Consider the following 112,540-nt stretch of genomic DNA (forward strand, 5'->3'; position numbering starts at 1 on the left):
CAAGCTGGCCCAGCAGGCCACCTCGTCGATGCCTCGCAAGCTGGTCGGCCCGCTCATGGAGCGCTTCAGCATCGACCGGCTCGCGGCCCTGCACACGGCCATCGAACTGGTCCGCCGCGGCGGCACGCTCTCCCTCGTCGGCGTCTACGGCGGCATGGCCGACCCGATGCCGATGCTGACCCTGTTCGACAAGCAGATCCAGATCCGCATGGGCCAGGCCAATGTGCGCCGCTGGAGCGACGAGATCCTGCCGTACCTCACCGACGAGGACCCCCTCGGCGTCGACGACTTCGCCACCCACCGGCTGCCGCTGGACGAGGCGCCGCACGCCTACGAGATGTTCCAGAAGAAGCAGGACGGCGCGGTGAAGATCCTGATGAAGCCGTGAGCGTGTGTGCGAGCTGCCGCGCGGGCGGTCGGTGAGGGTGTGCGCACCTCCACGCGCGCGGGCGGTCACTCGCCGAGGACCTCCGCGAGGTCGTAGCGCACCGGCTCCTGCAACTGCGCGTAAGTGCAGCTCTCCGGTGTCCGGTCCGGGCGCCAGCGGCGGAAGCGGGCGGTGTGCCGAAAGCGCGCCCCGTGCTCCATGTGGTCGTACGCCACCTCCACCACCCGTTCCGGCCGCAGCGGGACCCAGGACAGGTCCTTCTTGCCCGACCAGCGGCTCGGCGCCCCCGGCAGCCGCGCCGTCTCGTGGGCGGCGTCCTCGGACCAGGCCGCCCACGGATGGCCCGCGACGTCGTCCATGCGCAGCGGCTCCAGCTCCTCCACCAGTTCGGCGCGCTTCTTCATCGAGAACGCCGCCGACACGCCCACGTGCTGCAGCGCGCCCTTGTCGTCGTAGAGGCCGAGCAGCAGGGAGCCCACGACCGGCCCCGACTTGTGGAAGCGGTAACCGGCGACCACGACGTCCGCCGTCCGCTCGTGCTTGATCTTGAACATGGCGCGCTCGTCCTGGAGATACCGCAGAGAGAGCGGCTTGGCGATCACTCCGTCCAGGCCCGCCCCCTCGAACTCCTCGAACCACCGCTCGGCCACCTCGATGTCCGTCGTCGCCGGAGCCACGTGCACCGGGGGCGTCGCACCGGCCAGCGCCCCGGTCAGCAGCGCCCGCCGGTCGGTCAGCGGCACGCCGGTCACCGACTCGTCGTCCAGCGCCAGCACGTCGAATGCCACGAAGGAGGACGGGGTCCTCTCCGCCAGCATCCGCACCCGTGAGTCGGCGGGGTGGATGCGCTCGGTGAGCGCGTCGAAGTCCAGCCGGCCCTCCAGGGCGATCACGATCTCCCCGTCCAGCACGCACCGCTCGGGCACCCGCTCCTTCAGTGCCGCCACCAGCTCGGGGAAGTACCTGGTCAGCGGCTTGCCGGTCCGGCTGCCCAGCTCGACCTCGTCCCCGTCGCGGAACACGATCGCGCGGAACCCGTCCCACTTCGCCTCGTACTGCATACCGGGCGGGATCTTCGCGACGGACTTGGCGAGCATCGGCTTCACGGGCGGCATGACGGGCAGGTCCATGCACCGACTGTACGATTCGTCGCGAATGTCCGCCCGATGCATCCTGGGTGGCATGGCCGGCCGCGACGACTTCCTGAAGAGCTCGGGGGAGTGCGTGCCAGACCCCGCGACGCCGGGGTGATCCAAACGACAGGGCCTGGATCGACCGCCTCTTCGCCACCCTCGCCCGGTCCTTCTCCGACTGCACGTCGTGCACCTTCGGCCGGGTGCACCATCCGGCCAGGTGATTCATCCGGTATGCGAAGTTTGCGGGCTGCGCCTACCGTGGCCGCATGGGTGACGCGGTGGAACTCGAAGCGGGCGGCAGGACCGTACGGCTGTCCAACCCCGGCAAGGTCTTCTTCCCGGAGCGCGGCTTCACCAAGCTGGACCTCGCCCGCTACTACCAGGCCGTCGGCCCCGGCATCCTGCGCGCCCTGCGCAACCGGCCCACCACACTCGAGCGCTACCCGGACGGCGTGACCGGCGAGTGGTTCTACCAGAAACGCGCCCCCAAGAACATGCCGGACTGGATCCCCACCGCCCACATCACCTTCCCCAGCGGCCGCAGCGCCGACGAGATGTGCCCCACGGAGGAGGCCGCCGTGCTGTGGGCCGCCCAGTACGGCACGCTCACCTTCCACCCCTGGCCGGTACGCCGCGACGACGTCGACCGCCCCGACGAACTGCGCATCGACCTCGATCCGCAGCCCGGCACCGACTACGACGACGCCGCCCGCGCCGCCCACGAACTGCGCGCCGTCCTCGACGAGTTCGGCGGACTGCGCGGCTTCCCGAAGACCTCCGGCGGCCGCGGCCTGCACGTCTTCGTGCCCATCGAACCGCGCTGGACCTTCACCCAGGTGCGCCGCGCCGCGATCGCCGTGGGCCGGGAGATGGAGCGCCGGATGCCCGAGCAGGTCACCATCAAGTGGTGGAAGGAGGAGCGCGGCGAGCGCATCTTCATCGACTACAACCAGACCGCCCGCGACCGCACCATCGCCTCCGCCTACTCCGTACGGCCCCGCCCGCACGCCCCCGTCTCCGCACCCCTGCGCTGGGAGGAGGTCGGTGTCGCCCACCCGCGCGACTTCGACCTCGTGACGATGCCGGCCCGCTTCGCCGAACTCGGCGACGTCCACGCCGACATGGACGACCACCGCTACTCCCTCCAGGCGCTGCTCGACCTGGCGACGAAGGACGAACACGACCACGGCCTCGGCGACCTGCCCTACCCGCCCGAGTACCCGAAGATGCCCGGCGAGCCCAAGCGGGTCCAGCCGAGCCGCGCCCGTCGCCCACAACCGACGGACGAGACCGGCACACCGTCCTAGCGTCTGTGCGATGTGGTGGTCAGTCGGCTGCTTGCAACAGATCGCATCACCTTTCGCCGGCTTTCGGTGAGTTGCCTGCGCTTCACGATCGTCGTCCTACCGGATCCGCCTTCCAGGCGGATCCGGATCGGCAAGCTGTCAGGACGGCACGGCGGGGCAGATGGTGCCCCGTGGTGGGACTGCCAGATCGGTGAGGTAGCTGTCCACGGCGTCCTCCATGCATGGGCCGCTGGTGACGCTGCCGTGCCCCTGGCCGGCGTAGGTGAGGAGCACGCCGCTGCGGCCGAGCTGCCAGGCCACCGAGACCGCCCACGGATAGCCGGTGGCGGGGTCGTGCAGCGCGTTGGACAGCAGGATCGGCGGGGCGCCTTGTGCGTCCAGGCGGTGCTGCGGGTTGGCGGTCGATGCGCCCAGACACGCCGCTGCCATGTGGATCGGCAGCAGATAGGGCAGGTCTGGGGCGGTGATGTTCATCATGGCGACGAGTGAGGCGTACTCCTGGTAGTCGCGCACCGGCAGGTGCCAGTCCGAGCAGAACACCGGGGTGGCCGGATGCAGCGGCGCTGTCGAGGTGGGCGACGCGGGCAGCGGCTTGCTCGCGTCCATCCCCGCGATCGCCGTGGCCAGGCCCGCGAAGTCGGCCTGGTAGAACTTCCGGAACGCGATCTTGTTGACCAGATCCGAGGACGACAGCGAGGTGCCCGGCTTCGCCGGGTCCTCCAGCTCGCCGCGCCCGGACTGCGCCAACAAGCCCTGCCAGACGGCGCGGACGTCACGGCCGTGCAGCGCGCAGTCCGCGGCACCGTGGCACCACTTCACGAACTCCTGGAACGAATCCTCTGCCGTGGCCGCCGCGGACCGCAGGAAGTCACGGGTGGTCGGGACGCTGTGGTCCATGACGCTCTCCAGCACCATCGCGCGCACGCGGCGCGGGTAGGTCTCGGCGTACTGCGCGCCGAGCAGCGTGCCGTACGAGCTGCCGTGGAAGGTCAGTTTCCGCTCGCCGAGGGCGGCCCGGAGGGCGTCCAGGTCCCGGACTGTCTGGGCGGTGTCAAGGTGGTCGAACACGGGACCGGTACGGGCCCGGCAGTCGGCACGGAGCCGCCTGTTGTACGCCTTGGTGGCGTCGAAGTCCGCCTGGCTCTGCAGCTCCGGTGACGGCCGCTCGGCCAGCAGGTCGCCGGAGCAGGTCACCGGGTTGCTGCCGCCCACGCCGCGCGGGTCGAAGCTGACGATGTCGAACCTGCGGCGGGCCTCGGGGCTGAACCGGCTGATACGGCGCACCACCATCTCCACACCCGAGTCGCCCGGCCCACCTGGGCCGAACACCATCGAGCCGACGCGTGCGCCGGCGGCGGTGGCCTTGCGGCGGGCCACGGCCAGGCCGAGTCTCGGCCCGTCCGGGTGGGCCCAGTCGACCGGCACCGAAAGAGTGGCGCACTCGGCTCCCGGGTTTGCCGGGTCGTCACACGGTGCCCACCGCAGGGCCCCGGTGGGAGACGGCGACGCGTGGACCGCGGGAGCGGCGGCGAGGCCGGTGAGGACGGCCATGGCGGCCCCCACGGCCATGGCCGTGCCCCGCGCGGCGATGCGCCGCAGTGCGGATCTGCCTCTGAACGGCATGGATCCTCCTCGTGAAGAGAGCGGTTGCGTGAGGCGTGCGGACCCGGCCGGGGCACCGTCGTCACGGTAGGTGCACTGTCGCCCATGTGGTGACCCCGTCAGGGCTTTTCCGGTCGGGTCGGGGACCGCTCAGGGGCGATCGGGGCGCAGGGCGCACACGCTCAGGGCCGGGTCAGGGGAAGGGCTCCGTCGCAGTCCCGGTGGACCCGTCAGCCACGACGCCGACCTCTGCAACGAGGGAAGCAAGGAGGGAACACCGTCGAGGGGCTGATCAACGAGCTCAAGTCCCCCGGGACACACGTGCCGGCGGCCGGGCCGAGGCGGGCGCACCGCCCCGGCCTGCCTCGCCGAGCCGGACGGGGCAGGGCAGGCGCACCCTCCGCCGACGCAGGCCACCCGGGCTATCCTGGGCCGCACCCCGCCGCCGAGGAGCCCGACGTGACCCAGACAGTCCCGCGCCCCACGCTGGAGGCCGTCGCCGCCCGGGCCGGTGTGTCCCGGGCGACGGTGTCCCGGGTGGTCAACGGCGGGGACGGAGTCAGACCGCACCTCGTGGAGCGGGTCCGGCGCGTCGTCGACGAACTCGGCTACGTCCCCAACCAGGCCGCCCGCAGCCTGGTGACCCGGCGGCACGAGGCCGTCGCCGTCGTCATCGCCGAGCCCGAGACCCGCGTCTTCGCCGACCCCTTCTTCGCGCTGCAACTACGCGGCATCAGCCGGGAGCTGACCGCCCACGACAACCAGCTCGTCCTGCTTCTCACCGAGGGACGCGACGACCACGCGCGCGTCGCCCGGTACCTCGCCGGCGGCCATGTCGACGGGGCGCTCGTCTTCTCGCTGCACCTCGACGACCCGCTGCCCGGCCTGATCCACGACGCCGGCGTCCCCACGGTGTTCGGCGGCCGCCCGGGCTGGCGCGACGGCGACCGCAGCGCCTCCTACGTCGACAGCGACAACCGGGGCGGCGCCCGCGAGGCCGTCCGCCATCTCCTCGCCCTCGGCCGCGGCCGCGTCGCCCACATCACCGGCCCCCTGGACCAGACGTCGGCGGCGGACCGGCTCGACGGGTACCGGGACGCCCTGGGCGACCCCGACCCGTCCCTGATCGCCGAGGGAGACTTCACCGCGGCCGGCGGCGAGCGCGCCATGCGCACGCTGCTGCACCGCCGCCCCGACCTGGACGCCGTCTTCGCGGGCAACGACCTCAGCGCCGCCGGCGCGCTGCGCGTCCTGCGCGAGCACGGGCGGCGCGTCCCCGACGACGTCGCCGTCATCGGCTTCGACGACATGGTCACCGTCGCCGAGCAGACCGACCCACCGCTGACCACGGTCCGTCAGGACATCGAGGAGATGGGCCGGCTCATGGCCCGCCTGCTGCTGGGCGGCCTGGACGGCGACGGTGCCGCGGCGCAGCACGGCGCGCTGGGCGAGCCGCCCGGCGTGGTGCTGCCCACGACCCTGGTGCGCCGCGCGTCGGCGTAGGCAGGCCCGGCGTTCACGGGAGCGCGGCGCGGGCCGTCACTCCTGCCGCGGGGCGCTCTTGATCACTGCGAACCGGGCCCCGTACGGATCGGCGAGCCGGGCCATCCGGCCGACGCCCTCCACGTCCATGGCCGGCACCCGGACCGTGCCGCCCAGCTGCTCCGCCGTGGCGACGACCGTGTCCACGTCGGGCACCTCGAAGTACGGCAGCCAGTGCGCCTCCGTCTCCGCCGGGTCGTCCGCCAGGGCGACGATCCCGCCGAACATGGCGTCCTCGCCGCCCTCGGCCGGATTGACGCAGGTGTACGTGCCGCCGGGGAAGGGCACCGCCGAGGTCTCCAGGCCCAGCACCGAGTGGTAGAAGGCGGCCGCCGCGGCGATGTCCGCCGTGTACAGCTCGACCCAGGTCAGTGAACGGCTGTCACCGGCCACGTCGACGCCTTTCGTACGGCCCGGCTGCCAGATGCCGAACCGGGCCCCGGCCGGGTCGGCGAGGACGGCCATGGTGCCCTCGCCCATCACGTCCATGGGCCGGAACGGCACGCTGCCGTGCGCCTGCTCGGCGGCCTTCACGGTGTCCTCGGCGTTCCCGCTGCGGAAATACACCGTCCAGGCCGGCGGGCCCTGCTCCGGTGCGACCTGCATACCGCCGGCCACGGTCTTTCCGTCCAGCTGGAAGAAGCCGTAGCCGCCGGCGTCGGGGCCCGCCGACTGGAACCGCCAGCCGAAGAGGGCGCCGTAGAAGCGCGTGGCGCCCTCGATGTCGGCCGTGCCGACGTCGAGCCAGTTCGGAGCGCCGTTGACGAAACGGGTGGTGAGCATCGTCACCCTCCTTCGAAGGTCCCGTTGTCTGCTCTGCCGAGTCTTGCACCGGCCACTGACAATCGCCGCCGCAACACCGTCCCGCGCGCCGCCGTGCGCGCCACCGGTGGCGGGGGCATCATCGGGTGGCCGGAAGCCCGGGGAGGCGTTGATCCGGCGTTGATCGAACGTTTTGCGCCGCCCGGCACGCTCACGGCCATGTACATCGAGACGATCGACATGCCCGACCTCGCCTGGCAGGAGGAGGCGCTGTGCGCGCAGACCGGAGGCGACTTCTTCTTCCCCGAGCCCGGCAGCTCCGTCCGCGAGGCCAAGCAGATCTGCGCCCTGTGCCCGATCCGCTCCGCCTGCCTGGACCACGCCCTGGAGCACGACGAGCGCTTCGGCGTCTGGGGCGGCCTGTCCGAGAAGGAACGCCAGGCCCTGCGCCGCACCGCCCCGTGACCGGCCCGGCCGGTCACCACCCTGCACGCCCCCGTCGCGGGAATCGAAAACCGGTACGGCTCGCGGGGGGCCGTACCGCTAAGATCCTCGGGCGCGCCCGGATGTAGCGCAGAGGCAGTCGCACGCCATGCACCGGCGTACACGCCGGTTCGAATCCGGTCGTCCGGACGCGTGCGAGGTCCCGTAGAGCAGAGGCAGACTCGCCGCCTTTGCAAGGCGGATACGCCGGTTCGAATCCGGTCGGGACCACTGCCGGGCACGGACACGGGGCGGGGACATGAACGAGGCGGCCGAGACGGTCACCCAGGCGGAGCTGGCGGCCTTCCACCAGGTGGTGGGCAAGCTGCGCGCCCTGCCCGTCGACGATCCCGTCCGGCTGCGGGCCGAGCAGGTCGCCGCCTCCTTCGCCCGCGACGGCCGGCTGCGGCGCCGCAAGGCACGCGGCGAGGAGAAGTCGGCCGCCGACGCCGCCGTCATGGCCGCCACCGCCACCGGCGCCACGGACCGCCGCGAGGACGCGCCCCTGGTCGCGCCCGGCACCGGCGGGGTCTTCCGCACACCACGCCACTGCTATGTCTGCAAGTCGGCATATCGGCAGGTCGACTCCTTCTACCACCGGCTGTGCCCGCACTGCGCGGCCGACCACACCCGGCGCCGCGCCCTGAGCACCGACCTCACCGGCCGCCGGGCGCTGATCACCGGCGGCCGTGTCAAGATCGGCTTCCAGCTTGCGCTGATGATGCTCCGAGACGGCGCCCATGTGCTGGTCACCTCCCGCTTCCCGCACGACACCGTGCGCCGCTTCCGGGGCGCGCCGGGCAGCGAGACCTGGTGGCAGCGGTTCACCGTCCTCGCCGTCGACCTGCGCGATCCGCGCCAGGTGCTGGGCCTGTGTGAGGAACTGCGGCAGGACGGCGAGCCGCTGGACGTCCTCGTCAACAACGCCGCCCAGACCGTCCGCCGGCCCCCCGAGTCGTACGCGCTGCTGGCCGGCGCGGAGTACGACGCCCTGCCCGAGGGCGCCCGCCCGGCGCCGGGGTTCACCCCGATGCGCATGCTCGGCGGGTCCGTCTCCGCGCTGCCCGCCGCCCTGCGGGAGGCCGACGAGGCCGGACTGCTGCCCGACCCGTCACCAGAGAACTCCTGGTCGGCGCGGCTCGGCGGGCTCGATCCGGCGGAGGTGCTGGAGACCCAGCTCGTCAACGCGCTCGCACCCGCGCTGCTCTGCGACCGCCTGCTGCCCCTGCTGCTCGCCTCGTCGCACCCCCGCCGCTACATCGTCAACGTCACCGCCGTCGAGGGCCGGTTCGCCGTCCGCAACAAGACCGCCGGCCACCCGCACACCAACATGGCCAAGGCCGCGCTGAACATGCTCACCCGCACCAGCGCCGCCGAACTCGCCGACCGAGGCGTGCACATGTGCGCCGTCGACACCGGCTGGATCACCGACGAGAACCCGGCCCCCAAGAAGGCCCGCATGGCCGGCGCCGGCTTCCGCACCCCGCTGGACATCGTGGACGGCGCGGCCCGTGTCTACGACCCGATCGTGCGCGGCGAGGCCGGCGACCCGGTGTCGGGCGTGTTCCTCAAGGACTACCAGGAGGCGGCGTGGTGACCGGGTCCCCCGACGAACACGGCGGTTTCGCCGGCGTGCCGCCCGTGGCGCCGCGCCCGCTCGCCGACCTCGCCCCGCTGCTGGACTGGCTGCGCGCCGGTCGCCCGGCGGGGGAGCGGCTGGACTTCGCGGCCGGCACCGCCCTGCCCGACGGCCGGCTCGACCTGTGCAAGCAGGCACTGGGCGCCCGCGGCGCCGCCCTGATCGCCGAAGCACAGGGCGACGGGCCCTCCCCGGTACGCCACCTGCTGCTCGGCACGGACGCCCTCGGCGACGACGGCGCCGCCGCCGTGGCCGAGAAGAGCAGGGACGTCGAAACGCTCTACCTCGGCTGCAACGGCATCACCGCGGGCGGCGCCTGCCGGATCGCCGACAACCTGCGCGCCTCGCCGCAGGTCGTCACCGGCGTCTGGCTGAAACGCAACCCGCTGGGCAGCGGCGGCGGCCGCGCGGCCGCCGAACTCCTAGAGGCTGCCCGCAAGTTGCGCACCCTCGATCTCGTCCAGACCGGCCTCGATGCGGCCGGCGCGACCGTGCTCGCGGACGCGCTGCTCGCAGCCGCCGACCACGGGCGGCGCATCGAGCGGCTGTTCGTCGGCGGCAACCCCCTCGGCCAGGCCGGCGCCGAACCCCTCGCCGCGCTGATCACCGCCGGAGCACTGGACGAACTGTACGTGTCAGCCGCCGGGTTGGGGGATACGGGCGCGCTGCGGCTCGCCGACGCGCTGGAGCGGGCACCGCACGCGCGTCTCACCCGGCTCTCCGTCGCCAGCAACGGTATCGGGCCTCATGCGGCCGCCCGGCTGGTCACGGCGGCCGTCGGGGCCGGAGTCACCCTCCTCGACCTCGGCCGGGTGCGCGCGGCGGCCGTCCTCGGCGCGGTGGACAACCGGCTCGACCTGACCGCCACCGAGACGATCGCCGAGGCCCTGGCGGGCGCCGAGCACCGCCTCAGCCGTCTCGTCCTGACCCACACCGGTCTGCGCAGCCGTGAGGCCCACCGCCTCCTCGACACCGCACCCCGGGCGGTCACGGCCACCCGCTTCGTCCTCGGCCGCGGCATCGCCGCGAGCGTCAAACGCCGCCTGGACGCCCTGAGCGCGCACGTCCCGCCCCTGCCGGTCCCGGCCGACGTCGCCGCCGTCCGCAGCGTCCACCGCGCCGCGTCGCAGGACGGCGACCCCGACGCCCAGGCCAGCGCCCCGCCCGCGGGACGATGGGCCTAGCCTTTGCGCATCGCCATGAACACCTCCGTCCAGAACCGCTGCTGCTTCTGCGACGTCCCCACCAGATACGTCGCCCGCAGCTTCGCCGGGAGCAGTGCCACCAGGCGGGCCACCGCCGCACGGTGCCTCTTCAGCTGGGACAGCTCCGCATTGGCCAGGATCTGGTGGACCACGTCACTGTCGTCGTCCCCCTCCGCCGACTGCTCGGCGGCACGGCGCAGCCGGGCCTCCCAGGCGTCCACGTCACGGGCCAGCTCCCGCAGCCCGGTCACCGGCCGGCCCCGGAACCGGTCGATCAGCCCGGTGAGCGGCACGGGCGCGTACTCGCCGTCCCCGAGGTAGACCGTCGCCATCTCCAGCGGCAGCCCCCGCCGGTGCAGCTTGATCAGCCGCTCCAGCGTGCGCTTGGTGATCCAGGCGCGGCCGTCGTCGTCGATGTCGTGCTTCCACCACTCCAGCACCGTCTCGGCGTCCGCGCCGTACCGGTCGATGAGCCACTCGTTCGCCGGGATGTCCTCGGGCTCCACCTCCAGCGACACGGTGAACCGGCTCGCCTGGGCGATGTTGTTCCGGGACACGAGCAGCTTGCGGCCCAGGTGGTACGGCGGGTTCTGCACGGCTATCTGCGCCCGCAGGTGCTCGATCCGCCGCCCGGCCAGCGACCACTCCTGTGTGATCTCCATCAGCTTGGCGAACGCGGCCCGGTCCTTGGGCCGGTTGTACTCGTCCCACACGATCGCCTTGGGCTCCGGCCCGGTGAACGGCGCGGCGAGCAGATTGTCCAGCGTGCCGTCCGGCGACGGCACCGGCGCGCACAGATCCTCGACGTTCGTCACCGGCAGGGAGAAGTACAGCGGCTCCCGGCCCAGCCCCTCACGCAACGTCTCGCGCACCACCTCCGTCTTGCCGCAGCCGGGCGGGCCCTGCAGCAGCACCGTCCAGCGGTTGCGCAGCGCGGCGCGCACCACCTGCCGGACCGGGTCGGGAATCCGGGCCGGATCGGGCACGCCGAGCGCCCCGGCGAGGCGGTCCAGGATCTCCGCCGTGCGGTCAGGTCCGGGCCGGCCGTCCGGGCCGGGCTCGGCCAGCCGCAGGCGCGCACCGTCCAGCAGTGGCAGGCCCCAGCGCAGCGGGAAGCCCTCGCGGGCGTTGGCCAGGACGTTGTCCAGTGTGCGCGGCGACAACAGCTCGCGCAGGGTGGGGGAGAGCGACGCCCACAGCGAGAACACCGGGCGCAGGTCCCACGGCCGGTACTTTGCCGCCAGATGCCGCTGCCAGGAGGTGTCGTTCGCCGTGATCCGCATCGTCACCATGCGGTCCAGCAGCGCCAGGTCACCGCGCCTGGCCGAGGTCTCCGCGAGGGACTCGTTGTCGGTGAGGAACACGCCGACACAGCCCAGGGCCCGCAGATCGTGCTCGCCCAGCGTCCAGTTGCAGGCGATCTGCATCAGCTGCGACTGGATGGTGTCGCCCGCCTGCAGCGAGTCGTCGATCAGCAGCACGAACGGCCGGTCCGGCTTGAGCTGGCTCATCACCAGCTGCCGCAGCACCAGTTCACCGGTGCGAGGATCACGCACGGGCGCGTTGACGAGCAGGTCGTCCGGCGTCAGATTGGCCGCCGGCACATAGACCAGCGCCGTGTCCGAGTGGGCCCGGGTGAGGTGTGAGAAGAACGTCGCCGTCTTGCCGATGCCGTGCTCGCCGAAGATCTGCCCGGTCTGCCCCAGCTCGATCATCGCGTCGATGAACGCCTCCAGACGCGAGGGCTCCTCGATGCGCCCGCCGCCGGGCGCCGTGACCTGCGTCTGCCGCCCCGTGTGCACTGTCATCTACCGCGTTCCCGTCGTGACGCGATGGCAGGCCATCGCAGGCGTGTGCGTCTCGGGCCACTCACGGCCGCCCTCGGTGATCAGCCAGATCCATTTGTCCGGCTCGGCGGGCGTGATCGGCGGCGCGTAGCCGTCGGTGAGGACGACGACCGCGTCCGGCGAGACGTCGAACCGGCGGCCGTTCACCTCCGTGCGCCCCTCCACATAGTCGGCGACCGCCTGGAAGCTGGTACCCCCACCGCCGTACACCCGCTCGCCCGGCCTGAACGGCATCACCACCGCGTCAAAGGACAGCCAGTGCGCCTCCACCCCGTCGATCCGGCCCACCAGTTCCGTCAGCCACCGGATCACTTGGTCCGGCATGGAGCCGGACGTGTCGTAGGCGATGACGAGGACCTTCTCACGGACCGGGCCGCGCCGGGCCAGCATCGGCTCCTGCCCGAGCGCCGCCAGCAGGGCGCCCCGCTTCTTCGGGTACACCAGCCGCTCGCCCTCCCTGAGCTTGGAGCCCAGCACGTCGGCCAGCCAGCGCTGCCACCAGTGCACCGTCCGCGTGCGCATGGTCTCACCGCGCAGCGCCCCCGCGCCGAGCGTCCCCCAGATCTTCGCGGCCCGCACCGAGCCGTCCGAGGTGCGGCTCATCAGGTCCAGCAGCTCCCGCTCCGCGCCCGTGTGCCCCCGGCGCGCCGCCAGCAGGGAGTTGAGCAGGGCGGAGGAGGTCACCTCGTCGACGGTCGCCTGGTCGGCCGGGACGAGACCGGCCACCAGATGCGGACACACCGGCTGCGGAACCGGCGGCCGGTGCATGCGCTTCAGCTCGCCGTACACCCGCATGTCCGTCTCGGTGAACTCCTCGTAGGACACCGGCTCCCGGCTGTGCTCGCCGAGGTCGGCGACGTAGGCGTCGTGGACCCGCCGTGGGTCGACGCCCGTCGGCCGGCCGTCGAGCAGGGGCAGCTCCGTGCGGTCGAGACGGATCAGCGCCACATGGTTGATGGCGACCTCGGCGGCCAGCGTGAACACCGGGTCCTCGCGCAGCTCCGGATCGGCGAGCAGATGCCGGTGCACCAGGTGGCGCGCCTCGTGGAACAGCACGAACTTCACGCCGTCCAGGCCGAGTCCGGCGAAGAACTCCGGGTTGTACAGCAGCAGACAGGTGCCGTCGCCGGAGGCGACCACCGCCGCCGTGTCCACCGCCGTCGTCGCGATCTGGTGCGGGCACTTCGCGTACAGCCACGACGCCACCGCCGACTGCGTCAGGCCGAAGTCCAGCAGCGCGGCCTCCTTCAGCCGCTGGGCCTCCTCGATCACGAGCGGATCCGCCGGACGGTACCGCTCGAGTGCCCGGCGGTCGGCCAGGTCGACCACCACGGCACGCCCCGGTGCCCGCTCTCCGTATGCCTCGTAACCCATGGCGCCCCCCGTGCCGTGCTGTTCCCGCGTCGTCGCACTGCCTCATTGGTAGCAGGCACCACTGACAGCGGGCCAAGGCATTACGCTGCGCTCTCAAGGCGGGGCCGTAGCGCAGAGGCAGGCGCGCTGGTCTCCAAAACCGGAACACGCTGGTTCGAATCCAGCCGCCCCGCCCCCTTTCGGGGCCGAGGGGATTCAGGCGATGGCGCCGGCCGTCATCACCAGTTCGGGCACGGTGCCGTGGAACGTCTCGACCAGTTGCGCCAGCACCGCCCAGGCGTCCTCCCGCCGGCCCAAGTGGTCCTGGACGAGCGGACGCAGTGCGTCCTCGGCGGCCCGGGCGCGGGCCGGGAACGCGCAGGGGCCGAGGGACAGCAGGTCGAGGACGTCCACGGCGGGCCCGTGGGCCGTGGCGTAGTCGGCCGGCCCGTCGAACACGCCTGCCTGCCGCACCCGGTGAGTGAACTTGGCGTGACTGCCGAACCGGGCGCGCAGCGCCGGCGGACAGTCGGGGCGTACGGACAGGGCCCAGCGGGCGTAACCGGGCAGCGGGCGCTCGGCGTCCGCCGCGGTGACCGTCCGCCAGTCATCGCGGGTGAGCACCATCGAAGCGGCCGCGCGTGCGGTCTTCATGGCGGTGGCGCGGCGCAGGGAACCGACTAGCCCGTGGTGGACGTAGCTCTCGGGCACCTCGGGCTCTTCGCCGGCCAGCGTCGGGGGCGGCGGCAGCGGCTCGGTACGGCCGGGTCCGAACGGGACGCCGCGGCAGACGGCCCGGCGCAGGCCGGAGTCGGTGGTGAGGTACCGCCACACCGTGACGTTGAGGTCGGGGTCGTCCTGCTCCAGCATCCACAGCGCCACCGAGGCCGGCAGCCGGCCCGGCCACTGCCAGGGGCGGGCCAGCCGGCGGCGCAGCGCTACGGGGTCCTCCTGGCTAGGCAGGCCGATGCGTGACCGGACGCGTTCGGCGGTTTCCTCGTCGGTCAGCCCGAGAAGAAATCCGACCGTCCGCGCCGCTCTGCCGTTGTCCCTCATGCGGGGCATGATGCCGCAGGCCGGCCCGGCCTCGCACGGGCAATTCCGGTGGCCCGTACGGGGCGTGCGCACCGGCCGGCGCCGGCCTCGGACACCGCCCGGCACCGGATGCGGGCGCCCGCCGACGACGCCGGACCGCTCCGCACGGGGCGCCGGCGACCGGCGACCCGGCGCCTGCCGGCTCGCCGGTCGCGCCGAGCGTCAGGCGCCCGCGCGGGCTGCCAGCCGCGCCCGGCGCGCCGCCAGCTTCTCGTCGAACTTCGTCGCCTCGTCGTTCAGGCCGCCCATGTAGAGGCCGAGTTCCTCCTGGGCCTGCAGGCCCTCGGGGCCGAGGCCGTCGATCTCCAGTACCTTCAGGTGGCGCAGCACGGGCTGGAGCACGTCGTCGTGGTGGATGCGCAGGTTGTACACGCCGCCGATCGCCATCTGCGCCGCTGCCCGCTCGAAGCCGGGGATGCTGTGGCCGGGCATGCGGAAGTTGACCACCACGTCCCGCACCGCCTGCATGGTGAGGTCAGGCGCTATCTCGAAGGCCGCCTTGAGCAGGTTGCGGTAGAAGATCATGTGCAGGTTCTCGTCGGTCGCGATGCGCGCCAGCATGCGGTCGCACACCGGGTCACCGGACTGGTGGCCCGTGTTGCGGTGCGAGATGCGGGTGGCCAGCTCCTGGAAGGCGACGTAGGCGACCGAGTGCAGCATCGAGTGCCGGTTGTCGGACTCGAAGCCCTCGCTCATGTGCGCCATGCGGAACTGCTCCAGCTTGTCCGGGTCCACCGCGCGCGAGGCGAGCAGGTAGTCCCGCATCACGATGCCGTGCCGGCCCTCCTCGGCGGTCCAGCGGTGCACCCAGGTGCCCCAGGCGCCGTCCCGGCCGAAGAGCGTGGCGATCTCGTGGTGGTAGCTCGGCAGGTTGTCCTCCGTCAGGAGGTTCACCACGAGCGCGATGCGGCCGATCTCGGTGACCTTGGACTGCTCCTTGTCCCAGGCCTCGCCGTCCTCGAAGTAGCCGGGGAAGTTGCGGCCGTCGCTCCATGGCACGTACTCGTGGGGCATCCAGTCCTTGGCGACCTGCAGATGCCGGTTCAGTTCCTTCTCGACCACTTCCTCGAGTGCGTACAGCAGCCGGGCGTCGGTCCAGGCGGCGGAACTGCCGAGGTGGGACGAGGTAACAGTCACGGGTACTCCAGGGGGACGTAACGGAGCGGAAGCCTCCGGCGGTGCGGCGCCGGAACTTACGGAATCGTAGGCTACGAGTCCGTAGGTTACGTAACCGTAGGTTAAGGACGTCGTAAACACTGCTGATCAGCACAGCCGGCTCCGGCCCGCCGGAGAGACATCACGGCCCCGGAATCCGCAGATCCCGGGGCCGCACGGGTAAGGATGCCGCCCGTCAGGCATACAGCTCCCGCAGCCGTACCGAGAGGCAAGTCACACACCCCTCGAGCTTCTCGAACTCGCTGATGTCCACCGCGACCACCTCGAAGCCGAGGTCGGTGAGCAGGTCCGCGGTCCGCGGCGCGCTCGCCGCCATCAGCAGCTTCGCGCCGCCGAGCAGCACCACGTGCGCCCCGGACTCCTCCGGCACCGACAGGAACCGCGGGAACAGCGCCGGCCGGTCCACCTTCGGAATGTGCCCGATCACCGTGCCGTCCGGCAGCGCGGTCACCGCCGACTTCAGATGCAGCACCTTGCTCACCGGTACGGCGACCACGCGCGCGCCCAGCGGCTCGAAGGCGGCCCTCAGCTGCTGCACCCCGGCCGCGTTGGTACGGCCGCCCCGGCCCACGTAGATCGTGTCGTCGGTCTTGAGCACGTCGCCGCCGTCCAGCGTGCCCGGCTCCCAGATCCAGTTCACCGAGCAGCCGAGCCGCGCCACGGCCTCCTCGACGCCGACGGTCTCCGGCCGGCGGGACTCGGCGCCGGGGCGGGTGATGAGCGCGACGTTCTTGTACATGACCACCGTGTCCTCGACGAACACCGAGTCGGGGCAGTCGTCGGCCGGGTCGACCTCGATCGCGTCCCAGCCGTGCGCGCGCAGGGCGGCGACGTACGCCTCCCACTGCTCGACCGCCCGCTCGGCGTCGACCTTCTCCCGCGCGATGTGCGTCACCAGACCTTCGGCGAGGCGGGGGCTGGGGCGGCGGACGAGGGCCTTCTTGCTGGGCACGAGCGTGGTCTCCGTATCGGCGGGTGGTTCCTGGGGCCATCATGGGGCACCGGTCCGCCATGATGCCGGGCGAGGAGTACTCGGCGAAACCCCGGGTGGGGAGGGATTACCAGGGCGTAACCCCGGATTGGCACACAGGGCGCGCCCCGCCGTCACGGCCGGCCGAGGAGCAGGGCCGCCCCGCGTCCCCGGACCGCGGGCGCGCCCCGGCGTCCCCGGGCCCCACGCGCGCCCCGGCCGTCGCGGACCGCAGACGCGCCCGGCCGTCGCGGACCGCAGCCGCGCCCGGCGTCGGTCCAGGGACCACGACCGCCCGCCGCCGGACCGCCCCACGACCGCCTCCGAGCCGTCTCCGTGCCCGTCGCGGCCGCCCGGGTCACTGCTCGGCTGCCTCCGGCCGCCGTGGCCGCCTGGGCCGGCGCTGAGCCGTCACCCCCCCCCGCCGCGGCCTCCCGGGCGGCACTGGGTCGCCCCTGCCGCCGTGGCCCGCCCTGAGCCGACCCTCGGCCGTCTCGGCCGCACACGGCCCTCTCCGGCCGTCCGAACCGCCCCCGCCCGGGGCGCGCGGTTCCGAGGGAGACGCCGTCAGCCCGCACCGACGTCGCCCCCGCCGTCAGCCCGCACCCATGGCGCCCCCCGGGCAGCCCGCCGCCCGGCGCAGGTACTCCGCCGTGACCGACGTCCGGTCGGTGAGCAGTTGCCGTGGGGTGCCCTCGAAGAGGACCCGGCCGCCGTCCCGGCCCCCGTCCGGGCCCAGGTCGATCACCCAGTCGGCGTGGGCCACCACGTCCATGTCGTGCTCCACCACCACGACCGTGTTGCCGCCGTCCACCAGCCGGTCCAGCAGCGCGAGCAGCCCGTTCACGTCCGCCATGTGCAGGCCGGTCGTCGGCTCGTCCAACACGTACACCGCGCCGGTGCGGTGCAGCCGGGTCGCGAGCTTCAGCCGCTGCCGTTCGCCGCCGGACAGCGTGGACAGCGGCTGTCCGAGCGCCAGGTAGGTCAGGCCGACGTCGTGCAGGGCGCGCAGCCGTCGCCGCACCGCGCTGTCGCCGAAGAAGCCGAGTGCCTGCTCGGCCGTCATCGCCAGCACGTCGGCGATCGAACGGCCGTCCACCGTCAGCCGCAGCACCTCCTCCCGGAAGCGCCGGCCCCGGCAGTCCGGGCAGGTGGTCGTCACCGGGTCCATGAACGCGAGGTCCGCGTACAGCACCCCGCGCCCCTCGCACGCCGGGCACGCGCCCGTGGAGTTGAAGCTGAACAGCCCCGGCTCACTGTCCGTCGCGCGCGCGAAGATCCGCCGTACCGTGTCCATGATCCCCAGATACGTCGCCGGCGTGGAGCGTGCGGAGATCCCGATCGACGACTGGTCGACCACCACGGCGTCCGGATGAGCGGCGGTGAACTCCGCCACCAGGGTCGACTTTCCCGACCCGGCGACGCCGGTGACCGCGGTCAGCACCCCGGTCGGGAACTTAACCGTCACCTCCCGCAGGTTGTGCCGGCTCGCGCCCTTCACCCACAGCCCGCCGCCCGGCCGCCGCACCCGCGCCTTGAGCGCCGTACGGCGGCGCAGACAGCGCCCGGTCGCCGTCGGCGACCCGGCCAGCGCGCGCGGCGGCCCCTCGAACACCACGTGCCCGCCCTCGGTACCGGCTCCGGGACCCATGTCGACGACGTGGTCGGCCAGCGCGATGACGTCCCGGTCGTGCTCGACGACGAGCACGGTGTTGCCCTTGTCGCGCAGGCCCAGCAACAGGTCGCCGAGGCGGTGGACGTCGCGCGGGTGCAGCCCGACGCTGGGCTCGTCGAAGATGTACGTCATGCCGGTCAGGCTGGAGCCCAGGTGCCGTACGGTCTTCAGCCGCTGTCCCTCGCCCCCGGACAGCGTCGCCGTCTCCCGGTCGAGGCTGAGGTAGCCGAGGCCGATCGCCTCGATCCGCTCCAGCGCCGTGACGGCGGCCCCGGCGATCGGCGCGGCGAGCGGGTCGTCGTCGAGTTCCCCGAGTACGGCGATGAGGTCGGTGATCTGCATCCGGGTGCAGTCGGCGACGGACCGGCCGCGGATTTGGGTGGCCAGCGCGGCCTCGTTGAGCCGGGCGCCCGCGCAGCGCGGGCAGGTGTCCTCGGTGAGGAAGCGCTCGACCATCTCGCGGGTGCGCGCGCTGAGCGCGGACAGGTCCCGGTTCAGGTACAGCCGCTCGAAGCGGTCCGCCAGGCCCTCGTAGTCGATGGCGCGCGATCCGCCGGTGTTGTCGACGTTCACGCGCGTGCCGCGCCCGCGCAGCAGGAACTCCCGCTCGGCGTCGGTGAACTCGCCGACCGGTTTGCGCACATCCAGGTCCGCCGTGTTGGTGTAGGTCTGCCCCTGCCAGGTGCCCGCGGCGAACGGCGGGAAGAGGATCGCACCGCCGGCGAGGGAGCGGGCCGGGTCGAGGATGCGGTCCCAGGCGGGCCGTACCGTGCGGCCGAGCCCCTGGCACTCGGGGCACATGCCCGCCGGGTCGTTGAAGGAGTACGCCGTCGCCTCGCCGGCGCTCGGGGTACCGCACCGGGAGAACAGCACCCGGATCACCGCGTAGACGTCGGTCATCGTGCCGACGGTGGAGCGTGAGTGGCCGCCGACCGGCCGCTGGTCGACCACGATGGCGGGGGACAGGTCCTCCATGGCGTCCGCGCGCGGGCGTTCGTACCTGGGCAGCCGGTTGCGCACGAACCAGGTGTACGTCTCGTTGAGCTGGCGCTGCGACTCGACGGCGATCGTGTCGAAGACGACCGACGACTTGCCCGATCCCGAAAGGCCGGTGAACACGGTCAGCCGGCCTTTCGGGATGCGCAGGGTGACGTCCTTGAGGTTGTTCTCCCTGGCTCCGGTGAGGGTGATGTAGTCGCGCATGACCCCGACGCTAGGCGGGATACCCGACAGCTTCTGGCGTGATTTCCTTCAGTTCTCCGTCGAGCAGCAGCCAGCGCGTGATGCCGATCGACTCCAGGAACGGCAGGTCGTGGCTGGCCACGATCAGTGCGCCCTGGTACGACTCCAGCGCCGTGGTCAGCTGGTTCACGCTCGCCATGTCGAGGTTGTTCGTCGGCTCGTCCAGCATCAGCAGCTGCGGGGCCGGCTCGGCGAGCATCAGCGCGGCCAGGGCCGCCCGGAAGCGCTCGCCGCCGGACAGCGTGGCCGCCATCTGGTCGGCGCGTGCGCCCCGGAACAGGAAGCGGGCGAGCCGCGCCCGGATCCGGTTGTTGGTGGCGCCCGGCGCGAACCGGGCCACGTTCTGCGCGACGGTCAGCTCACCGTCCAGGACGTCCAGGCGCTGCGGCAGGAAACGCAGCGGGACGTGCGCCGTCGCCTCGCCCGAGACCGGCGCGAGTTCGCCGGCGATCGTGCGCAGCAGCGTGGTCTTGCCCGCGCCGTTGCGCCCGATCAGCGCGATCCGCTCCGGACCGTACAGATCGAAGCCGCCCTCGACACGCGCGCCGTAGGCCAGTGTCAGGGCCCGCAGGGTGAGCACGCCGCGGCCCGTGGGGACGGCGGTGTGCGGCAGGTCGACACGGATCTCGTCGTCGTCCCGTACGGCCTCCACCGCCTCGTCGAGCCGTTCCCTGGCCTCGGTGAGCTTCTCCTCGTGCAGGAGGCGGTGCTTGCCCGCGGACTCCTGGGCCGCGCGCTTGCGCGCCCCCATGACGATCTTCGGCTCGCGTTTCTGGTCCCACATCTTCTGCCCGTACCGCTTGCGGCGGGCCAGCTTCACCTGGGCGTCGGTCAGTTCGCGCTTCTGCTTGCGCAAGTCGGACTCCGCCACGCGCACCATGCGCTCGGCGGCCTCCTGCTCGACGGCGAGCGCCTCCTCGTAGGCGGAGAAGTTGCCGCCGTACCGGGTGATCTCCCCGCCGCGCAGATCGGCGATCTGGTCGACCCGCTCCAGCAGTTCACGGTCGTGGCTGACCACGATCATCACACCCGGCCAGGACTCCACGGCCGCGTAGAGCCGGCGGCGGGCGTACAGGTCGAGGTTGTTGGTGGGTTCGTCCAGCAGCAGGACCTCCGGCCGGCGCAGCAGCAGCGCGGCCAGCCGCAGCAGGACCGACTCGCCGCCCGACACCTCGCCGATGGTGCGGTCCAACGCGATGTGCCCGAGGCCGAGTTCGCCGAGGGTGGCGAGCGCGCGCTCCTCGACGTCCCAGTCGTCGCCGATGGTCTCGAAGTGTTCGTCGGCGGCGTCACCGGCCTCGATGGCGTGCAGCGCGGCGCGCTGCACGGCGATGCCGAGCGCCTCGTCGACGCGCAGGGTGGTGTCCAGCGTGACGTTCTGCGGCAGATGGCCGGTCTCCCCAGCGACGCGTACGGCACCGTCGGTGGGGGTCAGCTCCCCGGCGATCAGCTTCAACAGGGTGGACTTGCCCGACCCGTTGGCGCCGACCAGTCCGGTGCGGCCGGGACCGAAGGTGGCGTCCAGGCCGTCGAGGACGACCGTGCCGTCCGGCCAGGCGAAGGACAGGGAGGTGCAGGTGAGGGATACGTACATGGGGCCTCGCGGTTGCTCGTATACGGAAGCGGGGGCAAACGCGTATCGAGACACCGCGGGACGGCAACCACTGAGGGTCCGGGAAGGCGTCAAAGGGAAAGCCCTGTGCCCGGGACGGCTCGTATGCCGAGGTCGCACGCACGCAATGCACACCTGACGGGTGTGGCGCGGTGTCTCAGGACCTCAGACGAGCAACGTCCTTCTCCAATCGACGGCAACAGGGCCGACATCCACGGTAAGGGAGCGCATAGGGGCGGTCAACCGAATTGACGGAGCCCCGTGCAGGGCGCGCGGGCACGTGCCGGGTTCGCCCAGGCCGCGCACGCCGTCGTCCGCCACGCGGCACGGGAAACTGCTCGGCGCCGGCACCCACGAGACGCTGTCCGGAGGGCTCGACCACGGCGAGCTGAACCGCTGCCGGGCCGGAGCCGGAGCGCCCAGCAGACCTGGGGACGGCCTAGCAGGCGTCCCGCATCAGCTCCGCCAGGCCGTGGTCCAGGTCGAGCTGCAGGTGCTCCAGGCCCACCGGCACCAGCTCGCTGGTGGCCCGCAGGAAGCGCTGGATCTCACCGGTGCGGACATGGACGACGGCCGTGCCCTCGGGGGCGTGGAACTCCAGGACCGTGCGGTCGAAGCCGTATGGCCGCACTCGGACGTCGCCGTGGCCTTCCGGGCCCTCCAGGCCGGCCGTGAGCAGTTCGCGGGAGAAGGTCCAGCAGACCTCCACGCCTTCCAGCGTGGCCGGCGCGGGGAAGGTCATCCGGATCGCGAACGGGTCCCGGCGGTCGTAGTGCAGCGTGGCGGGGATGTTCGGCATCCGGGGCGCGGCGGCGACGAGACGTGCCTGCACGGGCTGCTCGATGACGGTGGACAACGCCTTGCTCCCTTGTGACGGCTGGACGGTGGACGGACGGAGGGGCGGATGAGGCCGGTCACTCCAAGAGACGTAGGAACCGGCCGATCCGTGCACACTCAGAGCGAGTGACCTCTGTCACCGCCTTCATGCACGGAGGTGTCCGACTGCTTCCGGTGTGCCGGGAAGGTCACTTGTGGCGGGACGCGCTCTGGACGGCACCCGGGCGGTCGGCTAGCTTCGCCCGCCATGACGATCGCGAGGGTCATGAGGAGCAAGGGATCCGAGAGGCGCAACGGGCGCAAACGACCCAAGGCGGGCAAGGGTCGCGGGACCGTCTCGGGAGCGGTGTGCGCCACGGTGCTCGCCGCCCTGGCCGCCGCTCCGGCGCAGGCGCACGACGGCGCGCACCGCATGCCCCACTGGGCGCTCAAGAACACCGGCGCGCCCTCCGTCCGCTTCCGCGGGCTGGCCGCCGTCGACCGGGACACCGCGTGGGCTGCCGGCACCGCGGGGACCGTGCTGCGCACCACAGACGGCGGGGCGAGCTGGCGGAACGTCTCCCCGCCCGGCGCCGGCGAACTGCAGTTCCGGGACGTCGAGGCGTTCGACGCGCGCCGCGCCGTCGTCCTGGCGATCGGCGAGGGCGAGGCGTCCCGCGTGTATCGCACCGAGGACGGCGGCACGACCTGGACGGAGTCCTTCCGCAACACCGACCCGAAGGCCTTCTACGACTGCCTGGCCTTCTTCGACCACCGGCATGGCCTGGCGGTGAGTGACCCCGTCGACGGGCGGTTCCGCGCTCTGTCCACCAGCGACGGCGGCCGCTCCTGGACGGTGCTGCCCGCACGCGGCATGCCCGCCGCCCTGGACGGCGAGGCCGGCTTCGCGGCGAGCGGCCAGTGCCTGGTCACCTCCGGACCGAAGGACGTCTGGCTGGCCACCGGCGGAGCCGCCCACGCGCGCGTGCTGCACTCCGCCGACCGCGGCCTGACCTGGACGGCCACCGAGGCACCCGTCCCGGCCGGCGACCCGGCCCGCGGTGTCTTCGCGCTCACCTTCCGCGACCGCACCCACGGACTCGCCGTCGGCGGCGACTACCGCCCCGAGCAGCCCTCGCCGCTCGCGGCCGCGGTGACCGCCGACGGCGGCCGCACCTGGCGCCCTGCCGACCGCCCTCCGCCCGCCTACCGCTCCGGCGCCGCCTGGCTCGCGCACAGCCGTGGCGCCGCGCTCGCCGTCGGCCCCACCGGCACCGAGCTGACGACGGACGGCGGGCGCACCTGGCGCACCGTCGACACCGGGTCGTACGACACCGTGGACTGCACGGCGGACCGGGCGTGTTGGGCCGCGGGCGAGCAGGGGCGCGTGGCCCGCATGGAGCCCTGAAACAGGCCCCGGGAGGCGGATTCGGGTGCAATGGGGGTACTCGGGGACCGCATCCGAAAGGAAGTGAACGCACATGCCACGCGGTTCCAGCCCCAAGCGGGAACGCCAGTACGAACACATCAAGGAGAGCGCCGAGGAGCGCGGCGCGAGCACCGGGCGCGCCAAGGAGATGGCCGCACGGACCGTCAACAAGGAACGCGCCCGCTCCGGCGAGTCCAAGACCGCCGGCCGCTCCTCCACCAAGGACATGTCGTCCGGCAAGCGGGGCGGCCAGCGGTCGGGCAAGGGCTCCCAGGGCAAGGGCTCCGAGGGCCAGACCTATGACCAGCTGTACGAGGAGGCCAAGCGCCGGGACATCTCCGGCCGTTCGAACATGAACAAGAGCGAGCTGCAGCGCGCCCTCGGCAAGTGAGCGGTACCGCTCAGCCGAGCGTCTCGCGGTGGCGCTCCAGCTCCGGCGCCGTCTTGGTGGCGATGAACTCGGTGATGCGGTACTCGCAGACGCCCGCGGCGACGAAGGGGTCGCTCGCGGCGATGGCCTCTATCTGCGCGCGGTCCCCCGCGACGGCGATGATCACCCCGCCGTCGCGGGGTTCCTTGCGTCCGGAGGCCAGGACGCGGCCCTGGGCGTACAACTCGTCCAGCCAGACGACATGGTCCTTCAGGACGGCGTCGACGGCTTCGAGCGGGGCGGTGTAGATCAGCTCCATCACGAACATGATCGCGAGCCTACGCCGGGTCGCGGCGACACCGTAGGCTCATGGTCATCATGACGACCGTACGCGTTCCCGCGGGCTGGCCCGCGACCGAGGAAGAGGCCCGGGCGGTCCAGGACGGGCTGCGGGCCCGGGTGGTGCTCGACGAGCCGGGGCCGCAGCCGGGCACCGGGCACGTCACCGGCGTCGACGTGGCCTATGACGACGGGCGTGATGTCGTCGCCGCGGCGGCCGTCGTCCTGGACGCCGCGACCCTCGGTGTCGTCGCCGAGGCCACGGCCGTCGGCCAGGTCTCCTTCCCCTACGTGCCCGGGCTGCTCGCCTTCCGCGAGGTACCGACGGTGCTGGCCGCGCTGGACGCCCTGCCCTGTCCGCCGGGCCTGGTCGTCTGCGACGGCTACGGCCTCGCCCACCCCCGCCGTTTCGGGCTCGCCAGCCACCTCGGCGTGCTCACCGGGCTGCCCACCATCGGCGTCGCCAAGAACCCGTTCACCTTCGCCTACGACGAGCCGGACGCGCCGCGCGGGTCCTCCTCGCCGCTCCTGGCCGGCGAGGAGGAGGTCGGCAGGGCGCTGCGCACCCGCGACGGCGTCAAGCCGGTGTTCGTGTCCGTGGGCCACCGCGTGAGCCTCGCCGGCGCCTGCGCCCACACACTGGCGCTGACGCCGGCCTACCGGCTGCCGGAGACCACCCGCCGGGCCGACGCGCTGTGCCGCCGGGCGCTTCAGGAGGCGACGACCCGCCAGGCACCCACCTCCTTGTAGCCCGAGTCGTACACGGCCGACCCGTCGCCGGTCTGCAGCGGATAGTGGCGGACGTTGCCGGCCCAGTACCGCAGGATCCGGCTCAGCTCCCGCGCCTTGTCCTCGCTGCTCGCCGCCTCGTCCAGGGTGATGTCGAGAAGGAATTTCATACGTTCCATCGTTTCATTGACGCGCCCGGTGAGACTTCTGCCGACGGCGGCGAGGAGTGCCTGCACGGTGCCGGTGAAAGTCTCAAAGCAGGGTGCATCTGAGTACGCGTACTGAGTACCCGTACGGATGTGCGGCGGGCAGGGCACCGGAAGGCTGACCCGCATGACGACACATCGCGCCGCCAAGCCCCTCAACGACCCCGCCCGGCCCGTCGAACGCGCCGTGAACGCCGCGCTCGCCCTCGCCGTGCTCGCCGGGCTCGGCTGGGTCTGCGCGATGATCTACACAGTGGTGTCCTGGCCGCTGTAGCCGCGCCTGAGTCGGGCGGACCGCCGGACGCCGCCTCAGCGGCGCGCGGCGACCCGGAAGACGATTCCCGCCGCCCGCAGCCGCTCGGTGAGCGCCTCACCCATCGCCACCGCCGTGGTGACCTGGCCCGACGTCGGCGGCAGGTCGTCGAAGGACAGGGACAGGGCCGCCTCGGCGAAGATCTTCGCGGTCTCGCCGTAGCCGGGGTCGCCGCCCGACACCTCGGTGAAGACGCGCCGGCCGCCGCCCTCGCCGACGAAGCGCACGCGGAACCAGCTGCGGGCCCGCTTCTCGGCGTCCGGCCCCTCCCCGGGGCGGACCCGGTCCGACAACCAGCGCCGTACCGGCGGCACTTGGGCGGCGACGGCGACCGCGCCCACGGCCGCGATCCCCCCGGCCGCGACCGGCAGCCGGCGTACGGCCGCGTAGTGGCGGTAGCGGAAGTCGGGCCCGTAGCGGTCCAGGGACCGTGCCGACCGCTGGACGACCTGCGGGTCGATGGTCGGCAGCGGCAGCGCCCACGCGCCGATGTCGCGCGCGTAGTGCGGCGCGCCGATCGGGGCGGCCGCCCGGCGGCCCACCAGCCGCGGCTCGTGCCGCGCGCGGTCCCGGGCCGCCGCCACCATCTGCCGTCCGCGCGCGAACTGGTTCAGCGCCGAGGCCAGCGTCCCGCCCGAGAAGGCCGCGTCGGCGGACACGAAGCCGTCCACGGTCAGCGGCACGTCCGGCGGCAGCTGCCCCACCGTGAACAGCACCCCCAGGTCGTGCGGTACGGAGTCGAAGCCGCACGCGTGCACGAGGCGCGCACCCGTCTCCCGCGCGCGTGCGTCGTGCCGTACGTACATCAGGTCCACGAACTCCGGCTCACCGGTGAGGTCGAGATAGTCCGCGCCGGTGTCCGCGCAGGCGGCGACGAGCTGCTCGCCGTAACGGATGTACGGCCCGACCGTGGACGCCACCACGCGCGCGTGCTCGGCGAGTTCCCGCAGCGACGCGGCGTCGGCGACGTCGGCCCGCAGCATCCCGATCCGCTCGCCGCCGGGCAGCCGCTCCCGCAGCCGCTGGAGTTTCGACGTGTCGCGTCCGGCCACCGCCCAGCGCAGGTCGGCGGGCGCGTGCGCGGCGAGGTACTCCGCGGTGAGCGTCCCGACGAAGCCGGTGGCTCCGAAGAGCACGATGTCGTACGGACGGTCCGTCCTGTTCAGCCTGCTCATGACACCCCTCGCCTTGTTCGGCCGCGCCGCTGTCGGTGGCCGAGGCTAGCGTGAGGAGTGCGTGAGCGGATGACGAGCCCGGAGGTGGCGGATGGCCGTGGCCGAAAGCGTCCAGAGAAAGTGGGAGAAAGTACGCGGGTTCGCCCTGTCCCTGCCGAGTGCGGCCGAGGAGTTCCCCTGGGGCGAGACGGTCGCCAAGGTGAACAAGAAGGTGTTCGCCTTCCTCGGTGTGGACGACGGCAGCCACCCCATGGCGGTGACCGTGAAACTCACGGACGAGGCGGCCCACGCCCATGCCCTGACCTCCCCGGGCGCCGAACCCGCCGGGTACGGCCTGGGCAGAGCGGGCTGGGTGCGCATCCCGCTCCAGGAGCCGGGCGCCCCGGCGGCCGAGCTGCTGTGCGACTGGGTGGAGGAGAGCTACCGCGCCATCGCGCCCAGGCGGCTTGTCGCCGAGCTGGACGCCGGGTGAGGCGGGCGGCGGACAGGAGGCCGACCGGCCGGCGGCGGCCCATAATTGGCTAAGCGCTTGCTCGCCCGGGTCTTGTGCCCGGTGGAACACGTTCTTAGCATCACTGGTGTTACATCGGTTGTGTCACAGCGAGGGGGCCTGGATGGCCACGGCACCGACGACGCCCGCGCAGGGGCCGCTGACCGGCGTGCGCGTGGTCGAGCTGGCCGGTATCGGCCCCGGTCCGTTCGCCGCCATGCTGCTGGCCGACCTCGGCGCCGACGTGGTGCGCGTCGACCGGCCCGGCGGCCCCGGCCTCGGCATCGACCCGGCGTACGACGTCACCAACCGCAACAAGCGCTCGGTGGTGGTCGACCTGAAGGACCCCGGCGGACCACAGTGCGTCCTCGCCCTGGCCGCCCGCGCCGACCTCCTCATCGAGGGCTACCGTCCCGGCGTCGCCGAGCGCCTCGGCGTCGGCCCGGAGGCCTGCCACGCCCGCAACCCGAAGCTGGTCTACGGCCGCATGACCGGCTGGGGCCAGGACGGCCCGCTCGCCGACCGCGCAGGTCACGACATCGGCTACATCGCCGTCACCGGCACCCTCGGCATGATCGGCGGCCCCGACCAGCCGCCCCCGCCCCCGGCCAACCTCCTCGGCGACTACGCGGGCGGCTCCCTCTACCTCGTCGTCGGCCTCCTCGCCGCGCTGCACCACGCGCGCGCGTGCGGCACCGGGCAGGTCGTCGACGCCGCGATCGTCGACGGCACCGCCCATCTGTCGGCGATGATCCACGGCATGCTCGCGGCCGGCGACTGGCAGGACCGGCGCGGCGCCAACCTCCTCGACGGCGGCTGCCCCTTCTACGGCACCTACGAGACCGCCGACGGCCGGTACATGGCGGTGGGCGCGCTCGAGCCGCGGTTCTACGACGCGTTCACCGACCTGCTCGGCATCGACGGCGAGGTCCCGGCCCGGCACGAGGTCGCCCGCTGGGGCGAGCTGCGCGAGGCGGTCGCCGCCCGCTTCAAGGCCCGTACCCAGGACGAGTGGACGGCCGTCTTCGAGGGCTCCGACGCCTGCGTGGCGCCCGTGCTGTCGCTCCGTGAGGCCCCGCACCACCCCCACCTCGCCGCCCGCTCCACCTTCACCGACCACGGCGGCATCACCCAGCCCGCCCCGGCGCCGCGCTTCTCCGCGACCCCCGCCACCATCCGCAGCGGCCCGGCGCGACCCGGCGCCGACACCGCGGACGTGGCCCGCGACTGGGACGTACCCGAACTGCTGCCCCCGCCTTCCTCCCACCTTCAGCGAAAGGCCTCCTCGTGAGCACCGAAGCGTACGTGTACGACGCCATCCGCACCCCGCGCGGACGCGGCAAGGCAGGCGGCTCCCTGCACGGCACCAAGCCCGTCGACCTGGTCGTCGGCCTCATCCACGAGATCCGCGCCCGCTTCCCGGGCCTGGACCCGGCGGCGGTCGACGACATCGTGCTCGGCGTGGTCGGCCCGGTCGGCGACCAGGGCTCCGACATCGCGCGGATCGCCGCGATCGCCGCCGGCCTGCCCGACACGGTCGCCGGCGTGCAGGAGAACCGCTTCTGCGCCTCCGGTCTGGAGGCGGTCAACCTGGCCGCCGCCAAGGTCCGTTCCGGCTGGGAGGACCTGGTCCTCGCGGGCGGCGTGGAGTCGATGTCCCGGGTGCCGATGGCCTCCGACGGCGGCGCCTGGTTCAACGACCCGATGACCAACCTCGCCACCAACTTCGTGCCGCAGGGCATCGGCGCCGACCTCATCGCCACCATCGAGGGCTTCACCCGCCGGGACGTCGACGAGTACGCGGCCCTTTCCCAGGAGCGCGCGGCAACCGCCTGGAAGGAAGGCCGCTTCGAGCGGTCCGTCGTACCCGTGAAGGACCGCAGCGGCCTCGTCGTCCTCGACCACGACGAGCACCTGCGCCCGGGCACCACCGCCGACTCCCTCGCCAAGCTCAAGCCGTCCTTCGCGGACATCGGCGAACTGGGCGGCTTCGACGCGGTCGCGCTGCAGAAGTACCACTGGGTGGAGCAGATCGACCACGTCCACCACGCGGGCAACTCCTCCGGCATCGTCGACGGCGCCTCCCTCGTCGCCATCGGCTCGAAGGAGGTCGGCGAGCGCTACGGCCTCACCCCGCGCGCCCGGATCGTCTCCGCCGCGGTCTCCGGCTCCGAGCCCACCATCATGCTCACCGGCCCCGCCCCCGCCACCCGCAAGGCCCTCGCCAAGGCCGGACTGACCATCGACGACATCGACCTCGTCGAGATCAACGAGGCGTTCGCGGCGGTCGTGCTGCGCTTCGTGAAGGACATGGGCCTGTCGCTGGACAAGGTCAACGTCAACGGCGGTGCCATCGCGCTCGGCCACCCGCTCGGCGCGACCGGCGCGATGATCCTCGGCACCCTCGTCGACGAACTGGAGCGCCAGGACAAGCGCTACGGCCTCGCCACCCTGTGCGTGGGCGGCGGCATGGGCATCGCCACCGTCGTCGAGCGCATCTGACCTTCCCAACGGATCACCACGGACCATCACGGAGCAGCTTCCATGAGCACTGAGCCCACCACCATCCGCTGGGAACAGGACGACACCGGTGTCGTCACCCTCGTCCTCGACGACCCCAACCAGTCCGCCAACACCATGAACCAGGCCTTCCGCGATTCGCTGGCCGCGGTCGCCGACCGCCTGGAGGCCGAGAAGGACTCGATCCGCGGCGTCATCGTCACCTCCGCCAAGAAGACCTTCTTCGCCGGCGGCGATCTGCGCGACCTCATCCGGGTCACCCCCGAGACCGCGCAGGACCTCCTCGACGGCGGCATGGCCATCAAGCGCAACCTGCGCCGCATCGAGACCCTCGGCAAGCCCGTCGTCGCCGCGATCAACGGCGCGGCCCTGGGCGGCGGCTACGAGATCGCGCTGGCCTGTCACCACCGCGTCGCCCTGGACGCCCCCGGCTCCAGGATCGGCTGCCCGGAGGTCACCCTCGGCCTGCTGCCCGGAGGCGGCGGCGTCGTGCGCACCGTCCGGCTGCTCGGCATCACCGACGCCCTGCTGAAGGTCCTCCTCCAGGGCACCCAGTACAACCCGCGCCGCGCCCTCGACAACGGCCTGGTGGACGAGGTCGTCGACAGCCACGAGGAGCTTCTCGCCCGGGCCCGCGCCTTCATCGACGCCCACCCCGAGTCCGAGCAGCCCTGGGACCGCCCCGGCTACCGCATCCCCGGCGGCACCCCCTCGAACCCGAAGTTCGCCGCCAACCTGCCCGCCTTCCCGGCCAGTCTGCGCAAGCAGACGGGCGGCGCCCCCTACCCGGCGCCGCGCAACATCCTCGCCGCCGCCGTAGAGGGCGCCCAGGTCGACTTCGAGACCGCGCAGATCATCGAGGCCCGCTACTTCGTGGAGCTGGCCGCGGGCCAGACCTCGAAGAACATGATCCAGGCGTTCTTCTTCGACCTGCAGGCCGTCAACTCCGGCGCCAACCGCCCGAAGGGCGTCGAGCCCCGCAAGGTCCGCAAGGTCGCCGTGCTCGGCGCCGGCATGATGGGCGCCGGCATCGCCTACTCCTGCGCCCGCGCCGGCATCGACGTCGTCCTCAAGGACGTCGCCCTGGAAGCCGCCGTCAAGGGCAAGGGCTACTCCGAGAAGCTGTGCGCCAAGGCCGTCGCCAAGGGCCGTACGACGCAGGAGAAGGCCGACGCGCTGCTCGCCCGCATCACGCCCACCGCCGATGCCGCCGACCTCGCGGGCTGCGACGCGGTCATCGAGGCCGTGTTCGAGGACACCGCGCTCAAGCACAAGGTGTTCCAGGAGACCGAGTCCGTCGTCGCGCCGGACGCGCTGCTGTGCTCGAACACCTCCACGCTGCCCATCACCACGCTCGCCGAGGGCGTCGAGCGGCAGACCGACTTCATCGGGCTGCACTTCTTCTCGCCGGTCGACAAGATGCCCCTGGTGGAGATCATCAAGGGCGAGCGCACCGGGGACGAGGCCCTCGCCCGCGCCTTCGACCTGGTGCGGCAGATCAACAAGACGCCGATCGTCGTCAACGACTCGCGCGGCTTCTTCACCTCCCGGGTCATCGGCCACTTCATCAACGAGGGCGTGGCCATGGTCGGCGAGGGCATCGAGCCCGCGTCGGTCGAGCAGGCCGCGGCCCAGGCCGGCTACCCGGCCAAGGTGCTCTCCCTGATGGACGACCTGACGCTGACCCTGCCCCGCAAGATCCGGAACGAGACGAAGCGGGCCGTGGAGGAGTCCGGCGGCACCTGGACGGCGCACCCGGCCGAGGCCGTCATCGACCGGATGGTCGACGAGTTCGGCCGCACCGGCCGCAGCGGCGGCGCCGGCTTTTACGAGTACGGCGAGGACGGCAAGCGGCTGCGCCTGTGGCCGGGCCTGCGCGAGCACTTCACGCAGGAGGGACGCGAGATCCCCTTCCGCGACATGCAGGAGCGCATGCTGTTCTCCGAGGCGCTGGACACCGTCCGGTTGCTGGAGGAGGGGGTGCTGACCTCGGTCGCCGACGCCAACATCGGCTCGATCCTCGGCATCGGCTTCCCCGGCTGGACGGGCGGCGTGCTGCAGTACATCAACGGCTACGACGGCGGTCTCCCCGGCTTCGTGGCACGCGCGCGTGAGCTCGCCGAGCGCTACGGCGAGCGCTTCACGCCGCCGGCGCTGCTGGTGGAGAAGGCGGAGACGGGGGAGACCTTCACGGACGGGCGCTGAGCGGCCGTATCACTCATCGGCGCTGTCCAGCCACTCCCGCAGCTCATCCTTCAGCGACCGCTGGAAGGTCGTGAGCAGTGCCTGCACCACCAGTGGGTGCATATGGGCGGACAGTGACTTCACATCCTGCGGGCCGCGGTCGGCGACCGCGGCCCGCAGCAGTCCCGACAGCTCCCGCGCGGCTGCACGGGAGTGCTCGATCAGCACGGTACGGGCGGCGAGGACCGTCTCCTGCGACAGCGGTACGTCCAGCAGCCCGACGCCGAGCCGCAGCAGCCCGGCGTCGACGCGGAACGCGTCCCCGTCCGGCACGACCACGTCCATGGCCGTCAGCCGCCGCAGGTCTTCGTCGCCGAGCGCGCGGCCCGCCCGCCGCTCCAGCTCCTCCCGGCTCACCGACTCCACCGTGTCCGGCGCCCACGACGCCACCACCGCGCGGTGCAGGGCGAGGTCGCGGGCGCTCAGGTCGGCCGGGAGCTGCCGCAGATACCGCTCGATCGCCGCCAGCGTCATCCCCTGGCGCTGGAGCTCCTCGATCAGCGCCAGGCGCGCGAGATGACCGGGGCCGTAGTGGCCCACCCGGCGCGGGCCCAGCACGGGCGGCGGGAGCAGACCCTTGGTGCTGTAGAAACGGACCGTGCGCACGGTGACGCCCGCGCGGGCGGCCAGCTCGTCGATCGTGAGGGTCGGCTCCTCGGTCGTCGTCATGTGCAGCAGTATCACTGTCTCACCGGTGCTGTGACACCTGTCGTGCGAGGAGTGGACCGCTCGTCCGCCCTGGTGAACGCGCCGTGAACCCCATGTGAGAAGAACCGCTCTGTGACATGGACCATCGCATGAGAAGTGATCCAGCGGGGAAGCTGCTGCCTTGGTCTGTGCCGTGAGGGGGTGGTGCGGGCCAAGCCACGTACGAGTCCCGAGGGCAACCCGCTCGGGCCGCACCAGAGAGTGGAACCACCCGTGAGCAAGGAAGCCGTGCACACGGCACAGGCCGCCGCCCACCCCGCGGCGACCGCAACGCCCGCGGACGCGGGCGACGCCGGTTACAGCAAGGACCTCAAGCACCGCCACGTCAACATGATCGCGATCGGCGGCGCGATCGGCACCGGCCTCTTCCTGGGCGCCGGTGGCCGACTGCACAGCGCGGGCCCCGCCCTCGCGCTGGCCTACCTCGTCTGCGGCATCTTCGCCTTCTTCGTGGTGCGGGCGCTCGGCGAGCTGGTCCTCTACCGCCCCTCCTCCGGATCCTTCGTGTCGTACGCGCGCGAGTTCCTCGGCGAGAAGGGCGCATACGTCGCCGGCTGGATGTACTTCCTGAACTGGTCGACGACCGGTATCGCCGACATCACCGCGATCGCGCTGTACACGCACTACTGGAGCCTGTTCACGCCCATCCCGCAGTGGGTGCTGGCGCTGATCGCGCTCGCGGTGGTGCTCGCCGTGAACCTCATCTCCGTGAAGATCTTCGGCGAGATGGAGTTCTGGTTCTCGATCGTCAAGGTGGCCACGCTCGTCGCCTTCATGCTGATCGGCATCTTCCTGCTGGCCACGCAGCACGAGGTCGGCGGTCACACGCCCGGCCTCAGCATGGTCACCGACCACGGCGGCGTCTTCCCGCACGGCGTCATGCCGGTCGTCCTGGTCATGCAGGGCGTGATCTTCGCGTACGCGGCGCTGGAACTGGTCGGTGTCGCGGCCGGCGAGACCTCCGAGCCCGAGAAGGTCGTCCCGCGCGCGGTGAACTCGATCATGTGGCGGGTCGGTCTGTTCTACGTCGGTTCCGTCGTCCTGCTGGCGCTGCTGCTGCCGGGGTCGGTGTACTCCGGTGACCAGAGCCCCTTCGTGACCGTGCTGTCGAAGATCGGCGTGCCGGCGGCCGGCGACGTGATGAACCTCGTCGTCCTGACCGCGGCCATGTCCTCGCTCAACTCCGGCCTGTACTCCACCGGCCGCATCCTGCGCTCCATGGCGATGGCGGGCTCGGCGCCGAAGTTCACCCGCGTGATGAGCCGCACCCAGGTGCCGTACGGCGGCATCCTGCTGACCTGCGGAATCTGTGTGCTCGGCGTGGGCCTGAACTACCTGATGCCGAGCCAGGCCTTCGAGATCGTGCTGAACGTGGCCTCCCTCGGCATCATCAGCACCTGGGTGATCATCATGATCTGCCATCTGGTCTTCGTGCGCCGGGCCAAGGCGGGCCTGGTCACCCGGCCGCACTTCCGCCTGCCGGGCAGCCCCGTCACCGAGATCGCGACGGTGGCGTTCCTGCTGGCCTGCCTCGGCATGATGTGGAACGACCCCGAGGTCGGCCGCAAGACGCTGCTCCTGATCCCGCTGATCGCGGTGCTCCTGGTCGCCGGCTGGTTCGCCGTGCGCCGCCGCGTGGCCCAGAACGCGGAGTACGAAGTCACGCAGTAGCAGCCCATGGCCACTGTCGGTGGCACCCCCTAGGGTGGCGTCATGTCGGAGATCACATATGGCCGGGGTGACGCCACCGCGCCGCCGGTCAAGGGCGTCAAGCTGATCGCCCACGTCTGCCGGTCACGGCAGAGCGCCGTGACGGTCCACGACCACGGGCAGGGGCTGTGAGCCGGGACCTCGACGTTCTCGTGCTGGGCGGGGCCGGGGTGGACACGATCGTCCAGGTGCCCGAGCTGCCGCTGCCCTATGCCGACAGTTACATGATCGACTCCGGCATCCGTACCCGCGCCGGCCAGACCGGCGACTTCGTCTCGCTCGGTCTGGCCGCCCTGGGCCTCGCCGTCCACCATGTCGACCTGCTCGGCGACGACCCGGAGGGCGACCTGGTGCGCGACCTGCACCGCGACCACGGCATCGCGCTCACCGCGATCCCGCAGCCGGCCGGCACCAAACGCGCGGTGAACCTGGTCGGCCCGGACGGCCGCCGTCTGTCGCTGTACGACACCAGCCGCAGCCGCCCCGGCGACCGGCTGCCCGAGGACACCGTCCGCCGCCTCGCCGCCACCGCCCGGCACGCGCATGTGTGCATCACCCAGCCGTGCGCCGACGCCCTGCCGGCGCTGCGCGCGGCCGGCGTGACGATCTCCACCGACCTGCACGACTGGGACGGCGAGAACCCCTACCACGAGCAGTTCGCCTACGAGGCCGACATCGTCTTCCTGTCGGCCGCCGCTCTGACCGACCCCGAGGGCACCCTGCGCCGCATCGCCGCCCGGGGCCGCGCCCGCCTCGCGGTCGCGACGGCCGGGGCGGAGGGCGCCCACCTGCTGGCCGAGGGCACCCTGACCCGCATACCGGTGGCGGCGCCGCCCGCACCGGTGGTGGACTCCAACGGCGCGGGTGACGCCTTCGCCGCCGGCTTCCTCTTCGGCTTCCTGACCGGCGAGCCGCCGCAGCGCTGCGCCTTCTACGGCACACTGGCCGGCGCCCACGCCTGCACGGTCCCGGCGACCCGCACGGCCGCCCTCGGCCGCACCGAGCTCCTGGCCCGGGCGACCGAGGCGGAACCCGTCACCGGCTAGCCGACCCGGGGCCACAGCCCCGAGGCGGCCGGCAGGCCCGTCGTCGCACCCTCCGTGTCGGCCGGCGGGCCCGGAGTCGCACCCCGCCGGCCGGCCGGGTCGGCCTCAGCCTCCGCGTCGGCCGGCAGGGCCTGCGTCACCCGCCCGCCGGCCCCGCCTTCCGCTCAGTGCCCGTGCACCTCGTTCGTCGCCGCGATCTTCTTCCAGGACTTCGGCTGGGCGGCCGGGGCCGCCGAGGTCCGGGCGAAGGATTCCGCGCGGGCCGCCGGAGCGCTCGGCTTCACCGGCTGGTACAGCCAGGTGTCGAAGAGGGCCGCGAGCGGCTTGCCGGAGACCTGCTCGGCGTAGCGCTGGAAATCGGCCACCGACGCGTTGCCGTACGCGTACTGCTGCGGCCAGCCCTTCAGGATCCTGAAGAACGCGTCGTCACCGATCTCGTTGCGCAGCGCCTGGATGGCCAGCGCGCCCCGGTCGTAGACCGCGATGTCGAACTGGTTGTCCGGACCCGGGTCGCCCGGCTTCACCGTCCAGAAGGGGTCGTCGGCCGGGTGCGATGCGTAGGTGTAGTCCGCGAGTTCCTGCGTGGTGCCCTCGCCCTCGTGCTCCGACCACAGCCACTGCGCGTACCGCGCGAAACCCTCGTTGATCCAGATGTCCTTCCAGCCCTTGAGCGACACACTGTCGCCCCACCACTGGTGGGCCAGCTCGTGCACGACGACGGAGGTGTTCGCGCCGTTCGCGAACTGCCGCGGGCTGTAGTAGACGCGCGTCTGGGTCTCCAGCGCGTACCCGGTGGTCGTGTTGGGCACATAGCCGCCCGCCGACGAGAACGGGTACGGGCCGAAGTAGCCGCTCAGCCAGTCGACGAGCTCCCCGGTGCGCTCCACGCTCGCCCGGGCCGCGCCGTCGTTGTCGCCGAGGTCCTTGCTGTAGGCGTTGACGACCGGGACGCCGCCCTCGGAGGTGGACGTGGTGACGTCGAACCTGCCCAGCGCCAAGGTGGCCAGATAGGTCGCCTGCGGCTTGTTCTCACGCCAGTTCCACCGCGTCCAGCCGAGCTTGGAACTCGTGGACTGAAGCGTGCCGTTGGAGAGGGCCTGGGTTCCGTCGGGCACCAGCACCGACACGTCGTAGGTGGCCTTGTCCAGCGGATGGTCGTTGCTCGGGAACCACCACCAGGCCGCTTCCGGCTCGTTCGCCCCGATGCCGCCGTCCGGGGTGCGGTGCCAGCTCGTGAAGCCGTACGCCTTCTTCGACGACGGTACCCCGCTGTAGCGCACGACGACGGTGACCGCCGTCCCCTTCGGCAGCGGCGTCCTCGGCGTGATCACCAGCTCGTGCTCGCCCGACGTCGTGAAGGCCGCCTTGGCCCCGTTGACCCGGACCTCGCTCACATCCAGCAGGAAGTCCAGGTCGAACCGCGACAGATCCTGCGTGGTCCGCGCCAGGATCGTCGCGGTGCCCTCCAACTCGTCGGTGGCCGGCTGGTACTTCAGCCTCAGGTCGTAGTGGGAGACGTCGTATCCGCCGTTGCCGTAGGCCGGGTAGTAGGGGTCGCCGATGCCCGGGGCGCCGGGGGAGAAGCTCGCCGCCGATGCCGGGATCGCCAGCAGGACGGAGGCGGCGGCCAGTGCGCCCGGCGCGATGATTCTGCGGTGCACGAAAGCTCCAAGTCGTAGGGGACCGAAGTTCGTTCGAGCCTATTGAGTCCCTCCGCCTCCGGTCATGTCCATGGTCCCTCCTGTCACACGATCGCCATTCAGCCGTCATGACCGAAGCCGTTCCACGCTCCTCACGGCCTGCTCGCCCGACACGGCTCACCGGCCCCCGTATGCGCTCTTCTGCACGGGAGTTGACCGATGTACCGTCCGCGCATGCCGAAACGCACCCGCTTCACGACCACAAGAACGCTCGTGACAGCCGCGGTCGCCGCCCTGGTGGCCGCTCTCCTCACCCCGGCCGCCGCGCACGCCACCCCGCGCGAGAGCCGGCCCGTCTACTCGTACGCGCACGCCATCCGCGAAGCCGTCTGGGTGGACACCGGACTCGACGGCGACGGCGACGGCCGCACCGACCGCGTCGCCGCGGACATCGTCCGGCCCAGCGAGCCTGCCGCGCAGGGCCGCAAGGTGCCCGTCATCATGGACGCCAGCCCCTACTACTCCTGCTGCGGCCGCGGCAACGAGAGCCAGAAGAAGACCTACGACGCACACGGCGACATCCTCCGGATGCCGCTGTTCTACGACAACTACTTCGTTCCGCGCGGCTACGCCGTCGTCGGCGTCGACCTCGCCGGTACCAACCGCTCCGACGGCTGCGTCGACGTCGGCGGCCGCTCCGACGTCCTGTCCGCCAAGGCCGTGATCGACTGGCTGAACGGCCGCGCGAAGGCGTACACCTCCCGAACCGGCACCACCACCGTCACAGCCGGCTGGACCGACGGCCGCACCGGAATGATCGGCAAGAGCTGGGACGGCACCATCGCCAACGGCGTCGCCGCGACCGGCGTCAAGGGCCTGAAGACCGTCGTCCCGATCAGCGCGATCTCCTCCTGGTACGACTACTACTTCCAGCAGGGCGCTCCGCTGTACGACTCCGGCCCCGAGTGGCTGTCCGACTACGTCGAGAGCCCCGACGCCCACGCCAAGTGCGCGGCCGTACAGCAGAAGCTGGTCGACGGCGCGCCCCGCAGCGGCGACTGGACGCCCCTGTGGACCGAGCGCGACTACGTCAAGGACGCGAAGAAAGTCCGCGCCAGCGTCTTCCTCGTGCACGGCATGCAGGACCTCAACGTGCGGACCAAGCACCTCGGCCAGTGGTGGGACGCCCTCGCGAAGAACGGCGTGAAGCGCAAGATCTGGCTCTCCCAGACCGGGCACGTCGACCCCTTCGACTTCCGCCGCGCCCCGTGGGTCGACACCCTGCACCGCTGGTTCGACCACGAACTCCTCGGCTACGACAACGGCATCGACCGCGAACCGATGGCCGACATCGAACGCCACCCCGACCAGTGGGTGACCTCGCACGTCTGGCCCCCGAGCGGCACCCGGCTCACCACCCTGCGGCCCGCCCCCGGCACCGAGTCCGGCGTCGGCACCCTCGGTCTGCGCCCGGCCACCGGCACCGCGACCTTCACCGACGACCCGAAGCACAGCGAGACCGACTGGGCGGCCCAGATCGACCGGCCGACCCCCGACAAGGCCGGCTTCACCACCGCGCCGCTCACCCGCGACCTGCGTCTGTCCGGCTCCTCCAAGGTCACCGTCACCGCGACACCGACCACCAGCACGGCCCATCTGTCGGCGGTCCTCGTCGACATCGGCCCGGCCACCGTCCGGGACTACGCCGACGCCGGCGAGGGCATCATCACCCTCACCGAACACACCTGCTGGGGCGCGAGCACCGCGGGCGACAGCGCCTGCTTCAAGGAGACGCGGGCCAAGACCACCGACGTCGGCTACACCGTCGTCAGCCGCGGCTGGGCCGACCTCGGCACCTGGGCCCACCCGGGCAAGGGCGCGCCGCTCGTGCCGGGCCGGTCGTACACGATCACCGTCGACCTGGCGGCGACCGACCACGTCGTGCCCAAGGGCCACCGGCTGGCGCTGATCGTGGCCGGCACCGACAAGGACCTCATCGATCCGCCGTCCACCACCCCGACCCTCACCCTCGACCTGTCCCGGACCTCCGCCCGGCTCCCGCTGGCCGGCGGTGCCGGTGCCTTCGCCCGCGCCACGGCCGGAGCGGCCACCCCGGCCCAGCACCCGACGACGCTGAACGGCGTGCACGGGCCGCGCACCACCCCGCGCGTGCCCTGACCCCCACGAGAGCCGCCCCTCAGGAGGGGGCGGCCAACGCGGCCGCCTCCTCCGCACAACCCCACGCCACGGTGACGCCCGCGCCGCCGTGCCCGTAGTTGTGCACCACCACCCGCCCGTCCGGCCGCGGTTCGCGCTCCAGCCGGACCGCGTCCCGGGCGGGCCGCAGCCCCACCCGGTGCTCCAGGACGCGCGCCCCGGCCACCTCCGGCCGCAGCGCCGCACACCGCCGTACGATCGCCTCGGCCACGGCCGGGTCGGGCTCGGTGGACCAGTCGCCGTCCTGCGCGGTGCCGCCCAGCAGCAGACGGTCGGTGTGCGGCAGCAGATAGGCCAACTCGCCCTCGGCGGTGGTCGAGACGACCCAGGTGCGCACGCCGGGGTTCTCCACCACGACCAACTGCCCCCGCACCGGCCGCACCGCCGGATCGGGGACGAGCCGACGGGCGCCCAGACCCGTGCAGTTGACCACCACCGCGGCCGGCACCCGGTCCAGATCGGACACCGTGCGCTCCTCGACGATCCCGCCCGCCGCCGTGAACCGCCGCCGCAGCCACGGCAGATGCACCGCCATGTCGATCAACGGCAGCCGCGCCCACACCCCCGACCCGGCGTACTCCTCCTTCACGGAGGCCCGCAGCCCCGGCAGCCGGGCGGCAGCCCATCCCGCGACCTCCTCCAGCTCCGTCTCGCCCAGCACCCCGTCGACCAGGCGCACGCCGGTCGCCTCCGGGCGCTCCGCCAGCTCCTCGTACACGTCCAGGGAGCGCAGTGCCCACGCCCGCGCCGAGGCCACCGGTTTGATGTGGTACGGCCACCACAGCGCACCGGCGACCGCCGATGTCGTCCGCTCCACCGGGTCCCGCGTCCACACGCGCACCCGCCGGCCGCGCTCGGCGAGCACCACGGCGGTGGTCAGCCCCACGACCCCGCCACCGACCACGATCACGTCGTCCCTGCGCTCACTTTCCACACCGGGACGGTAGCGGAACGTGTCAGCGCTCACATCGGTGACGACGCGGGAATGCTCACCGCATGTCTGCCGTGCTTCGCCGAACGGTGCGCGGCCTGCTGCGCGAGGCCGAGGCGCCGCTGCCCGGCGGGCGGTCCGTCATCACGGCTGCCCCGAGTGCGCCGACCTGGCCTGCGGGCGGTCACCGCGGTCATCGAACACGCCCTGGACCGCAGCCCCGTCGGCAGCGCCGCCTGACCCGCCCGGGGCGAGGCGGGTCGAGGTCACCTCGCCGTGCCGGGTGCGGTAGACGGCGTACCGTGTGGACCGGCCCTCGCCACACCCACGGGATCTTCGACGGCATCCTCGAGACCGGCAGGCACCGCGTCCTGCTGGACGCCCCGTTAGGATCGGCGCCCTGATGACTGCCACTCTCGTCGCCAAGAACCTCGCCGCCGGGCACGGCGACCGCTCGCTCTTCTCCGGGCTCGACCTCGTCGTCGCGCCCGGCGACGTGATCGGGCTGGTCGGTGCCAACGGCGCGGGCAAGTCCACGCTGCTGACCATGCTCGCCGGGCTCCTCCCGCCCGAGCAGGGCGAGCTTCGCCTGTCCCCGCCGACGGCCACCGTGGGCCACCTCCCGCAGGAACCCGAGCGGCGGCCGGGGGAGACGGTCCGGGAGTTCCTGGCCCGCCGCACCGGCGTCGCCGCCGCCCAGCGGGCCATGGACGAGGCCACGCAGGGGCTGGTCGACGGGGCGCCCGGCGCTGACGACGCGTACGCGGTGAGCCTGGAGCGCTGGCTCGCCCTCGGCGGCGCCGACCTCGACGAGCGCGCGGAGGAGGTCGCCGACTCCCTCGGTCTGGCCGTGGGTCTGGACCAGCCGATGACGTCGCTGTCCGGCGGCCAGGCGGCCCGCGCCTCCCTCGCCTCACTCCTGCTGTCGCGCTACGACGTCTTCCTCCTCGACGAGCCCACCAACGACCTCGACCTGGACGGCCTGGAGCGTCTCGAACGCTTCGTGAGCGGGCTGCGCGCGGCCACGGTCGTCGTCAGCCACGACCGCGAGTTCCTCACCCGCACGGTCACCAAGGTGCTCGAACTCGACCTCGTCCAGCAGCAGATCAACCTCTACGGCGGCGGCTACGACGCCTACCTGGAGGAGCGCGAGGTGGCCCGCCGCCATGCACGCGACGACTACGACGAGTACGCCGACAAGAAGTCCGCGCTGGAGGACCGGGCGCGCACCCAGCGCGCGTGGATGGACAAGGGTGTGAAGAACGCCCGGCGCAAAGCGGGCGACAACGACAAGATCGGCCGCAAGTTCCGCAGCGAGGCCAGCGAGAAGCAGGCCGCGAAGGCCCGCCAGACGCAGCGGCTGATCGAGCGCCTCGACGTCGTCGAGGAGCCGCGCAAGGAGTGGGAGCTGCGCATGGAGATCGCCTCCGCCCCGCGCTCCGGCGCGGTCGTGGCGACCCTGCGCGACGCCGAGGTCCGGCGCGGCGACTTCACCTTCGGCCCGGTCTCCCTGCAGATCGACTGGGCGGATCGGGTGGCGGTCACCGGTGCGAACGGCGCCGGCAAGTCCACCCTGCTCGGCGCCCTGCTCGGCCGTGTCCCCCTGGCCGCCGGGCACGCCGCGCTCGGCTCGGGGGTGCTCGTCGGCGAGGTCGACCAGGCGCGGCGGCTGTTCCACGGCCCGGAGTCCCTGCTGGACGCCTTCTGCGCGGCCGTCCCCGACACCGAACCGGCCGAGGTCCGCACGCTGCTCGCCAAGTTCGGCCTCAAGGCCGGCCATGTCGTGCGCCCGGCGGCGACGCTCTCCCCGGGCGAGCGCACCCGGGCCGCCCTGGCGCTCCTGCAGGGCCGGGGCGTCAACCTCCTCGTCCTCGACGAGCCGACCAACCACCTCGACCTGCCGGCCATCGAGCAACTGGAATCCGCGCTCGACGCCTACGAGGGCACCCTGCTCCTGGTCACCCACGACCGCCGCATGCTGGACGCCGTCCACGTAACCCGCCGCCTGGAGGTCGCGGACGGCAAGGTCACCGAACGCTAGGGGGCGTCTCCGCCGTACAGGCCGGCCGCCTCCTTCGCCGCCCGCTCCACGCGGGCCACGTGCCCGGGGTCGTGCGGTGCCACGTTGCCGCCGCCCGCCCGCTGGCCCGCGGTGCCGTCGATCAGCTCCCGGACGATGTCGGCGTGCCCGGCGTGCCGGTGCGTCTCGCCGATCATGTGAGTGAGCACCCGGTGCAGGGTCAGTTCGACGCCTGGGCCGCCGGGCAGCCGGCCCACCGCGTCCAGCGGCAGCGCCTCGATCGTGGCGTCCGCGTGCGCCCACGCCCGCCGGTACCCGGCGACGATCCGCGCGCGGGGCTCCTCGGGCCGGGCCCACAGGTCAGCGTCCGGTTCGGCGTCGCCCGCGATCCACAGTGCCGGCCCGTCGAAGGGCCGCCCGAAGGTCGCGCCGAAGTACAGTGCCTCGGCGCCGGTCAGGTGCTTCACCAGGCCCAGTAGATTGGTGCCGGTCGGGGTCAGCGGGCGGCGGACGTCGTACTCCGAAACTCCCTCCAGCTTCCAGAGCATGACCTCGCGGGCGTCCTGGAGGCAGCGGCGGAGGTCTTCCTTGGGTTCGGTCGCGCTCATGCGGCCAGTCTGCCGACGCGACGATCTTCCTTCACCCTGTTATTCCGCGTTATTCCGCCGCGATCCGTGTCGCCAGCCGCGGATAGTGGACGACGAACCCGTCCGCGTCGATCTCCAGGTCGCTGCGGAAGGAGCCGGAGGCGTAGCGGACGCGACCGCCTCCGCCGGACAGGCGGGCGAGATGGGTGTAGGTCTGCCGGGACGGGCGTACCACCAGGCCCGGCACCGACACCCAGGCCATCAGGAACTCCTGCTCGCCCACTGCCCGGTGCAGCGCGTGGCGCAGCAGCGGCATGGTGTTGGTGAGCGGGCTGAGCCCGAGGTCGCAGTCGAGGGCGCCGGTCAGCGGGGGCAGGGGTTCCCCGTCGGCGCTCCAGCCGCCGCGGCCGTCGTGGCGCAGCTCCAGGGTGCGGGTGCGGGCGGCGGTCTCCGCGGTCACCAGCAGCCGCCGCGTGACGAAGTCCTCCGCGGTTTCCAGCTCGTAGGAGATCCAGTACGGCTCCGGCGTGGTGCCGACCGCCCGTCCCCGGGCGTGCAGGGCGCCCGGGCCGCAGTCGACCCACGCGGTCTCGTACCCACCGCTCGCCGGCACGTCCCAGGTGAGCACACGCGAAGTGGTCATACGGCCACTGTACGAGCGCGCCCGGTTCCGCCCCTGCCGGAGCGGAACCGGGCGCCCCGAAACGGCCTAGCGGCGGCCCTTCTTGTCGCCGCCCAGCAGCCCCGCGCGACGCAGCGCGTCGGCCATGGCGCTGTTCGCCGGAGCCTGACGGCCACCGCCGCCGCCACCGGCACCACCGCCGCCCCCGCGGCCCTGACGCTGCTGCGGCGGGCGTCCGCCGCGCTGCCGGCCGCCGCCGGGAGAGGCGGACTTCTCCTGGGGGGCAGCCTCGTCGTCGAGACGCAGGGTCAGCGAGATCCGCTTGCGCGGGATGTCGACCTCGAGGACCTTCACCTTCACGATGTCGCCGGGCTTGACGACGTCGCGCGGGTCCTTGACGAACGTCTTCGACATCGCGGAGACGTGCACCAGCCCGTCCTGGTGGACACCGACGTCGACGAAGGCACCGAAGGCGGCCACGTTGGTGACGACGCCCTCGAGGATCATCCCGGAGGCGAGGTCGGAGATCTTCTCGACGCCCTCCTTGAAGGTGGCCGTCTTGAAGGCGGGCCGCGGGTCGCGGCCGGGCTTCTCGAGCTCCTTGAGGATGTCGGTGACGGTCGGCAGACCGAACGTGTCGTCGACGAACTCCTGCGGCCGCAGCGAGCGCAGCACCGCGGTGTTGCCGATCAGGGAGGCGACCTCCTGCCCGGTGTTCTTCACCATGCGGCGCACCACCGGGTAGGCCTCGGGGTGCACGCTGGAGGCGTCCAGCGGGTCGGTGCCCCCGCGGATGCGCAGGAAGCCGGCGCACTGCTCGTACGCCTTCGGGCCGAGCCGCGGCACCTTCTTCAGCTGCGCGCGGGAGGTGAAGGGGCCGTTGGCGTCGCGGTGCGCCACGATGTTCTCGGCGAGCCCTGAGGTGATACCGGAGACGCGGGCCAGCAGGGGCGCGGACGCGGTGTTGACGTCGACACCGACGCCGTTCACACAATCCTCCACGACCGCGTCCAGCGAGCGGGACAGCTTCACCTCGGACAGGTCGTGCTGGTACTGGCCGACGCCGATCGACTTCGGGTCGATCTTCACCAGCTCGGCCAGCGGGTCCTGCAGCCGGCGCGCGATGGACACCGCGCCGCGCAGCGACACGTCCATGTCGGGCAGCTCCTGCGAGGCGAACGCCGACGCCGAGTACACCGAGGCGCCGGCCTCCGACACCATGACCTTGGTGAGGTTCAGCTCCGGGTGCTTGGTGATCAGCTCACCGGCGAGCTTGTCGGTCTCGCGGGAGGCGGTGCCGTTGCCGATGGCGATCAGCTCGACCGCGTGCTCCTCGGCGAGCCGGGCCAGCTTGGCGATCGCCTCGTCCCACCGGTTCGCCGGGACGTGCGGGTGGATGACGTCCGTGGCGACGACCTTGCCGGTGGCGTCGACGACGGCGACCTTGACGCCCGTACGGAAACCGGGGTCGAGGCCGAGCGTCGCGCGCGTGCCCGCGGGGGCGGCGAGCAGCAGGTCCCGCAGGTTGGCGGCGAAGACGCCCACGGCGTCGTCCTCGGCGGCCGTGCGCAGCCGCAGCCGCAGGTCGATGCCCAGGTGGACGAGGATGCGGGTGCGCCAGGCCCAGCGGACGGTGTCCTTCAGCCACTTGTCACCCGGCCGCCCGCGGTCGGCGATCCCGAACTTCGCGGCGACGATGCCCTCGTACGACGACGGGCCGTCCGTGGGCTCCTCCGGCTCCAGGACGAGGTCGAGGACCTCTTCCTTCTCGCCGCGCAGCATCGCCAGGACGCGGTGCGAGGGCAGCTCGGTGAACGGCTCGGCGAAGTCGAAGTAGTCGGCGAACTTGGCGCCCGCCTCCTCCTTGCCCTCGCGCACCTTCGCGGTCAGCCGGCCCCGCACCCACATGCGCTCGCGCAGCTCGCCGATCAGGTCGGCGTCCTCGGAGAACCGCTCGGTGAGGATCGCGCGGGCGCCGTCCAGGGCCGCCTGCGGGTCGGCGACGCCCTTGTCGGCGTCGACGAAGGCCGCTGCGGCCGCGAGCGGGTCGACGGACGGGTCGCCGAGCAGTCCCTCGGCCAGCGGCTCGAGACCCGCCTCGCGGGCGATCTGCGCCTTGGTGCGCCGCTTGGGCTTGTACGGGAGGTAGATGTCCTCCAGCCGCGCCTTGGTCTCGGCGCCGCGGATCCGCGCCTCCAGCTCGTCGGTGAGCTTGCCCTGCTCGCGCACCGACTCCAGGATCGCCGTCCGGCGCTCCTCCAGCTCACGCAGATAGCGCAGCCGCTCCTCGATCGTGCGCAGCTGCGCATCGTCGAGCATCTCGGTCGCTTCCTTGCGGTAGCGGGCGACGAAGGGCACCGTCGAACCGCCGTCGAGCAACTCCACGGCGGCCTTGACCTGCCGCTCTCGTACGCCGAGCTCCTCGGCGATCCTGCCTTCGATGGACCCTACTTCGATGGATCCGGGTGTCGTCACGATCCCGTACCGCCTTCTCCACATCGGGTTGCGCGGCAATTGTGGCAGGCGGCACCGACAACGTGGATCAGGGCGTGCCTCCCGGCGGGGCGGGATCGCGCACGCCGGGACGGCGGGGCGGCCGGGGCGGGAGGGCGGTGGTCAGCGTGTCACCGGCCCGCCCCGCCCCCTGGGCTCAGGCCCCATGTCCTCGGGCCGTGCTCGAGGCGCCGCCGAACAGGCGGGCCACGGCGCGGAACGGCAGGGTCACCACCGTGGCCACCGCCGAGCCGATCTGGCGCAGGACGTCTGCGATCGCACGCAACACGTAGATCCCCTTTGTTCGTCCGGGTTGCTGTCCCGGACCGGGTACCGCGCCGCTGTGCTCCCATGCCCGGGCCGCCGGCGGCTCGGCACTCGCCGGACCAGCGGCTCAGCCCTTGCCGACCAGGTCCGCCGGGAAGGCCCCCGCGAGGGCGGCGGTGCGGGCGAAGGCGCCGGCGAGGTCCGTGAGCCGCGCGACGTCCTCCGCGCCCAGGTGCTCGTACGGCGCCCGGTCCAGCCGGTCCGTCTGCTCCTCGATGTCCGCGCGCAGCGCCACGCCCTGCTCGGTCAGTTCCCCCGACGCGTCGAGCAGACCGCGCCCGCGCAGCCGCGCCCGGGCCGCGTCCCAGTCCGCGCGCGTCCAGCCGCGTGTGGTGAACACCCAGGCCGGGGTCATGCCCTTGCCCGTCGCGGTGTGCGTCACCACGGCCTCGAGACCGTCCAGCTCGGCCGCCAGCAGTACGGCGAGGTGCCCGTCGCCCCGGTGCTCGCGCAGCAGCGTCGCCGCGTGCCAGAACGCCAGGTGCGGCTCCTCGGGCACCGGCAGGTCGGCGTGGGCGGAGTACAGCGGCCGCCCGGGGCGGGAACAGGCCTGCGCGGCCCGCAGCGCCAGCCGTGCCGCCTCGGCCATCTCCTTCGACGCGATCGCCTCCTCGCCCAGCAGGCGGCGCAGCGATCCGTCGACGGCACGCGCGCGTGCCGCGAGCACATCGGCCGGCGCGGCCGTCGCCCACACCGCGGGCACGTGCTCGGCGACCAGGTCGTACCGGTAGTTGTAGAAGGCCGCGGCGACGGTGCCGGCGCCCACCGGCCCGAGCGCCGCCGACCGGACGGCGAAGTTGACCCCGCGGGGGTGCGTGATCCCCAGCGCGCCGAGTTCCTTGCCCAGTTCGGGCGCGAAGTAGTGCATGGCGTGCAGCGTGTTGAGCGCGTTGTGGCAGCGGCGGCCGGCGCGCGGCGCGAGGACGGCGGTAGTCATGCGGGCACGTTACCGACCGGTCGGTATCTGCTCCAGTCCCCGGGCCTCACTCACCGCCCGCGATGGCAGAAAAGGTGGGAAATTCGTCGTTGCCGCCATGGCGCGACTCCCGAAGAATCGTCGGCATGGCGCAGCGAACCGTTCTCTTCGTGCTCTTCGACGGCGTGCAGAGCCTCGACGTCACCGGCCCCCTGGAGGTCTTCACCGGTGCGGAGAAACAGACCCCGGGCAGCTACCGCCTGCGTACGGCGTCCGCGGGGGGCGCCCCCGTGCGCACCTCCAGCGGCCTGCTCCTCGTACCGGACGAGGCGCTGGAGGACACGCCCGACCCGCACACCCTGCTCGTCCCCGGCGGGCAGGGCACACGCAGCCCCGACCCGCACCTGGTCGACTGGCTGCGCCGGCACGGACCGCGTGCGCAGCGTGTGGTCTCGGTGTGCACCGGCGCGATCCTGCTCGCCCGGGCGGGACTGCTGGACGGCCGGCGCGCCACCACGCACTGGGCGTACTGCGACAAGCTCGCCCGGGACCACCCCGCCGTCCAGGTCGACCCCGACCCCATCTACGTCCGCGACGGCCACGTGAGCACGTCCGCAGGCGTCACCTCCGGCATCGACCTCTCGCTCGCCCTGGTCGAGGAGGACCTCGGCCGGGACGCGGCGCTCACCATCGCCCGCCACCTGGTCGTCTTCCTGCGCAGGCCCGGCAACCAGGCGCAGTTCAGCGCCCAGCTCGCCGCGCAGACCGCCTCCCGCGAGCCGCTGCGTGAAGTCCAGCAGTGGATTACCGAACACCCGGACGACGACCTCGGCGTGGAGGCGCTCGCGGCGCGCGCCCGGCTCTCGCCGCGTCACTTCACGCGCGCGTTCCAGGCCGAGACCGGCACGACACCCGGCCGGTACGTCGACCGGGTCCGCCTGGAACACGCCCGCCGTCTGCTCGAGGACACCGGCGACGGCGTGGAGGAGGTCGCCCGGGCCAGCGGCTACGGCACCCCGGAGGCCATGCGACGCGCCTTCGTCAAGGCCCTCGGCGCCTCCCCGGCGGAGTACCGCCGCCGCTTCCGCCCCGCCCCCACCCGTTGAGAGGGATCCTCATGCAGATCGCCATGGTCGTCTACGACGGCTTCACCGCCCTCGACGCCGTCGGGCCCTACGAGATCCTCAGCCGCCTGCCGGACGCGCACGTCGACTTCGTCGCCGAGGAACCGGGCGCCGTCCGCACCGACACCGGATTCCTCGCCGTCACCGCCGACAGGGCCCTGCGGGAGGTGCCCAGCCCCGACGTCGTGGTGGTGGCGGGCGGCCCCGGCACCTTCGCACAGGCGGAGAACGAGGCACTGGCCGAGTGGTTGCGCACGGCCGACGCGACGAGCACCTGGACGACCTCCGTGTGCTCCGGGTCGCTGCTGCTGGGCTGCGCCGGCCTGCTGCGCGGCCGGCGCGCCACGAGCCACTGGGCCGCGCTGGACCTGCTGCGGCAGTACGGCGCCGAGCCCACCGGGCAGCGGGTGGTCTTCGACGGCAAGTACGTCACCGCCGCCGGGGTCTCCTCCGGCATCGACATGGCGCTCGCCCTTGTCGGCCGGATCGCCGGCGACGAGCACGCCCAGGCCGTGCAACTGCTGACCGAGTACGACCCGCAGCCGCCCTACGACGCGGGGTCGCCCGAGAAGGCGCCCGCGCACCTCGTCGAGGAGTTCCGCACCGCGAGCCGATTCAGCCTGACGTAGTCCAGGTGAAGCGCGGCGCGCGGCGCTCAAGGAACGCGGCGACGCCCTCCGCGGTGTCGCCGCTGCCGCGCGCCTGCCGCGCCCAGTGGTCCTCGCGGTCCGTGCGGCCGTTCGCGAACTCCTTGGCGGCGGCCTGCGTGAGCTGCGAGCGGGCGGCCAGGACGCGGGTGAACTCGGCGACCCGCTTGGCCAGTTCCCCCTCGGGCAGCAGTTCGTCGACCAGGCCGGTGCGCAGGGCCCGTTCGGCGTCGATCAATTCACCGGAGAACAGCAGGTACTTCGTGGTCGCCGGGCCGACCAGCGCGGTCAGCCGGCGGGTGGCGGAGGCCGGATAGACGATCCCGAGCTTCGCCGGGGTCACCCCGAACAGCGCTCCCTGCTCCGCGAACCGCAGATCGCAGGCCGCCGCCAGCTGGGCGCCGCCGCCCACGCAGTGGCCCCGCACCGCGGCCAGCGTCGGCTTGGGAAACGCGGCCAGGGCCTCCTCGGCGAGCACCGCCAGGCGCTGGGCCTCCTCGGGGGAGCCCTGGAGCGTGGAGATGTCGGCGCCCGCGCAGAAGGTGCCGCCCTCGCCGGTCAGCACCAGGACGCGCACGTCCGGATCGGCGGCCAGGGTGTCCAGCAGCGGCGGCAGCGCCTGCCACATCGCCGCCGTCATGGCGTTGCGCTTGGCCGGATGGCGGATGACGACGGTGGCGACCGCTTCGGTGACGCTGTGCAGCAGCTCGGGCTCCATGGGCCGGATGCTATCGGCGCCGCCGGACCCCCGGGCGGCGCCGGGAGTGAGACCACCCACCGACGGAAGGTGAAACGTCTCACGCTGGGCGAAGACGGCCGGGGACGGCCGACGCCGGACCGCACGCGACGGCTCCCACCGAACCCGTACAACCCGAAGAGTTCCGGAAGGCGGCACGACGTCGACACGAGCAGTCCCACATCTGACCGTGTCATACGCCAACGGTCACGAACGCTCGATATGTGCCTACTTCTGTTCAGGTGTGCGGACGGGAGCGACGCGTTCTCAACACTCGACGTGTGGTGACAATCGAGCGCAAGGGTGGCGACCGGACGATGGACGATCAAGGGCGCGGGTCCGCCCCACGCCCCGCGGGCGGCGCGGAGGCACCCGCCGACCCGGCGAGACGGGACCCGCTTCCGTACGAGGGCGTGTGGCGGTTCACCGCCCCCGCTGTCGACGCCTCCGTACCGCAGGCCCGGCACGCCGTGCGGGACCTGCTGTACCGCCAGGGCGTCCCGGTCTCCTCCGACCTGCTGCAGGGACTGCTGCTGATCGTCTCGGAGCTGGTGACCAACGCCGTCCGGCACGCGGCGCTGCTGTCGCCGATGCTCGCCGTGGAGGTGGCGGTCGGCGCCGAATGGGTGCGGGTGTCCGTGGAGGACAACCACCCCTACCGCCCCACCGCCCTGGAGGCCGACCACGGGCAGCTCGGCGGGCGCGGGCTGCTGCTGGTCCGCGAGATCACACGGGAGGCGGGCGGGGTGTGCGAAGTGGAGCACACCGCGAGCGGCGGCAAGGTGATCTGGGCGGCCCTGCCGCTCACGCCCGCGCGCGTGCCGTAACGTTCCTCGACCGGCCCGGCGGCCTGCGCCCACCGGAACGGGGCGGCGCTCACCAGCCTGCGCCCGGGCCCGTCAGCTCCCTGATCGCCGGGCGCGCCGCGTCCAGGACGGTCATGAACCAAGCGGAGAACGTGTCCTGCGCGTGGCGCTCGGCCAGCTCGGCGGAGGTCACGAAGGCTGTCGCGCCGACCTCCTCCGGGTCCGGACGCAGCGCGGACTGCACGAGCCCGACGAACAGGTGGTTGTACTCCTGCTCCACCAGGCCCGATGCCGGGTCCGGGTGGTTGTAGCGCACCGTGCCGGCCTCGGCGAGCAGTGACGGGGACACGCCGAGCTCCTCGTGGGTGCGCCGGGCGGCGGCGGCGAAGGGCGCCTCACCTGGGTAGGGATGGCCGCAGCAGGTGTTCGACCAGACGCCGGGGGAGTGGTACTTGCCCAGCGCCCGCTGCTGGAGCAGCAGCCGGCCGGTCTCGTCGAAGAGGAACACGGAGAACGCCCGGTGCAGCTGCCCGGGAGCCTGATGGGCGGCGAGCTTTTCCTCGGTGCCGATCGTCACGCCGTTCTCGTCGACCAGTTCCAGCAAAATCGCGTCCGCGGCGCCGTCCGACGACGAGGTGCGCGTCGCAGTGGCAGGTGTGATCGGCATACCCATCCTTCGCATCGTCCTACGGCCCCAGTCTGCCGTACCTGTCCGGCACTCCCGGCCCTTGGCGACGCGCCCGCATGTCCCGCGCCGACGCGGACCGCGGCCGTGGCCGTCCGGTCACCGGAAGGGGGCCCGGTGGTTGATGTTGCCCGGGGCGACGGCTGCGGAACCGTCCTTTCCGGGTGAGCGGGAGGTGACGGCGGGGGCGCTCAGTGGCACAGGTGCGCTTCGTGCTCCGCGTGGCCGCCCGGCTCCAGCTGGAAGGTGCAGTGCTCGACGTCGAAGTGGCCGCCGAGGCACTCCTGCAGCTCGTGCAGCATCTTCTCGTGGCCGATCGCGCTGAGGACCTCGGTGCTGACCACGACGTGCGCGGACAGCACCGGCAGGCCGGAGGTGATCGTCCAGGCGTGCAGGTCGTGGACGTCCTCCACGCCGTCCAGGGCCAGGATGTGCATGCGCACCTCCGCCATGTCCACGCCCTTCGGCGCCGACTCCAGCAGCACGTCCAGGGTCTCGCGCAGCAGCTTGACGGTCCGCGGGACGATCATCACGGCGATGACCAGGGAGGCGATCGGGTCGGCGGCCTGCCAGCCGGTGAGCAGGATCACGCCCGCGGCGATGATCACCGCGACCGAGCCGAGCGCGTCCGCGGCGACCTCGAGGAAGGCGCCGCGCACGTTGAGGCTCTCCGCCTGGCCGCGCATCAGCAGCACGAGCGAGACGCTGTTGGCGACGAGGCCGACCAGACCGAAGACGATGGTCAGGCCGCCCTCGGTGGCGGCGGGGGTGACGAAGCGCTGGATCGCCTCGATGAGCACATAGCCGCCCACGCCGAGCAACAGCAGACAGTTGGCGAGCGCGGCGAGGATCTCGGCGCGGGCCAGGCCGAAGGTGCGGCGCTCGCTCGGCGGACGGTTCGCGAAGTGGATCGCCAGCAGGGCCATGCCGAGCCCGAGGGCGTCGGTGGCCATGTGCGCGGCGTCGGCGACCAGCGCGAGGGAGTCGGCCAGCAGGCCGCCGACGATCTCGACCACCATCACGGTGAGCGTGATCCCCAGCGCGGCGCGCAGCCGCCCGCGGTACGCCGCGGTGGCCGTCCCGGCGGTGTGCGCATGTCCACCGTGACCGTGCGCGTGGTCGTGGCCAACCCCCATGAAACTCCTCCTGTTGAACGTCCGGGCCCCCAGTCAACTACGGGTGGGGGGTATCGGGCAACGCGGCACTGAACACCGTTGTCATGTGCCCTGACCTGCACAAACGAACCCCAGGTCAGGGCGTTGCGGGCTGCTCCGCAAGGGGAGCGGGCCGCGGGCGCCGGGGGTGTCGAGCCCGGCGGGGGAGGGACCGGGTCAGGATGGTGGGGGCGGCTCTGCAGGGGGAGGGCTGCGGCGGGCTGGGGTCGCGCGAGCCCGGGTTGCTCCGCCGGGGCGGGCTGCGGCGCCGCGTGAGCCCGGCGGGGCCGGGGGCCGGCCGGGGATCGGGTGCGGTGGACGACGCGTGGGCCGGGCTCCGTGGCCCGCGTCGGGGTCGGGTCGGCGGAGGGAGGTGGCCGGCGCCGATTGCTCGGCCACCGAGACGCGCGGGCCGCCAGACCCAGCCACACCGTCCGGGGAACTGACGGCGTGGTCCCTCGGCGCGTGCCCCCACGACCCTGGCCCGCCGCCTGGCGCGTGGCTCCCGCCCCGCCGCAGGCGCCCCGTGGCCCCGGCCCACCACCCGATGCGCGGCTTCCGCCCCGCCTCTGCATGCCGCCGGGCGGCCTTGCTCTGCCGTCAGGCGGGCGGTTCCGGCCCACGGTGCATGCGGTCCGGTGGGCCTGGGCCCGCCGCCCGGTGCGGCTTCCGCCCCGCCCTGCATCCCGCCGGGCGGCCTTGCTCTGCCGTCAGGCGGGCGGTTCCGGCCCACGGTGCATGCGGTCCGGTGGGCCTGGGCCCGCCGCCCGGTGCTGCTCCCGGCCCGCCCTGCACGCCGCCGGGCGGGCCTCGTCCCGCCACCCGGCGTGCCCCCGGCTCCCCCACCCCTGGTACGCGGCCCCGCCTCTTGGCCCCGCGCGAGGCCCGCCCCGGCTCGGCCCCCCGTGTCCATCGCCGAGATACAGGAGACGAGGCCCCGGCCCCGGCCCAGGCCCCCGCCCAGGCGCCCGGCCTGGGCGCCCGGCCCGGGCTCCGGCCCGCTCACGGGCAGCTGCCACGCCGGTCTCCCGGGCAGCCGTCACGCAGGACAGGGACACAGCGCCCCCAGGAACCCCCCCCAGAGCGCCCGGCGGTATGTCCCCCGATGCGGCGTCTGTCGGGGGCGGTTTGTGGGGTGGGGGTGTGATCACCGATGATGACCGCGGCAAAGGGCGGTGCAGTCCGCGTCGAGCAGGTGTTTAACGGGCGGTGAACACGCGCTTCGCGGCATCCGATAGCCTCTGCCGACATGCCGCCCGCCTGGTGCAGCCAGCGGTGCCCCCCACCATGCACACGACCGGCGCCCGACGCGCCGGTGTCCAGGGAGTGAGTTCGGTTGTCGACCGCCATCCTCACCGGCCAGCCGGTCCCCGGAGCGTCGATCGAGGACGACCTGCGGGCGCTGGGCTTCGAGGTGCGACTCGCCTCCGACGCCGCCGACGCCGAGTCCCTGCTCGCCGCGGTCCCCGGTGATCAGCGCGTCGCCGTCGTCGACACCCGTTTCGTCGGCCACCTGCACGCCCTGCGCCTCGGCCTGACCGACCCCCGCTTCCCGCTCGCCGCGATCCCCGGTGCCGTCACCGCCCGGCCCGCCGGCCGCCAGGCCCTCACCCGGGCGATGGCCAGGGAGACCTCCGCGTCCGGTGACACCCAGGGCACCACTCACACCGCCGTCGCCGGCCTCGCCGACCGTGTCACCGCCGCCCTCGACGCCGAGGGCACCGACGTCCACCGTCCCGCGCTCGGCAGCCTCGTCGCGGCCGTACCGGACGACCCGCAGGCCCGTAACGAGGCCCGGCAGGCCGTCGCCGCCGTCGACGAGGAGGCCGTACGCCTGAAGTCGGCCGTGAAGGCCGGCGACGGCTTCTTCACGACCTTCTTCATCAGCCCGTACTCGCGCTACCTCGCCCGCTGGTGCGCCCGGCGCGGACTCACCCCGAACCAGGTCACCACCGCCTCCCTGTTCACCGCCCTGATCGCCGCCGGCTGCGCGGCCACCGGCACCCGCGGCGGCTTCGTCGCGGCCGCCGTCCTGCTCATCGCCTCGTTCGTGCTCGACTGCACCGACGGCCAGCTCGCCCGCTACTCCCTGCAGTACTCCACGCTCGGCGCCTGGCTGGACGCCACCTTCGACCGGGCCAAGGAGTACGCCTACTACGCCGGGCTCGCCCTCGGCGCGGCCCGCGGCGGCGACGACGTATGGGCGCTGGCGCTCGGGGCGATGATCCTGCAGACCGGCAGGCACATGGTCGACTTCGCCTTCCACGAGGCCACCGACGACGCGGCCCCCGCCACGGCCGGAGCCGGGCCGGCCGGGCCCGCCGCCCCCACCGACCGGCTCGACGGCGTCGGCTGGACGCTGTGGGTGCGCCGCATGATCATCCTGCCCATCGGCGAGCGGTGGGCCATGATCGCGGTCCTCACCGCCGCGACCACCCCGCGCATCACCTTCTACGCCCTGCTCATCGGCTGCGCCTTCGCCTCCGTGTACACCACGGCCGGCCGGGTGCTGCGGTCCCTGGCCCGCAGGAGCCGGCGCCGCACCGACCGCGCGGCGCGCTCGCTCGCGGACCTGGCCGACTCCGGGCCGCTCGCCCTCGGCCTCGCCCGTGTGCTGCCGGGGCGGCTGCCCGGCTTCGCCGTCCCCGCCGCGGCTCTGCTGGGCGGCGCGGCGGTCGTGGCCGTCTCGGCGCTGACCGGCTACGGCAGTGTGTGGCCCGCCCTGGCGGCCGCCGGCTACGTCCTGACCTCCGCGCTCGCCGTCGCCCGCCCGCTCACCGGCCCGCTCGACTGGCTCGTCCCGCCGCTGTTCCGAGCCGCCGAATACGTCACCGTGCTCGCGCTGGCCGCGAAAGCCGACGTGAACGGGGCACTTCCGGCGGCTTTCGGGCTGGTGGCGGCCGTCGCCTACCATCACTACGACACGGTGTACCGCATCCGCGGCGGCGCCGGCGCGCCCCCTGCCTGGCTGGTGCGCGTCACCGGGGGACAGGAAGGGCGGACGCTGCTCGTCGCCGTACTGGCCGCGCTGCTCACCGCCTCGCAGTTCAAGGTCGCGCTCACGGCTCTGGCCGTGATCATCGCCCTGCTGGTGCTCGTCGAGAGCATCCGCTTCTGGGTGTCCGCCCATCAGGGCGGCGCACCCGCCGTACACGACGAAGGAGAACCCGCATGATCGGCCTCGTGCTGGCGGCCGGCGCCGGACGGCGTCTTCGCCCCTACACCGACACCCTGCCCAAGGCGCTGGTGCCGGTCGGGCCCGAGGGCGCCGAGGACAGCCTCACCGTCCTGGACCTCACCCTCGGCAACTTCGCCGAGGTGGGGCTCACCGAGGTCGCGGTCATCGTCGGCTACCGCAAGGAGGCCGTGTACGAGCGCCGGGAGGCCCTGGAGGCCAAGTACGGCCTGAAGATCACCCTGATCGACAACGACAAGGCCGAGGAGTGGAACAACGCCTACTCCCTGTGGTGCGGCCGTGACGCCCTCAAGGACGGTGTGATCCTCGCCAACGGCGACACCGTGCACCCGGTCTCCGTCGAGAAGACCCTGCTCGCGGCCCGTGGCGACGGCAAGAAGATCATCCTCGCCCTGGACACCGTGAAGTCCCTCGCCGACGAGGAGATGAAGGTCGTCGTCGACCCCGCCAAGGGCGTCCAGAAGATCACCAAGCTGATGGACCCGGCCGAGGCGACCGGCGAGTACATCGGCGTCACTCTCATCGAGGGCGACGCGGCCGCCGAGCTGGCCGACGCGCTGAAGGCCACCTTCGAGCGTGACCCGCAGCTGTACTACGAGGACGGCTACCAGGAGCTCGTCAACCGAGGCTTCCAGATCGACGTGGCGCCGATCGGCGACGTCAAGTGGGTCGAGATCGACAACCACGACGACCTCGCCAAGGGGCGTGTGATCGCGTGCCAGTACTGACCCGGCTGATCCCCACCCCGGTCGTCGTGGACATCCGCCCGGGTGCCCTCGACGACCTGGCGGGCGTCCTCGCCGACGAGCGGATCTCGCACTCCGGGCGGCTCGCCGTCGCCGTCAGCAACGGCTCCGGCGCCCGGCTGCGCGAGCGCATCGCGCCCACCCTGCCCGGCGCCACCTGGTACGAGGTCGGCGGCGGCACCCTGGACGACGCGATCCGGCTGGCCGGCGACATGAAGGCGGGCCGCTACGACGCGGTCGTCGGCCTCGGCGGCGGCAAGATCATCGACTGCGCCAAGTTCGCCGCTGCACGCGTCGGCCTGCCGCTGGTCGCCGTGCCGACCAACCTCGCGCACGACGGCCTGTGCTCCCCGGTCGCCACCCTCGACAACGACGCCGGCCGCGGCTCCTACGGTGTGCCGAACCCGATCGCCGTCGTCATCGACCTGGACGTGATCCGCGACGCCCCGGCCCGCTTCGTGCGCTCCGGCATCGGCGACGCCATCTCCAACATCTCCGCCATCGCGGACTGGGAGCTGGCCAACCGGGTCAACGGGGAGAAGATCGACGGCCTGGCCGCGGCCATGGCCCGGCAGGCGGGCGAGGCGGTGCTGCGCCACCCCGGCGGCATCGGCGACAACGACTTCCTGCAGGTCCTCGCCGAGGCGCTGGTCCTCAGCGGCATCGCCATGTCCGTCTCGGGCGACTCGCGGCCGTCCTCCGGCGCCTGCCACGAGATCAACCACGCCTTCGACCTGCTCTACCCCAAGCGGGCCGCCAGCCACGGCGAGCAGTGCGGTCTCGGCGCGAGCTTCGCGATGTACCTGCGCGGCGCGCACGAGGCGTCGGCCCACATGGCCCAGGTGCTGCGCCGGCACGGGCTGCCGGTGCTGCCCGCCGAGATCGGCTTCACGACCGAGGAGTTCGTCAAGGTCGTGGAGTTCGCCCCGGAGACCCGGCCCGGCCGCTACACGATCCTCGAACACCTCGACCTCACGACCGAACAGATCAAGGACGTCTACGCCGACTATGTCAAGGCCATCGGTAGCTGAACTCCGCCCGGTCGTGCACCCCGCCGGGGTCAAGGACCGGCGCAGCGGTGAGCACTGGGCGGGCCGCCTCTACATGCGTGAGGTGTCCCTGCGGATCGACCGCTACCTGGTGACCACCAGGGTCACCCCCAACCAGCTCACCTACCTGATGACCGTCTGCGGCGTGCTCGCGGCCCCGGCGCTGCTGGTGCCCGGGATCCCCGGCGCGGTCCTCGGCGTGGTGGCGGTCCAGCTGTACCTGCTGCTGGACTGCGTCGACGGCGAGATCGCCCGCTGGAAGCAGCAGTACTCCCTCGGCGGGGTCTACCTGGACCGGGTCGGCGCCTACCTCACCGACGCCGCCGTGCTGGTCGGCCTCGGGCTGCGCGCCGCCGACCTGTTCGGCAGCGGCCGTATCGACTGGCTGTGGGCGTTCCTCGGCACCCTCGCCGCGCTCGGCGCGATCCTGATCAAGGCCGAGACCGACCTGGTCGGCGTCGCCCGCCATCAGGCAGGGCTGCCGCCGGTCAAGGAGGCGGCGTCCGAGCCGCGCTCCTCCGGGATGGCGCTGGCCCGCAAGGCCGCCGCGGCGCTGAAGTTCCACCGGTTGATCCTCGGCATCGAGGCGTCCCTGCTGATCCTGGTGCTGGCGATCGTCGACCAGGCCCGCGGTGACCTGTTCTTCACCCGCCTCGGCACCGCCGTGCTCGCCGGGATCGCGCTGCTGCAGACCGTGCTGCACCTGGTGTCCGTCCTCGCCTCCAGCAGGTTGAAATGAGCGCCTCACCGAAGGTCGGCGCGGTCGTCATCACCATGGGCAACCGCCCCGACGAGCTGCGCGCGCTGCTCGACTCGGTCGCCAAGCAGGACGGTGACCGGGTCGAGGTGGTCGTCGTCGGCAACGGCTCGCCGGTACCGGACGTCCCCGCGGGCGTGCGCACCATCGAGCTGCCGGAGAACCTCGGCATCCCCGGCGGGCGCAACGTCGGCATCGAGGCGTTCGGGCCCGGCGGCCGGGACGTCGACATCCTGCTCTTCCTCGACGACGACGGTCTGCTCGCCCGCGCCGACACCGCCGAGCTGTGCCGCCAGGCGTTCGCCGACGACGAGAAGCTCGGCATCATCAGCTTCCGCATCGCCGACCCGGACACCGGCGTCACCCAGCGCCGCCACGTGCCGCGGCTGCGCGCCTCGGACCCGATGCGCTCCTCGCGGGTCACCACCTTCCTGGGCGGCGCCAACGCCGTCCGTACGCGGGTCTTCGCCGAGGTCGGCGTGTTGCCGGACGCGTTCTTCTACGCCCATGAGGAGACCGACCTGGCCTGGCGGGCCCTGGACGCGGGCTGGATGATCGACTACCGGTCCGACATGGTGCTGTACCACCCGACGACCGCACCCTCGCGGCATGCGGTCTACCACCGCATGGTCGCCCGCAACCGCGTCTGGCTGGCCCGCCGCAACCTGCCCGCCGCCCTCGTCCCGGTCTATCTCGGGGTGTGGCTGCTGCTCACGCTGGCCCGCCGTCCCTCCCGGTCCGCGCTGAAGGCCTGGTTCGGCGGCTTCCGCGAGGGCTGGGCCACCGCGTGCGGTCCCCGCCGCCCCATGCGGTGGCGTACCGTGTGGCGGCTGACCCGGCTGGGCCGGCCCCCCATCATCTGAGAAGCTCGTTCCCGACGGCACGCCGACGGGCCCGACCCCTGGCCCCCGGCGCGTGCCCAGCCCGCACAGGCTGCGCATCGAAACGAAGACGAAAGTTTCCACTGTGAGTGAGACAACGCACGATGGCGGAGTCGCGGTGAGCGCGGCCCCGTCGCCCGACGAGGGCCTCACGGCGGCGCAGCTCGCCGCCCGGCACGGGCTGGCCGTGAGCGGCGCCCGTCCTTCGCTGCCGAGTTACGTCCGTCAGCTGTGGGGTCGGCGCCACTTCATCATGGCCTTCTCCTCGGCGAAGCTGACCGCCCAGTACAGCCAGGCCAAGCTGGGCCAGCTGTGGCAGGTGGCCACGCCGCTGCTGAACGCGGCCGTGTACTACATGATCTTCGGGCTCATCCTGAAGGCCAACAGGGGCATGGAGCGCGAGGTGTACGTGCCGTTCCTGGTCACGGGCATCTTCGTCTTCACCTTCACGCAGAACTCGGTGATGGCCGGCGTCCGCGCGATCTCCGGGAACCTCGGCCTGGTGCGGGCGCTGCACTTCCCGCGCGCCTCGCTGCCGATCTCGTTCTCGCTGCAGCAGCTCCAGCAGCTGCTCTTCTCGATGATCGTGCTGTTCGTCTTCGCGATCGGGTTCGGCAGCTACCCGGACATGTCCTGGCTGCTGATCATTCCCATACTCCTGCTGCAGTTCTGCTTCAACACCGGGCTGTCGCTGATCATGGCGCGGGCCGGCGCCAAGACCCCGGACCTCGCGCAGCTCATGCCATTCATCATGCGCACCTGGATGTATGCGTCGGGCGTGATGTTCTCCATCCCGGTCATGCTGGCCGACAAGCCGGCGTGGATCGCCACGGTGCTCCAGTGGAACCCGACCGCGATCTACATGGACCTGATGCGCTTCGCGCTCATCGACGGCTACGGCGCGGGCAACCTGCCCGACCACGTCTGGGCGGCGGCCGGCGGCTGGGCCCTGCTGTTCGCGGTGGGCGGCTTCGTGTACTTCTGGAAGGCGGAGGAGAGGTACGGCCGTGGCTGAGCAACAGGGCACCGAACGCGTCCCGACGGTGATCGCGGACGGCGTGCACATCGTCTACCGCGTCAATGGCGCCAAGGGCGGCAAGGGCAGCGCGACCGCCGCCCTCAGCCGCATACTCAAACGGCGCTCCGGCGAGGAGGAGCGGGGTGTGCGCAAGGTGCACGCCGTGCGCGGCGTGTCGTTCGTCGCCTACAAGGGCGAGGCCATCGGCCTGATCGGCTCCAACGGCTCCGGCAAGTCGACCCTGCTGCGCGCCATCGCCGGGCTGCTGCCCTGCGAGCGGGGCCGGGTCTACACCGATGGCCAGCCCTCGCTGCTGGGTGTGAACGCGGCGCTGATGAACGACCTGACCGGCGAGCGCAACGTCATCCTCGGCGGCCTGGCCATGGGCATGTCCCGCGAGGAGATCAAGGCCCGCTACCAGGACATCGTCGACTTCTCCGGCATCAACGAGAAGGGCGACTTCATCACCCTGCCGATGCGCACGTACTCCTCCGGCATGGCCGCGCGTCTGCGGTTCTCCATCGCGGCCGCCAAGGACCACGACGTGCTGATGATCGACGAGGCGCTGGCCACCGGTGACGCGAAGTTCCAGAAGCGCTCCGAGGCGCGCATCCGGGAGCTGCGCAAGGAGGCCGGCACGGTGTTTCTGGTCAGTCACAGCAACAAGTCCATCCGCGACACATGCGACCGGGTGCTGTGGCTGGAACGCGGCGAGCTGCGCATGGACGGGCCCACCGAAGAGGTCCTCAAGGAGTACGAGAAGTTCACGGGCAAGTGACCCGCTGAGCGCAGGGCCCCGCCGGACCGGCTCCGGCGGGGCCCTCTCTTGTGCAAAGGAAGCGTCAACTCCGGCTGCTCCAAGGAATCTTGGCTTCAATCGGTGTGTTCTTGTGATGCGCAGGAAACCCCGGAGATCCTTGCGGCGTTGTACAACGTAAACTGGAGCGGTCCTCAAAGGCGGCAAGTGGGGAGATAGTGCGCGACACCCTCCGCCGGGGACGCCGCGCGGGGGCTCGGGCGGCGTGTCCGAAATAGTGTGTATCGGGTCCGCGGTGTAGAACGGGAGATGTGACGGCAATGGCTACGGAAACTCCCCAGCTGGGCGCAGCATGTGCCGTCCCCGCCCCGGGCAGCCGGCGGTGACGGACACGGCGACGACGCGACCCCGTACGGATCCGGAGCGCGGCACCCTCGCCAAGGCCGCGGACGAGAACTTCCCCGTGGCCCCCTTCTTCCTGCCCCGCGCCTGGCGCGACGACCTCATGGCCGTCTACGGCTTCGCCCGGCTGGTCGACGACATCGGTGACGGCGACCTCGCCCCCGGCGGCGCCGACGCGGAGCTGCTCGGCGTGCCGGAGAGCGACGCCGAGGACCGTCTCGTCCTGCTGGACGCCTTCGAGGCCGATCTGCGGCGCGTCTTCGACGGTGCCCCCCGCCATCCGCTGCTGCGCCGGCTCCAGCGCACGGTCCGCCGCCGCGCGCTGACCCCCGAGCCCTTCCTCGGGCTGATCGCGGCCAACCGTCAGGACCAGCTCGTCTCGCGCTACGAGACCTACGACGACCTCCTCGCGTACTGCGAACTGTCCGCCAATCCCGTGGGCCGCCTCGTGCTCGCCGTCACCGGCACCGCCACCCCCGAGCGGATCCGCCGCTCCGACCAGATCTGCACCGCCCTGCAGATCGTCGAGCACCTCCAGGACGTGGCCGAGGACCTCGGCCGTGACCGCATCTATCTGCCCGCCGCGGACATGAAACGCTTTCATATCCGGGAGGCGGATCTCGCCGCGGCGAGCGCGGGCGCTTCGGTGCGCGCGCTGGTCGCGTTCGAAGCGCAACGCGCCCGCCGGCTGCTGGATGAAGGCGCACCGCTGGTGGGCAGCGTCCAGGGCAGGCTGAAACTGCTGCTCGCGGGGTTCGTTGCGGGGGGAAGGGCGGCGATCGACGCGATCGCCGCCGCTGAATACGACGTACTTCCCGGCCCTCCCCAGCACGGCAAGGTCCAGTTGCTGCGCGAGGTGGGCCTGACCCTGCGAGGAGAGGGGTGATCCGGACCGTGGAGCCTGAGTCACACGTGTCCGCACCGGTACTCGCCGCCTACCGCTACTGCGAGGCCGTGACCGGACAGCAGGCCCGTAACTTCGCCTACGGCATCCGGCTGCTGCCCACGCCCAAGCGGCGCGCGATGTCGGCGCTGTACGCGTTCTCGCGTCGCGTCGACGACATCGGCGACGGCGCGCTCGGTAACGATGTCAAGGTGGCCCGGCTCGAGGACACCCGGGCGGTGCTGGCCCGCATCCGCGCCGGCGAGGTCGCCGACGACGACACCGACCCGGTCGCGGTCGCCCTCACCCACGCCGCCGCGCACTTCCCCGTCCCGCTGGGCGGCCTGGACGAGCTCATCGACGGCGTCCTGATGGACGTACGCGGCGAGACCTACGAGACCTGGGACGATCTGAAGGTCTACTGCCGCTGCGTGGCGGGCGCCATCGGCCGCCTCTCCCTCGGCGTGTTCGGTACGGAACCGGGAGCGCGCGGCGCCGAACGCGCGCCGGAGTACGCCGACACGCTCGGGCTCGCGCTGCAGCTCACCAACATCCTCAGGGACGTCCGCGAGGACGCCGAGGGCGGCCGCACCTACCTGCCCGCCGACGACCTGGCCAAATTCGGCTGCTCCGCCGGTTTCCGGGGGCCGACCCCACCGGAGGGCTCCGACTTCGCGGGCCTCGTGCACTTCGAAGTGCGACGGGCCCGCGCCCTTTTCGCCGAGGGCTACCGGCTGCTGCCGATGCTCGACCGGCGCAGCGGCGCCTGCGTGGCCGCGATGGCCGGCATCTACCGCCGGCTGCTGGACCGCATCGAACGCGAACCCGAGGCCGTCCTGCGCGGCCGCGTCTCGCTGCCCGGACACGAGAAGGCCTACGTCGCCGTGCGCGGCCTGTCCGGACTGGACGCCCGGCACATCTCCCGGCAGACCGTCAGGAGGCGCGCCTGATGGACCTCACCCCGGACGGTGGCATGCGGCAGGCAACCCTTCCCCGCGTGGCGGCGTCCCTGACGGCGACGGCCTCCCGTGCGGCCCTCGGGCAGCACGGCACGGCCGCGGGGGAGGGGACGCGATGAGCGACGGGACGCGGGCGGACTCGCCCGGGCCGGCCGGCTCCGGGCGGCACGCCGTCGTGGTCGGCGGCGGGCTCGCCGGCATCACCGCGGCGCTCGCGCTCGCCGACGCGGGCCTCGGCGTCACCCTGCTGGAGGGCCGGCCCAGACTCGGCGGCCTGGCCTTCTCCTTCCAGCGCGGTGACCTCACCGTCGACAACGGCCAGCATGTCTATCTGCGCTGCTGCACCGCCTACCGCTGGTTCCTGGAGCGCATCGACGGCGCCGCGCTCGCCCCGCTGCAGGACCGCCTCGACGTACCCGTGGTCGACCTCGACAGGCCCGCGGGGCGGCGGCTCGGCCGGCTGCGGCGCGACGCCCTGCCCGTACCGCTCCACCTGGGGCGCAGCCTCGCCACCTACCCGCACCTCTCGCTCGCCGAGCGGGCCAGGGTCGGGCGGGCCGCGCTCGCGCTCAAGGGACTCGACCTCGCCGACCCGGCCCTGGACACACAGGACTTCGGCAGCTGGCTGGCCGCGCACGGCCAGTCGGCGCGCGCCGTCGAGGCGCTGTGGGACCTGGTCGGGGTCGCCACTCTCAACGCGGTCGCCTCCGACGCCTCCCTCGCTCTCGCCGCGATGGTGTTCAAGACCGGTCTGCTGTCCGACCCGGGCGCGGCCGACATCGGCTGGGCGCGCGTTCCCCTGGGCGAGCTGCACGACCGGCTGGCCCGCAAGGCGCTCGACTCCGCGGGCGTGCGCACCGAAGTCCGTACACGCGTCACCTCCGTCAGTGAAGACGGAAACGGACGCCTGCGTGTTCAGATTCCCGGCGAGACGCTCACCGCGGACGCCGTCGTCCTCGCCGTACCGCAGCGCGAGACCCACGACCTGCTGCCGCCCGGCGCGCTCGACGCGCCCGGGGACCTGCTGCGGATCGGGACCGCGCCGATCCTCAACGTCCATGTCGTCTACGACCGCAAGGTGCTCGACGCACCCTTCCTCACCGCGCTGGGCTCCCCGGTGCAGTGGGTCTTCGACCGCACGGACGCCTCCGGGCTGCGCTCGGGCCAGTACCTGGCGCTGTCCCAGTCCGCCGTGCACGACGAGATCGACCTGCCCGTCGCCGAGCTGCGCGCACGCTATCTGCCCGAGCTTCAGCGGCTGCTGCCCGGCACGCGTGGTGCCGAGGTGCAGGACTTCTTCGTGACCCGGGAGCGCACCGCCACGTTCGCTCCCACCCCCGGCGTCGGGCGGCTGCGGCCCGGCGCCCGCACCAGAACCCCCGGCCTGTACCTGGCCGGAGCGTGGACCGCCACCGGGTGGCCCGCGACCATGGAGAGTGCGGTCCGCAGCGGTGTGAGCGCGGCCGAGGCCGCGCTCGGCGCCCTGGGCCGGCCCCGCCCCAGCCGTCTCTTCCCCCTCGAGGAGGCGGCGTGATGCTCGGTGAGCGCGGCGAGGCAGGTCCCCGCACCCCCGGTACCGCAACAAGAGGAGTAACTGTGCCCCCTGTGCCCCCGGCCTCGACGGCCGCTCGTGCCACCGAGGTGGACGTGGCCGCGCTGTTGGAGCGCGGCCGGACACTGGCCACGCCGGTACTGCGGGCGGCCGTCGACCGCCTGGCCCCTCCCATGGACACCGTCGCCGCCTACCACTTCGGCTGGATCGACGCCGCGGGCAACCCGTCCTCCGGCGACGGCGGCAAGGCGGTACGCCCCGCCCTGGCGGTGCTGTCCGCCGAGGTGACGGGGGCGGCACCCGAGGCGGGCGTCCCGGGCGCGGTCGCGGTCGAGCTCGTCCACAACTTCTCGCTGCTGCACGACGACCTCATGGACGGCGACGAACAGCGCCGCCACCGCGACACCGTGTGGAAGGTGCACGGCCCCGCCCAGGCCATTCTGGTCGGTGACGCCCTGTTCGCGCTGGCCAACGAGGTCCTGCTGGAGCTCGGCACCACCGACGCCGGGCGCGCCACGCGCCGGCTGACCACCGCCACCCGGGCCCTGATCGACGGTCAGGCGCAGGACATCTCCTACGAGCACCGCGATCGCGTCAGCGTCGAGGAGTGCCTGGAGATGGAGGGCAACAAGACCGGCGCCCTGCTCGCCTGCGCCAGCTCCATCGGTGCCGTCCTCGGCGGCGCCGACGACCGTACCGCGGACATGCTGGAGAAGTACGGCTACCACCTCGGCCTGGCCTTCCAGGCCGTCGACGACCTCCTCGGCATCTGGGGCGACCCGGACGCCACCGGCAAGCAGACCTGGAGCGATCTGCGCCAGCGCAAGAAGTCCCTGCCGGTCGTGGCCGCGCTCGCGGCGGGCGGCGCCGCCTCCGAGCAGCTCGGCGACCTGCTGGCCGCCGACGCCAAGGCGAGCGACTTCGCGAACTTCTCCGAGGAGGAGTTCGCGGCCCGCGCCCGCCTCATCGAGGAGGCCGGCGGCCGGGACTGGACCGCCGAGGAGGCGCGCCGCCAGCACACCATCGCCATCGAAGCCCTCGACGCCGTCGACATGCCCGACCGGGTGCGGGAGCAGTTCACGGCGCTCGCCGACTTCGTCGTCGTACGAAAGAGATGATCACTATCGAGCGAACATCCACCCTCGCGTAGTCGCCGGCCGGCAGCTCCGCCACGAGAGCACCGGCCGACGGCGGACCCACAGCAGCACGACGCGCACGACTGCACGAAGGGGAAGCCATGACAGCGACGACCGACGGAAGCACCGGGGCGACCTTGCCGCCCCGCGCTGCCGCGGCCAGCGAAACCGACACCCACACCCCCGGGGCGGCCGGGGTGCACGAAGCCGCCATCCGCGCCGTGCAGCGCGCCACCCACTACCTGCTCTCCACGCAGGATGCCGAGGGCTGGTGGAAGGGCGACCTCGAGACGAACGTCACGATGGACGCCGAGGACCTGCTGCTGCGCCAGTTCCTGGGCATCCGCGACGAGGCGACCACCCGCGCCGCCGCCCTGTTCATCCGCGGCGAGCAGCGTGAGGACGGCACCTGGGCCACCTTCTACGGCGGCCCCGGCGACCTGTCCGCCACCGTCGAGGCCTACGTCGCCCTGCGGCTGGCCGGGGACGCGGTCGACGCCCCGCACATGGCGAAGGCCTCCGCCTGGGTCCGCGAGCAGGGCGGAATCGCAGCGGCCCGCGTCTTCACCCGGATCTGGCTGGCCCTGTTCGGCTGGTGGAAGTGGGAGGACCTGCCCGAACTCCCGCCGGAACTGATCTGGTTCCCGCACTGGGTCCCGCTGAACATCTACGACTTCGGGTGCTGGGCCCGGCAGACGATCGTGCCGCTGACCGTCGTCTCCGCCAAGCGCCCGGTGCGCCCCGCGCCCTTCCCGCTGGACGAGCTGCACACCGACCCCGCGAACCCCAGCCCGGCCAAGGCGCTCGCGCCCGTGGCCAGTTGGGACGGCGCCTTCCAGCGCCTGGACAAGGGTCTGCACGTCCTGCGCAAGGTGGTGCCCAAGCGGCTGCGCAAGGCCGCGATGGACACCGCCGCCCGCTGGATCATCGAGCGCCAGGAGAACGACGGCTGCTGGGGCGGCATCCAGCCCCCGGCCGTGTACTCGGTCATCGCGCTGCACCTGCTCGGCTACGACCTCCAGCACCCCGTGATGCGCGCGGGACTCGAGTCGCTGGACCGTTTCGCCGTGTGGCGCGAGGACGGCGCCCGGATGATCGAGGCGTGTCAGTCACCGGTGTGGGACACCTGTCTTGCGACCATCGCGCTCGCCGACGCCGGCGTGCCCGCCGACCACCCGCAGCTGGTCAAGGCCGCCGACTGGATGCTGGGCGAGCAGATCGTGCGCCCCGGCGACTGGTCGGTGAAGCGGCCCGGACTGCCGCCCGGCGGCTGGGCGTTCGAGTTCCACAACGACAACTACCCCGACATCGACGACACCGCCGAGGTCGTCCTCGCGCTGCGCCGGGTCGTGCACCACGATCCCGAGCGCGTCGAGAAGGCCATCTCCCGCGGCGTGCGCTGGAACCTCGGCATGCAGTCGAAGAACGGCGCGTGGGGCGCCTTCGACGCCGACAACACCAGCCCCTTCCCCAACCGGCTGCCGTTCTGCGACTTCGGCGAGGTCATCGACCCGCCGTCGGCCGACGTCACCGCGCACGTCGTGGAGATGCTCGCCGTCGAGGGGCTCGCCCACGACCCGCGCACCCGGCGCGGCATCGCGTGGCTGCTGGCCGAACAGGAGGCGAACGGCTCGTGGTTCGGCCGCTGGGGCGTCAACTACGTCTACGGCACCGGCTCCGTCGTCCCCGCGCTGACCGCCGCCGGCCTGCCCGGCTCGCACCCCGCGATCCGGCGTGCCGTGGCGTGGCTGGAATCCGTGCAGAACGACGACGGCGGCTGGGGCGAGGACCTGCGCTCCTACAAGTACACCAAGGAGTGGAGCGGCAAGGGCCCCTCCACCGCCTCCCAGACGGCGTGGGCGCTGATGGCGCTGCTCGCGGCGGGGGAGAGGGACTCCAAGGCGGTCGAGCGCGGCATCGCATGGCTGGCCGCGACCCAGCGCGAGGACGGCTCCTGGGACGAGCCCTACTTCACCGGCACCGGCTTCCCCTGGGACTTCTCCATCAACTACCACCTGTACCGGCAGGTGTTCCCGCTCACCGCGCTCGGCCGGTACGTCCACGGCGACCCCTTCGCCGACCGGCTCCCGGCACACCGGGCCCACGCCGAGGCCAAGGGGGCCTGATGAGCACCCAGCCCGCCCTGGCCCCGCTGCTGATCGCCTGCGCGCTCGGCATCGAGCACCTCGCCCTGCGCGCCGGCGACAAGAGCGGGGCGGGCGGGCCGGTAACCGTGCTGCGCACCGGCATGGGGCCCAGGGCGGCCGAGCGCGCGGTCGAGCGGGCCCTGGCCACCCCGGCGCTGGCCGACGCCGCCGTCGTCGCCACCGGCTTCTGCGCGGGGCTCGCCCCCGGGATGCACCCCGGCGACCTGGTCGTGGCCGAGGAGACCAGGGACCAGCGCTCGACGGTCGCCTGCGTCGGCACCGAACTGCTCGTGAAGGAGCTCTCCCGCACCCTTCCCGGGCGCACCGTGCACACCGGTCCGCTCACCGGCTCCGACCACGTCGTACACGGCGCCGAACGGTCCGCGCTGGCCGCCGGTGGCGCGATCGCCGTGGACATGGAGTCGGCGGCCACGCTCTTCAGCGCCGTCCGGGCCGGCGTACGCCCGGTTGCGGCCGTCCGGGTGGTCGTGGACGCTCCAGAACATGAACTCGTCCGGATCGGCACGATACGCGGTGGAATATCAGCTTTCCGTGTTCTTCGGTCTGTATTGCCTATTTTTTTCGAATGGCACCGTAATGTGCTGCTCCCCCGGAGGTGAGCCAGATGGCCATGCCGCTGCGCCAGTCCATCAAGGTCGCTACATACCTGGCCGAACAGAAGCTGCGCAAGCGGGACAAGTTCCCGCTGATCGTGGAGCTCGAGCCGCTCTTCGCGTGCAACCTCAAATGTGAGGGCTGCGGCAAGATCCAGCACCCGGCGGGCGTGCTCAAGCAGCGCATGCCGGTCGCGCAGGCCGTGGGCGCCGTACTGGAGTCGGGTGCGCCGATGGTGTCCATCGCGGGCGGCGAGCCCCTGATGCATCCGCAGATCGACGAGATCGTGCGCCAGTTGGTGGCCAAGCGGAAATACGTCTTCCTGTGCACGAACGCCATGCTCCTGCGCAAGAAGATCGACAAGTTCACGCCCTCCCCGTACTTCGCCTTCGCCGTGCACATCGACGGGCTGCGCGAGCGGCACGACGAGTCCGTGGCGAAGGAGGGCGTGTTCGACGAGGCGGTGGAGGCCATCAAGGAGGCCAAGCGGCGCGGCTTCCGGGTCACCACCAACTCCACCTTCTTCAACACCGACACCCCGCAGACCATCATCGAGGTGCTCAACTTCCTCAACGACGACCTGAAGGTCGACGAGATGATGATCTCGCCCGCCTACGCCTACGAGAAGGCCCCCGACCAGGAGCACTTCCTCGGCGTCGAGCAGACCCGCGAGCTGTTCAAGAAGGCCTTCGCGGGCGGCAACCGCAAGAAGTGGCGGCTCAACCACTCCCCGCTGTTCCTCGACTTCCTCGAGGGCAAGGTCGACTTCCCGTGCACCGCCTGGGCGATCCCCAACTACTCGCTCTTCGGCTGGCAGCGCCCCTGCTACCTGATGAGCGACGGCTACGTGCCGACCTACCGCGAGCTGATCGAGGAGACCGACTGGGACAAGTACGGCCGCGGCAAGGACCCGCGCTGCGCCAACTGCATGGCGCACTGCGGCTACGAGCCCACCGCCGTGCTGGCCACGATGGGATCGCTCAAGGAGTCCCTGCGCGCCATGCGCGAGACCGTCTCAGGGAACCGGGAGTGAGGCGATGACCGCCGTGTCCCTCCCCGTCCCCGAGGTACCGGCCCGGCCGGTCGCCGCGCGACGCGTGTCGCGGCAGATCCAGGTCGGGCCGGTGCCGGTCGGGGGCGGGGCCCCGGTGTCGGTGCAGTCGATGACGACGACCCGCACGTCCGACATCGGCGCCACGCTCCAGCAGATCGCCGAGCTGACCGCCTCCGGCTGCCAGATCGTGCGGGTGGCCTGCCCGACGCAGGACGACGCCGACGCGCTCGCCACGATCGCCCGCAAGTCGCAGCTCCCGGTCATCGCCGACATCCACTTCCAGCCGAAGTACGTCTTCGCCGCGATCGAGGCCGGCTGCGCCGCGGTCCGCGTCAACCCCGGCAACATCAAGCAGTTCGACGACAAGGTCAGGGAGATCGCCAAGGCCGCCAAGGACCACGGCACCCCGATCCGCATCGGCGTCAACGCCGGCTCCCTGGACCGGCGCCTGCTCCAGAAGTACGGCAAGGCGACCCCCGAGGCCCTGGTGGAGTCGGCCCTGTGGGAGGCGTCCCTCTTCGAGGAGCACGACTTCCGCGACATCAAGATCTCCGTCAAGCACAACGACCCGGTCGTGATGATCGAGGCCTACCGCCAGCTCGCCGAGCAGTGCGACTACCCGCTCCACCTGGGCGTGACGGAGGCCGGTCCGGCGTTCCAGGGCACGATCAAGTCGGCGGTCGCCTTCGGCGCGCTGCTCTCGCAGGGCATCGGCGACACCATCCGGGTGTCGCTGTCCGCGCCGCCCGCCGAGGAGGTCAAGGTCGGCATCCAGATCCTGCAGTCCCTGGGCCTGAAGGAGCGCCGGCTGGAGATCGTCTCGTGTCCGTCCTGCGGCCGTGCCCAGGTCGACGTCTACAAGCTGGCCGACGAGGTCACGGCCGGCCTGGAGGGCATGGAAGTCCCCCTGCGGGTGGCCGTGATGGGGTGCGTGGTCAACGGCCCCGGCGAGGCACGGGAGGCGGACCTGGGCGTCGCCTCCGGAAACGGCAAGGGGCAGATCTTCGTCAAGGGCGAGGTCGTCAGGACCGTACCCGAGTCGAAGATCGTCGAGACCCTGATCGAGGAGGCGATGAAGATCGCCGAGCAGATGGAGCGGGAGGGCTCCGGACCGGCCAACGGGAGACCGGCAGTGACGGTGAGTTGACATACGGCACGGACCGAGAGGGGGCCCGAGCGTGACGATCCTGGAGGACATCCGGCAACCACGCGACCTGAAGGCGCTGTCGGAGGCGCAACTGAGCGAACTGTCGGACGACATACGCGAGTTCCTGGTGCAGGCGGTCACCCGGACCGGCGGACACCTCGGGCCCAACCTGGGCGTGGTGGAGCTGACGATCGCCCTGCACCGGGTCTTCGAGTCGCCGGCCGACCGCATCCTGTGGGACACCGGCCACCAGTCCTACGTGCACAAGCTGCTGACGGGACGTCAGGACTTCTCCAAGCTCCGCGGCAAGGGCGGCCTGTCCGGCTACCCCTCGCGCGAGGAGTCCGAGCACGACGTCATCGAGAACAGCCACGCCTCCACCGCGCTCGGCTGGGCCGACGGACTCGCCAAGGCCCGCCAGGTGCAGGGGGAGAAGGGCCACGTCGTCGCGGTGATCGGGGACGGCGCGCTGACCGGTGGCATGGCCTGGGAGGCACTGAACAACATCGCGGCGGCCAGGGACCGGCCGCTCATCATCGTCGTCAACGACAACGAACGCTCCTACGCCCCCACCATAGGCGGCCTCGCCAACCACCTGGCGACGCTGCGCACCACCGACTCCTACGAGAAGGTCCTCGCCTGGGGCAAGGCCGCGCTGCTGCGCACACCCGTCGTGGGCAACACGGTCTACGAGTCCCTGCACGGCGCGAAGAAGGGCTTCAAGGACGCCTTCGCACCGCAGGGCATGTTCGAGGACCTGGGCCTGAAGTACGTCGGCCCGATCGACGGGCACGACATCCGGGCCGTCGAGTCGGCGCTGCGGCGCGCCAAGCGGTTCCACGGCCCGGTGCTGGTGCACTGCCTCACGGTCAAGGGGCGCGGTTACGAACCCGCCCTGCGCAACGAGGAGGACCACTTCCACACCGTCGGCGTCATCGACCCGCTCACCTGCGCGCCGCTCGTGCCGGCCGACGGGCCGTCGTGGACGTCGGTGTTCGGCGACGAGATCGTGCGGATCGGCGAGGAGCGGGACGACGTCGTCGCGATCACGGCGGCCATGCTGCACCCGGTGGGCCTCGGCGAGTTCGCCGCCCGCTTCCCGGACCGCGTGTGGGACGTCGGCATCGCCGAACAGCACGCGGCCGTCTCCGCGGCCGGCCTGGCCACCGGCGGACTGCACCCGGTCGTCGCGGTCTACGCCACCTTCCTCAACCGCGCCTTCGACCAGCTGCTGATGGACGTCGCCCTGCACCGCTGCGGGGTCACCTTCGTCCTCGACCGGGCCGGCGTCACCGGGGTCGACGGGCCCTCCCACAACGGCATGTGGGACATGTCCGTCCTCCAGGTCGTGCCCGGCCTCAGGATCGCCGCGCCGCGCGACGCCGACCAGCTGCGCGCCCAGCTGCGCGAGGCCGTCGCCGTGGACGACGCTCCGACCCTGGTCCGCTTCCCGAAGGAGTCCGTCGGCGCGTCGATCCCGGCGATCGACCGCGTGGGCGGCCTCGACGTGCTGCACCGCTCGGCCGGGAGCCCGCAGGTCCTCCTGGTCGCGGTCGGCGTGATGGCGCCCGTGTGTCTGCAGGCCGCCGAGCTGCTGGCGGCCCGGGGCATCGGCTGCACGGTCGTCGACCCGCGCTGGGTCAAGCCCGTCGACGCGGCGCTGCCGGGCCTCGCGGCCGAACACCGGCTGGTTGCCGTCGTCGAGGACAACAGCCGCGCGGCGGGCGTCGGCAGCGCGGTGGCCCTCGCCCTCGGCGACGCCGACGTGGATGTGCCGGTACGGCGCTTCGGCATCCCGGAGCAGTTTCTCGCCCACGCCAAGCGCGGTGAGGTGCTGGCCGACATCGGCCTCACCCCCGTCGAGGTGGCCGGCCGGATCAGCGCGAGTCTGGCCGTGAGGGACCTGGACGGCCCAGTCAAGGAGAGTGAATGACCACCGAGTTCGACCTCGGCGCCCTGCTCGCCGAGCGTGGAGCCGAACGCTACGAGCTGCACGCGCGGTACCTCAACCCGCAGCTTCCGCGCATGCTGCGCACCATCGGCTTCGACAAGGTCTACGAGCGCGCCGAGGGCGCCCACTTCTTCGACGCCGAGGGCAACGACTACCTCGACATGCTCGCCGGGTTCGGGGTGATGGGCCTCGGCCGCCACCACCCCGTCGTCCGCAAGGCGCTGCACGACGTGCTCGACCTCGGCCTCGCCGACCTCACCCGTTTCGACTGCCAGCCGCTGCCCGGCCTGCTCGCCGAACGGCTGCTCGCGCACAGCCCGCATCTGGACCGGGTGTTCTTCGGCAACAGCGGCACCGAGGCCGTCGAGACGGCCCTGAAGTTCGCCCGGTACGCCACCGGCAAGCCGCGCGTCCTGTACTGCGACCACGCCTTCCACGGGCTGACCACCGGCTCGCTGTCGGTCAACGGCGAGTCCGGCTTCCGGGACGGCTTCGCCCCGCTGCTGCCCGACACGGCTGTCCCCCTCGGCGACCTCGACGCGCTCGCGCGGGAGCTGCGCAAGGGCGACGTCGCCGCCCTGATCGTCGAGCCGATCCAGGGCAAGGGCGTGCACGAGGCCCCGCCCGGCTATCTGCGCGCCGCGCAGGAGCTGCTGCGCCGCCACAAGGCGCTGCTCATCGCCGACGAGGTGCAGACCGGCCTCGGCCGCACCGGCGACTTCTACGCCTACCAGCACGAGGACGGCGTCGAACCCGACCTGGTCTGCGTCGCCAAGGCCCTCTCCGGCGGCTATGTGCCGGTGGGCGCCACCCTGGGCAGGGAGTGGATCTTCAAGAAGGTCTACTCGTCCATGGACCGCGTCCTGGTCCACTCGGCGAGCTTCGGCTCCAATGCCCAGGCGATGGCATGCGGCCTCGCCGTACTGTCGGTCATGGAGCAGGAGCAGATCGTCGCCGGGGTGCGCAGGACCGGCGAGCTGCTGAGGTCCCGGCTCGCCGCGCTGACCGAGAAGTACGAACTGCTCGCCGACGTCCGCGGCCGAGGCCTGATGATCGGCATCGAGTTCGGCCGGCCCGCCTCGCTGAAGCTGCGCAGCCGCTGGACCATGCTCCAGGCCGCCCGTAAGGGCCTGTTCGCACAGATGGTGGTCGTGCCGCTGCTCCAGCGGCATCGGATCCTCACCCAGGTCTCCGGCGACCACCTCGAAGTGATCAAGCTGATCCCGCCGCTGATCATCGACGAGGCGGACGTGGACCGCTTCGTCGACGCCTTCACCGCCGTGATGGACGACGCGCACAGCGGCAACGGGCTGATGTGGGACTTCGGCAAGACGCTGATCAAGCAGGCCGTGACGAACCGGTAGCGGCACACGGCGGGCCGGGCCGGGCCGGGTGGGTGAGCCGCGCGGGCAGTGGCAGACTTTGCCTCTGAGGCAACAAATTTGCCACAGAGGCAAGCCTGCGGCTGAATGGGGACATGAGTTCCTCCGAGTCCCCTGCGGAACCGGCCGGCGGCCTGCCCGCGGTGGCCCCGCAGCTGCGGTCCCTGCGCCGCCGCGCCGGCCTCACCCTGGAGGCCGCCGCCCGCGCCGCCGGACTCTCCCCGGCCCATCTGTCCCGCCTGGAGACCGGGCAGCGCCAGCCCTCGCTGCCGATGCTGCTCGCGCTGGCCCGTATCTACGGTACGACCGTCTCGGAGCTGCTCGGCGAGAGCGTCGCCGAGCGGGACGCCGTGGTGCGCGGCTCCGACATGGAGCCGACGGCGGCCGGCGGCTGGACGTACCGGCAGGCCGGCGCGCCGGGCCGCGGTATGCAGGCCCTGCGGGTGCAGGTGCCCTATGGCGCGCAGGGTGACATCGTGCGCGTACACCCCGGCGAGGAGTGGCTGTACGTCCTGACCGGACGGCTCAGGCTGCGCCTGGGGGACACCACCCACCGGCTCGGCCCGGGGGACAGCGCGCACTTCGACTCCATGACCCCGCACCGGATCGCCGCCGACGACCCCGCCGGTCTGGAGCTGCTGTTCGTCCACACCCTGCTGCAGAGCCCCACGGCCACGCTGTGCCTGGGGCCCGCCCACCCTGGAGAGGCGCGATGAGCAACGTCGAGGAGAAGTTCCCCCGGACCCTGTGGATCCGGCTCATCATCTACATCGCCGTCGGCCATGTCCTGGCCGGCTTCGTCTGGCTGCTGTTCGAGCTGGGCGCCCGGCAGTAGGCCCCTCGGCGGGCACGGCGGGCACGGCCGGCCGCGCGGTCGCTTCCGCAGCTCAGTCGAGCAGGCGTGCCCGCAGCCGCTCCCGGGTCTCGGGGGTGAGCCGCAGTCCCTGCTCCAGGTAGGCGTCGACGCCGCCCCAGGTCTCCTCGATGGTCTCCAGCGCCGCAGTGAGGTACTCGGCGCGCGCGTCGAAGAGCGGGCTGAGCAGCTCCATCACCTCGGGCGTGTAGGCCGACTCGGCCGAGCCGCTGCGGCGCACCTTGTAGCGGCGGTGCTTCTCGTTGGACTTCAGGTAGTCCTCGACGATGGCGTCCTTCTCCACGCCCAGGGCGAGCAGGGTGACCGCTATCGACAGGCCCGCGCGGTCCTTGCCCGCGGCGCAGTGCATCAGGGCCGGGACGTTGTCCTCGGCGAGCGCGTGCAGCACCCGGGAGTGCTCGGCGGTGCGCTCCTTGATGATCGTGCGGTAGGAGGCGATCATCCGGTTCGCTCCCTTGCCGTCGGCGAGGATGCCGCGCAGCTGCTCGAGATCGCCGTCGCGCACCATCTTCCAGAACTCGGCGCCGTCCGCCGGGTCCGACAGCGGCAGATTGACGTTGCGCACGCCCGGCAGCTCGACGTCCGGCCCCTCCAGCGTCTGGTCGGCCGCGTTGCGGAAGTCGAAGATCGTGTGCAGCCCCAGGGTGGCGAGGTACGCCGCGTCCTCGGGCGTCGCGTGAGCGAGGTGGCCGCTGCGGAACAGCACGCCGTGCCGCACCCGCCGACCGTCGATCGTGGGAAGTCCGCCCACGTCTCGGAAGTTGCGCACTCCGGCCAGCTCGGGTTCGGTCGACGGCACCTGCTGCGTCACGAAGGGCTCCTCCCGCTCGTACCCGCCGACGCGGCTCGAATGGCCGACGGGCTGCCCTTCGACGATACGACATGGATTCCCGGGGCAACCGGTTGCACCGGCCTCCCGACCGAGGTGTACGAATGGGCTGGTAATCCCTCGGCGTCACATCTGGGCTTTCTGCCCGAATTGGCCTCTTGTTCCCAACTCGCGTGGAAATAGGGGTCACTGGAAGGTGAGCGCGTGAGGAGCGTCATAACCGTGACCGTCCGTCGTACGTCATGTCCACGTAATGGCGGTGGATTTGCTGGTGAATTGACGAGCTGACAGCAGATCGAATTCACGCAGTGTGACGGCGGATTCCCTCATTGGATCACGATAAACGCCCGTTCACGCAACCTCCTGCTTGTCCCTGTGCGTCCTGCTCGCTTACGTTCCCACCGAATCCGGACGGACGCCGAATCCTGCCGCCGTCCGGCGCACCGCACCCACCCACCCGACGCACGGCAGGAGCGGGGGACCCACAGGTACGACCGCCTGTTCCGGTTCCCGGAACGGCTATGGGGTGAAGCCGCACCCAGCGGCCGGGCATCTCCAGCCCGAACCCGACAGCTCACCTCGCAGGCGCCGGAGAGGAAAAGCGCCATGCCCGCAAAGGGTAAGCACCGTCGTCCGAAGACCCAGCGTCTCGCCCGCACTCTCGCCGTCGTCGGCACCGGTGGCGCCGCGCTCGCGCTGCCGCTCATGGGCGCCGCCGGAGCGCACGCCGCCACGCCGCAGAGCGCCGCCCAGTCGGTGTCCGCCAAGGCCGTCCAGAGCCTGCCGTCCGCCGAGAAGAAGGCGACGCGGTCCGGGGTGCGCCTCTACACCGTCAAGTCCGGCGACTACCTGTCGAAGATCGCCGACGAGCAGCATGTCGCCGGCGGCTGGAAGAAGCTGTACGAGGACAACCGTGAGGTCGTCGGCAGCGACCCGTCGCTCATCCACCCCGGTCTGAAGCTGACCCTCGGCAAGAAGGCCGCCGTGGCGCACAAGGCCGCCCCGTCGCACAAGAGCGAGGCGCCCGCGCACAAGTCCGCCGCCAAGCCCGCGAAGGCCGCCGAGCCCGCCCGGTCGACGAGCACCGCCGCCGGCTTCACCCTCCCGGTCAGCGGCGCCACCATCGGCACCGCCTACCACACCGCCGGCAGCATGTGGGCCAGCGGCTACCACACCGGCGTCGACTTCGTCGTCCCGACCGGCACCACCGTCAAGGCCGTCGGCGCGGGCACCGTCGTCTCCGCCGGCTGGGGCGGCGCCTACGGCAACCAGGTCGTCATCAAGCTGAACGACGGCTACTACGCCCAGTACGCCCACCTGTCCCAGCTCTCCGTCTCGGCCGGCCAGACCGTGACCGCGGGCCAGCAGCTCGGCCTGTCCGGCGCGACCGGCAACGTGACCGGCCCGCACCTGCACTTCGAGATCCGCACCACGCCGGACTACGGCTCCGACGTGGACCCGGTCGCCTACCTGCGCGCCCACGGCGTCACCGTCGGCTGACCCCGCGCCGCCCCGGCGGCCACCCGTCTGACACGCCACCAAGGCCGGACCCCGATCCACGGGCGTCCGGCCTTCGGTGTGTCCGGCCCCTCGATGTGTCCGGACCGGCCGGGGTTTTCCGGCCGGAGCGCTTATTCCCGACACGGCCGGACATGTGGAGTGGCTTATCTCACCGCCCGTCAACCCTTGCCTACGGTCGCGTAAGTCACATTCGAGGGTGAATCATGGACTGCTGTGGCAGACGATTCGAAGAGTGACAGCAGAGCAGTGATCGGGTCGTACGTGGCGGTGGGGGACAGCTTCACCGAGGGCGTCGGTGATCCCGGCCCCGACGGGCAGTTCGTGGGCTGGGCCGACCGTTTCGCCGTACTCCTCGCCGACCGGCGACCCGAAGGCGACTTCACCTACACGAACCTCGCAGTACGCGGCAGACTCCTCGACCAGATCGTGGACGAGCAGGTCCCGCGGGCCGTCGAACTCGCCCCCGACCTCGTGTCGTTCTGCGCCGGCGGCAACGACATCATCCGGCCCGGCACCGACCCCGACGAGGTCGCCGAGCGGTTCGAGAGGGCGGTCGCGCAGCTCGCCGCGGCGGCCGGCACGGTCATGGTGACGACCGGCTTCGACACCCGGGGCGTCCCGCTGCTCAAGCATCTGCGCGGCAAGATCGCCACGTACAACGGGCACGTCCGGGCCATCGCCGACCGCTACGGCTGCCCGGTACTCGACCTGTGGTCGCTGAAGTCCGTTCAGGACCGCCGCGCCTGGGACGACGACCGGCTGCACCTGTCGCCCGAGGGGCACACGCGCGTGGCGCTGCGGGCCGGCCAGGCGCTCGGCCTGAGGATCCCGGCCGACCCCGAGCAGCCCTGGCCGCCGCTGCCGCCGCGCGGCACGCTCGAGGTCCGGCGCGACGACGTGCACTGGGCGCGCGAGTACCTGGTGCCGTGGATCGGCCGGCGGCTGCGCGGCGAGTCCTCCGGCGACCATGTGACCGCCAAGGGCACCCTGTCACCGGACGACATCAAGATGCGGATCGCTGCGGTCGCCTGAACCGCGCGGCGAGGGGCGGGCCGCGGCGGCACCGCCCCTCGGCCCGCCGTCAGGTCGGGAACTCCCCGTACCAGCTCCCCTGCACGAGGTGGGTCGGCAGATACGGCGACGACGTGTCCACCGGGAAGCCCGCGTCGTACGCCAGTGAGGCCAGCGCCAGCGGGCCGAGGGCGACCAGCGCGCGCGGGTCGCAGGAGCCCTCCCAGTAGCGGCCGTGGTGCGCGAGCGCCTCGGCCAGGGCGGCCGCGAACTTCTCCTGATCGCGGGCGATGAACCGGTGGAACAGCGCGATCGGCTGGTAGTCGACCAGGTTCAGGAGATCGCCCGGCGTGCGGGTCGCCACCTGCGGGTCGGACGTCTGGATCGTGGTGACCAGCCGGTCGGCGACCTCGTCCATGGGGCGCCGCAGCACGAAGGCCTGCAGCGTGCCGATCCAGTGGAAGAGGTAGTCGTCCGCCTCACCGGCCCGGCGCAGCCGCTCCACCGGCACCTGGCTCAGCCTCGTCAGCCGCTCGCCCTCCCGGCACACCAGCGCCAGCCAGAACGCCTCCAGCCAGGCCCGGCCGTCGCCCTGCGGAGCGTCCGGCGTTGCGAACAGCGCGGAGCCCTCCTGCATGGCACGCACCCACGCCTCCCAGCTCTCGAGCTTCACCGCGGAGGGATCGTCGGCGGCCTGGGCGTGCGCGTGCGCGAGCGCCGTGGCGAAGGGGGACGAGCCCTGGCCACCGCGCAGCCGTTTCATCAGCTCCAGCAACTCCTGCGGGGCCCGCACGGACAGCGAGCGCGTCTCCTCGTCGATGTGGGTGAGACACACCAGCCGTCCCCGGTGCCACCAGTACAGACGCGGGGTAAGCGAGCCCGGTCCGTCCTGGCAGGCGCCCAGCGCGTAGGAGCCGAGGTCGTTGACCGCGTCCACGACCGTGCTGTCCACGATCGGATGGAACGCCAGCAGATGCCGCGTCGGCACGGCCACCAGCGCGCCGGCTTCCGGCAGGTCCCGGCCGGTCACCTCCCGGACCAGTTCCGGCAGGGCCAGCGCCCTGCTCGCGACGAAGTGCGAGTCGCCGTACACCGAGTGCAGCACCGCCCCCGTCCCGGTGCGCACCTCCTCGTGCCGCACGGGCTCGGCGAGCAGGTTGGCCCGGCCCGCCGCCCACAGCCGCTCGGCGTCCACCCGGGCCACGTCGCCGTCGTGCAGGATGCGCACCGAGTCGGGAGTGTCCAGGGCGAGGGCCGCGAGCAGGCCGTCGGCGACCGGGCGTACGTAGCGGAAACTGCCCGCCGCCTCCTCGGGGAACGCGTCGTCGGGCAGCAGCCGCAGCCGCGTCCCGCGCAGCAGCTCTTCGGCGCCCTCGTCGCCCCGCGAGGCGTTCTCCAGGCGCGCGAAGTGCTGCCGGACCAACTCCGGCCACTGTTCCTCGGGTATGTCACGGCAGCGCTGGGCCAGCGTGGTCAGCGGGCTGCGGCGCCCGTTGTGCAGGACGTCCGTGCCGGTGACGACGACGTCGTCGTGCCCGGCGCCGAGGTGGTCGACGGCGAGGGAGCGCAGCCGCGCGGCCTGTGGTTCCGTCAGCATGGGCAAATGGGGATCGGGTGCGTGCAGTCGGTTCACCCCGGGACTCTACGAGGCCGCTGCGCACCGCCCCACGGCAGGGTTGGTGTCACTCACCTCCCCGGCGCGGTCAACTCCTGGCGGCTCAGTCCGAGTTCCCGGGCCAGCGCCTCATCGACCCACTCCTGCGCCCGGATGCGCGAGACCGTGCCGCCGTACGCGGTCAGCTGTACCGCCAGCCCGTCCAGCAGAGCGGTCAGCCGCAGCGCGGAGGCGGCCGGATCGGGGCAGGTGAACTCGCCCGCGGCCACTCCCTCCTCGACGACTTCGGCGAGCGCCGCCTTCCACCGCCGGTCCAGGTCGCGGCCCACCGCGCGCAGCGGCGGCTCGCGCAGGGCCGCCGACCAGCCCTCGATCCACAGCCGCCAGCCCTTGGCCTGCCCCGTCGGCGCGTACCAGCGCACCGCCGCCCGCAGCCGGCGCAGCGCGGTGGTACGGCGGCCGAGCAGTTCCCGCAGCCGCGCGAGGTCGGCCTCGGCGGCGTACGCGAAGGCCGCCGCGACCAGCTTCTCCTTGGTGGAGAAGTGGTACAGCACCAGCGCGTTGCTCACCCCGAGAGCCTGGGCGACGTCGGCGATCCGCACCGCCGCAACGCCCCGCTCCTCGATCTGCTCCACGGTGGCCCGCAGGATCTCCTCCCGCCGCTCCGCCACGCTCAACCGCACTCTCGCCACGGCTGTTCACCCTAGTGCAGCGCTCGGGGCCGGACACCTCGAATGCCCGGCCCCGCGCCGCGGTCCTGGGACCCGCGCCGTCGGCGAGCAACTGGGCGACTTCCCGTGTCGCGCCGCTCGTCTCAGGCGGACCGGCTGTCGGCGCCGGGCTCGTGGCGCTTCTGGGTCGAAGCGGCGTCGCAGAAGGCCTCCAGCCCTTCCAGAAGGGCTGCGCGCTTCGCCGGGGGCATCACGTTCAGTACCGACTGCAGCTCCTGTTGTCTCCGCTCGCGCAGGTCGGCGAGGAAGGAGCGGCCGTGGCCGCTCAGGTGCAGGCGCACCTCGCGCCGGTCGGTCGGGCTGACGTCGCGGTCGATGAAGCCGGCCGCCTGCAGCCGGTCGCAGAGCCGGCTGGTCGACGGAGGCGTGGAGGCCAGGCAGTCGGCGAGGGTGCGCAGATTGATGCCGTCCTGGTGCTCGAGGACGAGCAGCACACGCAGCTGGGACGCGGAGGCGGGCGCCGTGGAGGCCCGGCCCCAGACGACTTCCAGCAGCTCCGCGGCCGTGGAGGTCACCCGCGCGACCTCGTCGGGCTGCGGGCGGGCGCGGAAGGAAGTCACGGTCACACTCTCGTAGACGCGCTGGGACGGCTGCCAGCGTACTAGGCGAGTGGGCCGGCTACTGATGTCTCGGCAACCGGGTACACGCATCCAACGACCGAAGTCCCCGAGTGATGTCCGGTGGCACACCGGCGAAGGATTGGTGTTTTTCCCATCGTGAAGAGATTCGTGGTCGCTGAACGCGCACTCCGTACCGCGGCTCCGCACGAGCTGCTCGACGCCGTCCGTCGTGTACTGCTGGAGCAGTATGCGGCGGAGTCCGTCGAGCTGTTCCTGGCCGACTACAGCCTCACCCTGCTGCAACCGGTGTCGGTGCTGCCGCACACCCTGGAGCCGGTATCGGTGCACAGCGGCCCGGCAGGCCGGGCGTTCGGAGCCCAGCAGCCCGTCGTGGAGACTCTCGGCGAGGGCCGGGCCCGGGTCCACCTGCCCGTCACCGTGCGTGGTGACCGGCTCGGCGTGCTGTCGGTCACCGTACCGGGCGGCGGGCGCGTCGAGGAATGCCTCGCGGAACTCGCCGAGATCGCCGAGGTTCTGGGACACGAGGTGATCGTGGCCGAGCGGGACACCGACCTGTACATGCAGGCACGCCGCAAGGACCGGCTCACCCTGGCCGCCGAGATGCAGTGGCAGCTGCTGCCCGGACGCTCCTGCGCGCGCCCGGAGTACGAACTGGGCGCTCAACTGGAGCCCGCCTACGCCATCTTCGGCGACAACTTCGACTGGTCCCTGACCGCTGACCACCTCATGCTCTACGTCACCAACGGCATGGGGGAGGGCATAGAGGCCTCCCTGCTGACCAACCTGGCCATCAACGCGCTGCGCAACGCACGGCGGGCCGGCCTCTCCATCGCCGACCAGGCGGCCCTCGCCGATCAGGCGGTCTACGCGCACTACCGGGGCCGCTGCTACGTGTCGGTGCTGATGCTCGACTTCGAACTCGCCACCGGCCGTGCCCGGGTCGTGGACGCCGGCTCCCCACGGCTGCTGCGGCTGCGCGGCGGCGTGGTGGAGCCGGTGCGCTTCGAGGAGCAGCTCCCGCTCGGCATGTTCGAGGAGACCGACTACGTCGCCCAGGAGTTCCAGGTCGAGCCCGGTGATCGTCTGATCTTCGTCAGCGACGGGGTGTACGCCGTCGCCTCCCCCGAGGGGGAGCCCTACGGCGACACCGCGCTGACCCGGGCGATCCAGGCCACCCGGCTGCTGCCCGCTGCCGAGGTGCCGCGGGCCGTCCTGCGGGAGCTGACCGGCCACCGCGGCCGGCCCGTCCCCGACGACGACGCCCTGGTGGTCTGCCTCGACTGGCGCGGGCGCTGACCGGCGGCACCCAGGTCGCGTATCCCGGCCAGGGAGTCCGTGGTGGCCTCCCTGGCCGCAGCGGCGGCCTCCGGCCGGCTTCAGCACGCGGCCGGCACGCCCGGCGCCAGACTTCGGACATGCCTGCACCCTTTGCGGTCCACCCGCGAGGCAGCAGCCGCTGCGGGACAGCTCGGCGAGGCTCCCGATGCCGCGATGGTGTGCCTCGACCGGACCGGCCGTGCCGCGGCGAACGCCGTGCGGGCCCCGCACGGCCGGGTGAGCACGCCCGTCATCGCTGCGCGGGCGGCGGCGCACCTGTTTCGCGCGCGGCCAGGTAGGCGCGCAGGCCACGGCTCAAGGCCGAACGTTCCTCGGGGGCCATCGATGCCAGAGCGGCGCCCAGGGCCTGCGCCCGCCGGGCCGCCACGTCCTTCAGCACCCGGTTCCCGTGCCCGGTGAGCCTCAACTGGACCTCCCGCCGCTTGTGCGGATGGGGCGAACGCTGGAGGAGGCCGGCCGCCTCCAACCGGTCGCACAGCCGACTCGCCGTGGGCGGGCCTATCCCCAGCTGCTCGGCAAGGGCCGTCAGGTTCACGTCCGGAGCCGCCTCCAAGGCGCGCAACGCCCTCAGCTGATGCAGGGACAAGCGCAAGGCGGCCTCCTGGGCAGCCACCGACCAGAGGCTGGTGAGACTGTCCACGGCATCGGCGATCTCCACCGCGACAGCCTCGACGCCATCGCGCGATCCCCTCGTTTCGTCGCCTCCGGGGCTGCCGAGACGGGTCACCGGCACATCACTTCCGTAGGTTTCAGGACTGGGCACGCATCCCCATCAAAATGCAGTACCCGAAGAGGCAAGAGGCAAGCGGTACTACCGTCTGCCTCTTCACTCGTCCCACGGATCAGATGATGATCCGGCAGCCGAGGGTCACGGCCCCGCAGGCACGGTTCCGTCCTGGGATCACCGGTCGACCGCCCGCACCACCACGGCGTAGGGGCCCACGCCGATCAGCCGCTCACCAGGGATGTCGCCCAGAGCGGTGAAAAGGGTGAGCACACGTCCGGAGTCCGGGTCGAACGCCACATCCTTGACCGTCCCGTGCTCGGTGCCCTGGTCCGTCAACACCCGCCGCCCGACGACCTCGTGATGCTCCGGCACATCGGGCGCGGTACGGCCGGCGGCCATCCGGGAGCGCACGATGACGGCATCCGGCCCCACTGCCTCGACCGCGCTCCAGGAGACCGCGTCGGCGTGACGGGAAGTTCCCGCCAGACGCAGGTAGGAGACAGTGGCCGTGGCCGCGTCGATCGACACCGCCTCCACCTTGCCGAGCGATGCGGCCTCGACGGCGGTCAGAACGGGCAGCCCGCGCGTCTGCGAAAAGAGCATCATCCGCGTCCTCCTTCGTCCTCGCCAGGGGAAAGGGTGTCCGAGGCCCCTTGTCGGCTGCGCACGCGGAAGGCCTCGACCTGGGCGGCGAAGTTCGGCAGGTCGTCGGCGAGGAAGTGACGCGCGGACGTGGGAACGACCAGCGCCTGTCCGGATACGGCGAGCGTCTGGCCGCGCGGGATGAACACCTTGCGCTGCCGCCGCTCGAGGGGTGCGTGGGTGGCGATCTCGAACCCCACCACCCGACCGCCGGCCCCACTCGCGACGACGAGGTCGAGCACCGTCCCCACCTCCGTGCCCTGGTCGGTGAGAACCGGCGCGCCCAGCACATCGCCGCGCGCGGCCTCGCCGGGTTCGATGACCGCCCGCTTTTCCACCAGTGCGGCCCTGTCGCGGATCATCACGGCGGACGGCCCGAGGGCATGGACGTCGGTGAACGGCAGACTCTGCCGCAGCGGCCCTGCCAGCAGCCCCCGCCCGCTCAGCGTGAAGCCGGTGATCCGGCCTGCGGGGGCGTCGAAGACGGTGTCCTTGACCTTCGCCAAGGCTTCACCGCCCAACGTCACCACGACCCGCCCGGTCAGTTCGGAGGCCAGCATGAGCGTGCTCACCGGGCACCTCCCCGACGGGGCCGCCGTTCGCGCCGCACCACCAGGACCGTGCCGGAGCGGCGGCGCGCCTGTAGGGCGACGGCTCCCACGGTGAGCAGCAGCACCAGCGCGATGAGGAAGAGCGCCCAGCCCCACCACGTCATTGTCGGCCTCCTTCGCGTCGTCACCTTCGGTAGCGCAAGCTGTTCCGATACCGCCCCGCGCTACTGCGGTTGCCCGCGCCGGGAGACGGCAACCCCACGGATGACACTCGGCTGACACTCGGCGCTCGCACGCCCAACCCGCCGACCGAAACAGCTCAGTTGGCTGCGCGCCGGTATTGCCGTGTGCATGGCCGGAGAGGGGGAATCCGCAACGCACCGGAGTATCCGTTCTCACCCCTGCCGGAAGGAACGAGCATCGTGCTGGCCATCGCCTCGGCGGTTTTGTTCTTCATCGCCTTTTTGATCAATGCGGCTGACATCTCCACCAACGACACCTTCACCTCGACCAACATCATGCTGATCGGTCTCGCCGTGCTGGCCCTGCACCTCGCGGGCGTGGGAAGCGGTTGGTCCGCACGGGGCCGCAGGCGCTGAAGAAGCCCCGGGCAGGGCGTCTGCGAGCGGTCCGCGATGGGAACATCGGGGCATGCGTGACTGTGGCGGCCGGGACGGCCGATGGTGGACGGCGCTTCGCCGGGTACCGGTGGCGGTGTGGGACGACGACGTCACGGACTGGGCCGCCGCACTGACCTACTACGCGGTGCTGGCTCTGTTCCCCGTGCTGCTGGTGATCCTGTCGGTGCTGGGCCTGACCATGCCCACGACGAAGCCGGGAGTCATCGACCGGATGCTCCAGCTCTTCCCGCTGGCCTCCCGTGGGCTGCTGCGCGGTGCTCTGCAGCAGATGGCCGGGCAGTCGTCCGCGACGTGGCTGCTCTTCGCCTTCAGCGTGACGGGAGCGCTGTGGTCGGGCTCCAGCTACCTGAGCGTCTTCCGGCGGGCCCTGCACGCGATGCACCGGGTCGGCGCGCACCGCCCGGTGTGGCGCACCGTTCCACGCGTCATCCTCACCACGGTCGTACTGATCGCCCTGCTCCTCGTCACCACCCTCGCCCTGCTCCTCACCGGAAGCCTGGCCAGGAGTCTGGGCAGGGCCCTGGATCTGGGCAACGTGCCCGAGACCGCCTGGGGCGCGCTGCGGTGGCCCCTCCTGACCGTGGTCGCGGTCGCCCTGGTTCTGGTGCTGTACCGCTCGGGCCCCGCGGCCTCGCGTCCCGTACGGAGGATGGCGCCGGGCGGTGGTCTGGCGGTCGCGCTCCTGCTGGTCGTCTCGCTCGGCTTCACCTTCTACACCAACCACGTGAGCACCTACCACCGCCTCTACGGCTCACTGGCCGGCGTCATCGTCTTCCTCATCTGGCTGTGGCTGTCCAATCTGGCGTTGCTGATGGGCGCTCAGTTCAACGCGGAACTCGCTAAGACCGCCACCGGGGCTCACGCCGGCGTCCCCCGAGGGCGGGAAGAAGACGCTCCGTCCCGCACCTGAGTTTTCCTCGTGTGGACCGGGGTAGTCGCGCCTCACTGGCTGCTTCGGTCGGGGAGGCACGAGAAGGGGAGAGAAATGATGGCAGCGACGGCGTCACGCACGGACGTGAACGGCAAGACGGCCGGCCTGCCGGAGGTGACCGACCCCCGGGCGGTCCCGCCGAAGGACGCCCGGCAGCTGACGAAGGCGTTCCTCGAGCGGCTGGCGGTGCTGGAGGAGGGCACGGCCCAGTACCAGTACGCGCGCAACACGCTGATCGAGATGAACACCTCTCTCGTGCGGTATGCGGCGAGCCGGTTCCGCAGCCGCGGTCCGGAGGAGATGGAGGACATCGTCCAGGTCGGCACGATCGGCCTGATCAAGGCGATCGACCGCTTCGAACTGTCCCGTGAGGTGGAGTTCACCTCCTTCGCCATCCCCTACATCGTCGGCGAGATCAAGCGCTTCTTCCGGGACACCTCCTGGGCCGTCCACGTGCCCCGCCGCCTGCAGGAGGCCCGGGTCGAGCTCGCACGGGCCACGGACGAACTGCGTTCCCGGCTGGGCCGCACCCCCACCGTCCGGGAGCTCGCCGAACTGATGAGCCTGTCGGAGGAGGAGGTCATAGAGGCCCGCATGGCTTCCAACGGCTACAACTCCTCCTCCCTGGACGCCACCATCGGGGGCGCACCGGACGGTGAGATGGCATTGTCCGAATTCATCGGCGCCGAGGACCCCGCCATGGGGCTGGTGGAGGACTTCCACGCCCTGGCGCCCCTGATCGCCGAACTCGGCGAGCGCGACCGGCAGATCCTGCACATGAGGTTCGTCGAGGAACTCACCCAGGCCCAGATCGGCGAGCACCTGGGATGCTCCCAGATGCATGTCTCACGGTTGCTGTCCCGGACCTTGAAGCGCCTGCGTGAGGGCATGCTCACCACGCGCTGAACCGTGGGCCGTCCGGCGGCACGGGTGCTCGCCCGGACCTGCTCCCCATGCCGGTGCAGTCACCGGGGCGGGCAGCGGCGACGCGAAGGCCGGGCACACGAACGGAACGTACCGGCCAGTCAGGGAGGCAGCGCGTGATCCGCCATCGTCCGGGGACGGGAGTCGGTCCGTCGCGTCACACGGTCCTCGACAGTGACTCGGAAACTCCCGTCAGGGCTCGGCGCGTCTGCCGGCGGTATCTGCGGCAGCTGGTACCGCCGGTCGTGGGCCGCGCGGCCGACGACGTCGAACTGGTCGTCTCGGAACTCGTCACCAACGTGGTGCGGCATGCGCACAGTGCGACGTGCATGCTGAGCTTGGACGCCCGTCCCGATGCGGTCGAGGTGACGGTGGTGGACTCCGATCCCACCCCTCCGTGCTCACGCCTGCCCGACCTGAGCGGGCAGGCCGGAGGGTTCGGCTGGTCCATGGTCCGTCGCCTGGCCAAGAGGGTGACGGTGGTCCCGGTCCCGAGCGGTAAGGCCGTGTGCGTACTGATGCCGCGGCCGGCCCCGGCCTAGGGCCTCTCGTTTGGATCATGCCGGGCTCGCGAAAGACCCTAGGCGTTCGGGGGATTCGCCTGCCGCGCCTGACGACAAGTGGTTTACCTGGCTCGGCACGTGGCACCCGTGCGGTGCATAAAAGTTGCGGTTCGAAAGGCGAAGTCGGGCCGCAGCGTGCGTCTCCCCTTCAAAGGGCGGCGAGGCCGAACGTGAACTGGCCTCGCCGCCCTTCTCGGTGACTGGCCATCGTCGTTCCCGGACGGCCGCCCGGCCGGCCCCCATGCCCCGACCGCGCCGTACGCGCGGCGCACTCTGCCGGCTCGGGCCCGTCCCGTCGGCTCGGGCCCGCCCCGCCCGCACCTCGGTCCGCCCGGCACCCGGCCCGCCGAGTCGGGGGGCCGACGACAGACCTCTCGGGCAACCCGTCGGGGAGATCAAGGCCGCGACGCACTCGCCACGGACGATCACACACAGCCGCCGGGCCTACGACCCCTGGCCGCCGGGCCTACGACCCCTGATCTCGGCTTCCGGGGGCCCCTGGGCCCAGGCCGGCCCCCGGCCCCCGGCCGCCGGCTTCCGCCGCCCGCGCCTGCCCCGCCCCGCCCCGTAGTCGGTCGTGTCGCGGACCATAATGGAACGCCCCGACTCTTCTGGAGGTGCCGTGACCGGCTCCCGTTTCACGAGCTCCGGGCTCCGTGCGCTGAGGCCGGCGGCCTTCGGTGCGGACCCGGCCGGTGAGCGCCTGGCGCGCATCCGGCGTTCGCCCCACTTCAAGGACGGCGTGTTCGTGAACCCGGGAGGCACCGCCCGCACCCGCCCGTCCGGCTCCGCGATGGACTTCGCCAAGGTGTACTTCGACAAGGAGGCCCGCCCCCGGCGCTCTCCGACGGGCACGGTTCCGGTGCACTCCACCACGCTCGCCGACCTCGCCCGGCCGCCGGCGACGGGGCTGCGGCTGACCTGGATGGGGCACTCCAGCGTGCTCGCCGAGATCGACGGGCAGCGGGTGCTCTTCGACCCTGTGTGGGGTGAGCGCTGCTCCCCGTTCCCCTTCGCCGGGCCCAGACGGCTGCACCCCGCGCCCCTGCCGCTGGCCGCGCTCGGCCCGGTCGACGTCGTCGTCATCTCCCACGACCACTACGACCACCTCGACCTGCCCACGATCAAGGCGCTGGCGGGCACCGACACGCTGTTCGCCGTGCCGCTCGGCGTCGGCGCCCACCTGGAGCACTGGGGCGTCGCGGAGAGCCGGCTGCGCGAGCTGGACTGGCACGAGGACACCAAGGTCGGCCCCCTCACCCTGACCGCGACCCCGGCCCGCCACTTCTGCGGCCGCGGCCTGCGCAACACCCAGCACACGCTGTGGGCGTCCTGGGTCGTCGCGGGCGAGGAACACCGGATCTACCACAGCGGCGACACCGGCTACTTCGACGGCTTCCGGGACATCGGCGCAGCCCACGGCCCGTTCGACGCGACGATGATCCAGGTCGGGGCGTACAGCGAGTTCTGGCCGGACATCCACATGACCCCCGAGGAGGGCGTACGCGCCCACCTCGATCTCCAGGGCGGCGCACCGCACGGGGCGCTGCTGCCGATCCACTGGGGCACCTTCAACCTCGCCCCGCACCCGTGGGCCGAGCCGGGGGAGTGGATGCTGGCGGCCGGTGAGGCGGTCGGGCAGCCCGTCGCGGTGCCCGTGCCGGGCGCGCCCTTCGAGCCGGGCGGCGACCTGCCCACCCGGCCCTGGTGGCGCGGCGTGTCCCAGACCCTCACCCGCAGCTGGCCGGCCCCGGAGCTCGGACTGCGCGCGGCCCGGGGGCTGGACCTCGTGGGCGACGACTGAGCGCCTCGTCCAGGGAACCGCCCCCCCCGGAGCCCCCGTCCAGGGAGCCGTCACCCGCGTCGGACCGTGAGGACGACGCCGAGGAGGGTCGAGGCGGGCACGTAGCCGAAGTGGCGGGAGTCCTGGGTGCGCGGTGCGCCCCCGCGGACGACCAGGGAGCCCCGGGTGCCACCCGCCCGCCCCGCGGAGCGCCGACGGCCGCGCGCACATCCTCCGGGACCGGGTCGCCGGGCACCGCCGCGACCCGTTTGACGACGCCGCTCGGCCGCCGGCACGTGGTGCGCAACACCGTGCTGCTCGCCCTGGCCGCCTTGGGCCTGGCGGCGGCGCTCGCCGGGACGCCGGTGCCGGGTCAGGCGGCCGGTGTGCTTGCCGCGGCGTTCGCCGCGCTGGCCGGCGCACTCCTCGTGATCTTCACCGACGAGCTGGGCTCGCTGTTCGACGACGGCGCCCCCCCGCACCCAGGGGTGCGTCCGCGGATCCGCCCCGTAGGCGTCGACCGCCGCACCCTGAAGGCGGCTCGACCTCCCGGACCGCCGCGGCGGACACCCCGCCCGGCGATGACACGAGACCTCGGCGTCACCCATGCCCTTCCTCGCCGGCGCCGTCGTGGTGCTCGCCGTGCTGTGTCTGCTGAACCTGCTCCTCACCTTCGGCGTCATCCGCAAACGGCGGGCGCAGGCAGCGGAGACGTCCGACCGGGTGGTGGTCGGGCTGATCGTCCCGTCTGGCTCCACCGTGCCCTCCTTCACCGCCGTGACCACCACCGGCGAGCGCATCACCCGCGACGGGCTGGGCGAGACCATGCTCGGGTTCTTCACCCCCGACTGCCGTGCCTGCAAGGAGCGGCTGCCCCGCTTCGTGGAGCAGGCCCGCGCCACGGCGGCCCTGACCGGCCGCAGCGTCCTGGCGGTCGTGCACGGCACGCCGGAGGAGGCCCGTGAGCAGGTGGCGGCCCTGCCCGCGGTCGCCCATGTCGTCGTCGAGGAGGGCGACGGACCGCTCGGCGAGGCCTTCGACATCACCGGCCACCCGGTCTTCGGCCTGCTCACGGCCGACGGCACCCTCGCCGCCACGACGTTCGACCCGGCCCGCCTGCCGGCGCCGGCGCGCGCGGCGTTCTGATCCCGAGTCACTTCGCCGTTCACGTTGAGTGATACCAAGGGGAGAGCTGCACCGAGTGCGGACCGGTCCCGAGTGATCCCCGCCGGGCGTCCACCGAACAGAAAACGGAAAGGGCGAGGGCCGGGAGGTGACATGCCTCCCGGCCCTCGCTTCCTTTCGTCATGACCGCTCCTGAACAGCTCTGATCGCAAAATGATCGCCGCTGTCCCCTTCCCGGGCAGGGTTATCGGTCTGTCGTACGAAGCCTCATACCAGAGGGGGGTGCTGTGTGTGGGACTTTGTCAACTGCCCACCGCACAGGACGGGTTGCCGACTACTGTGAGTGTCCGTCGGGCGACACCAGCCCGACGGACCCGGACCCCAGTACGAGGACACCGATGTCTCACCTCCGCGCACCGGCCGCACGCGCAGACCGCCGTGAGGGCGGCGGGCGGCACGGGCGGCCGGCAGTCCGCACCCACCCCTCCCTCCCCGAGGCCCACATACGGCCGCAGCTGCTGCGCCTCGCCGTGCTCCCACCGACCGCGGTCGCCCTGAGCGCCTGCGCGGCGGTGCTGTTCACCGTCCGCACCTCCGGGCCACGCCCCGACGGCCTGTGGGCCGTGCTGGTCGGCGCGGCCGCCGTCGCCCTCGCCGGCATCGTCATCGCCGCCGTCGCGGCCGACCGCGCCGCCCGCTCCATCGGCGACCGGGTCGGCGCCCTGCGCCGCCGCAGCGCGCGCGGCGAGGCGGACCTGCGCGCCCTCGTCGAGGCGCTGCGCCGCGGCGAGGCCCCGCCCGCACCTCCGCAACCGCGCGCCCCGGGCCCCGACGCCGACGACCTCGACCTGCTCGCCGCCGACCTGACCCGCGCGCACGACGCCGCCGTCGCCGCCGTGGTCCATGCCGCGCAGCTGTCCAGCCAGACCGGCAGCGAACAGAAACTGGAGGTCTTCGAGAACCTCGCCCGGCGGCTGCAGTCCCTGGTGCACCGGGAGATCTCCATCCTCGACGAGCTCGAGAACGAGATCGAGGACCCCGACCTGCTCAAGAGCCTCTTCCACGTCGACCACCTCGCCACCCGCATCCGCCGCCACGCCGAGAACCTCGCCGTGCTCGGCGGCGCCGTCTCCCGCCGGCAGTGGAGTCACCCCGTCTCCATGACCGAGGTGCTGCGCTCGGCGATCGCCGAGGTCGAGCAGTACTCCCGGGTCAAGCTGGTCCCGCCGATCGAGGGCACCCTGCGCGGCCACGCCGTCGCCGACGTCATCCACCTGCTCGCCGAACTCGTCGAGAACGCCGGCGTGTTCTCCGCCCCGCACACCCAAGTCCTGCTGCGCGCCAGCCTCGTCACCTCCGGCCTCGCCGTCGAGGTCGAGGACCGCGGCCTGGGTATGCCCGTCGAGGAACAGCAGCGGATGAACCAGCTGCTCGCCGACCCCGACCAGGTCAACGTCGCCCGGCTGCTCGCCGACGGCCGCATCGGGCTCTACGTGGTCTCCCAGCTCGCGCGGCGGCACGGCATCCGGGTGCGTCTGCAGAACAACATCTACGGCGGAGTCCAGGCCGTCCTCGTCGTCCCGCAGGCCCTGCTCGGCGCCGGCACCGGCACCGGGGCCGTTCCGGCGGGCGGGGACCGACCGCACGACACCGGCACCGGCGCGCACCCCGTCGTCGTACCGCCGCAGCAGGCGCACCCCACCGGGCTGTACGCCGTGGCACCGCACGAGCCCCGTCCCGCGCCCGCGAGCGTGTCCCACGCCACGGTGCCGGACGGCGACGACGGCGCCGTGCCGGTCGTACGGCCGAGGAAGGGCGACCAGCACACCGGCGCCGGGCGGCCGGGCGAGGCGCGCCCCGAGCGGCCCGCCCACCCCCTGCCCGAGCGGGCCGCCTCCCCGGCCCCCGGGAGCGCCGCCCACGGGCGGGGCGTTCCGCCGTTGCCCGTGCGGGGCCGGCAGCAGGAGCGACCCACCCCCGCCTCGGCCGTACCCGGCATCCGGTCCGAGGACCGGGCGGCCGTGGAGGAGATCGCCGGCGCCCCGCCGCTCCCGCGGGCCGGCGCCGTCCGCGGTGCCATGGACAAGCCCCGGCTGCCCCGGCGCCGCGCCCAGGAACACATCGTGCCGCAACTGCGCGGCGGCCCCCTGCCCCGCCCCGAGGACGACGCCGCCGGACCCGACCCCGGTCTGATGGCCGCCTTCCAGCGCGGCATCACTCTGGCCGAGGCCCAGCAGAGCCTCGGCCCGGTCACCGAGCCCCGCCCGGAACCGGCGACCGGGCCCACCGCCCTGCACCTGACGCCTCCGCACGCCCCGCACCCCGGGCTGCATGCCGTCCACCTGCCCGCGCCGCTCGACACACCCGGCACCCACGACGGCAGGCCGGCCCCCGCGCCGCACCACCCCGTCGCCCCCGCGCCCGACCGTCTCACCACCCGGCACGACGGGAGCGCACCGGCCGGATGACCACCCCCACCGCTCCCGCCCCACCACGTACCCCAAGGAGTCGATCCACCATGGCGAGCGATGCGCCGACCGCCCAGGCAACCGACCTCGACTGGCTGTTGAGCGGCCTCGTCCAGCGCGTACCCCACACCCGCAGCGCCGTCCTGCTGTCCTGCGACGGGCTCGTGAAGTCCGTGCACGGGCTCGACGTGGACAGCGCCGACCACATGGCGGCCCTCGCCTCCGGCCTGTACTCGCTCGGCCGCAGCGCCGGCATCCGCTTCGGCGACGGCGGCGACGTCCGGCAGGTCGTCGTCGAACTCGACGCGACCCTGCTGTTCGTCACCACCGCGGGCTCCGGCACCTGCCTCGCCGTGCTCGCCGGCCGCGACGCGGACGCCGCCGTGCTCGGCTACGAGATGGCCATGCTCGTCAAGAGCGTCCGCCCCTACCTGGTGACCGCGCCCCGCCAGCAGTCCGCCGAACCCCCGGTGATGCGGCCTTGAGCGTGGCGGCGGCCGGGGAGGGCCCCTGGCTCGACGACGCGGCCGGCCGGCTGGTGCGCCCCTTCACGGTGAGCAACGGCCGCACCCGCCCCAGCGTCGCACTCGACCTGATGTCACAGGTGATGGCCACCGGGGCGACCCCCCTCGGCTATCTCGGCCCCGAACACGCACAGGCCCTCGACCTGTGCCGGGCACCCGTCTCGGTGGCCGAGATCGCCGCCCACCTGAAGCTGTCGGCGGTCGTCACCAAGGTGCTGCTGTCCGACCTCGTCGACACCGGCGCGCTCACCACCAAACCCCCGGCGTTCCACCACCAACCCACCGACCGGGCCCTACTGGAGGCAGTGCTCGATGGACTACGACGACAGCTCTGAGACGTCCTACGACCGCTCCGGCTACGGCGGCCACCCCGACTACCGAGCCGGCGCGCCCACCTACCAGGGGCACGACCACGGCGACCCGTTCCCGACCGCGCTGAAGATCCTCGTCGCGGGCGGTTTCGGCGTCGGCAAGACCACCTTCGTCGGCGCGGTCAGCGAGATCGCCCCGCTCAGCACCGAGGAGCTGCTCACCACCGTCAGCGCGGCCACCGACAGTCTCGAGGGCATCGAGAACAAGATGGAGACCACGGTCGCCATGGACTTCGGCCGCATCACCCTCGATCCCGAGCACGTGCTGTACCTGTTCGGAACCCCCGGACAGGAGCGCTTCTGGTTCATGTGGGACGAACTGTGCGAGGGCGCCCTCGGCGCGGTCGTCCTCGCCGACACCCGGCGGCTGCAGGACTGCTTCGCCGCCGTCGACTTCTTCGAGGAGCGCGGCCTGGGCTTCATCCTCGCCATCAACGAGTTCGACGGCGGCCACCGCTACGACCCCGACGAGGTACGCGCCGCCATCGACCTGGCCCCGGAGATCCCCGTCGTGCGCTGCGACGCCCGGATCTCCGCCTCCGGCGTGCAGACCCTGCTCACCCTCGTGCGGCACCTCATCGCCTACGCCCCCGTCGCTCCCGCCTCGACCCGCGGCGCCTGACAGGAGAGACCGTGACGCCCCCAGACCATCTTCCGAACCATCCCCGCACTGCTGGAGAACGGCCATGAGGTACGAGCCGCCGAGCCCCGTCGGCCGGCTGCTGCTCACCCCCGAGGACCGCGACGCCCCCGCTCGCGCCCGCCGGCTGCACCTGCTGGGTCTCGGGGAGCGGGCCGAGCCCTCCCTGGACTCCTACGCCGGCCACCTCGCCGACCTCACCGGAGCGTCGTTCGGGATGGTCAACTTCCTCGGCGCGGATTCGCAGTTCTTCGCCGGACTGCACGCACCGCCCCCGCCGCCGCCCGCGCCGGGCGAGCCGCCGCGCCCCGCCCTCGGCCGGGTCCTGCCGCGCGACCACGGCTACTGCCCGCACGTCGCGGTGCGCCGCCGCGCCCTGGCCCTGGAGGACGTCGCCGACTACCCGCGCTTCGCCGGCAACCCGGTCGTCGACGAGTACGGCATCCGCTCCTACCTCGGCGCCCCGCTCATCGACTCCACCGGAACCGTCCTCGGCACCGTGTGCGTCGCCGACCGCGCGCCACGCACCTGGGGCAAGGCCGGCCTGGAGACGATCAAGTCCGCGGCCGCCGACCTGGCGGGCCGGCTGGAACACGGGCTGGTGTGACGACCGGCCGCGGGGCACACACGGGCCGGTGTGACGACTGGACCGAAGGCGTGAAGGAAAGCTGAGCCGCCGCTTAAGAAAAGCTCGATGGACCCCGGCGTGCGCTATACGGCAGATTGCTGAACGCATTCCCATCCCTCTTCCCGCACGCGGGCTTCTTCGGCCTGCCCGCGCCCGGGCCCGAGCACCACAGGAGCCGTAGCGTGAAGGCGCTGGTCAAGGAGAAGGCGGAGCCCGGACTGTGGCTCACGGACGTGCCGGAGCCGGCCATCGGCCCCGGGGACGTCCTGATCAAGGTGCTGCGCACCGGCATCTGCGGCACCGACCTGCACATCCGGGCCTGGGACGGCTGGGCGCAGCAGGCGATCGACACCCCGCTGGTGATCGGGCACGAGTTCGTCGGCGAGGTCGTCGAGACCGGCCGTGACGTCACCGACATCGCCGTCGGCGACCGGGTCAGCGGCGAGGGCCACCTGGTGTGCGGCAAGTGCCGCAACTGCCTGGCCGGCCGCCGTCACCTGTGCCGGGCCACCGTCGGTCTCGGCGTCGGCCGCGACGGCGCGTTCGCGGAGTACGTCGCGCTGCCCGCGTCCAACGTGTGGGTGCACCGCGTCCCCGTCGACCTCGACGTCGCCGCGATCTTCGACCCGTTCGGCAACGCCGTGCACACCGCGCTGTCCTTCCCGCTCGTCAACGAGGACGTGCTCATCACCGGCGCCGGCCCGATCGGCCTGATGGCCGCCGCCGTGGCCAAGCACGCCGGAGCCCGTCACGTCGTCATCACCGACGTCAGCGAGGAGCGCCTGGAGCTGGCACGGAAGATCGGTGTCAGCCTCGCCCTGAACGTGGCGCGGGAACAGATCGCCGACGGGCAGCGGGAGCTGGGCCTGCGCGAGGGCTTCGACATCGGCCTGGAGATGTCCGGCCGGCCCGAGGCGCTGCGCGACATGATCGCCAACATGACGCACGGCGGCCGTATCGCCATGCTCGGCCTGCCCGCCGAGGAGTTCCCCGTCGACTGGGCCCGGATCGTCACCTCGATGATCACCATCAAGGGCATCTACGGCCGGGAGATGTTCGAGACCTGGTACGCGATGTCGGTGCTGCTGGAGGGCGGCCTCGACCTCGCCCCCGTGATCACCGGCCGCTACGGCTACCGCGACTTCGAGGCGGCGTTCGCGGACGCCGCGAGCGGCAAGGGCGGCAAGGTCATCCTCGACTGGACCGCCTGACCCCGCCCCGGCCTCTTCCCCGCGAGCACTCCTAGGAGCTTTCCCGATGTTCGAATCCGTGCGCGACGACCTGCGTGTCACCCTCGACGAGATCCGCGCCGCCGGGCTGCACAAGCCCGAGCGGGTCATCGACACCCCGCAGTCCGCGACCGTCAACGTCACCGCCGGCGGCCGCCCCGGCGAGGTCCTCAACTTCTGCGCCAACAACTACCTCGGTCTCGCCGACCACCCCGAGGTCGTCGCCGCCGCCCACGCGGCCCTGGACCGCTGGGGCTACGGCATGGCCTCCGTGCGCTTCATCTGCGGCACCCAGGAGGTCCACAAGGAGCTGGAGGCGCGCCTCGCGGCATTCCTCGGCCAGGAGGACACGATCCTGTACTCCTCCTGCTTCGACGCCAACGGCGGTGTCTTCGAGACGCTGCTCGGCGAGGAGGACGCGGTCATCTCCGACGCCCTCAACCACGCCTCCATCATCGACGGCATCCGCCTGTCCAAGGCCCGCCGCTTCCGCTACGCCAACCGCGACCTGGAAGACCTCGAGACCAAGCTGAAGGAGGCGTCCGACGCGCGCCGCCGCCTGATCGTCACCGACGGCGTCTTCTCCATGGACGGCTACGTGGCGCCGCTGGCCGAGATCTGCGACCTCGCGGACCGCTACGACGCGATGGTCATGGTCGACGACTCGCACGCCGTCGGCTTCGTCGGCCCCACCGGCCGAGGCACCCCCGAACTGCACGGCGTGATGGACCGCGTCGACATCATCACCGGCACCCTCGGCAAGGCCCTCGGCGGTGCCTCCGGCGGTTACGTCGCCGCCCGCGCCGAGATCGTCGCCCTGCTGCGCCAGCGCTCGCGGCCGTACCTGTTCTCCAACACGCTCGCCCCGGTGATCGCCGCCGCCTCGCTGAAGGTCCTCGACCTGCTGGAGTCCGCCGACGACCTGCGGGTCCGGCTGAACGAGAACACCGCCCTGTTCCGCCGCCGCATGACCGAGGAGGGCTTCGACATCCTCCCCGGCGACCACGCCATCGCCCCCGTCATGATCGGTGACGCGTCCGTGGCCGGCCGGATGGCGGAGCTGCTGCTGGAGCGCGGCGTGTACGTGATCGGCTTCTCCTACCCGGTCGTGCCGCAGGGCGCCGCCCGCATCCGCGTGCAGCTGTCCGCCGCGCACTCCACCGAGGACGTGAACCGGGCCGTGGACGCGTTCGTGGCGGCGCGGGCGGAACTGGGCGCCTGACCCACCCGCCCGGCGCCGACCTGCCCGGCAGACCTGAGACAATCGATTCCGTGATCGAAGCGCGGCGGCTCCACATCCTCCGTGCGGTGGCCGACCACCGCACGGTGACGGCGGCTGCCGCCGCGCTGTACCTCACCCCGTCGGCGGTCTCCCAGCAGCTCACCGCGCTGGAGCAGGAGACCGGTCACCGCCTGGTCGAGCGCGGCGCCAAGGGCGTACGGCTCACCCCGGCCGGTGAGATCCTGCTCAGCCACACCAACGCCGTCCTCGCCCAGCTGGAGCGGGCCGAGGCCGAGCTCGCCGCCTACGGCTCCGGACAGGCCGGCACGGTCACCGTCGCCGCCTTCGCCACCGGCATCGCGCTGGTCGTCGCGCCCGCGGTGGCCCGGCTCGCCGGCACCGCCCCCGGCATCCGCATCCGCGTCCAGGACGCCGAGGGCGACGCCAGCCTGCCGATGGTGCTGGACCGGCAGGTAGACGTGGCGGTCGCCGTCGAGTACCGCGGCGCGCCGCCCGCCGACGACCCCCGCCTCACCCACATGCCGCTCTACGCGGAGCCGTTCGACGCGGTCGTCCCGGTCAGCCACCGCCTCGCCGACTCCGTCGAGGTCCCCCTCGCCGACTTGGCCAAGGACCCGTGGATCGGCCCTTACCCCGGCAACCCCTGCCACGACGTCGTCGTCCTGGCCTGCGAGCACGCCGGTTTCCAGCCCCGCATGGAGCACTCCTCCGACGACTTCCGCGCCGTCGTCGCCCTCGCGGCGGCCGATGCCGGCGTGGCCCTCGTGCCGCGCTCCGCCCTGCGCGGCATGGACCTCACCGGCGTCGTCGTCCGCCCGGTCGACGGCGCACCGCCGACCCGCCGCGTCTTCGCCGCCGTACGCCGGGGCGCGGAGGAGCACCCGCTGATCCGCCCGGTACTGGACGCGCTGGGCGAGGCGGCCGAGGGATAGCGGCGGGACGGGCCGCCCGGACGCGAGGTGAACCGGCCGGCAGGCGCACGAGTTCGGCGGACGGGAGTGAGGCCGCCGTAACACGGCTGTCTCATATCCGGGATAACGTCCCGGATATGGGAAACCCGGAAGTCGTGGCCGCCGACGTCGACGTGCGGCTCGGAGTGCGGCTGGCCGAACTGCGCACCGAACAAGGCTGGTCGCTGGGCGAGTTGGCCGAGCGCTGCGGCATCAGCCGTTCGACCCTCTCGCGGGCCGAGCGGGCCGAGATCAGCCCCACCGCCGCCCTGCTGAACCGCCTGTGCGCGGTCTACGGACGCACCATGTCCCAGTTGCTCAGCGAGGTCGAGGCGGAGCCCGCCGCCGTCGTGCGCGCGGCGGACCAGCCGGTCTGGGAGGACCGTTCGGCCGGCTTCGTACGGCGCTCGGTGTCCCCGCCGCACACCGGGTTGCGCGGCGAACTCGTGGAGGGCCGCCTCGCCGCCGGCACCGACCTCGCCTACGACCGCCCGCCCGTCGCCGGCCTGGAACAGCACATCTGGGTGCTTCAGGGGGCGATGGAGGTGACCGCGCAGGACGTCACGCACCGGCTCGGAGCCGGTGACTGCCTGCGGATGCGGGTCTGGGGGGCCACCCGGTTCCGCTGCGCGGACGACACCGGCGTGCGCTACCTGCTGGCGGTGGTGCGGCCGTGAGACGCCTGGACGCCCCGCACCTCCTCGCCGCCTCCGCGGAGTTGGCGGACCTGCTGGTCGACACGGTGGCCGGGGGTGCCTCCATCGGCTTCCTCGGCCCCCTGGAACCGGCCGAGGCCGTCGCCTGGTGGCGGGAGCGCGCACAGGCCGTGGCCGCCGGACGGCTCACCGTGTGGGTCGCGTACGACGCGGGGCGGCCGGCCGGCACCGTGAGCCTCGCCCTGCCCGACAAACCCAACAGCCGTCACCGCGCGGAGATCGTCAAGCTGATGGTCCACCCCGGCGCGCGCGGCCGCGGACTCGGCCGCGCCCTGCTGGCCACCGCCGAGGAGGCCGCCGTCGCGGCCGGGATCACGCTGCTGCACCTGGACACCGAGACCGGCAGCCCCGCCGAGTCCCTGTACCGCTCGGCCGGCTGGACCCGCGCCGGGACGATCCCCGACTACGCGGCGAGCCCCGACGGCGTACTGCGTCCGACGACCCTGTACTACAAGCAGGTCGGGGCGGCCGGCGCCGGCGGGTGAGTGTCAGTGGCAGCGGTTACGGTTCCTGCCATGCCGGATGCCGAAGACGTACGCCGTGTCGCGCTGTCCCTGCCGGACACGACGGAGAAGACCGCCTGGAGCATGCCCACGTTCCGGGTCGCGGGAAAGATGTTCGCCACGCTGCCCGAGGACGAGACCTCGATGGCGGTGCGCTGCCCGAAGGAGGAGCGCGACGAACTGGTGCTGGCCGAGCCGGAGAAGTTCTGGATCGCCGGGCACGAGGCGCAGTTCGCCTGGATCCGGGTCAGGCTCGGGGCGCTGGAGGACGAGCGGGAGCTGCGCGACATCCTCACCGACTCCTGGCGCCAGGCGGCCCCACCGCGACTGCTGGAGTCCTACCCGGAGTGGGGGCAGCCGGCCCCGGAATGACCACGGGGCGGAAATTCCCGCGGCGTTGTCAGTGGCGGATGGCATGATCCGACGCCAGTGACGGCAGTGACGGCAGTGACGGCAGCCGGAGCGGAGGGGGCTCCGGCTGCCACAGGACACCGGGAGGGGAGGGCCTGGGGTGGCTGACGCGGGGTCCGCGACGGGGTGCGGCGCGGGAGGAGCCGGTGACACCGGGACCGCGGTGGTGAGCGGCGGGGGAGGCGTGTGGTCGCGGGACTTCGCGCTGTTCTTCGTGGCGCGGGCCGTGGCCCGGCTGGGCGACACCATGCTGCCGGTGGCCCTCGCCGCGGGACTGCTCCAGCACGGGTACGGCGCCGGCGCGGTCGGACTCGCCATGGCCGCGACCGCCGCCGCGTTCGCCGGGCTCGTCGTCTTCGGCGGGGTCATCGCCGACCGCTTCTCCACCCGCAAGCTGATGATCGGCGCCGACCTGATCAGGCTGGGCACCCAGTCCCTGGCCGCCGCGCTGTTCTTCGCCGACCACGTGGTGCTGTGGGAGATCTGCGCGATCGGCTTCGCGGGCGGGGTCGCGGGCGCGGTCTTCCAGCCCGGCGTGGCCAGTACCGTGCCCCGTCTCGCCGCCGACATCCAGGGCGCCAACGGCGCCATCCGCATCGCCGAGTCCGCCGCCCAGCTCGCCGGCCCCGCGCTCGCCGGCCTGCTCGTCGGCTTCGCCTCACCCGGCGGCGTGTTCGCCGCGCACGCCGCCACCTACGCGGTCAGCGCCCTGTGCCTGCTGCTGATCCGCATGCCCCCGCTCGCGCACGGCGACCGCTCACCCCGGCGGGGCGCTCGCGCCTTCCGGGCCGATCTCGTCGAAGGCTGGGGCCCGCACATGGCTGTGGGGCGTGATCGCCGTCTGGTGTCTGTACATGATCGCCGTCTGGGGCCCCAGCGTTCCCCTGGTCGCCGCCGAGGTGGTGCGGCACCACGGGCCGCGTGCCTACGGCCTGGTCAACTCCGCCCTCGGCGCCGGCACCGTGGTCGGCGGACTGCTGGCGCTGCGGCTGCGCCCGCGCCGCATGCTGCGCGCCGGGGCGATCGCGCTGTTCGGCTTCGTCGCCTTCCCGGCGAGCGTCGGCGCGGGCCTCGGGGTCCCCGCCATGGCGGCCGGGGCCGCGGTCGCCGGGGCGGCGATGTCGTTCTGGGGCGTGATGTGGGCGACCAGTGTGCAGACCCAGGTCCCCGCCGACGTCCTCAACCGCATCCACGCCTACGACGTCGCCGGCTCCCTCGCCATGCTGCCCGTCGGCCAGGCCCTGTCCGGCCCCGCCGCCTCGGCACTGGGCGCCGACCCCGTGCTGCTGGTGTCCGCGGCGACCAGTGTCGTCGTCGCGCTGGCGTTGCTGTCGGTGCCCGCGATACGCGACCTGGTCCGCGCCGACACGCCCCCGCAGGCCGGGACGGCGATACCCCGGCCGACGCGGACGGAACACGGCTGACAGGCCACTCAGCCGGCCGGCCGCAGGAACCCAGCGATCCGTTCGCGCAGCGAGGCGGCGTCCAGGCCGTGTGCGGCCACGTGCTCCTCGACGGTCCCGTAGCGCCGCAGCTCGCGCCGCCCCACGCCGAGCCCCAGCACCCGGTGCGGCAGGTCGGCCAGGGCGTCGTCGGCCGCGGCCGTCGAGGTGCCCGCCAGATACGGCTCGACCAGCACGACGTCCGGCCGGGCCGCGTCTGCCGCCCGGCGCAGGGCCGCCGTGTCGAAGGGCCGCACAGTCGTCGCGTACAGCACGGTCACGTCGAGGCCCTCGGTCGCTTCCAGTACGGCGTCCAGCAGGGGCCCCACCGCGACGACGACGCCCGCGCTGCCCTCCCGCACCGTCAGGAACCGCTCCCCGTCGACCGGCCGCCCCTGGGCGTTCGCCTGCACCGACAACCGCACGTACACCTTGTCGTCGCCCGCCGCGACGGCGTGCCGCAGCAGGGTCTCGGCCTCGTCGGGATGGCCCGGAACGTGCACGGTCCAGCCGTCCAGCGTGTCCAGCAGCGCCACGTCCCCCGGCGCCATGTGGGTGAACCCGCCCGCCGGCCAGTCGAACGAGGCGGCCGCGCTGACCAGGACGGCGCCGAGCCCCTGGTGCCCGAGGTCCAGTTTCACCTGCTCGAAGGGCCGCTCCACCAGAAAACTGGCGAAGGTGTGCACCACCGGCCGCAGCCCGGTCAGTGCCAGACCGGCGCCCGCGCCGACCAGCAGCTGCTCGCGGATGCCGACGTTGACCACCCGGTCCGGATGGCGGCGCATCGCCTCGGTGAAACCGTCCTTTCCGATCTCGGCGAGCACGACGGCGACCCGCGGGTCTTCGTCCAGCAGCCGGGTGAGCACAGGGGCGAACCGCTCGCGCATGGTCTCCATGAGAGCTCTTCCTTTCGGGGTCGGAGGGACCGGGATCAGGCGTACTTCGGCTCGACACGGGCCACCACGACGTGCGGGCGGCCCGGATGGGGTGCGGTGAACGCGGCGTACAGCGCGTCGTGGTCGCGGCCGTCCACGGTGACCGCGGACCAGCCCGCGGCCTCGAAGCGGGCCGCGATACCGCCGGGCCGGGCATGGCTGGCGGAGGCGTTGTCGATCACGACCGTGTGCAGCCGGTCAAGACCGGCCGGCCCGGCGAACGCGATCGCCTCGTGGTTGCTGCCCTCGTCCAGTTCGGCGTCCCCGGTCAGCACCCACACCGCCGGTTCGGGCAGACCCTGCGCGCGCAGGCCGAGCGCGGCGCCGACGGCGATCGGCAGCCCGTGCCCGAGCGAGCCGCTGCCGATCTCGGCGCCCGGCACCAGCATCCGGTCCGGGTGGTGCCCGAGCGGCGAGTCGTACGACCCGAAGCCGGTCAGCCACTCCACCGGCACGAACCCTTTCGCGGCCAGCACCGCGTAGTACGCCATCGGCCCGTGCCCCTTGGACAGCAGGAACCGGTCCCGCGCCGGGTCGTCGAGCCGGTCCGGCGCGACCCTCAGCACCCGGTCGTAGAGCACCCACAGCACGTCCAGCGTGGAGGTGGCGGCCGGCCCGTGCTTCTCGTCGCCGGTCATCAGACCCATGAGTCCGGGCAGGTCGGCGTAGCCGTACCGGCGGACCTCTTCCTCGGTGATCGTCATGCCGACGAGCGTGCAACCTCAAGCGGACTTGAGGTCAAGGCCGGCCCCTCCGGGGGGCACCCGGCGCGGCCCGCCGGAAAGGGGCGCGCGACCACCGACGCGAGTGCGGTATTGTTTCCCTGTCCGTTCGTCCGGGGGAAACCCCAGGTCAGACGGGCAACGGGACGTGGCGCAGCTTGGTAGCGCACTTGACTGGGGGTCAAGGGGTCGCAGGTTCAAATCCTGTCGTCCCGACTTCGCGAAGTCGCGAGTCGGAGGCTGTTTCGGCGAGATGCCGAAGCGGCCTCTTCTGCGTTTCCGGCAATCGCCCCGCCTACCAGGTGCGTTCCCGGCGCAACGCCGACTCCGTCAGCGCCCGGATGTGCACTCCCTGCAGGAACAGGTCGTAGAACCACTCGGGTACGACCAGCATCGAGGTGGCCGCCACTCGCCATCCCCGGGCCTTCACGGTGATCGCGCGCTCGATGGCGTAGAACCCGGTGAGGGCCAGCCAGAACGGTGCGAGGTGCACTCCGGTGCCGCTGGCGAGGTACCACAGGATGGCCCCGATGTAGATGCCCGACACGGCCGTGCCCATCAGGGCGACCAGTTGTCTGACCCACCCTTCGCAGGTGTGGCGCGTCAGCCCGTAGTCGAACAGGTTCTCCAGCGCTCCGCGCTTCCAGCGCAGTCTTTGCCTGGCCAGGTCGCCCCAGGTCGGCATGACCTCCGTCGTCATGGTGGCGCGGGAGGGGGCGACGACGCGCCATCCGCGGTGTTTGAGGGCGAGGGTGAGTTCGTTGTCCTCGGTCAGCACCTTGGTGTCGTAGACGCCGTCCGCGGCCGGCAGCTGTCCGTCGCGACGCGCGGTCAGGACGTCCCTCAGTGCCGCCACCCGGAACAGGCAGGCGGTGCCGGTGAGGCACAGGACCTTCCCCCGCTTGCGTGCGGTGTCACGGGCGTAGCGGACGTATTCGTTGCGCTGGAACGCACCGCACAGTCCGCCGCCCGAACGGCCGCGGAAATTGCCACCCACCGCGCCGTAACCCTGGCGGAGTCCGGCGTGCGTCACTTCGATGAAGTGGGGATCGAGGTAGGTGTCGGCGTCCTGCACCAGCACCGCGTCGTCGTCCGCCAGGGTGGGCAGCAGTTCGGCGAGCGCCCCGTTGAGATTGCCCGCCTTCTTGTGCCGGTTTCCGACCGAGTGCCGCACCTCGGCGCCCGCGCGGCGGCCGATGCGCTCCAGTTCGGCTGTCGTCCGCCGGTCCCGGTAGGGGTCGAGGGTCACCACCACGCGGTCCGCCGGACGCGTCTGCCGGCTCAGCGCGTCGAGAACGCGCGGCAGCGACTCGACTTCCTTGTAGGCGGGAACGACCACCACCACCTGTTGCGGGGCGTCGGCGGCAACGCTGTGGCCCTCGGTGCGAGACATGACGTCCGCCTTCCGTCAGCGACCCGGATGTGTTCCGAGATGAATGTTTACGTCGTATACGTACACTATTAAGCGAGGAGGGTGCGCAGTCAACACGAGCCAGGTGCGCCGGGCATCCAGAGGAGGTGCGCAATGGCGGCCACGCGACGGGGTGGCGGTTACGGTCGCCTGAGCCGGGAGCGCGTGCTGGCCGGCGTCCTGGAACTGGTGGACCGCGAGGGGCTCGCGGCGCTGAGCATGCGCCGTCTGGGTGCCGAACTCGGCGTGGAGGCGATGGCGCTCTACCGGCACGCGGCGAGCAAGGAGGAGCTGCTCGACGGCCTGGTCGAGGGGCTGTACCGCGAACAGGCGGAGCGCCGGGCCGCCGAGGAGCGGGCGGACTGGGCGGGCGGCGCGGAGTCGTGGCGCGCCGGCCTGCATCGCATCGCCCGCACGGCATACGAGATCTGCCAGGCCCATCCCCGTGCCGCGCCGCTGCTGACCGTCCGGGTGCTGGAGGTGCCGTTGGCCCGCCGGCCGCCCGTCGTCCGCAAGCAGCACCTGGCGGTGCTCGCGCTGTTGCGGGAGGCCGGGCTCGACGAGCGTCGCATCCCCTTGGTGTTCCGGGCCTGCCTCGCCTGGATCCACGGTTATCCCGCTGTGGACCTGTGTCTCATGGACCCACCGGAGGAACTGCCCGAACTCCAGGCCGTCACGGCCGCCGAGCCGAGCGGGCCGGAAGGGCTCGCCGTCGGCCTCGACGCGCTGCTCGACCGCCTCGTGGGTCCGCCCGCGTCGCAGGGCCCCGCGTGAACGCCGCTCCGCTTGACGTCGGCGGCACAAGGGGAGAAGGTTGTACGTATACGGCGTAAACAAGCGGCGCTACGGTGTAAACAAGCCATCGTCGCGGCGTGAACGATCGCCGTCGATACATCCCTTCCGAAGCACGTGTACTCCATGGACCCGAGGTTTCCTTCGGACGTGCTTTCCCTTTCCCCGATCGTCTCTTGTTCCGTGCAGTTGTCCATATGGGATCGGCCGCTGCGCACGCGAAAGGAGCACCTCATGGCGGATTACACAGGCGCAGGAACCGCTGCTTCCGCCGGCGTCGGTGCGGGCCTCCTGCCCGTCACCGGCGGGGTGGACAGCATCTGGTTCTGGGTCGTGATGTTCGTCCTCGTCTCGGCGGGATTCGCCGTGCTGCGGCTGGTTCCGCGCAGGACGCACGACAACGACACCTAGAGCGTCGCCGGCACACACCCGAGGCGGGGCCGCCTGCCCGGCGGCCCCGCCAAGACGGCGAGGACGAGCACCATGCGGACACTGATCCGTCTGTTCGGTACGGCTCTGATCATTGCCGGTCTGCTGGTGGCGGGTCTCGCCACCTACCAGAACCGGCAGCACGACCAGGCCTACGGCCGAGCCCAGCGAGACCTTCGCGCCCAGCTCGCACACCCCGTGGCCGGGCGCGACCAGCCGGCCGTCGCCACCGGGCCATCGAGGACGCGGGCGGAGCCACGTCCCCGGGACGCATCCGCGCTCGCCGTCCTGCGCATCCCGAGATTCGGCTCCGCGTATCACCCGGTGATCGTCGAGGGCGTCACCCAGAACGATCTCGCCAAGGGGCCGGGACACTATCCGGGCTCCGCGATGCCCGGCGAGGTCGGCAACTTCGCGGTCGCCGGCCACCGCACGGGCTGGGGCGAGCCCTTCCGGAAGCTGAACACGCTGGTGCGCGGCGACGCACTCGTCGTCGCATGGCGCGGGCGGACGTACACCTACCACGTCACCGGCACCAGGACGGTGGAACCGACCGACGTCGGTGTCGTCCTGCCGGTCCCCAACAAGCCCGGCGTCAAGCCGGACAAGGCGCGGATCACCCTCACCACGTGCGCGGACCGCGACCCGCTGACCCGTGCCTACACGCACCGCCTCATCGTCTGGGGCGAACGGTGACGACCACTGACCGGGAATGCCCTGAGAACGCCGGGCGTCAGTGCGGCAGGCCCAGGTGGGCCAGGGCCTGGCGGAGCAGGAAGCCGTGGCCGCCCGGCATCTCGCTCTGCACGCCCGGCGAGGCCGCCTCGTGCGGGTCGAACCAGACCAGGTCCAGGGCGTCCTGACGCGGCCGGCAGTCCCCGGTCACCGGCACGATGTAGGCGAGGGACACCGCGTGCTGCCGGGGGTCGTGGTACGGCGTGATGCCCTGCGTGGGGAAGTACTCGGCGACCGTGAACGGCTGGAGCGAGGCCGGGATGCGGGGCAGCGCCACCGGCCCGAGGTCCTTCTCCAGGTGGCGCAGCAGGGCGTCACGCACCCGCTCGTGGTGCAGGACCCGGCCGGAGACCAGTGTCCGGCTGACCGTTCCGTCCGGCCCGATGCGCAGCAGCAGGCCGATCCGGGTGACTTCGCCGCTGTCGTCGACCCGGACGGGCACGGCCTCCACGTACAGGATCGGCATGCGCGCCCGCGCCTGCTCCAGCTCGTCGGAGGACAGCCAACCGGGCGTGGTTTCGGTCATGTCAGACATTGCTTGATCATACTTTCAGGAGGGACCGGAAAGGCGGTAGACCTGGCGGGCGTTGTGTGCTCCCGCCCACTCGGCGATGCGCAGCGCGTCCGGCAGGCTCAGCTCGTCGGCGGCCACCCGCTCGTCGAGCAGCTCGGCCAGCCCCCGCCGGAAGGCCAGCGCCCCGAGTGCGTAGAACTCGGCCACACCGCAGGCGTCGGAGCTGTACAGCAGCTTGCGGAACGGCGTGATCTCCAGGGCCTCGGCCAGCACCGCACGCGCGCGGGCCGGGCCGACGTGGTGCAGGGTGAGGCCGACGTCCAGGTAGACCTGCTCGAACACCGCGGCCAGGTACGCGGCCTGCCGCTGGTAGGGCCAGCAGTGCAGCAGCAGGACGGGAATCGTTCCTGCCATCAGGTGCAGCCAGTCCGTCAGCAGCGCGGGGTCAGAGCGGTGCAGCCGCAGGTCGTTGTCGCCGAAGCCGACGTGCAGTTGGAGCGGCAGTCCCAGGTCGACGGCCGTCCACAGCAGATGCCGTACCAGCACCGGGTCGGTGAGCCGGCCGCCGTGCGGCAGCCAGTCCGCGGCCGCCGCGGTGACCTCCGCGTCCGTGGGGCGGGCCGGGTCCAGCGCGAAACCGGTGCGGTAGGCCGCGACCGACTTCACGGCGACCACGCCCGGCCGCCCTACGGCCCCCTGGGCGGCCGCACGGAACGCGTCGGCGTAGGCGTCCGCTTCGACCCCGTGCGCGGCCACCGCCTCGGCGACCGACTCCAGCCGCACCACCTCGTACGCCACCGCGGCTCCGGCCGCCTCGGCGGGGCCGACGGCTCCCGCGGGCGCGAAACCGGTGTCGACGCAGAACACCTCCGTACGCGCGGCGGCGAGGAAGCGCCGGTTCACCTCCCGCGCGCCCAGCTCGGCCCGGCGTGCCAGGTACGCGTCCGGCGGGGCGTGCCGTTCCAGGTCCAGCAGGGGAGCGCAGTACCGGCGCACGGCGAGCCCGACTGGTGTGTCGAAGGACGACATCCCGGGCCAGCGGTCACCCTCGGTGAGCAGGGTCTCGAAGCCGGCCCGTTCCAGGTCGGTCGCGACGACGCCGTGGCAGTGGTGGTCCACCAGCGGCAGCGTGGCGAGCGCGTCGGCGACGGCGCCCATGGTCAGTACCGCCACCGGTAGGCCGCGGCGACCCGCGCGTCGTCCAGCCCCGCCACGGCGGCCACCTCTCCTTCGCGGACGGCGACGACCGCGTCGGCGAGGACCGGGCCGAGCGCCTCGCGCAGCACCGTGTCCGCCCGGAACCGGTCCACCGCCTCCGTCAGGGACACCGGCAGCCGGTGCACGTCCCGCTTCGCCGCCTCGTCGGCCGGCAGCAGCGCCGGGTCGCCCGTGACCTCCTCGGGCAGGACGGCGCCCGAGACGAGGCCGTCCAGCCCGGCGGCGAGCAGACAGCCCAGGGCGAGGTAGGGGTTGGCGGCCAGGTCGACGGGTTTGACCTCGACGTTCGCGTCCGTCGCGCGGCGGCCCGCCATGCCGGCGATCACCCGCAGGGCGCATTCGCGGGTCTCCAGGCCCCAGGCGGTGTACACCCCCGCCCACTGGGAGGGCTTCAGCCGCAGATAGCTCGCGGGGCTCGGCGCGGTCACCGCGGTCAGGCCGGGCAGATGGCCGAGGAGGCCCGCCGCGAAGGACTCGCCGCCGGCCGTCATCCCGTACCGGCCTTCGCCGCCCGTGTGCAGGTTGTCCCCGGCCCGCCAGGCGGAGAGGTGGACGTGTCCGCCGTTGCCGACGCCCTCGGCGAGCACGGCAGGCGCGAACGACACCCGCAGCCCGTGCCGCCGGGCCACCGCGCGGATCGTGTGCCGGACCAGCACGCTGCGGTCGGCCGTCGCCACCGGGTCGAGGGCGCCGACGGAGATCTCGAACTGGCCGGCGGCGTACTCGGGGTGCAACTGGTCGACGTCCACGCCCTGCGCGTGGCAGGCGGCCAGCAGATCGGCGAGGTAGTCGCCCAGCTCCACCTGCCGGTCGGCGCCGTAGGCGGGGCCGGTGGCGGCGGGCAGGAACGTCCCGTCGGGTGCCGAGCCCAGCCCCACCGACCACTCGATCTCGATCGCGGCGCGGAAGGACAGCCCGTGCGCGCGGGCCGCGTCGGCGGTGATCCGGCGCAGGAAGGTCCGGCTGCACCCGGGATGCGGCTTCCCGTCCTGGGTGATCCGGTCGACGGGCGCCCACGCCCACCCGGGCTGCCCGGCCAGCACCGTGAGGTGGTGCAGGTCGGGGAAGAGCCGCAGATCACCGTCGGGGGAGCCCAGTACATCGGTGGTGGCGATGCCGTCACCGGCCAGGAAGGTGTCGAACACCGGGGACATGCCGACACCCCATGCCGCCGCCGAGGCGAGCTTCGCGGTCGGAACCGTCTTGATCCGGGTGACGCCCGCGGTGTCGACGTACGCCAGCACGACGCCGTGCACACCGCGCCCCGACAGCTCACCGGCCAGCGCGGTGGCCCGTTCGACATCACCGGGGCGTCCACCGGGGACGGGATCGGCAAGGGTGGTCATCGCATCCTCCTCGTCGCACCGGGCGTCGCCGCCTCATTGTGCCGTCCGGTGATCACCCTGTCCCGGGAAATCGCGACACGGGGCGCGCGGACGCCTCCCGTAGGGTGGAAAGGACGCCCCCGACCGAGAGCAGGACATGCCGTACAGCAGCGCCCCCCTGGTCAGCACCCCCGAGCCCCGCTTGGGTGAGGTCCCCGCCGACATCCGGCTGATCGTCACCGACATGGACGGCACGCTCCTGGACGACGACAAGCAGATTCCGCCCGGCCTGTGGCGCACGCTGCAGCTGCTGCGCGAGCGGGGCGTGCTGTTCAGCCCGGCGAGCGGACGTCAGTACGCCACCCTGGAGCGTCAGTTCGCGGACGTCGCCGAGGGCATGGTGTTCATCGCCGAGAACGGCACCTACGTCGTACGCGACGGCGTCGAGCTGAGCTCCGACCCGCTGCAGCGGGAGGCCGCCGTCCGTGTCGTCGGCGCGGCCCGCCGCCTCGCGGCCGGCGGCGTCGACGTCGGCGCCGTGCTGTGCGGCAAGTGGGCCGCGTACGTCGAGCGCACCGACGAGCCGTTCCTGGCCGAGGTGCGCAAGTACTACGCCGAGCACCGCGTCGTGCCGGACGTCACCGCCGTCGACGACGACTTCATCAAGGTCGCCCTGTACGACTTCGGCTCCGCCGAGCACGGCACCGCCCCCGGGCTCGCCGACTTCACCGCCACCCACAAGGTCGTCGTCTCCGGCGAGCACTGGGTGGACGTGATGAACCGCACCGCCGACAAGGGCGCCGCCGTCCGCCGCCTGCAGGGCGAGCTGGGCATCACCCCGGCCCAGACCATGGTGTTCGGCGACTACCTCAACGACCTGGAGATGCTGGACGCCGCCGAGTGGTCCTTCGCGATGACCGGCGCTCACCCGGAGGTCGTCCGCCGTGCCCGGCACCTGGCCCCGTCGAACAACGACAACGGCGTCCTGCGCACCATCGCACGCTTCCTGCACCTGCCGTAGCCGCTCAGCCGGCGACCCGGCCGACCAGCACGAACTCGTTGTACGGGAAGACGGTGCCGAGGGCCCGGGGGAAGGGGAAGGAGTACGTCCGCGCCACGGTGATCCCCGCCTGCTGCGCGTGCCGGTCCAGTTCCTCGAAGCCGACGAAGCGCTCATGCGTGGCGTCGCTTTTGAACCCGGCCTCCTGCGGCGTGATCAGCACGACCTTCCCGCCCGGCCGGACCAGCGGCAGGTACTGCTGCAGCACACTCTGCGCGAGGTCCTCCGCCATGTGCTCCAGGACGTGCGCGCACAGCAGGCTGTCGAACGAGCCGGGACCGCAGCCGGGCGCCTCGGCCAGCCCCTCCGGCGTGTACGCGGTCAGCCCGCGCTCACGGCACACGGCCACGGAGTGGGCGTTGTGGTCGACGCCGACGCTGTCGGGTCCGCAGTTCAGCAGGTTGCGGCCGAGGCCGCAGCCCACGTCGAGCACCCGGCCCAGGCGCAGACGCCGCAGATTCCACCGGTACGGGGCCTGGGTGGGCAGCAGCCGTCTGATACCGGCCTTTTCCAGCCGCGCGAGCCGCTGGGTGTAGCCGGAAGACGCTGTGGCTGAGCCAAGGGCTTCGTCCTGGACTCCGGACATCGGTGACCGCCGTCCTTTCGGGTTTCGCACACGTGATCTGTGCCACAACCTATGACGCGGAGTGTGCGCCGGGATGGAAAAGAACCGGCCGTTTCCATATTTTCACCCCGCTGTCACCGGGCAGTACCGCCGCACGAGCACGGGGGCTGGAGCCGGCCCCCTCCGGCCGTCGAGAATCGCCGCAGCCGATCACGAGGAGGCAGCAGCATGATCGATCCGCCCGCCGTGGCCCGACGGACGCGCGAGGTGAGCGAGGCGGTGAAGGCCGCGGAGCTCGAGGACTTCTACCGCGACCTGCACCGTCATCCCGAGCTCGCCTTCCAGGAGCACCGCACCGCGGGCAGGCTCGCCGCACGGCTGCGCGCGGCCGGATACGCGGTGACCGAGGGGGTCGCCCGCACCGGCGTGGTGGGCGTGCTCAGCAACGGTGACGGGCCGGTGGTGTGGCTGCGCGGTGACATGGACGCGCTGCCGGTGCGGGAGGCGACCGGGCTGCCCTACGCCTCGAGCGTGGACGCAGTGATGCACGCCTGCGGTCATGATCTGCACGTCACCTGGCTGGCCGGGGCCGCCGAGGCCCTCGCGGCGGCCCGTGCCACCTGGTCGGGCACGCTCGTCGTGATCGGCCAGCCCGCCGAGGAGAGCGGCGGGGGAGCGGGCGCGATGGTCGCGGACGGCCTGCACGAGCGCTTCCCGCGCCCCGACGTCCTGTTCGGCCAGCACGTCGCCCCCGGCCCGGCCGGGTTCTACCCGCACACCCCCGGTCTCACCATGTCCGCCGCGGACGACATCGACGTGGTCGTGCACGGCGTCGGCGGCCACGGCTCACGCCCCGAGTCCACCGTCGATCCCGTCGTGACGGCGGCGTACGTCGTCACCCGGCTGCAGACCGTGGTCGCCCGTGAGGTGGCCGCGAAGGAGTCGGCGGTGCTGACGGTGGGCCAGTTCCATGCCGGTACGAAGCACAACATCATCCCCGGCGAGGCCCGGCTCGCCCTGAACCTGCGCAGCCAGAACGCCGCGGTACGCGAACGCGTCCTCACCGCTGTCCGGCGGATAGTGGAGGGGGAGTGCGCAGCGGCCGGCTGCCCGCTCCCGCCCGAGGTGACCGTGCACCCGGGCTACCCGAACACCGTCAACGACGCGGCCCTGGACGGCGAGATCGCCGCCGCGCACCGCGCGCTCTTCGGCGACCACACCGTCTTCGACTTCGGCCCGGCCATGGGCAGCGAGGACTTCTCCCTGCTGGCACCCGAGGGTGTGCCCTACGACTACTGGTACGTCACCTCGACACCGGCCCCGGTGTGGGATGCGGCCCCCGGCGAGGAGCTCGCCGAGAAGTTCGGCAACGTCCCCGGCAACCACAGCCCCCTGTTCGCCCCCGATCCGGCGGTCCTGCTGCCAGGTGTCCAGACACTGATCGCCGCGGCCCTCACCCGCCTGGCGACCTGAGCGGCACGCGCGTACGGCGGCCCGGGCGGGACGTGGGGAACGGCGCGAACCGCCCCGACGCACGCACCCGCACGGGCCGCCGGAAGGGGGCGAGCACCCCCGCGCGCCGCACCGGAACGACGCACCGCGCCGCACCGGCGAGAGCGCCGCAGGCTCATGGCTTCAGCGGGTCGTGCCCGATCG

Annotated in this window: 107 protein-coding genes, 4 tRNA genes, 2 pseudogenes and 1 riboswitch (2 of these 114 running past the window's edge); of the genes and pseudogenes, 72 read left to right on the forward strand and 41 right to left on the reverse strand. The window is 72.5% G+C overall.

The window, feature by feature from the left end; all coding sequences use genetic code 11:
- Positions 1–388 carry the final stretch of a zinc-dependent alcohol dehydrogenase gene (locus ACF1GV_RS10885; RefSeq protein WP_391678963.1) on the forward strand. Its footprint begins 803 nt before the window's first position, so the window shows 388 of its 1,191 coding nt (coding positions 804–1,191); the start codon falls outside the window, past its left edge; it ends in the stop codon at positions 386–388.
- 65 nt (positions 389–453) lie between these two features.
- Here ACF1GV_RS10885 and ACF1GV_RS10890 read toward each other — a convergent pair whose 3' ends face one another.
- Positions 454–1,518 carry an ATP-dependent DNA ligase gene (locus ACF1GV_RS10890; RefSeq protein ID WP_391678961.1) on the reverse strand — a complete coding sequence of 355 codons (1,065 nt, stop codon included), beginning with the start codon at positions 1,516–1,518 and terminating at the stop codon, positions 454–456.
- Between the two features lie 272 nt (positions 1,519–1,790).
- Between ACF1GV_RS10890 and ligD the strand changes: the two genes are divergently transcribed.
- A complete protein-coding gene (ligD, locus tag ACF1GV_RS10895) occupies positions 1,791–2,831 on the forward strand; it encodes a non-homologous end-joining DNA ligase (RefSeq protein WP_391678959.1) in 1,041 nt (346 codons plus the stop codon).
- Between the two features lie 138 nt (positions 2,832–2,969).
- Here the strand turns inward: ligD and ACF1GV_RS10900 are convergent, their stop codons facing one another.
- Positions 2,970–4,454 carry an alpha/beta hydrolase gene (locus tag ACF1GV_RS10900; RefSeq protein WP_391678956.1) on the reverse strand — a complete coding sequence of 495 codons (1,485 nt, stop codon included), beginning with the start codon at positions 4,452–4,454 and terminating at the stop codon, positions 2,970–2,972.
- Positions 4,455–4,892: 438 nt separating this feature from the next.
- Here ACF1GV_RS10900 and ACF1GV_RS10905 point away from each other — a divergent pair, with 438 nt between their 5' ends.
- Complete coding sequence (locus ACF1GV_RS10905; protein WP_391678954.1) at positions 4,893–5,936, forward strand: LacI family DNA-binding transcriptional regulator; 1,044 nt, start codon at positions 4,893–4,895, stop codon at positions 5,934–5,936.
- Positions 5,937–5,972: 36 nt separating this feature from the next.
- On the opposite strand, the gene ACF1GV_RS10910 is transcribed toward ACF1GV_RS10905, so the two are convergent.
- Positions 5,973–6,758: a VOC family protein gene (locus ACF1GV_RS10910; RefSeq protein ID WP_391678951.1), complete on the reverse strand. Its 786-nt coding sequence runs from the start codon at positions 6,756–6,758 to the stop codon at positions 5,973–5,975.
- Between the two features lie 198 nt (positions 6,759–6,956).
- Between ACF1GV_RS10910 and ACF1GV_RS10915 the strand changes: the two genes are divergently transcribed.
- The 5 genes from ACF1GV_RS10915 (at position 6,957) to ACF1GV_RS10935 (ending at position 10,043) form a co-directional block, all read left to right on the forward strand.
- On the forward strand, positions 6,957–7,202 hold the full coding sequence (locus ACF1GV_RS10915) for a WhiB family transcriptional regulator (RefSeq protein WP_391678948.1): 246 nt from the start codon (positions 6,957–6,959) through the stop codon (positions 7,200–7,202).
- Between the two features lie 97 nt (positions 7,203–7,299).
- Positions 7,300–7,370 (forward strand) — tRNA-Cys (locus tag ACF1GV_RS10920).
- Positions 7,371–7,379: 9 nt separating this feature from the next.
- A tRNA-Ala gene (locus ACF1GV_RS10925) sits at positions 7,380–7,451 on the forward strand.
- 28 nt (positions 7,452–7,479) lie between these two features.
- Entirely contained in the window at positions 7,480–8,817 is a 1,338-nt protein-coding gene (locus tag ACF1GV_RS10930) for an SDR family NAD(P)-dependent oxidoreductase (protein WP_391678947.1), read from the forward strand.
- Positions 8,811–10,043, forward strand: coding sequence for a ribonuclease inhibitor (locus tag ACF1GV_RS10935; protein WP_391678944.1), 1,233 nt, complete (start codon positions 8,811–8,813; stop codon positions 10,041–10,043). Before ACF1GV_RS10930 ends, ACF1GV_RS10935 begins: the two co-directional genes overlap by 7 nt.
- On the opposite strand, the gene ACF1GV_RS10940 is transcribed toward ACF1GV_RS10935, so the two are convergent.
- Positions 10,040–11,872, reverse strand: a complete 1,833-nt coding sequence (locus ACF1GV_RS10940; RefSeq protein WP_391678942.1) for an AAA family ATPase — start codon at positions 11,870–11,872, stop codon at positions 10,040–10,042. The two genes, ACF1GV_RS10935 and ACF1GV_RS10940, sit on opposite strands and share 4 nt — an antisense overlap.
- Positions 11,873–13,285, reverse strand: a complete 1,413-nt coding sequence (locus tag ACF1GV_RS10945) for a hypothetical protein (RefSeq protein ID WP_391678940.1) — start codon at positions 13,283–13,285, stop codon at positions 11,873–11,875.
- Positions 13,286–13,383: 98 nt separating this feature from the next.
- Here ACF1GV_RS10945 and ACF1GV_RS10950 point away from each other — a divergent pair.
- Positions 13,384–13,459, forward strand: a tRNA-Trp gene (locus ACF1GV_RS10950).
- Between the two features lie 21 nt (positions 13,460–13,480).
- Here the strand turns inward: ACF1GV_RS10950 and ACF1GV_RS10955 are convergent.
- The 6 genes from ACF1GV_RS10955 to ACF1GV_RS10980 all read right to left on the reverse strand — a co-directional run bounded on the left by ACF1GV_RS10955 (position 13,481) and on the right by ACF1GV_RS10980 (position 21,890).
- Positions 13,481–14,320 (reverse strand): hypothetical protein, encoded by an 840-nt coding sequence (locus ACF1GV_RS10955; RefSeq protein WP_391678938.1) that lies wholly within the window; start codon positions 14,318–14,320, stop codon positions 13,481–13,483.
- 201 nt (positions 14,321–14,521) lie between these two features.
- Positions 14,522–15,496 (reverse strand): acyl-ACP desaturase, encoded by a 975-nt coding sequence (locus tag ACF1GV_RS10960; protein WP_391678936.1) that lies wholly within the window; start codon positions 15,494–15,496, stop codon positions 14,522–14,524.
- 214 nt (positions 15,497–15,710) lie between these two features.
- Positions 15,711–16,487 carry a dimethylargininase gene (gene ddaH, locus ACF1GV_RS10965; protein ID WP_391678934.1) on the reverse strand — a complete coding sequence of 259 codons (777 nt, stop codon included), beginning with the start codon at positions 16,485–16,487 and terminating at the stop codon, positions 15,711–15,713.
- Positions 16,488–17,100: 613 nt separating this feature from the next.
- Positions 17,101–19,383: an ATP-binding cassette domain-containing protein gene (locus ACF1GV_RS10970; RefSeq protein ID WP_391678933.1), complete on the reverse strand. Its 2,283-nt coding sequence runs from the start codon at positions 19,381–19,383 to the stop codon at positions 17,101–17,103.
- Between the two features lie 10 nt (positions 19,384–19,393).
- On the reverse strand, positions 19,394–21,016 hold the full coding sequence (locus ACF1GV_RS10975) for an ABC-F family ATP-binding cassette domain-containing protein (protein WP_391678931.1): 1,623 nt from the start codon (positions 21,014–21,016) through the stop codon (positions 19,394–19,396).
- A gap of 457 nt (positions 21,017–21,473) precedes the next feature.
- Positions 21,474–21,890 carry an SsgA family sporulation/cell division regulator gene (locus ACF1GV_RS10980; protein ID WP_391678929.1) on the reverse strand — a complete coding sequence of 139 codons (417 nt, stop codon included), beginning with the start codon at positions 21,888–21,890 and terminating at the stop codon, positions 21,474–21,476.
- A gap of 327 nt (positions 21,891–22,217) precedes the next feature.
- Here ACF1GV_RS10980 and ACF1GV_RS10985 point away from each other — a divergent pair, with 327 nt between their 5' ends.
- Together ACF1GV_RS10985 and ACF1GV_RS10990 are read left to right on the forward strand one after the other, a co-directional pair.
- The gene (locus ACF1GV_RS10985; RefSeq protein WP_391679617.1) at positions 22,218–23,258 is read left to right on the forward strand and encodes a WD40/YVTN/BNR-like repeat-containing protein; all 1,041 of its coding nucleotides are present in this window, start codon (positions 22,218–22,220) and stop codon (positions 23,256–23,258) included.
- Positions 23,259–23,331: 73 nt separating this feature from the next.
- A complete protein-coding gene (locus ACF1GV_RS10990) occupies positions 23,332–23,670 on the forward strand; it encodes a plasmid stabilization protein (protein ID WP_363264112.1) in 339 nt (112 codons plus the stop codon).
- Between the two features lie 10 nt (positions 23,671–23,680).
- Here the strand turns inward: ACF1GV_RS10990 and ACF1GV_RS10995 are convergent, their stop codons facing one another.
- Positions 23,681–23,977 (reverse strand): YciI family protein, encoded by a 297-nt coding sequence (locus ACF1GV_RS10995; protein ID WP_363264111.1) that lies wholly within the window; start codon positions 23,975–23,977, stop codon positions 23,681–23,683.
- Between the two features lie 50 nt (positions 23,978–24,027).
- On the opposite strand from ACF1GV_RS10995, the gene ACF1GV_RS11000 reads away from it, so the two are divergent.
- Positions 24,028–24,738: an endonuclease V gene (locus tag ACF1GV_RS11000; protein WP_391679616.1), complete on the forward strand. Its 711-nt coding sequence runs from the start codon at positions 24,028–24,030 to the stop codon at positions 24,736–24,738.
- Here the strand turns inward: ACF1GV_RS11000 and ACF1GV_RS11005 are convergent.
- On the reverse strand, positions 24,699–24,887 hold the full coding sequence (locus ACF1GV_RS11005) for a hypothetical protein (protein ID WP_391678926.1): 189 nt from the start codon (positions 24,885–24,887) through the stop codon (positions 24,699–24,701). The genes ACF1GV_RS11000 and ACF1GV_RS11005 overlap by 40 nt on opposite strands.
- 163 nt (positions 24,888–25,050) lie before the next feature.
- On the opposite strand from ACF1GV_RS11005, the gene mmpA reads away from it, so the two are divergent.
- A complete protein-coding gene (gene mmpA, locus ACF1GV_RS11010; RefSeq protein WP_391678925.1) occupies positions 25,051–25,197 on the forward strand; it encodes a morphogenic membrane protein MmpA in 147 nt (48 codons plus the stop codon).
- A 35-nt stretch (positions 25,198–25,232) separates the two neighbouring features.
- Here the strand turns inward: mmpA and ACF1GV_RS11015 are convergent, their stop codons facing one another.
- Positions 25,233–26,411 carry a saccharopine dehydrogenase family protein gene (locus tag ACF1GV_RS11015; RefSeq protein ID WP_391678923.1) on the reverse strand — a complete coding sequence of 393 codons (1,179 nt, stop codon included), beginning with the start codon at positions 26,409–26,411 and terminating at the stop codon, positions 25,233–25,235.
- Positions 26,412–26,502: 91 nt separating this feature from the next.
- Here ACF1GV_RS11015 and ACF1GV_RS11020 point away from each other — a divergent pair, with 91 nt between their 5' ends.
- The 4 genes from ACF1GV_RS11020 to ACF1GV_RS11035 all read left to right on the forward strand — a co-directional run bounded on the left by ACF1GV_RS11020 (position 26,503) and on the right by ACF1GV_RS11035 (position 31,626).
- The gene (locus ACF1GV_RS11020) at positions 26,503–26,883 is read left to right on the forward strand and encodes an MmcQ/YjbR family DNA-binding protein (RefSeq protein ID WP_391678921.1); all 381 of its coding nucleotides are present in this window, start codon (positions 26,503–26,505) and stop codon (positions 26,881–26,883) included.
- A gap of 142 nt (positions 26,884–27,025) precedes the next feature.
- The gene (locus tag ACF1GV_RS11025) at positions 27,026–28,192 is read left to right on the forward strand and encodes a CaiB/BaiF CoA transferase family protein (protein ID WP_391678919.1); all 1,167 of its coding nucleotides are present in this window, start codon (positions 27,026–27,028) and stop codon (positions 28,190–28,192) included.
- Positions 28,189–29,403 (forward strand): acetyl-CoA C-acetyltransferase, encoded by a 1,215-nt coding sequence (locus ACF1GV_RS11030; protein WP_391678916.1) that lies wholly within the window; start codon positions 28,189–28,191, stop codon positions 29,401–29,403. The genes ACF1GV_RS11025 and ACF1GV_RS11030 overlap by 4 nt, the downstream gene beginning before the upstream one ends.
- 42 nt (positions 29,404–29,445) lie before the next feature.
- Positions 29,446–31,626: a 3-hydroxyacyl-CoA dehydrogenase NAD-binding domain-containing protein gene (locus ACF1GV_RS11035; protein ID WP_391678913.1), complete on the forward strand. Its 2,181-nt coding sequence runs from the start codon at positions 29,446–29,448 to the stop codon at positions 31,624–31,626.
- A gap of 9 nt (positions 31,627–31,635) precedes the next feature.
- Here the strand turns inward: ACF1GV_RS11035 and ACF1GV_RS11040 are convergent, their stop codons facing one another.
- A complete protein-coding gene (locus tag ACF1GV_RS11040) occupies positions 31,636–32,334 on the reverse strand; it encodes a MerR family transcriptional regulator (protein ID WP_391678912.1) in 699 nt (232 codons plus the stop codon).
- 252 nt (positions 32,335–32,586) lie between these two features.
- On the opposite strand from ACF1GV_RS11040, the gene ACF1GV_RS11045 reads away from it, so the two are divergent.
- From ACF1GV_RS11045 to ACF1GV_RS11055, 3 genes and pseudogenes are all read left to right on the forward strand, one after another.
- Positions 32,587–34,044, forward strand: a complete 1,458-nt coding sequence (locus tag ACF1GV_RS11045; RefSeq protein ID WP_391678911.1) for an amino acid permease — start codon at positions 32,587–32,589, stop codon at positions 34,042–34,044.
- A gap of 42 nt (positions 34,045–34,086) precedes the next feature.
- Positions 34,087–34,164, forward strand: a pseudogene (locus tag ACF1GV_RS11050) (Appr-1-p processing protein); the annotation flags it as partial.
- Between the two features lie 47 nt (positions 34,165–34,211).
- Entirely contained in the window at positions 34,212–35,129 is a 918-nt protein-coding gene (locus tag ACF1GV_RS11055; protein WP_391678910.1) for a PfkB family carbohydrate kinase, read from the forward strand.
- A 164-nt stretch (positions 35,130–35,293) separates the two neighbouring features.
- Here the strand turns inward: ACF1GV_RS11055 and ACF1GV_RS11060 are convergent, their stop codons facing one another.
- Positions 35,294–36,790 (reverse strand): M1 family metallopeptidase, encoded by a 1,497-nt coding sequence (locus ACF1GV_RS11060; RefSeq protein WP_391678907.1) that lies wholly within the window; start codon positions 36,788–36,790, stop codon positions 35,294–35,296.
- A 213-nt stretch (positions 36,791–37,003) separates the two neighbouring features.
- Here ACF1GV_RS11060 and ACF1GV_RS11065 point away from each other — a divergent pair, with 213 nt between their 5' ends.
- Positions 37,004–38,947, forward strand: coding sequence for a Xaa-Pro dipeptidyl-peptidase (locus ACF1GV_RS11065; protein WP_391678904.1), 1,944 nt, complete (start codon positions 37,004–37,006; stop codon positions 38,945–38,947).
- A 19-nt stretch (positions 38,948–38,966) separates the two neighbouring features.
- Here ACF1GV_RS11065 and ACF1GV_RS11070 read toward each other — a convergent pair whose 3' ends face one another.
- Positions 38,967–39,920: an FAD-dependent oxidoreductase gene (locus ACF1GV_RS11070; RefSeq protein WP_391678903.1), complete on the reverse strand. Its 954-nt coding sequence runs from the start codon at positions 39,918–39,920 to the stop codon at positions 38,967–38,969.
- A 400-nt stretch (positions 39,921–40,320) separates the two neighbouring features.
- On the opposite strand from ACF1GV_RS11070, the gene ACF1GV_RS11075 reads away from it, so the two are divergent.
- Entirely contained in the window at positions 40,321–41,958 is a 1,638-nt protein-coding gene (locus ACF1GV_RS11075) for an ABC-F family ATP-binding cassette domain-containing protein (protein ID WP_391678900.1), read from the forward strand.
- Here the strand turns inward: ACF1GV_RS11075 and ACF1GV_RS11080 are convergent.
- The 5 genes from ACF1GV_RS11080 to ACF1GV_RS11100 all read right to left on the reverse strand — a co-directional run bounded on the left by ACF1GV_RS11080 (position 41,955) and on the right by ACF1GV_RS11100 (position 46,903).
- On the reverse strand, positions 41,955–42,545 hold the full coding sequence (locus ACF1GV_RS11080; RefSeq protein ID WP_391678898.1) for a DinB family protein: 591 nt from the start codon (positions 42,543–42,545) through the stop codon (positions 41,955–41,957). The two genes, ACF1GV_RS11075 and ACF1GV_RS11080, sit on opposite strands and share 4 nt — an antisense overlap.
- Positions 42,546–42,594: 49 nt before the next feature.
- Positions 42,595–43,167, reverse strand: a complete 573-nt coding sequence (locus ACF1GV_RS11085; RefSeq protein ID WP_391678897.1) for a putative glycolipid-binding domain-containing protein — start codon at positions 43,165–43,167, stop codon at positions 42,595–42,597.
- Between the two features lie 66 nt (positions 43,168–43,233).
- The gene (locus tag ACF1GV_RS11090) at positions 43,234–45,621 is read right to left on the reverse strand and encodes a Tex family protein (protein WP_391678896.1); all 2,388 of its coding nucleotides are present in this window, start codon (positions 45,619–45,621) and stop codon (positions 43,234–43,236) included.
- A 175-nt stretch (positions 45,622–45,796) separates the two neighbouring features.
- A complete protein-coding gene (locus ACF1GV_RS11095; protein WP_258054876.1) occupies positions 45,797–45,928 on the reverse strand; it encodes an LPFR motif small protein in 132 nt (43 codons plus the stop codon).
- Between the two features lie 105 nt (positions 45,929–46,033).
- Complete coding sequence (locus ACF1GV_RS11100; protein ID WP_391678894.1) at positions 46,034–46,903, reverse strand: hypothetical protein; 870 nt, start codon at positions 46,901–46,903, stop codon at positions 46,034–46,036.
- Between the two features lie 125 nt (positions 46,904–47,028).
- Here ACF1GV_RS11100 and ACF1GV_RS11105 point away from each other — a divergent pair, with 125 nt between their 5' ends.
- Together ACF1GV_RS11105 and ACF1GV_RS11110 are read left to right on the forward strand one after the other, a co-directional pair.
- A complete protein-coding gene (locus ACF1GV_RS11105) occupies positions 47,029–47,988 on the forward strand; it encodes a GlxA family transcriptional regulator (protein ID WP_391678892.1) in 960 nt (319 codons plus the stop codon).
- Positions 47,989–47,999: 11 nt separating this feature from the next.
- Positions 48,000–48,635, forward strand: a complete 636-nt coding sequence (locus tag ACF1GV_RS11110; RefSeq protein WP_391678889.1) for a DJ-1/PfpI family protein — start codon at positions 48,000–48,002, stop codon at positions 48,633–48,635.
- Here the strand turns inward: ACF1GV_RS11110 and ACF1GV_RS11115 are convergent.
- Entirely contained in the window at positions 48,622–49,371 is a 750-nt protein-coding gene (locus tag ACF1GV_RS11115) for an enoyl-CoA hydratase/isomerase family protein (protein WP_391678887.1), read from the reverse strand. The genes ACF1GV_RS11110 and ACF1GV_RS11115 overlap by 14 nt on opposite strands.
- A gap of 335 nt (positions 49,372–49,706) precedes the next feature.
- On the opposite strand from ACF1GV_RS11115, the gene ACF1GV_RS11120 reads away from it, so the two are divergent.
- Positions 49,707–50,216 carry an ATP-binding protein gene (locus ACF1GV_RS11120; protein ID WP_391679613.1) on the forward strand — a complete coding sequence of 170 codons (510 nt, stop codon included), beginning with the start codon at positions 49,707–49,709 and terminating at the stop codon, positions 50,214–50,216.
- Positions 50,217–50,265: 49 nt separating this feature from the next.
- Here the strand turns inward: ACF1GV_RS11120 and idi are convergent, their stop codons facing one another.
- On the reverse strand, positions 50,266–50,862 hold the full coding sequence (idi, locus tag ACF1GV_RS11125) for an isopentenyl-diphosphate Delta-isomerase (protein ID WP_391678885.1): 597 nt from the start codon (positions 50,860–50,862) through the stop codon (positions 50,266–50,268).
- Positions 50,863–51,071: 209 nt separating this feature from the next.
- Positions 51,072–52,016 (reverse strand): cation diffusion facilitator family transporter, encoded by a 945-nt coding sequence (locus ACF1GV_RS11130; protein ID WP_391678883.1) that lies wholly within the window; start codon positions 52,014–52,016, stop codon positions 51,072–51,074.
- Between the two features lie 1,354 nt (positions 52,017–53,370).
- On the opposite strand from ACF1GV_RS11130, the gene ACF1GV_RS11135 reads away from it, so the two are divergent.
- The 20 genes from ACF1GV_RS11135 to ACF1GV_RS11230 all read left to right on the forward strand — a co-directional run bounded on the left by ACF1GV_RS11135 (position 53,371) and on the right by ACF1GV_RS11230 (position 74,501).
- Entirely contained in the window at positions 53,371–55,209 is a 1,839-nt protein-coding gene (locus tag ACF1GV_RS11135) for a DUF5941 domain-containing protein (protein WP_391678881.1), read from the forward strand.
- Positions 55,206–55,958 (forward strand): sugar phosphate nucleotidyltransferase, encoded by a 753-nt coding sequence (locus ACF1GV_RS11140; protein ID WP_391678880.1) that lies wholly within the window; start codon positions 55,206–55,208, stop codon positions 55,956–55,958. Before ACF1GV_RS11135 ends, ACF1GV_RS11140 begins: the two co-directional genes overlap by 4 nt.
- A complete protein-coding gene (locus ACF1GV_RS11145) occupies positions 55,946–57,007 on the forward strand; it encodes an iron-containing alcohol dehydrogenase family protein (RefSeq protein WP_363264083.1) in 1,062 nt (353 codons plus the stop codon). Before ACF1GV_RS11140 ends, ACF1GV_RS11145 begins: the two co-directional genes overlap by 13 nt.
- Positions 56,985–57,764: a CDP-alcohol phosphatidyltransferase family protein gene (locus ACF1GV_RS11150; protein WP_391678878.1), complete on the forward strand. Its 780-nt coding sequence runs from the start codon at positions 56,985–56,987 to the stop codon at positions 57,762–57,764. The genes ACF1GV_RS11145 and ACF1GV_RS11150 overlap by 23 nt, the downstream gene beginning before the upstream one ends.
- A complete protein-coding gene (locus tag ACF1GV_RS11155; RefSeq protein WP_391678877.1) occupies positions 57,761–58,645 on the forward strand; it encodes a glycosyltransferase family 2 protein in 885 nt (294 codons plus the stop codon). Before ACF1GV_RS11150 ends, ACF1GV_RS11155 begins: the two co-directional genes overlap by 4 nt.
- A gap of 103 nt (positions 58,646–58,748) precedes the next feature.
- Positions 58,749–59,678, forward strand: a complete 930-nt coding sequence (locus tag ACF1GV_RS11160; RefSeq protein ID WP_363264080.1) for an ABC transporter permease — start codon at positions 58,749–58,751, stop codon at positions 59,676–59,678.
- Positions 59,671–60,459: an ABC transporter ATP-binding protein gene (locus ACF1GV_RS11165; RefSeq protein WP_363264079.1), complete on the forward strand. Its 789-nt coding sequence runs from the start codon at positions 59,671–59,673 to the stop codon at positions 60,457–60,459. The genes ACF1GV_RS11160 and ACF1GV_RS11165 overlap by 8 nt, the downstream gene beginning before the upstream one ends.
- A gap of 361 nt (positions 60,460–60,820) precedes the next feature.
- Positions 60,821–61,726, forward strand: a complete 906-nt coding sequence (hpnC, locus tag ACF1GV_RS11170) for a squalene synthase HpnC (protein WP_391678874.1) — start codon at positions 60,821–60,823, stop codon at positions 61,724–61,726.
- A complete protein-coding gene (gene hpnD / locus ACF1GV_RS11175; RefSeq protein ID WP_391678872.1) occupies positions 61,723–62,673 on the forward strand; it encodes a presqualene diphosphate synthase HpnD in 951 nt (316 codons plus the stop codon). The genes hpnC and hpnD overlap by 4 nt, the downstream gene beginning before the upstream one ends.
- Before the next feature lie 23 nt (positions 62,674–62,696).
- Positions 62,697–62,801, forward strand: coding sequence for a DUF6380 family protein (locus ACF1GV_RS11180; protein WP_391679660.1), 105 nt, complete (start codon positions 62,697–62,699; stop codon positions 62,799–62,801).
- The gene (hpnE, locus tag ACF1GV_RS11185; RefSeq protein ID WP_391678869.1) at positions 62,798–64,216 is read left to right on the forward strand and encodes a hydroxysqualene dehydroxylase HpnE; all 1,419 of its coding nucleotides are present in this window, start codon (positions 62,798–62,800) and stop codon (positions 64,214–64,216) included. The genes ACF1GV_RS11180 and hpnE overlap by 4 nt, the downstream gene beginning before the upstream one ends.
- Positions 64,217–64,287: 71 nt before the next feature.
- Positions 64,288–65,352, forward strand: coding sequence for a polyprenyl synthetase family protein (locus ACF1GV_RS11190; RefSeq protein ID WP_391679610.1), 1,065 nt, complete (start codon positions 64,288–64,290; stop codon positions 65,350–65,352).
- Between the two features lie 119 nt (positions 65,353–65,471).
- Entirely contained in the window at positions 65,472–67,496 is a 2,025-nt protein-coding gene (shc, locus tag ACF1GV_RS11195) for a squalene--hopene cyclase (protein ID WP_391678867.1), read from the forward strand.
- Positions 67,496–68,137 (forward strand): 1-hydroxy-2-methyl-2-butenyl 4-diphosphate reductase, encoded by a 642-nt coding sequence (locus ACF1GV_RS11200; protein WP_391678865.1) that lies wholly within the window; start codon positions 67,496–67,498, stop codon positions 68,135–68,137. Before shc ends, ACF1GV_RS11200 begins: the two co-directional genes overlap by 1 nt.
- A 5-nt stretch (positions 68,138–68,142) precedes the next feature.
- Positions 68,143–69,165: an adenosyl-hopene transferase HpnH gene (gene hpnH, locus ACF1GV_RS11205; protein ID WP_391678863.1), complete on the forward strand. Its 1,023-nt coding sequence runs from the start codon at positions 68,143–68,145 to the stop codon at positions 69,163–69,165.
- 4 nt (positions 69,166–69,169) lie between these two features.
- Positions 69,170–70,333, forward strand: coding sequence for a flavodoxin-dependent (E)-4-hydroxy-3-methylbut-2-enyl-diphosphate synthase (gene ispG, locus ACF1GV_RS11210; protein WP_391678861.1), 1,164 nt, complete (start codon positions 69,170–69,172; stop codon positions 70,331–70,333).
- 31 nt (positions 70,334–70,364) lie between these two features.
- Positions 70,365–72,266: a 1-deoxy-D-xylulose-5-phosphate synthase gene (gene dxs / locus ACF1GV_RS11215; protein WP_391678859.1), complete on the forward strand. Its 1,902-nt coding sequence runs from the start codon at positions 70,365–70,367 to the stop codon at positions 72,264–72,266.
- The gene (locus tag ACF1GV_RS11220; protein ID WP_391678857.1) at positions 72,263–73,648 is read left to right on the forward strand and encodes an aspartate aminotransferase family protein; all 1,386 of its coding nucleotides are present in this window, start codon (positions 72,263–72,265) and stop codon (positions 73,646–73,648) included. The genes dxs and ACF1GV_RS11220 overlap by 4 nt, the downstream gene beginning before the upstream one ends.
- A 113-nt stretch (positions 73,649–73,761) precedes the next feature.
- A complete protein-coding gene (locus ACF1GV_RS11225; RefSeq protein ID WP_391678855.1) occupies positions 73,762–74,382 on the forward strand; it encodes a helix-turn-helix domain-containing protein in 621 nt (206 codons plus the stop codon).
- Positions 74,379–74,501 (forward strand): DUF6126 family protein, encoded by a 123-nt coding sequence (locus ACF1GV_RS11230; protein WP_391678852.1) that lies wholly within the window; start codon positions 74,379–74,381, stop codon positions 74,499–74,501. Before ACF1GV_RS11225 ends, ACF1GV_RS11230 begins: the two co-directional genes overlap by 4 nt.
- Positions 74,502–74,553: 52 nt before the next feature.
- On the opposite strand, the gene ACF1GV_RS11235 is transcribed toward ACF1GV_RS11230, so the two are convergent.
- The gene (locus ACF1GV_RS11235) at positions 74,554–75,351 is read right to left on the reverse strand and encodes a tyrosine-protein phosphatase (RefSeq protein WP_391678849.1); all 798 of its coding nucleotides are present in this window, start codon (positions 75,349–75,351) and stop codon (positions 74,554–74,556) included.
- A 465-nt stretch (positions 75,352–75,816) separates the two neighbouring features.
- Positions 75,817–75,970: riboswitch (cyclic di-AMP (ydaO/yuaA leader) on the forward strand.
- A gap of 5 nt (positions 75,971–75,975) precedes the next feature.
- On the opposite strand from ACF1GV_RS11235, the gene ACF1GV_RS11240 reads away from it, so the two are divergent.
- Both ACF1GV_RS11240 and ACF1GV_RS11245 read left to right on the forward strand, forming a co-directional pair.
- Positions 75,976–76,869, forward strand: a complete 894-nt coding sequence (locus tag ACF1GV_RS11240; protein ID WP_391678846.1) for a peptidoglycan DD-metalloendopeptidase family protein — start codon at positions 75,976–75,978, stop codon at positions 76,867–76,869.
- Positions 76,870–77,136: 267 nt separating this feature from the next.
- Entirely contained in the window at positions 77,137–77,922 is a 786-nt protein-coding gene (locus ACF1GV_RS11245; RefSeq protein WP_391679607.1) for an SGNH/GDSL hydrolase family protein, read from the forward strand.
- 49 nt (positions 77,923–77,971) lie between these two features.
- Here the strand turns inward: ACF1GV_RS11245 and ACF1GV_RS11250 are convergent, their stop codons facing one another.
- From ACF1GV_RS11250 to ACF1GV_RS11260, 3 genes are all read right to left on the reverse strand, one after another.
- Positions 77,972–79,498: an immunity 49 family protein gene (locus ACF1GV_RS11250; protein WP_391678845.1), complete on the reverse strand. Its 1,527-nt coding sequence runs from the start codon at positions 79,496–79,498 to the stop codon at positions 77,972–77,974.
- 89 nt (positions 79,499–79,587) lie between these two features.
- A complete protein-coding gene (locus tag ACF1GV_RS11255) occupies positions 79,588–80,208 on the reverse strand; it encodes a TetR/AcrR family transcriptional regulator (protein WP_391678844.1) in 621 nt (206 codons plus the stop codon).
- A gap of 122 nt (positions 80,209–80,330) precedes the next feature.
- Positions 80,331–80,813, reverse strand: a complete 483-nt coding sequence (locus tag ACF1GV_RS11260) for a MarR family winged helix-turn-helix transcriptional regulator (RefSeq protein ID WP_391678841.1) — start codon at positions 80,811–80,813, stop codon at positions 80,331–80,333.
- 162 nt (positions 80,814–80,975) lie between these two features.
- Between ACF1GV_RS11260 and ACF1GV_RS11265 the strand changes: the two genes are divergently transcribed.
- Positions 80,976–82,124 carry a PP2C family protein-serine/threonine phosphatase gene (locus ACF1GV_RS11265; RefSeq protein ID WP_391678838.1) on the forward strand — a complete coding sequence of 383 codons (1,149 nt, stop codon included), beginning with the start codon at positions 80,976–80,978 and terminating at the stop codon, positions 82,122–82,124.
- 271 nt (positions 82,125–82,395) lie between these two features.
- Here the strand turns inward: ACF1GV_RS11265 and ACF1GV_RS11270 are convergent, their stop codons facing one another.
- The 4 genes from ACF1GV_RS11270 to ACF1GV_RS11285 form a co-directional block, all read right to left on the reverse strand.
- The gene (locus ACF1GV_RS11270) at positions 82,396–82,893 is read right to left on the reverse strand and encodes a MarR family winged helix-turn-helix transcriptional regulator (protein ID WP_391678835.1); all 498 of its coding nucleotides are present in this window, start codon (positions 82,891–82,893) and stop codon (positions 82,396–82,398) included.
- 174 nt (positions 82,894–83,067) lie between these two features.
- Positions 83,068–83,499 carry a PRC-barrel domain-containing protein gene (locus ACF1GV_RS11275; RefSeq protein WP_391678833.1) on the reverse strand — a complete coding sequence of 144 codons (432 nt, stop codon included), beginning with the start codon at positions 83,497–83,499 and terminating at the stop codon, positions 83,068–83,070.
- Positions 83,496–84,107, reverse strand: coding sequence for a PRC-barrel domain-containing protein (locus ACF1GV_RS11280; RefSeq protein WP_391678831.1), 612 nt, complete (start codon positions 84,105–84,107; stop codon positions 83,496–83,498). Before ACF1GV_RS11280 ends, ACF1GV_RS11275 begins: the two co-directional genes overlap by 4 nt.
- Positions 84,104–84,250: a hypothetical protein gene (locus ACF1GV_RS11285; RefSeq protein WP_391678830.1), complete on the reverse strand. Its 147-nt coding sequence runs from the start codon at positions 84,248–84,250 to the stop codon at positions 84,104–84,106. The genes ACF1GV_RS11280 and ACF1GV_RS11285 overlap by 4 nt, the downstream gene beginning before the upstream one ends.
- A 258-nt stretch (positions 84,251–84,508) precedes the next feature.
- Here ACF1GV_RS11285 and ACF1GV_RS11290 point away from each other — a divergent pair, with 258 nt between their 5' ends.
- From ACF1GV_RS11290 to ACF1GV_RS11375, 18 genes and pseudogenes are all read left to right on the forward strand, one after another.
- Positions 84,509–84,685, forward strand: coding sequence for a hypothetical protein (locus ACF1GV_RS11290; protein ID WP_363264057.1), 177 nt, complete (start codon positions 84,509–84,511; stop codon positions 84,683–84,685).
- 52 nt (positions 84,686–84,737) lie between these two features.
- Positions 84,738–85,637, forward strand: a complete 900-nt coding sequence (locus tag ACF1GV_RS11295; protein WP_391678829.1) for a YihY/virulence factor BrkB family protein — start codon at positions 84,738–84,740, stop codon at positions 85,635–85,637.
- Positions 85,638–85,712: 75 nt separating this feature from the next.
- Positions 85,713–86,564, forward strand: a complete 852-nt coding sequence (locus ACF1GV_RS11300; RefSeq protein WP_391678827.1) for an RNA polymerase sigma factor SigF — start codon at positions 85,713–85,715, stop codon at positions 86,562–86,564.
- A gap of 134 nt (positions 86,565–86,698) precedes the next feature.
- On the forward strand, positions 86,699–87,124 hold the full coding sequence (locus ACF1GV_RS11305) for an ATP-binding protein (RefSeq protein ID WP_391678826.1): 426 nt from the start codon (positions 86,699–86,701) through the stop codon (positions 87,122–87,124).
- Between the two features lie 643 nt (positions 87,125–87,767).
- Positions 87,768–88,949 carry an MBL fold metallo-hydrolase gene (locus ACF1GV_RS11310; protein ID WP_391678824.1) on the forward strand — a complete coding sequence of 394 codons (1,182 nt, stop codon included), beginning with the start codon at positions 87,768–87,770 and terminating at the stop codon, positions 88,947–88,949.
- Between the two features lie 585 nt (positions 88,950–89,534).
- Positions 89,535–90,074: a peroxiredoxin family protein gene (locus ACF1GV_RS11315; protein WP_391678822.1), complete on the forward strand. Its 540-nt coding sequence runs from the start codon at positions 89,535–89,537 to the stop codon at positions 90,072–90,074.
- Between the two features lie 377 nt (positions 90,075–90,451).
- Positions 90,452–92,521 carry an ATP-binding protein gene (locus tag ACF1GV_RS11320; protein ID WP_391678821.1) on the forward strand — a complete coding sequence of 690 codons (2,070 nt, stop codon included), beginning with the start codon at positions 90,452–90,454 and terminating at the stop codon, positions 92,519–92,521.
- A gap of 50 nt (positions 92,522–92,571) precedes the next feature.
- Positions 92,572–93,006, forward strand: coding sequence for a roadblock/LC7 domain-containing protein (locus ACF1GV_RS11325; protein ID WP_363264046.1), 435 nt, complete (start codon positions 92,572–92,574; stop codon positions 93,004–93,006).
- A 2-nt stretch (positions 93,007–93,008) separates the two neighbouring features.
- The gene (locus ACF1GV_RS11330) at positions 93,009–93,380 is read left to right on the forward strand and encodes a DUF742 domain-containing protein (RefSeq protein WP_391679604.1); all 372 of its coding nucleotides are present in this window, start codon (positions 93,009–93,011) and stop codon (positions 93,378–93,380) included.
- Positions 93,358–94,038, forward strand: a complete 681-nt coding sequence (locus ACF1GV_RS11335) for an ATP/GTP-binding protein (protein WP_391678818.1) — start codon at positions 93,358–93,360, stop codon at positions 94,036–94,038. The genes ACF1GV_RS11330 and ACF1GV_RS11335 overlap by 23 nt, the downstream gene beginning before the upstream one ends.
- A 64-nt stretch (positions 94,039–94,102) precedes the next feature.
- A complete protein-coding gene (locus ACF1GV_RS11340) occupies positions 94,103–94,663 on the forward strand; it encodes a GAF domain-containing protein (protein ID WP_391678816.1) in 561 nt (186 codons plus the stop codon).
- Between the two features lie 203 nt (positions 94,664–94,866).
- Complete coding sequence (gene tdh / locus ACF1GV_RS11345; protein ID WP_391678815.1) at positions 94,867–95,895, forward strand: L-threonine 3-dehydrogenase; 1,029 nt, start codon at positions 94,867–94,869, stop codon at positions 95,893–95,895.
- A 46-nt stretch (positions 95,896–95,941) separates the two neighbouring features.
- Positions 95,942–97,135, forward strand: a complete 1,194-nt coding sequence (locus ACF1GV_RS11350) for a glycine C-acetyltransferase (protein ID WP_391678814.1) — start codon at positions 95,942–95,944, stop codon at positions 97,133–97,135.
- A 50-nt stretch (positions 97,136–97,185) separates the two neighbouring features.
- Positions 97,186–98,088 (forward strand): LysR family transcriptional regulator, encoded by a 903-nt coding sequence (locus ACF1GV_RS11355; RefSeq protein WP_391678812.1) that lies wholly within the window; start codon positions 97,186–97,188, stop codon positions 98,086–98,088.
- Positions 98,089–98,204: 116 nt separating this feature from the next.
- The gene (locus ACF1GV_RS11360; protein WP_391678811.1) at positions 98,205–98,783 is read left to right on the forward strand and encodes a helix-turn-helix domain-containing protein; all 579 of its coding nucleotides are present in this window, start codon (positions 98,205–98,207) and stop codon (positions 98,781–98,783) included.
- Entirely contained in the window at positions 98,780–99,307 is a 528-nt protein-coding gene (locus ACF1GV_RS11365; protein ID WP_391678808.1) for a GNAT family N-acetyltransferase, read from the forward strand. Before ACF1GV_RS11360 ends, ACF1GV_RS11365 begins: the two co-directional genes overlap by 4 nt.
- A 30-nt stretch (positions 99,308–99,337) precedes the next feature.
- Complete coding sequence (locus ACF1GV_RS11370) at positions 99,338–99,697, forward strand: MmcQ/YjbR family DNA-binding protein (protein ID WP_391678805.1); 360 nt, start codon at positions 99,338–99,340, stop codon at positions 99,695–99,697.
- A 202-nt stretch (positions 99,698–99,899) separates the two neighbouring features.
- Positions 99,900–101,160: pseudogene (locus ACF1GV_RS11375) on the forward strand (MFS transporter).
- Positions 101,161–101,168: 8 nt separating this feature from the next.
- On the opposite strand, the gene ACF1GV_RS11380 reads toward ACF1GV_RS11375, so the two are convergent.
- A complete protein-coding gene (locus ACF1GV_RS11380) occupies positions 101,169–102,074 on the reverse strand; it encodes a transketolase family protein (RefSeq protein WP_391678803.1) in 906 nt (301 codons plus the stop codon).
- A gap of 35 nt (positions 102,075–102,109) precedes the next feature.
- Positions 102,110–102,817: a transketolase gene (locus ACF1GV_RS11385; RefSeq protein WP_391678801.1), complete on the reverse strand. Its 708-nt coding sequence runs from the start codon at positions 102,815–102,817 to the stop codon at positions 102,110–102,112.
- A gap of 160 nt (positions 102,818–102,977) precedes the next feature.
- On the opposite strand from ACF1GV_RS11385, the gene ACF1GV_RS11390 reads away from it, so the two are divergent.
- A tRNA-Pro gene (locus ACF1GV_RS11390) sits at positions 102,978–103,051 on the forward strand.
- A gap of 79 nt (positions 103,052–103,130) precedes the next feature.
- On the opposite strand, the gene ACF1GV_RS11395 is transcribed toward ACF1GV_RS11390, so the two are convergent.
- Positions 103,131–104,228 (reverse strand): glycosyltransferase, encoded by a 1,098-nt coding sequence (locus tag ACF1GV_RS11395; RefSeq protein ID WP_391678799.1) that lies wholly within the window; start codon positions 104,226–104,228, stop codon positions 103,131–103,133.
- Between the two features lie 132 nt (positions 104,229–104,360).
- Between ACF1GV_RS11395 and ACF1GV_RS11400 the strand changes: the two genes are divergently transcribed.
- The 3 genes from ACF1GV_RS11400 (at position 104,361) to ACF1GV_RS11410 (ending at position 106,163) form a co-directional block, all read left to right on the forward strand.
- Positions 104,361–105,020 (forward strand): TetR/AcrR family transcriptional regulator, encoded by a 660-nt coding sequence (locus ACF1GV_RS11400; RefSeq protein ID WP_391678797.1) that lies wholly within the window; start codon positions 104,361–104,363, stop codon positions 105,018–105,020.
- A 252-nt stretch (positions 105,021–105,272) separates the two neighbouring features.
- Positions 105,273–105,449 carry a hypothetical protein gene (locus ACF1GV_RS11405; RefSeq protein ID WP_391678795.1) on the forward strand — a complete coding sequence of 59 codons (177 nt, stop codon included), beginning with the start codon at positions 105,273–105,275 and terminating at the stop codon, positions 105,447–105,449.
- A 72-nt stretch (positions 105,450–105,521) separates the two neighbouring features.
- Positions 105,522–106,163, forward strand: a complete 642-nt coding sequence (locus ACF1GV_RS11410; protein WP_391678793.1) for a class E sortase — start codon at positions 105,522–105,524, stop codon at positions 106,161–106,163.
- 37 nt (positions 106,164–106,200) lie between these two features.
- Here the strand turns inward: ACF1GV_RS11410 and ACF1GV_RS11415 are convergent, their stop codons facing one another.
- From ACF1GV_RS11415 to ACF1GV_RS11425, 3 genes are read right to left on the reverse strand one after another with little or no spacing between them, the layout of a single operon-like run.
- On the reverse strand, positions 106,201–106,737 hold the full coding sequence (locus ACF1GV_RS11415; protein WP_391678791.1) for an NUDIX hydrolase family protein: 537 nt from the start codon (positions 106,735–106,737) through the stop codon (positions 106,201–106,203).
- A 15-nt stretch (positions 106,738–106,752) separates the two neighbouring features.
- Entirely contained in the window at positions 106,753–107,874 is a 1,122-nt protein-coding gene (locus ACF1GV_RS11420) for an amidohydrolase family protein (RefSeq protein WP_391679601.1), read from the reverse strand.
- 2 nt (positions 107,875–107,876) lie between these two features.
- A complete protein-coding gene (locus tag ACF1GV_RS11425; protein ID WP_391678788.1) occupies positions 107,877–109,280 on the reverse strand; it encodes a glutamine synthetase family protein in 1,404 nt (467 codons plus the stop codon).
- 136 nt (positions 109,281–109,416) lie between these two features.
- Between ACF1GV_RS11425 and ACF1GV_RS11430 the strand changes: the two genes are divergently transcribed.
- Positions 109,417–110,280: a Cof-type HAD-IIB family hydrolase gene (locus tag ACF1GV_RS11430; protein WP_391678784.1), complete on the forward strand. Its 864-nt coding sequence runs from the start codon at positions 109,417–109,419 to the stop codon at positions 110,278–110,280.
- Between the two features lie 4 nt (positions 110,281–110,284).
- On the opposite strand, the gene ACF1GV_RS11435 is transcribed toward ACF1GV_RS11430, so the two are convergent.
- The gene (locus ACF1GV_RS11435) at positions 110,285–110,905 is read right to left on the reverse strand and encodes a class I SAM-dependent methyltransferase (protein ID WP_391678782.1); all 621 of its coding nucleotides are present in this window, start codon (positions 110,903–110,905) and stop codon (positions 110,285–110,287) included.
- A gap of 207 nt (positions 110,906–111,112) precedes the next feature.
- On the opposite strand from ACF1GV_RS11435, the gene ACF1GV_RS11440 reads away from it, so the two are divergent.
- Positions 111,113–112,357 carry an amidohydrolase gene (locus ACF1GV_RS11440; RefSeq protein WP_391678780.1) on the forward strand — a complete coding sequence of 415 codons (1,245 nt, stop codon included), beginning with the start codon at positions 111,113–111,115 and terminating at the stop codon, positions 112,355–112,357.
- Between the two features lie 154 nt (positions 112,358–112,511).
- Here the strand turns inward: ACF1GV_RS11440 and ACF1GV_RS11445 are convergent, their stop codons facing one another.
- Positions 112,512–112,540 carry the 3' end of a DUF3140 domain-containing protein gene (locus ACF1GV_RS11445; protein WP_391678777.1) on the reverse strand. 304 nt of this gene lie beyond the right edge of the window, so the window shows 29 of its 333 coding nt (coding positions 305–333); the start codon falls outside the window, past its right edge; its stop codon occupies positions 112,512–112,514.

The sequence above is a fragment of the Streptomyces sp. NPDC014006 genome, assembly GCF_043088925.1.
In the GTDB taxonomy this organism is placed as follows: Bacteria; Actinomycetota; Actinomycetes; order Streptomycetales; family Streptomycetaceae; genus Streptomyces.

Coding starts and splice junctions, on each gene's coding strand:
- ACF1GV_RS10955 (WP_391678938.1), bottom strand. CDS start 14,320: ATGAGGGACAACGGCAGAGCGGCGCGGACGGTCGGATTTCTTCTCGGG.
- ACF1GV_RS11325 (WP_363264046.1), top strand. CDS start 92,572: ATGGCGAGCGATGCGCCGACCGCCCAGGCAACCGACCTCGACTGGCTG.
- ACF1GV_RS11315 (WP_391678822.1), top strand. CDS start 89,535: ATGCCCTTCCTCGCCGGCGCCGTCGTGGTGCTCGCCGTGCTGTGTCTG.
- ACF1GV_RS11435 (WP_391678782.1), bottom strand. CDS start 110,905: ATGTCCGGAGTCCAGGACGAAGCCCTTGGCTCAGCCACAGCGTCTTCC.
- ACF1GV_RS11140 (WP_391678880.1), top strand. CDS start 55,206: ATGATCGGCCTCGTGCTGGCGGCCGGCGCCGGACGGCGTCTTCGCCCC.
- mmpA (WP_391678925.1), top strand. CDS start 25,051: ATGACGACACATCGCGCCGCCAAGCCCCTCAACGACCCCGCCCGGCCC.
- hpnH (WP_391678863.1), top strand. CDS start 68,143: ATGGCCATGCCGCTGCGCCAGTCCATCAAGGTCGCTACATACCTGGCC.
- ACF1GV_RS11425 (WP_391678788.1), bottom strand. CDS start 109,280: ATGACCACCCTTGCCGATCCCGTCCCCGGTGGACGCCCCGGTGATGTC.
- ACF1GV_RS11100 (WP_391678894.1), bottom strand. CDS start 46,903: ATGACTACCGCCGTCCTCGCGCCGCGCGCCGGCCGCCGCTGCCACAAC.
- ACF1GV_RS11115 (WP_391678887.1), bottom strand. CDS start 49,371: ATGGAGCCCGAGCTGCTGCACAGCGTCACCGAAGCGGTCGCCACCGTC.
- ACF1GV_RS11130 (WP_391678883.1), bottom strand. CDS start 52,016: ATGGGGGTTGGCCACGACCACGCGCACGGTCACGGTGGACATGCGCAC.
- ACF1GV_RS11295 (WP_391678829.1), top strand. CDS start 84,738: ATGCGTGACTGTGGCGGCCGGGACGGCCGATGGTGGACGGCGCTTCGC.
- ACF1GV_RS11035 (WP_391678913.1), top strand. CDS start 29,446: ATGAGCACTGAGCCCACCACCATCCGCTGGGAACAGGACGACACCGGT.
- ACF1GV_RS10990 (WP_363264112.1), top strand. CDS start 23,332: ATGCCACGCGGTTCCAGCCCCAAGCGGGAACGCCAGTACGAACACATC.
- ACF1GV_RS11015 (WP_391678923.1), bottom strand. CDS start 26,411: ATGAGCAGGCTGAACAGGACGGACCGTCCGTACGACATCGTGCTCTTC.
- ACF1GV_RS11220 (WP_391678857.1), top strand. CDS start 72,263: ATGACCACCGAGTTCGACCTCGGCGCCCTGCTCGCCGAGCGTGGAGCC.
- ACF1GV_RS11300 (WP_391678827.1), top strand. CDS start 85,713: ATGATGGCAGCGACGGCGTCACGCACGGACGTGAACGGCAAGACGGCC.
- ACF1GV_RS11405 (WP_391678795.1), top strand. CDS start 105,273: ATGGCGGATTACACAGGCGCAGGAACCGCTGCTTCCGCCGGCGTCGGT.
- ACF1GV_RS11150 (WP_391678878.1), top strand. CDS start 56,985: ATGTCAAGGCCATCGGTAGCTGAACTCCGCCCGGTCGTGCACCCCGCC.
- ACF1GV_RS11005 (WP_391678926.1), bottom strand. CDS start 24,887: ATGAAATTCCTTCTCGACATCACCCTGGACGAGGCGGCGAGCAGCGAG.
- ACF1GV_RS11285 (WP_391678830.1), bottom strand. CDS start 84,250: ATGACGTGGTGGGGCTGGGCGCTCTTCCTCATCGCGCTGGTGCTGCTG.
- ACF1GV_RS11320 (WP_391678821.1), top strand. CDS start 90,452: ATGTCTCACCTCCGCGCACCGGCCGCACGCGCAGACCGCCGTGAGGGC.
- ACF1GV_RS11410 (WP_391678793.1), top strand. CDS start 105,522: ATGCGGACACTGATCCGTCTGTTCGGTACGGCTCTGATCATTGCCGGT.
- ACF1GV_RS11440 (WP_391678780.1), top strand. CDS start 111,113: ATGATCGATCCGCCCGCCGTGGCCCGACGGACGCGCGAGGTGAGCGAG.
- ACF1GV_RS11110 (WP_391678889.1), top strand. CDS start 48,000: ATGCAGATCGCCATGGTCGTCTACGACGGCTTCACCGCCCTCGACGCC.
- ACF1GV_RS11360 (WP_391678811.1), top strand. CDS start 98,205: ATGGGAAACCCGGAAGTCGTGGCCGCCGACGTCGACGTGCGGCTCGGA.
- ACF1GV_RS11370 (WP_391678805.1), top strand. CDS start 99,338: ATGCCGGATGCCGAAGACGTACGCCGTGTCGCGCTGTCCCTGCCGGAC.
- ACF1GV_RS11225 (WP_391678855.1), top strand. CDS start 73,762: ATGAGTTCCTCCGAGTCCCCTGCGGAACCGGCCGGCGGCCTGCCCGCG.
- ACF1GV_RS11340 (WP_391678816.1), top strand. CDS start 94,103: ATGAGGTACGAGCCGCCGAGCCCCGTCGGCCGGCTGCTGCTCACCCCC.
- hpnE (WP_391678869.1), top strand. CDS start 62,798: ATGAGCGACGGGACGCGGGCGGACTCGCCCGGGCCGGCCGGCTCCGGG.
- ACF1GV_RS11230 (WP_391678852.1), top strand. CDS start 74,379: ATGAGCAACGTCGAGGAGAAGTTCCCCCGGACCCTGTGGATCCGGCTC.
- ligD (WP_391678959.1), top strand. CDS start 1,791: ATGGGTGACGCGGTGGAACTCGAAGCGGGCGGCAGGACCGTACGGCTG.
- ACF1GV_RS11420 (WP_391679601.1), bottom strand. CDS start 107,874: ATGGGCGCCGTCGCCGACGCGCTCGCCACGCTGCCGCTGGTGGACCAC.
- ACF1GV_RS11085 (WP_391678897.1), bottom strand. CDS start 43,167: ATGACCACTTCGCGTGTGCTCACCTGGGACGTGCCGGCGAGCGGTGGG.
- ACF1GV_RS10995 (WP_363264111.1), bottom strand. CDS start 23,977: ATGTTCGTGATGGAGCTGATCTACACCGCCCCGCTCGAAGCCGTCGAC.
- ACF1GV_RS11415 (WP_391678791.1), bottom strand. CDS start 106,737: ATGTCTGACATGACCGAAACCACGCCCGGTTGGCTGTCCTCCGACGAG.
- ACF1GV_RS10910 (WP_391678951.1), bottom strand. CDS start 6,758: ATGCTCACCACCCGTTTCGTCAACGGCGCTCCGAACTGGCTCGACGTC.
- ACF1GV_RS10970 (WP_391678933.1), bottom strand. CDS start 19,383: ATGCGCGACTACATCACCCTCACCGGAGCCAGGGAGAACAACCTCAAG.
- ACF1GV_RS11105 (WP_391678892.1), top strand. CDS start 47,029: ATGGCGCAGCGAACCGTTCTCTTCGTGCTCTTCGACGGCGTGCAGAGC.
- ACF1GV_RS11180 (WP_391679660.1), top strand. CDS start 62,697: ATGCGGCAGGCAACCCTTCCCCGCGTGGCGGCGTCCCTGACGGCGACG.
- ACF1GV_RS10930 (WP_391678947.1), top strand. CDS start 7,480: ATGAACGAGGCGGCCGAGACGGTCACCCAGGCGGAGCTGGCGGCCTTC.
- ACF1GV_RS11240 (WP_391678846.1), top strand. CDS start 75,976: ATGCCCGCAAAGGGTAAGCACCGTCGTCCGAAGACCCAGCGTCTCGCC.
- ACF1GV_RS11380 (WP_391678803.1), bottom strand. CDS start 102,074: ATGGAGACCATGCGCGAGCGGTTCGCCCCTGTGCTCACCCGGCTGCTG.
- ACF1GV_RS10890 (WP_391678961.1), bottom strand. CDS start 1,518: ATGGACCTGCCCGTCATGCCGCCCGTGAAGCCGATGCTCGCCAAGTCC.
- ACF1GV_RS11120 (WP_391679613.1), top strand. CDS start 49,707: ATGGACGATCAAGGGCGCGGGTCCGCCCCACGCCCCGCGGGCGGCGCG.
- ACF1GV_RS11020 (WP_391678921.1), top strand. CDS start 26,503: ATGGCCGTGGCCGAAAGCGTCCAGAGAAAGTGGGAGAAAGTACGCGGG.
- ACF1GV_RS11200 (WP_391678865.1), top strand. CDS start 67,496: ATGAGCACCCAGCCCGCCCTGGCCCCGCTGCTGATCGCCTGCGCGCTC.
- ispG (WP_391678861.1), top strand. CDS start 69,170: ATGACCGCCGTGTCCCTCCCCGTCCCCGAGGTACCGGCCCGGCCGGTC.
- ACF1GV_RS11080 (WP_391678898.1), bottom strand. CDS start 42,545: ATGAGCGCGACCGAACCCAAGGAAGACCTCCGCCGCTGCCTCCAGGAC.
- idi (WP_391678885.1), bottom strand. CDS start 50,862: ATGCCGATCACACCTGCCACTGCGACGCGCACCTCGTCGTCGGACGGC.
- ACF1GV_RS10975 (WP_391678931.1), bottom strand. CDS start 21,016: ATGTACGTATCCCTCACCTGCACCTCCCTGTCCTTCGCCTGGCCGGAC.
- ACF1GV_RS11155 (WP_391678877.1), top strand. CDS start 57,761: ATGAGCGCCTCACCGAAGGTCGGCGCGGTCGTCATCACCATGGGCAAC.
- ACF1GV_RS11275 (WP_391678833.1), bottom strand. CDS start 83,499: ATGATGCTCTTTTCGCAGACGCGCGGGCTGCCCGTTCTGACCGCCGTC.
- ACF1GV_RS11385 (WP_391678801.1), bottom strand. CDS start 102,817: ATGACGATCACCGAGGAAGAGGTCCGCCGGTACGGCTACGCCGACCTG.
- ACF1GV_RS11395 (WP_391678799.1), bottom strand. CDS start 104,228: ATGTCTCGCACCGAGGGCCACAGCGTTGCCGCCGACGCCCCGCAACAG.
- ACF1GV_RS11000 (WP_391679616.1), top strand. CDS start 24,028: ATGACGACCGTACGCGTTCCCGCGGGCTGGCCCGCGACCGAGGAAGAG.
- ACF1GV_RS11075 (WP_391678900.1), top strand. CDS start 40,321: ATGACTGCCACTCTCGTCGCCAAGAACCTCGCCGCCGGGCACGGCGAC.
- ACF1GV_RS11400 (WP_391678797.1), top strand. CDS start 104,361: ATGGCGGCCACGCGACGGGGTGGCGGTTACGGTCGCCTGAGCCGGGAG.
- ACF1GV_RS11335 (WP_391678818.1), top strand. CDS start 93,358: ATGGACTACGACGACAGCTCTGAGACGTCCTACGACCGCTCCGGCTAC.
- ACF1GV_RS11025 (WP_391678919.1), top strand. CDS start 27,026: ATGGCCACGGCACCGACGACGCCCGCGCAGGGGCCGCTGACCGGCGTG.
- ACF1GV_RS11065 (WP_391678904.1), top strand. CDS start 37,004: ATGCCGAAACGCACCCGCTTCACGACCACAAGAACGCTCGTGACAGCC.
- ACF1GV_RS10940 (WP_391678942.1), bottom strand. CDS start 11,872: ATGACAGTGCACACGGGGCGGCAGACGCAGGTCACGGCGCCCGGCGGC.
- shc (WP_391678867.1), top strand. CDS start 65,472: ATGACAGCGACGACCGACGGAAGCACCGGGGCGACCTTGCCGCCCCGC.
- ACF1GV_RS11040 (WP_391678912.1), bottom strand. CDS start 32,334: ATGACGACGACCGAGGAGCCGACCCTCACGATCGACGAGCTGGCCGCC.
- ACF1GV_RS10900 (WP_391678956.1), bottom strand. CDS start 4,454: ATGCCGTTCAGAGGCAGATCCGCACTGCGGCGCATCGCCGCGCGGGGC.
- ACF1GV_RS11430 (WP_391678784.1), top strand. CDS start 109,417: ATGCCGTACAGCAGCGCCCCCCTGGTCAGCACCCCCGAGCCCCGCTTG.
- ACF1GV_RS11350 (WP_391678814.1), top strand. CDS start 95,942: ATGTTCGAATCCGTGCGCGACGACCTGCGTGTCACCCTCGACGAGATC.
- ACF1GV_RS10945 (WP_391678940.1), bottom strand. CDS start 13,285: ATGGGTTACGAGGCATACGGAGAGCGGGCACCGGGGCGTGCCGTGGTG.
- ACF1GV_RS11250 (WP_391678845.1), bottom strand. CDS start 79,498: ATGCTGACGGAACCACAGGCCGCGCGGCTGCGCTCCCTCGCCGTCGAC.
- ACF1GV_RS10915 (WP_391678948.1), top strand. CDS start 6,957: ATGTACATCGAGACGATCGACATGCCCGACCTCGCCTGGCAGGAGGAG.